The organism is Caballeronia sp. LZ008 (assembly GCF_031451435.1).
In the GTDB taxonomy this organism is placed as follows: Bacteria; Pseudomonadota; Gammaproteobacteria; order Burkholderiales; family Burkholderiaceae; genus Caballeronia; species Caballeronia zhejiangensis.
Genome location: NZ_JARUXK010000001.1, coordinates 2517039 through 2619440, shown reverse-complemented (window position 1 = coordinate 2619440; position 102402 = coordinate 2517039). Strand labels below are relative to the sequence as shown.

Annotated in this window: 110 protein-coding genes, 5 tRNA genes and 1 riboswitch; of the genes, 106 read left to right on the top strand and 9 right to left on the bottom strand. The window is 61.8% G+C overall.

Annotation, left to right across the window (positions count from 1 at the left end):
- Window positions 1–243 precede the first annotated feature (243 nt).
- From QCE49_RS12230 to dsbD, 49 genes are all read left to right on the top strand, one after another.
- Window positions 244–329 (top strand) — tRNA-Tyr (locus tag QCE49_RS12230).
- A gap of 30 nt (window positions 330–359) precedes the next feature.
- A tRNA-Gly gene (locus QCE49_RS12225) sits at window positions 360–433 on the top strand.
- Between the two features lie 16 nt (window positions 434–449).
- Window positions 450–524, top strand: a tRNA-Thr gene (locus tag QCE49_RS12220).
- 62 nt (window positions 525–586) lie between these two features.
- Window positions 587–1777 (top strand): elongation factor Tu, encoded by a 1191-nt coding sequence (gene tuf / locus QCE49_RS12215; protein ID WP_008343820.1) that lies wholly within the window; start codon window positions 587–589, stop codon window positions 1775–1777.
- 67 nt (window positions 1778–1844) lie between these two features.
- Window positions 1845–1920, top strand: a tRNA-Trp gene (locus QCE49_RS12210).
- Window positions 1921–1955: 35 nt separating this feature from the next.
- Window positions 1956–2336 carry a preprotein translocase subunit SecE gene (secE, locus tag QCE49_RS12205; protein WP_008343790.1) on the top strand — a complete coding sequence of 127 codons (381 nt, stop codon included), beginning with the start codon at window positions 1956–1958 and terminating at the stop codon, window positions 2334–2336.
- A 1-nt stretch (window position 2337) separates the two neighbouring features.
- Window positions 2338–2895, top strand: coding sequence for a transcription termination/antitermination protein NusG (nusG, locus tag QCE49_RS12200; RefSeq protein WP_008343792.1), 558 nt, complete (start codon window positions 2338–2340; stop codon window positions 2893–2895).
- 147 nt (window positions 2896–3042) lie between these two features.
- Window positions 3043–3474, top strand: a complete 432-nt coding sequence (gene rplK, locus QCE49_RS12195; protein WP_008343796.1) for a 50S ribosomal protein L11 — start codon at window positions 3043–3045, stop codon at window positions 3472–3474.
- Window positions 3475–4173 (top strand): 50S ribosomal protein L1, encoded by a 699-nt coding sequence (gene rplA, locus QCE49_RS12190; RefSeq protein ID WP_008343797.1) that lies wholly within the window; start codon window positions 3475–3477, stop codon window positions 4171–4173.
- A 303-nt stretch (window positions 4174–4476) separates the two neighbouring features.
- On the top strand, window positions 4477–4974 hold the full coding sequence (gene rplJ / locus QCE49_RS12185) for a 50S ribosomal protein L10 (RefSeq protein ID WP_250459049.1): 498 nt from the start codon (window positions 4477–4479) through the stop codon (window positions 4972–4974).
- An 83-nt stretch (window positions 4975–5057) separates the two neighbouring features.
- Window positions 5058–5435: a 50S ribosomal protein L7/L12 gene (rplL, locus tag QCE49_RS12180; protein WP_008343803.1), complete on the top strand. Its 378-nt coding sequence runs from the start codon at window positions 5058–5060 to the stop codon at window positions 5433–5435.
- Between the two features lie 368 nt (window positions 5436–5803).
- Window positions 5804–9910, top strand: coding sequence for a DNA-directed RNA polymerase subunit beta (gene rpoB / locus QCE49_RS12175; protein ID WP_008343804.1), 4107 nt, complete (start codon window positions 5804–5806; stop codon window positions 9908–9910).
- Window positions 9911–9931: 21 nt separating this feature from the next.
- A complete protein-coding gene (rpoC, locus tag QCE49_RS12170) occupies window positions 9932–14173 on the top strand; it encodes a DNA-directed RNA polymerase subunit beta' (protein WP_008343805.1) in 4242 nt (1413 codons plus the stop codon).
- Between the two features lie 166 nt (window positions 14174–14339).
- Window positions 14340–16187, top strand: a complete 1848-nt coding sequence (gene recQ / locus QCE49_RS12165; RefSeq protein WP_250459047.1) for a DNA helicase RecQ — start codon at window positions 14340–14342, stop codon at window positions 16185–16187.
- A 218-nt stretch (window positions 16188–16405) separates the two neighbouring features.
- Entirely contained in the window at window positions 16406–16786 is a 381-nt protein-coding gene (rpsL, locus tag QCE49_RS12160) for a 30S ribosomal protein S12 (RefSeq protein WP_006998493.1), read from the top strand.
- Window positions 16787–16969: 183 nt separating this feature from the next.
- The gene (gene rpsG / locus QCE49_RS12155; RefSeq protein WP_008343817.1) at window positions 16970–17440 is read left to right on the top strand and encodes a 30S ribosomal protein S7; all 471 of its coding nucleotides are present in this window, start codon (window positions 16970–16972) and stop codon (window positions 17438–17440) included.
- A 119-nt stretch (window positions 17441–17559) separates the two neighbouring features.
- Window positions 17560–19662, top strand: a complete 2103-nt coding sequence (fusA, locus tag QCE49_RS12150) for an elongation factor G (RefSeq protein ID WP_008343818.1) — start codon at window positions 17560–17562, stop codon at window positions 19660–19662.
- Between the two features lie 69 nt (window positions 19663–19731).
- Entirely contained in the window at window positions 19732–20922 is a 1191-nt protein-coding gene (gene tuf, locus QCE49_RS12145) for an elongation factor Tu (protein WP_008343820.1), read from the top strand.
- Between the two features lie 145 nt (window positions 20923–21067).
- Complete coding sequence (gene rpsJ, locus QCE49_RS12140; protein WP_006998489.1) at window positions 21068–21379, top strand: 30S ribosomal protein S10; 312 nt, start codon at window positions 21068–21070, stop codon at window positions 21377–21379.
- A 249-nt stretch (window positions 21380–21628) separates the two neighbouring features.
- The gene (gene rplC, locus QCE49_RS12135) at window positions 21629–22288 is read left to right on the top strand and encodes a 50S ribosomal protein L3 (protein WP_008343843.1); all 660 of its coding nucleotides are present in this window, start codon (window positions 21629–21631) and stop codon (window positions 22286–22288) included.
- The gene (rplD, locus tag QCE49_RS12130; RefSeq protein ID WP_008343845.1) at window positions 22288–22908 is read left to right on the top strand and encodes a 50S ribosomal protein L4; all 621 of its coding nucleotides are present in this window, start codon (window positions 22288–22290) and stop codon (window positions 22906–22908) included. Before rplC ends, rplD begins: the two co-directional genes overlap by 1 nt.
- A complete protein-coding gene (gene rplW, locus QCE49_RS12125; RefSeq protein ID WP_008343846.1) occupies window positions 22905–23219 on the top strand; it encodes a 50S ribosomal protein L23 in 315 nt (104 codons plus the stop codon). Before rplD ends, rplW begins: the two co-directional genes overlap by 4 nt.
- 2 nt (window positions 23220–23221) lie before the next feature.
- Window positions 23222–24049 (top strand): 50S ribosomal protein L2, encoded by an 828-nt coding sequence (gene rplB, locus QCE49_RS12120; RefSeq protein ID WP_008343849.1) that lies wholly within the window; start codon window positions 23222–23224, stop codon window positions 24047–24049.
- Between the two features lie 10 nt (window positions 24050–24059).
- Window positions 24060–24335 carry a 30S ribosomal protein S19 gene (rpsS, locus tag QCE49_RS12115; RefSeq protein ID WP_008343850.1) on the top strand — a complete coding sequence of 92 codons (276 nt, stop codon included), beginning with the start codon at window positions 24060–24062 and terminating at the stop codon, window positions 24333–24335.
- Window positions 24336–24347: 12 nt separating this feature from the next.
- A complete protein-coding gene (gene rplV, locus QCE49_RS12110) occupies window positions 24348–24677 on the top strand; it encodes a 50S ribosomal protein L22 (protein ID WP_007730533.1) in 330 nt (109 codons plus the stop codon).
- A 10-nt stretch (window positions 24678–24687) separates the two neighbouring features.
- Window positions 24688–25482, top strand: coding sequence for a 30S ribosomal protein S3 (rpsC, locus tag QCE49_RS12105; RefSeq protein WP_008343851.1), 795 nt, complete (start codon window positions 24688–24690; stop codon window positions 25480–25482).
- Between the two features lie 2 nt (window positions 25483–25484).
- Complete coding sequence (rplP, locus tag QCE49_RS12100; protein WP_008343852.1) at window positions 25485–25901, top strand: 50S ribosomal protein L16; 417 nt, start codon at window positions 25485–25487, stop codon at window positions 25899–25901.
- Window positions 25902–25911: 10 nt separating this feature from the next.
- Entirely contained in the window at window positions 25912–26106 is a 195-nt protein-coding gene (gene rpmC / locus QCE49_RS12095; RefSeq protein WP_008343853.1) for a 50S ribosomal protein L29, read from the top strand.
- Window positions 26103–26375, top strand: coding sequence for a 30S ribosomal protein S17 (gene rpsQ / locus QCE49_RS12090; RefSeq protein ID WP_008343854.1), 273 nt, complete (start codon window positions 26103–26105; stop codon window positions 26373–26375). The genes rpmC and rpsQ overlap by 4 nt, the downstream gene beginning before the upstream one ends.
- Before the next feature lie 302 nt (window positions 26376–26677).
- Window positions 26678–27046, top strand: a complete 369-nt coding sequence (rplN, locus tag QCE49_RS12085) for a 50S ribosomal protein L14 (RefSeq protein WP_006998478.1) — start codon at window positions 26678–26680, stop codon at window positions 27044–27046.
- 9 nt (window positions 27047–27055) lie between these two features.
- Window positions 27056–27364 carry a 50S ribosomal protein L24 gene (gene rplX, locus QCE49_RS12080; RefSeq protein ID WP_008343860.1) on the top strand — a complete coding sequence of 103 codons (309 nt, stop codon included), beginning with the start codon at window positions 27056–27058 and terminating at the stop codon, window positions 27362–27364.
- Window positions 27365–27378: 14 nt separating this feature from the next.
- Window positions 27379–27918, top strand: a complete 540-nt coding sequence (gene rplE / locus QCE49_RS12075) for a 50S ribosomal protein L5 (protein ID WP_008343862.1) — start codon at window positions 27379–27381, stop codon at window positions 27916–27918.
- 7 nt (window positions 27919–27925) lie between these two features.
- The gene (gene rpsN / locus QCE49_RS12070) at window positions 27926–28231 is read left to right on the top strand and encodes a 30S ribosomal protein S14 (protein WP_008343864.1); all 306 of its coding nucleotides are present in this window, start codon (window positions 27926–27928) and stop codon (window positions 28229–28231) included.
- A gap of 14 nt (window positions 28232–28245) precedes the next feature.
- Window positions 28246–28641, top strand: a complete 396-nt coding sequence (rpsH, locus tag QCE49_RS12065; protein ID WP_008343866.1) for a 30S ribosomal protein S8 — start codon at window positions 28246–28248, stop codon at window positions 28639–28641.
- Between the two features lie 18 nt (window positions 28642–28659).
- On the top strand, window positions 28660–29190 hold the full coding sequence (rplF, locus tag QCE49_RS12060; protein ID WP_008343868.1) for a 50S ribosomal protein L6: 531 nt from the start codon (window positions 28660–28662) through the stop codon (window positions 29188–29190).
- Between the two features lie 12 nt (window positions 29191–29202).
- Window positions 29203–29568 carry a 50S ribosomal protein L18 gene (gene rplR, locus QCE49_RS12055; RefSeq protein ID WP_062608727.1) on the top strand — a complete coding sequence of 122 codons (366 nt, stop codon included), beginning with the start codon at window positions 29203–29205 and terminating at the stop codon, window positions 29566–29568.
- 14 nt (window positions 29569–29582) lie between these two features.
- Window positions 29583–30101, top strand: a complete 519-nt coding sequence (gene rpsE / locus QCE49_RS12050; RefSeq protein ID WP_008343875.1) for a 30S ribosomal protein S5 — start codon at window positions 29583–29585, stop codon at window positions 30099–30101.
- A gap of 10 nt (window positions 30102–30111) precedes the next feature.
- Window positions 30112–30294 carry a 50S ribosomal protein L30 gene (rpmD, locus tag QCE49_RS12045; protein WP_006400644.1) on the top strand — a complete coding sequence of 61 codons (183 nt, stop codon included), beginning with the start codon at window positions 30112–30114 and terminating at the stop codon, window positions 30292–30294.
- Window positions 30295–30323: 29 nt separating this feature from the next.
- Entirely contained in the window at window positions 30324–30758 is a 435-nt protein-coding gene (gene rplO, locus QCE49_RS12040) for a 50S ribosomal protein L15 (protein WP_008343934.1), read from the top strand.
- Between the two features lie 41 nt (window positions 30759–30799).
- Window positions 30800–32146 carry a preprotein translocase subunit SecY gene (secY, locus tag QCE49_RS12035; RefSeq protein WP_008343935.1) on the top strand — a complete coding sequence of 449 codons (1347 nt, stop codon included), beginning with the start codon at window positions 30800–30802 and terminating at the stop codon, window positions 32144–32146.
- Between the two features lie 8 nt (window positions 32147–32154).
- Complete coding sequence (gene infA / locus QCE49_RS12030) at window positions 32155–32373, top strand: translation initiation factor IF-1 (protein ID WP_004521905.1); 219 nt, start codon at window positions 32155–32157, stop codon at window positions 32371–32373.
- A gap of 20 nt (window positions 32374–32393) precedes the next feature.
- Window positions 32394–32510 (top strand): 50S ribosomal protein L36, encoded by a 117-nt coding sequence (gene rpmJ, locus QCE49_RS12025; protein WP_004199844.1) that lies wholly within the window; start codon window positions 32394–32396, stop codon window positions 32508–32510.
- 41 nt (window positions 32511–32551) lie between these two features.
- A complete protein-coding gene (gene rpsM, locus QCE49_RS12020) occupies window positions 32552–32917 on the top strand; it encodes a 30S ribosomal protein S13 (RefSeq protein ID WP_008344037.1) in 366 nt (121 codons plus the stop codon).
- A 28-nt stretch (window positions 32918–32945) separates the two neighbouring features.
- The gene (rpsK, locus tag QCE49_RS12015; protein WP_006052224.1) at window positions 32946–33350 is read left to right on the top strand and encodes a 30S ribosomal protein S11; all 405 of its coding nucleotides are present in this window, start codon (window positions 32946–32948) and stop codon (window positions 33348–33350) included.
- 160 nt (window positions 33351–33510) lie between these two features.
- On the top strand, window positions 33511–34134 hold the full coding sequence (rpsD, locus tag QCE49_RS12010; RefSeq protein WP_008344042.1) for a 30S ribosomal protein S4: 624 nt from the start codon (window positions 33511–33513) through the stop codon (window positions 34132–34134).
- Window positions 34135–34268: 134 nt separating this feature from the next.
- On the top strand, window positions 34269–35246 hold the full coding sequence (locus tag QCE49_RS12005; RefSeq protein WP_008344045.1) for a DNA-directed RNA polymerase subunit alpha: 978 nt from the start codon (window positions 34269–34271) through the stop codon (window positions 35244–35246).
- A gap of 138 nt (window positions 35247–35384) precedes the next feature.
- Window positions 35385–35780: a 50S ribosomal protein L17 gene (gene rplQ, locus QCE49_RS12000; RefSeq protein WP_008344047.1), complete on the top strand. Its 396-nt coding sequence runs from the start codon at window positions 35385–35387 to the stop codon at window positions 35778–35780.
- 147 nt (window positions 35781–35927) lie between these two features.
- Window positions 35928–36260, top strand: coding sequence for a divalent-cation tolerance protein CutA (cutA, locus tag QCE49_RS11995; protein WP_250459045.1), 333 nt, complete (start codon window positions 35928–35930; stop codon window positions 36258–36260).
- Complete coding sequence (gene dsbD, locus QCE49_RS11990; protein WP_250459043.1) at window positions 36253–38073, top strand: protein-disulfide reductase DsbD; 1821 nt, start codon at window positions 36253–36255, stop codon at window positions 38071–38073. The genes cutA and dsbD overlap by 8 nt, the downstream gene beginning before the upstream one ends.
- Before the next feature lie 36 nt (window positions 38074–38109).
- On the opposite strand, the gene hemB is transcribed toward dsbD, so the two are convergent.
- Together hemB and yihA are read right to left on the bottom strand one after the other, a co-directional pair.
- Window positions 38110–39108 carry a porphobilinogen synthase gene (gene hemB / locus QCE49_RS11985; RefSeq protein WP_008344053.1) on the bottom strand — a complete coding sequence of 333 codons (999 nt, stop codon included), beginning with the start codon at window positions 39106–39108 and terminating at the stop codon, window positions 38110–38112.
- A gap of 254 nt (window positions 39109–39362) precedes the next feature.
- Entirely contained in the window at window positions 39363–40025 is a 663-nt protein-coding gene (gene yihA / locus QCE49_RS11980; protein ID WP_008344055.1) for a ribosome biogenesis GTP-binding protein YihA/YsxC, read from the bottom strand.
- A 301-nt stretch (window positions 40026–40326) separates the two neighbouring features.
- Between yihA and QCE49_RS11975 the strand changes: the two genes are divergently transcribed.
- The 5 genes from QCE49_RS11975 to msrQ all read left to right on the top strand — a co-directional run bounded on the left by QCE49_RS11975 (window position 40327) and on the right by msrQ (window position 46380).
- Window positions 40327–41001 carry a cytochrome c gene (locus QCE49_RS11975; RefSeq protein WP_239295394.1) on the top strand — a complete coding sequence of 225 codons (675 nt, stop codon included), beginning with the start codon at window positions 40327–40329 and terminating at the stop codon, window positions 40999–41001.
- Window positions 41002–41177: 176 nt separating this feature from the next.
- Window positions 41178–43409, top strand: coding sequence for a cytochrome c biogenesis protein ResB (locus tag QCE49_RS11970; protein ID WP_250435271.1), 2232 nt, complete (start codon window positions 41178–41180; stop codon window positions 43407–43409).
- Between the two features lie 4 nt (window positions 43410–43413).
- Complete coding sequence (gene ccsB / locus QCE49_RS11965) at window positions 43414–44616, top strand: c-type cytochrome biogenesis protein CcsB (RefSeq protein WP_008344060.1); 1203 nt, start codon at window positions 43414–43416, stop codon at window positions 44614–44616.
- Window positions 44617–44748: 132 nt separating this feature from the next.
- Window positions 44749–45738: a protein-methionine-sulfoxide reductase catalytic subunit MsrP gene (gene msrP / locus QCE49_RS11960; protein WP_239295396.1), complete on the top strand. Its 990-nt coding sequence runs from the start codon at window positions 44749–44751 to the stop codon at window positions 45736–45738.
- 3 nt (window positions 45739–45741) lie between these two features.
- On the top strand, window positions 45742–46380 hold the full coding sequence (msrQ, locus tag QCE49_RS11955; protein ID WP_008344065.1) for a protein-methionine-sulfoxide reductase heme-binding subunit MsrQ: 639 nt from the start codon (window positions 45742–45744) through the stop codon (window positions 46378–46380).
- A 50-nt stretch (window positions 46381–46430) separates the two neighbouring features.
- On the opposite strand, the gene lysA is transcribed toward msrQ, so the two are convergent.
- On the bottom strand, window positions 46431–47693 hold the full coding sequence (gene lysA / locus QCE49_RS11950; protein ID WP_175983046.1) for a diaminopimelate decarboxylase: 1263 nt from the start codon (window positions 47691–47693) through the stop codon (window positions 46431–46433).
- Window positions 47694–47737: 44 nt separating this feature from the next.
- Window positions 47738–48019, bottom strand: a complete 282-nt coding sequence (gene lptM / locus QCE49_RS11945) for an LPS translocon maturation chaperone LptM (RefSeq protein WP_008344068.1) — start codon at window positions 48017–48019, stop codon at window positions 47738–47740.
- A gap of 35 nt (window positions 48020–48054) precedes the next feature.
- Here lptM and cyaY point away from each other — a divergent pair, with 35 nt between their 5' ends.
- A complete protein-coding gene (gene cyaY, locus QCE49_RS11940) occupies window positions 48055–48372 on the top strand; it encodes an iron donor protein CyaY (protein WP_008344070.1) in 318 nt (105 codons plus the stop codon).
- Window positions 48373–48435: 63 nt separating this feature from the next.
- On the opposite strand, the gene QCE49_RS11935 is transcribed toward cyaY, so the two are convergent.
- Window positions 48436–50844, bottom strand: a complete 2409-nt coding sequence (locus QCE49_RS11935; RefSeq protein WP_175983048.1) for a penicillin-binding protein 1A — start codon at window positions 50842–50844, stop codon at window positions 48436–48438.
- Between the two features lie 262 nt (window positions 50845–51106).
- Here QCE49_RS11935 and pilM point away from each other — a divergent pair, with 262 nt between their 5' ends.
- The 12 genes from pilM (at window position 51107) to ugpQ (ending at window position 63139) form a co-directional block, all read left to right on the top strand.
- On the top strand, window positions 51107–52108 hold the full coding sequence (gene pilM, locus QCE49_RS11930) for a type IV pilus biogenesis protein PilM (RefSeq protein WP_175983049.1): 1002 nt from the start codon (window positions 51107–51109) through the stop codon (window positions 52106–52108).
- Window positions 52105–52785: a fimbrial assembly family protein gene (locus tag QCE49_RS11925; RefSeq protein ID WP_033536969.1), complete on the top strand. Its 681-nt coding sequence runs from the start codon at window positions 52105–52107 to the stop codon at window positions 52783–52785. The genes pilM and QCE49_RS11925 overlap by 4 nt, the downstream gene beginning before the upstream one ends.
- Window positions 52782–53651 (top strand): type 4a pilus biogenesis protein PilO, encoded by an 870-nt coding sequence (gene pilO / locus QCE49_RS11920; protein ID WP_250459032.1) that lies wholly within the window; start codon window positions 52782–52784, stop codon window positions 53649–53651. The genes QCE49_RS11925 and pilO overlap by 4 nt, the downstream gene beginning before the upstream one ends.
- 53 nt (window positions 53652–53704) lie before the next feature.
- On the top strand, window positions 53705–55159 hold the full coding sequence (locus QCE49_RS11915; RefSeq protein ID WP_241484882.1) for a type IV pilus secretin PilQ: 1455 nt from the start codon (window positions 53705–53707) through the stop codon (window positions 55157–55159).
- 93 nt (window positions 55160–55252) lie between these two features.
- Window positions 55253–55798 carry a shikimate kinase gene (locus QCE49_RS11910; RefSeq protein ID WP_008344080.1) on the top strand — a complete coding sequence of 182 codons (546 nt, stop codon included), beginning with the start codon at window positions 55253–55255 and terminating at the stop codon, window positions 55796–55798.
- 16 nt (window positions 55799–55814) lie between these two features.
- Window positions 55815–56891 (top strand): 3-dehydroquinate synthase, encoded by a 1077-nt coding sequence (aroB, locus tag QCE49_RS11905; RefSeq protein ID WP_034473117.1) that lies wholly within the window; start codon window positions 55815–55817, stop codon window positions 56889–56891.
- Window positions 56892–56935: 44 nt separating this feature from the next.
- Window positions 56936–58156 (top strand): deoxyguanosinetriphosphate triphosphohydrolase, encoded by a 1221-nt coding sequence (locus tag QCE49_RS11900; protein ID WP_034473118.1) that lies wholly within the window; start codon window positions 56936–56938, stop codon window positions 58154–58156.
- Window positions 58157–58185: 29 nt separating this feature from the next.
- Window positions 58186–59511, top strand: a complete 1326-nt coding sequence (gene ugpB / locus QCE49_RS11895; protein ID WP_034473119.1) for a sn-glycerol-3-phosphate ABC transporter substrate-binding protein UgpB — start codon at window positions 58186–58188, stop codon at window positions 59509–59511.
- Window positions 59512–59560: 49 nt separating this feature from the next.
- Window positions 59561–60445 (top strand): sn-glycerol-3-phosphate ABC transporter permease UgpA, encoded by an 885-nt coding sequence (gene ugpA, locus QCE49_RS11890; protein WP_008344088.1) that lies wholly within the window; start codon window positions 59561–59563, stop codon window positions 60443–60445.
- A complete protein-coding gene (gene ugpE / locus QCE49_RS11885; protein ID WP_008344090.1) occupies window positions 60442–61287 on the top strand; it encodes a sn-glycerol-3-phosphate ABC transporter permease UgpE in 846 nt (281 codons plus the stop codon). Before ugpA ends, ugpE begins: the two co-directional genes overlap by 4 nt.
- Before the next feature lie 3 nt (window positions 61288–61290).
- Window positions 61291–62376 carry a sn-glycerol-3-phosphate import ATP-binding protein UgpC gene (locus tag QCE49_RS11880; RefSeq protein ID WP_008344091.1) on the top strand — a complete coding sequence of 362 codons (1086 nt, stop codon included), beginning with the start codon at window positions 61291–61293 and terminating at the stop codon, window positions 62374–62376.
- 13 nt (window positions 62377–62389) lie between these two features.
- Window positions 62390–63139 carry a glycerophosphodiester phosphodiesterase gene (gene ugpQ / locus QCE49_RS11875; protein WP_250459030.1) on the top strand — a complete coding sequence of 250 codons (750 nt, stop codon included), beginning with the start codon at window positions 62390–62392 and terminating at the stop codon, window positions 63137–63139.
- A gap of 10 nt (window positions 63140–63149) precedes the next feature.
- Here ugpQ and QCE49_RS11870 read toward each other — a convergent pair whose 3' ends face one another.
- Together QCE49_RS11870 and QCE49_RS11865 are read right to left on the bottom strand one after the other, a co-directional pair.
- Window positions 63150–63527, bottom strand: a complete 378-nt coding sequence (locus tag QCE49_RS11870) for a YqjD family protein (RefSeq protein WP_033536968.1) — start codon at window positions 63525–63527, stop codon at window positions 63150–63152.
- Window positions 63528–63821: 294 nt separating this feature from the next.
- Window positions 63822–64547 (bottom strand): OmpW family protein, encoded by a 726-nt coding sequence (locus QCE49_RS11865; RefSeq protein WP_034473121.1) that lies wholly within the window; start codon window positions 64545–64547, stop codon window positions 63822–63824.
- Window positions 64548–64753: 206 nt separating this feature from the next.
- Here QCE49_RS11865 and QCE49_RS11860 point away from each other — a divergent pair, with 206 nt between their 5' ends.
- The 3 genes from QCE49_RS11860 (at window position 64754) to QCE49_RS11850 (ending at window position 72030) form a co-directional block, all read left to right on the top strand.
- Window positions 64754–65461 (top strand): transposase, encoded by a 708-nt coding sequence (locus tag QCE49_RS11860; RefSeq protein WP_008344100.1) that lies wholly within the window; start codon window positions 64754–64756, stop codon window positions 65459–65461.
- Between the two features lie 330 nt (window positions 65462–65791).
- Window positions 65792–70495, top strand: coding sequence for a glutamate synthase-related protein (locus QCE49_RS11855; RefSeq protein ID WP_250459028.1), 4704 nt, complete (start codon window positions 65792–65794; stop codon window positions 70493–70495).
- A 68-nt stretch (window positions 70496–70563) separates the two neighbouring features.
- A complete protein-coding gene (locus tag QCE49_RS11850) occupies window positions 70564–72030 on the top strand; it encodes a glutamate synthase subunit beta (protein WP_008344103.1) in 1467 nt (488 codons plus the stop codon).
- Between the two features lie 69 nt (window positions 72031–72099).
- Here QCE49_RS11850 and QCE49_RS11845 read toward each other — a convergent pair whose 3' ends face one another.
- The gene (locus QCE49_RS11845) at window positions 72100–73842 is read right to left on the bottom strand and encodes an ABC transporter ATP-binding protein/permease (protein ID WP_008344104.1); all 1743 of its coding nucleotides are present in this window, start codon (window positions 73840–73842) and stop codon (window positions 72100–72102) included.
- Window positions 73843–74073: 231 nt separating this feature from the next.
- Window positions 74074–74198: riboswitch (TPP riboswitch) on the top strand.
- Window positions 74199–74385: 187 nt separating this feature from the next.
- Here QCE49_RS11845 and QCE49_RS11840 point away from each other — a divergent pair.
- The 29 genes from QCE49_RS11840 (at window position 74386) to tatC (ending at window position 95759) form a co-directional block, all read left to right on the top strand.
- Window positions 74386–75528, top strand: coding sequence for an FAD-dependent oxidoreductase (locus tag QCE49_RS11840; protein ID WP_250459027.1), 1143 nt, complete (start codon window positions 74386–74388; stop codon window positions 75526–75528).
- 16 nt (window positions 75529–75544) lie between these two features.
- Window positions 75545–75742, top strand: a complete 198-nt coding sequence (thiS, locus tag QCE49_RS11835; RefSeq protein ID WP_175983054.1) for a sulfur carrier protein ThiS — start codon at window positions 75545–75547, stop codon at window positions 75740–75742.
- 23 nt (window positions 75743–75765) lie between these two features.
- Window positions 75766–76572: a thiazole synthase gene (locus QCE49_RS11830; protein ID WP_008344109.1), complete on the top strand. Its 807-nt coding sequence runs from the start codon at window positions 75766–75768 to the stop codon at window positions 76570–76572.
- On the top strand, window positions 76569–77642 hold the full coding sequence (gene thiE / locus QCE49_RS11825) for a thiamine phosphate synthase (RefSeq protein WP_250459024.1): 1074 nt from the start codon (window positions 76569–76571) through the stop codon (window positions 77640–77642). The genes QCE49_RS11830 and thiE overlap by 4 nt, the downstream gene beginning before the upstream one ends.
- A gap of 97 nt (window positions 77643–77739) precedes the next feature.
- Window positions 77740–78555, top strand: coding sequence for an ABC transporter ATP-binding protein (locus QCE49_RS11820; RefSeq protein ID WP_008344112.1), 816 nt, complete (start codon window positions 77740–77742; stop codon window positions 78553–78555).
- A complete protein-coding gene (gene mlaE / locus QCE49_RS11815) occupies window positions 78552–79319 on the top strand; it encodes a lipid asymmetry maintenance ABC transporter permease subunit MlaE (RefSeq protein WP_008344114.1) in 768 nt (255 codons plus the stop codon). Before QCE49_RS11820 ends, mlaE begins: the two co-directional genes overlap by 4 nt.
- 93 nt (window positions 79320–79412) lie before the next feature.
- A complete protein-coding gene (mlaD, locus tag QCE49_RS11810) occupies window positions 79413–80009 on the top strand; it encodes an outer membrane lipid asymmetry maintenance protein MlaD (RefSeq protein ID WP_008344116.1) in 597 nt (198 codons plus the stop codon).
- Between the two features lie 10 nt (window positions 80010–80019).
- A complete protein-coding gene (locus tag QCE49_RS11805; protein ID WP_008344117.1) occupies window positions 80020–80922 on the top strand; it encodes a VacJ family lipoprotein in 903 nt (300 codons plus the stop codon).
- 124 nt (window positions 80923–81046) lie between these two features.
- Entirely contained in the window at window positions 81047–81676 is a 630-nt protein-coding gene (locus QCE49_RS11800) for a phospholipid-binding protein MlaC (RefSeq protein WP_008344118.1), read from the top strand.
- Window positions 81673–81960, top strand: a complete 288-nt coding sequence (locus tag QCE49_RS11795) for a lipid asymmetry maintenance protein MlaB (RefSeq protein WP_081851876.1) — start codon at window positions 81673–81675, stop codon at window positions 81958–81960. The genes QCE49_RS11800 and QCE49_RS11795 overlap by 4 nt, the downstream gene beginning before the upstream one ends.
- 198 nt (window positions 81961–82158) lie before the next feature.
- Window positions 82159–83085 (top strand): ABC transporter ATP-binding protein, encoded by a 927-nt coding sequence (locus tag QCE49_RS11790; RefSeq protein ID WP_008344124.1) that lies wholly within the window; start codon window positions 82159–82161, stop codon window positions 83083–83085.
- Window positions 83082–83837 carry an ABC transporter permease gene (locus QCE49_RS11785; RefSeq protein WP_008344126.1) on the top strand — a complete coding sequence of 252 codons (756 nt, stop codon included), beginning with the start codon at window positions 83082–83084 and terminating at the stop codon, window positions 83835–83837. The genes QCE49_RS11790 and QCE49_RS11785 overlap by 4 nt, the downstream gene beginning before the upstream one ends.
- Before the next feature lie 20 nt (window positions 83838–83857).
- The gene (locus QCE49_RS11780) at window positions 83858–84097 is read left to right on the top strand and encodes a BolA family protein (RefSeq protein WP_008344127.1); all 240 of its coding nucleotides are present in this window, start codon (window positions 83858–83860) and stop codon (window positions 84095–84097) included.
- A 151-nt stretch (window positions 84098–84248) separates the two neighbouring features.
- On the top strand, window positions 84249–85520 hold the full coding sequence (gene murA, locus QCE49_RS11775; protein WP_008344128.1) for a UDP-N-acetylglucosamine 1-carboxyvinyltransferase: 1272 nt from the start codon (window positions 84249–84251) through the stop codon (window positions 85518–85520).
- A complete protein-coding gene (hisG, locus tag QCE49_RS11770) occupies window positions 85517–86209 on the top strand; it encodes an ATP phosphoribosyltransferase (RefSeq protein ID WP_008344130.1) in 693 nt (230 codons plus the stop codon). Before murA ends, hisG begins: the two co-directional genes overlap by 4 nt.
- Before the next feature lie 46 nt (window positions 86210–86255).
- Entirely contained in the window at window positions 86256–87578 is a 1323-nt protein-coding gene (gene hisD, locus QCE49_RS11765) for a histidinol dehydrogenase (protein WP_008344133.1), read from the top strand.
- A 75-nt stretch (window positions 87579–87653) separates the two neighbouring features.
- Window positions 87654–88730, top strand: coding sequence for a histidinol-phosphate transaminase (gene hisC / locus QCE49_RS11760; protein ID WP_250459022.1), 1077 nt, complete (start codon window positions 87654–87656; stop codon window positions 88728–88730).
- Between the two features lie 16 nt (window positions 88731–88746).
- Window positions 88747–89334, top strand: coding sequence for an imidazoleglycerol-phosphate dehydratase HisB (hisB, locus tag QCE49_RS11755; protein WP_244807661.1), 588 nt, complete (start codon window positions 88747–88749; stop codon window positions 89332–89334).
- A gap of 41 nt (window positions 89335–89375) precedes the next feature.
- Window positions 89376–89996 carry a YchE family NAAT transporter gene (locus QCE49_RS11750; RefSeq protein ID WP_008344137.1) on the top strand — a complete coding sequence of 207 codons (621 nt, stop codon included), beginning with the start codon at window positions 89376–89378 and terminating at the stop codon, window positions 89994–89996.
- The gene (hisH, locus tag QCE49_RS11745) at window positions 89993–90634 is read left to right on the top strand and encodes an imidazole glycerol phosphate synthase subunit HisH (RefSeq protein ID WP_008344139.1); all 642 of its coding nucleotides are present in this window, start codon (window positions 89993–89995) and stop codon (window positions 90632–90634) included. The genes QCE49_RS11750 and hisH overlap by 4 nt, the downstream gene beginning before the upstream one ends.
- A 152-nt stretch (window positions 90635–90786) precedes the next feature.
- Window positions 90787–91539 carry a 1-(5-phosphoribosyl)-5-[(5-phosphoribosylamino)methylideneamino]imidazole-4-carboxamide isomerase gene (gene hisA, locus QCE49_RS11740; protein ID WP_008344140.1) on the top strand — a complete coding sequence of 251 codons (753 nt, stop codon included), beginning with the start codon at window positions 90787–90789 and terminating at the stop codon, window positions 91537–91539.
- A gap of 77 nt (window positions 91540–91616) precedes the next feature.
- Entirely contained in the window at window positions 91617–92390 is a 774-nt protein-coding gene (hisF, locus tag QCE49_RS11735) for an imidazole glycerol phosphate synthase subunit HisF (RefSeq protein ID WP_008344141.1), read from the top strand.
- Window positions 92391–92406: 16 nt separating this feature from the next.
- The gene (gene hisI / locus QCE49_RS11730) at window positions 92407–92799 is read left to right on the top strand and encodes a phosphoribosyl-AMP cyclohydrolase (protein ID WP_174447750.1); all 393 of its coding nucleotides are present in this window, start codon (window positions 92407–92409) and stop codon (window positions 92797–92799) included.
- Window positions 92796–93164, top strand: a complete 369-nt coding sequence (locus QCE49_RS11725) for a phosphoribosyl-ATP diphosphatase (protein ID WP_008344143.1) — start codon at window positions 92796–92798, stop codon at window positions 93162–93164. Before hisI ends, QCE49_RS11725 begins: the two co-directional genes overlap by 4 nt.
- A gap of 32 nt (window positions 93165–93196) precedes the next feature.
- Entirely contained in the window at window positions 93197–93589 is a 393-nt protein-coding gene (locus tag QCE49_RS11720) for a membrane protein (RefSeq protein ID WP_008344144.1), read from the top strand.
- 30 nt (window positions 93590–93619) lie between these two features.
- A complete protein-coding gene (locus QCE49_RS11715) occupies window positions 93620–93982 on the top strand; it encodes a histidine triad nucleotide-binding protein (RefSeq protein ID WP_008344145.1) in 363 nt (120 codons plus the stop codon).
- A 155-nt stretch (window positions 93983–94137) separates the two neighbouring features.
- A complete protein-coding gene (gene tatA, locus QCE49_RS11710; protein WP_008344146.1) occupies window positions 94138–94374 on the top strand; it encodes a Sec-independent protein translocase subunit TatA in 237 nt (78 codons plus the stop codon).
- A 36-nt stretch (window positions 94375–94410) separates the two neighbouring features.
- Complete coding sequence (gene tatB, locus QCE49_RS11705; protein ID WP_250459020.1) at window positions 94411–94938, top strand: Sec-independent protein translocase protein TatB; 528 nt, start codon at window positions 94411–94413, stop codon at window positions 94936–94938.
- A gap of 44 nt (window positions 94939–94982) precedes the next feature.
- On the top strand, window positions 94983–95759 hold the full coding sequence (tatC, locus tag QCE49_RS11700) for a twin-arginine translocase subunit TatC (RefSeq protein ID WP_008344148.1): 777 nt from the start codon (window positions 94983–94985) through the stop codon (window positions 95757–95759).
- Between the two features lie 97 nt (window positions 95760–95856).
- On the opposite strand, the gene QCE49_RS11695 is transcribed toward tatC, so the two are convergent.
- A complete protein-coding gene (locus tag QCE49_RS11695) occupies window positions 95857–97074 on the bottom strand; it encodes a S1C family serine protease (protein WP_239295406.1) in 1218 nt (405 codons plus the stop codon).
- A 20-nt stretch (window positions 97075–97094) separates the two neighbouring features.
- Here QCE49_RS11695 and QCE49_RS11690 point away from each other — a divergent pair, with 20 nt between their 5' ends.
- From QCE49_RS11690 to QCE49_RS11660, 7 genes are all read left to right on the top strand, one after another.
- Complete coding sequence (locus QCE49_RS11690; RefSeq protein WP_008344150.1) at window positions 97095–97841, top strand: Nif3-like dinuclear metal center hexameric protein; 747 nt, start codon at window positions 97095–97097, stop codon at window positions 97839–97841.
- A gap of 218 nt (window positions 97842–98059) precedes the next feature.
- Window positions 98060–98680 carry a ubiquinol-cytochrome c reductase iron-sulfur subunit gene (gene petA / locus QCE49_RS11685; protein ID WP_008344151.1) on the top strand — a complete coding sequence of 207 codons (621 nt, stop codon included), beginning with the start codon at window positions 98060–98062 and terminating at the stop codon, window positions 98678–98680.
- On the top strand, window positions 98681–100063 hold the full coding sequence (locus QCE49_RS11680; RefSeq protein ID WP_175983058.1) for a cytochrome bc complex cytochrome b subunit: 1383 nt from the start codon (window positions 98681–98683) through the stop codon (window positions 100061–100063).
- A gap of 23 nt (window positions 100064–100086) precedes the next feature.
- Entirely contained in the window at window positions 100087–100842 is a 756-nt protein-coding gene (locus QCE49_RS11675; protein ID WP_008344153.1) for a cytochrome c1, read from the top strand.
- A gap of 94 nt (window positions 100843–100936) precedes the next feature.
- Window positions 100937–101548 (top strand): glutathione S-transferase N-terminal domain-containing protein, encoded by a 612-nt coding sequence (locus QCE49_RS11670; protein ID WP_008344155.1) that lies wholly within the window; start codon window positions 100937–100939, stop codon window positions 101546–101548.
- Window positions 101549–101611: 63 nt separating this feature from the next.
- Window positions 101612–102094: a ClpXP protease specificity-enhancing factor gene (locus QCE49_RS11665; RefSeq protein ID WP_008344157.1), complete on the top strand. Its 483-nt coding sequence runs from the start codon at window positions 101612–101614 to the stop codon at window positions 102092–102094.
- A gap of 18 nt (window positions 102095–102112) precedes the next feature.
- Window positions 102113–102188: transfer RNA gene (locus QCE49_RS11660), tRNA-Thr, on the top strand.
- Window positions 102189–102402: the final 214 nt, after the last annotated feature.

The window sequence follows — 102402 nt, the reverse complement described above, 5'->3', positions numbered from 1 at the left end:
CCACCCCTTCCCATCCCGAACAGGACCGTGAAACGACTCCACGCCGATGATAGTGCGGATACCCGTGTGAAAGTAGGTAATCGTCAGGCTCCTCATGCTGAAAGCAAGCGAAAGCCCCAACTCCAACGAGTTGGGGCTTTTTGCGTTTTTCGTCTCACCTATAAGTGAGAGCCTCGAATTTTTCGGGTCGTAAGAAACGCTTGACAACGGCGTGTTGTTACCCCATAATCGATAGTTCTCTGCGGAGGGGTGCCCGAGTGGCTAAAGGGGGCAGACTGTAAATCTGTTGGCTTACGCCTACGTTGGTTCGAATCCAACCTCCTCCACCAGAATTCAAGCGGTAAGGGAATCCAACCCTCGCGGGTGTAGCTCAATGGTAGAGCAGAAGCCTTCCAAGCTTACGACGAGGGTTCGATTCCCTTCACCCGCTCCAGTGTCGATTTTGTAGTGCCCATGTGGCTCAGTGGTAGAGCACTCCCTTGGTAAGGGAGAGGTCGGCAGTTCGATCCTGCCCATGGGCACCAGCTGTATCAGTCTAGTAAGTTGCGCGCGGCGCAAGGTGCGAAAATCCTGTTAGGAGTCGAAAATGGCCAAAGGTAAATTCGAGCGGACCAAGCCGCACGTGAACGTGGGCACGATCGGTCACGTTGACCACGGCAAGACCACGCTGACGGCAGCGATCACGACGGTTCTCACGCAGAAGTTCGGCGGCGAAGCGAAGGCGTACGACCAGATCGACGCAGCGCCGGAAGAAAAGGCGCGCGGTATTACCATCAACACCGCGCACGTCGAGTACGAAACGGCTAACCGCCACTACGCACACGTCGACTGCCCGGGCCACGCCGACTACGTGAAGAACATGATCACGGGCGCCGCGCAGATGGACGGCGCAATCCTGGTGTGTTCGGCTGCTGACGGCCCGATGCCGCAAACGCGTGAGCACATCCTGCTGGCCCGTCAGGTTGGCGTGCCGTACATCATCGTGTTCCTGAACAAGTGCGACATGGTGGACGACGCCGAGCTGCTCGAGCTCGTCGAAATGGAAGTGCGCGAACTGCTGTCGAAGTACGACTTCCCGGGCGACGACACCCCGATCATCAAGGGTTCGGCCAAGCTGGCGCTGGAAGGCGACAAGGGCGAGCTGGGCGAAGTGGCGATCATGAACCTGGCCGACGCGCTGGATTCGTACATCCCGACGCCGGAGCGTGCAGTTGACGGCGCGTTCCTGATGCCGGTGGAAGACGTGTTCTCGATCTCGGGTCGCGGCACGGTGGTGACGGGTCGCGTCGAGCGCGGCATCGTCAAGGTCGGCGAGGAAATCGAAATCGTCGGTATCAAGCCGACGGTGAAGACGACCTGCACGGGCGTGGAAATGTTCCGCAAGCTGCTCGACCAAGGTCAGGCAGGCGACAACGTCGGTATCCTGCTGCGCGGCACGAAGCGTGAAGACGTGGAGCGCGGCCAGGTTCTGGCCAAGCCGGGTTCGATCACGCCGCACACGCACTTCACGGCTGAAGTGTACGTGCTGAGCAAGGACGAAGGCGGCCGTCACACGCCGTTCTTCAACAACTACCGTCCGCAGTTCTACTTCCGTACGACGGACGTGACCGGCTCAATCGAGCTGCCGAAGGACAAGGAAATGGTGATGCCGGGCGACAACGTGTCGATCACGGTCAAGCTGATCGCTCCGATCGCCATGGAAGAAGGCCTGCGCTTCGCAATCCGCGAAGGCGGCCGTACCGTCGGCGCCGGTGTCGTGGCGAAGATTATCGAGTAAGAGCCAGAAATCTTCTCGGTAGTTAGTGGTTTCGGGGTCGGCAATGTCCGTCGACCCCAAATGGTTTAGGGGTATAGCTCAACTGGCAGAGCGTCGGTCTCCAAAACCGAAGGTTGGGGGTTCGATTCCCTCTGCCCCTGCCAAAATTCTCGCGCCAAGTGGCGCTGTTTAAGGTGTTATGGCGAATCCTTCCGTCGAAACTGTAAATACTTCCGGCGACAAGTTGATGTTGGTGGCGGGCGTATTGTTGGTCTTGGCCGGGTTCGTTGGATTCTTCTGGCTCTCGGGCCAAGAATGGTACGTCCGCGGCGCAGCGCTTGCTGTTGGTGTCATCGCGGGTGTCGCAGTCGGTCTGCTCTCTGCGCCGGGCAAGGGTTTCATCGCTTTTGCCAAAGACTCGTACAAGGAAGTCCGCAAGGTTGTCTGGCCGACTCGCAAAGAGGCCACGCAAACGACCCTGGTGGTCTTCGCGTTTGTTCTGATCATGGCCATCTTCCTTTGGCTTAGCGATAAGTCGATCGAATGGGTGATTTTCTCGGCGATTCTGGGTTGGAAATGATATGAGCGATACTCCGACATCCCCGAGTGGAAAGCGTTGGTATGTGGTGCACGCCTACTCCGGCATGGAGAAGAGCGTGCAACGTGCGCTTCAGGAGCGCATCGAGCGCGCAGGCATGCAAAATCAATTCGGTCAGATTCTTGTCCCGACCGAAGAAGTTGTTGAAGTAAAGGGCGGCCACAAATCGGTCACCGAGCGTCGTTTCTTCCCGGGTTACGTCCTGGTCGAAATGGAAATGACGGACGAAACGTGGCATCTGGTCAAGAACACGGCCAAAGTAACCGGTTTCGTTGGTGGTGCGCGCAATCGCCCGAGTCCCATCTCGCCACGTGAAGTCGAAAAGATCATGTCGCAGATGCAGGAAGGCGTCGAGAAGCCGCGGCCGAAGACGCTCTTCGAAGTCGGCGAGATGGTCCGCGTGAAGGAAGGTCCGTTCACCGACTTCAATGGCAACGTCGAAGAAGTGAATTACGAAAAGTCCCGAGTGCGTGTTTCTGTCACGATTTTCGGGCGTTCGACGCCGGTCGAACTCGAGTTCGGTCAGGTCGAGAAGCTTTAATCGAATACATCGCGCGTGGCTTTCGGGTCATCGCGCGATTCGCGCTTACGGTCCGCGTCATGGCCGTTGAGGAGCGTCAGTAGTCGGCAACGTCGAACGCGCGCTATCACTCACCGAACGCTCACGCGTTCAGCAGAGGTTTTCAACATGGCAAAGAAAATCATCGGCTTTATCAAGCTGCAGATTCCTGCAGGTAAAGCCAACCCGTCGCCGCCGGTCGGTCCGGCACTGGGCCAGCGTGGCCTGAACATCATGGAGTTCTGCAAGGCGTTCAACGCGCAGACTCAGGGTATGGAGCCGGGTCTGCCGGTGCCGGTCGTCATTACGGCATTCGCGGACAAGAGCTTCACCTTCATCATGAAGACGCCGCCGGCTACCGTTCTGATCAAGAAGGCGGCCGCAGTGCAGAAGGGTTCGAGCAAGCCGCACACCGACAAGGTCGGCAACATCACCCGCGCTCAAGCGGAAGAAATCGCGAAGACCAAGATGCCGGATCTTACGGCAGCTGATCTGGATGCAGCCGTGCGTACGATCGCCGGCAGCGCGCGTTCGATGGGCATCACTGTGGAGGGCGTGTAAATGGCTAAGCTTTCTAAGCGCCTTCAGGCATTTGCGAACAAGGTTGATCGTCAGAAGCTGTACGCGATCGACGACGCGCTGGCTCTCGTGAAGGAATGCGCGAGCGCCAAGTTCGACGAGTCGATCGACGTTGCAGTGCAGCTCGGCATCGACGCGAAGAAGTCGGATCAGGTGGTTCGCGGCTCCGTGGTTCTGCCGGCTGGTACCGGCAAGTCGGTTCGCGTCGCAGTGTTCGCGCAAGGCGACAAGGCTGAACAGGCTCGCGCAGCTGGCGCAGACGTGGTCGGCATGGAAGACCTGGCCGAGCAAGTCAAGGCCGGCAATCTGAATTTCGACGTCGTGATCGCTTCGCCGGACACGATGCGTGTCGTCGGTACGCTGGGTCAGATCCTCGGTCCGCGTGGTCTGATGCCGAACCCGAAGGTCGGTACGGTTACGCCGGACGTCGCTCAAGCGGTCAAGAACGCGAAGGCGGGTCAGGTTCAGTTCCGCGTCGACAAGGCCGGTATCATCCACGGCACGATCGGTCGCGCATCGTTCGAGCCGGCATCGCTGCGTCAGAACCTGTCGGCGCTGATCGAAGCGCTGCAAAAGGCGAAGCCGGCGACCAGCAAGGGCGTGTACCTGCGCAAGATCGCGGTGTCGAGCACGATGGGTGTCGGCGTTCGCGTGGATCAAGCCACGCTGGCGCAACAGTAAGAATTTCGAGCGCGGTCAGATGACCGCGCTTCATATGGGCTTTGGGCGGTTGCAAGATTGCAGTTTCGATTGAGCAACCGGTTGTCAAAGACCGTTGGTGGCGGTGCAGCAGGCAGGCATTGCCTTAATTCAAGCCAACGCAGATGGCGAACCCGAAACAGTTTTGCAGTGGTTGAAGTCGGTTATCGAGCGTCGTGAGACGTCTCACCAATCGATCGAAATACTCCTAACAGTCGGACGCCGTTGTTGAACGTGGTGCATGAGGGTAGTTCGCCCGAGTGCATCGAATCTGGAGGTTTAACCGTGCCACTGAACAAAGAAGATAAGCAGGCAGTCGTCGCTGAAGTCGCCGCGCAAGTCGCGAAGGCTCAGACGATGGTGCTCGCTGAGTATCGTGGGATCACGGTTGGCGATCTGACCAAGCTGCGCGCGAAAGCGCGTGAGCAACAGGTGTATCTGCGCGTGTTGAAGAACACGCTGGCGCGTCGCGCCGTCGAAGGTACGCCGTTCGCTCCGCTGGCTGAGCAGATGACCGGTCCTCTGATCTACGGCATCTCGGAAGATGCCATTGCCGCTGCGAAGGTCGTCAACGACTTCGGCAAGAGCAATGACAAGTTGATCATCAAGGCTGGTTCCTACGAAGGCAACGTGATGGACAAGGCAGGCGTGCAAGCGCTGGCCAGCATCCCGAGCCGCGAAGAACTGCTCTCCAAGTTGCTGTTCGTCATGCAGGCACCTGTTTCCGGCTTTGCGCGCGCTCTGGCCGCGCTGGCTGAAAAGAAGCAGGGCGAAGCTGTGTAACGACCGCGCTTGGGCGCTAGTCGCTTAAGTTAGGCAAAGCTAGATCGCTAGCTCGATCCGAATTCAATCTAGGAGTATTTCACATGGCAATCGCAAAAGAAGACATCCTCGAAGCCGTTGGCTCGATGTCGGTGCTGGAACTGAACGAGCTGGTCAAGGCGTTCGAAGAGAAGTTTGGCGTGTCGGCTGCTGCTGTCGCAGTTGCTGGGCCCGCAGGTGCCGGTGGCGCCGCTGCTGCTGCTGAAGAGCAGACGGAGTTCACCGTGAACCTGCTCGAAGCAGGCGCGAACAAGGTTTCCGTCATTAAGGCTGTTCGTGAACTGACGGGTCTCGGCCTGAAGGAAGCGAAGGATCTGGTTGACGGCGCACCGAAGCCCATCAAGGAAGCGGTGCCCAAGGCTGCTGCTGAAGAAGCCAAGAAGAAGCTGGAAGACGCTGGCGCGAAGGCTGAAATCAAGTAAGTTTCATTGCGCTATGCGAAGGCTGGCGGTTTTTCACCGCCGGCCTTTTTGTGCTTTGTGGGGACGCAGTTTGTATGCTGGTCAGCAAGCATAAATGTCTCCACAGAAGCCAAAGATAACGGTCGGAACGGCAGAATTTTCCGATTGTTCTCTTTGTCTTCTGAAGCGACTGCAGAAGGCAAGTTTGGTCGGGTAGCGGGAAACACAGGCATCCGCTGCCGTCAGCCAGCGGTTGGTAGCGGCCAACCACCAAGCTTCTAGATTCGCGCGTCCTCCCCGGACAGTTGCGCGGGTCTCAGTCGGTGAACACCGGGCTGTGGCATCGAGGTATCCCGCCTCGGTAACGCCCGCCGTGATTCGGAGATCGTATGCAATATTCCTTCACCGAGAAGAAGCGTATTCGCAAGAGTTTCGCGAAGCGCCCCATCGTTCACCAAGTTCCCTTTTTGCTGGCGACCCAGCTTGAATCATTCCAGACGTTTCTGCAAGCGGACACGTCTTCCTCGCAGCGCAAGTCCGAAGGCTTGCAGGCTGCGTTCAGCTCTGTTTTCCCGATCGTCTCGCACAACGGTTTCGCGCGTCTCGAGTTCGTCAGCTACATGCTGTCGCCGCCCGCGTTCAACATCAAGGAATGCCAGCAGCGCGGTCTGACGTACTGCTCGGCGCTGCGCGCGAAAGTGCGCCTGGTTCTGCTCGACAAGGAATCGCCGAGCAAGCCGGTCGTCAAGGAAGTGAAGGAGCAGGAAGTGTACATGGGCGAAATTCCGCTCATGACGCCGACGGGTTCGTTCGTCATCAACGGTACCGAGCGCGTGATCGTGTCGCAGCTCCACCGTTCGCCTGGTGTCTTCTTCGAGCACGACAAGGGCAAGACGCACAGCTCCGGCAAGCTGCTGTTCTCGGCTCGTATCATTCCCTATCGTGGCTCGTGGCTCGACTTCGAATTCGATCCGAAGGACGTGCTGTACTTCCGCGTCGACCGTCGCCGCAAGATGCCGGTCACGATCCTGCTGAAGGCTATCGGCATGTCGCCGGAGCAGATCCTCGCGAACTTCTTCGTGTTCGACAACTTCGCGCTGATGAGCGAAGGCGCGCAAATGGAATTCGTGCCTGAGCGTCTGCGCGGCGAAGTCGCGCGCTTCGACATCCAGGATCGCGATGGCAACGTCATCGTCACGAAGGACAAGCGGATCAACGCGAAGCACATTCGCGACCTCGAAAACGCCAAGACGAAGTTCATCTCGGTGCCGGAGGAATACCTGCTCGGCCGCGTGCTGGCGAAGAACGTGATCGACCCCGAAACGGGCGAAGTGATCGCGAACGCCAACGAAGAAATCACGGAAACGGTTCTCGAGAAGCTGCGCGAAGCGAAGGTCAAGGACATCCAGACGCTCTACACGAACGATCTGGATCAGGGTCCGTACATTTCGTCGACGCTGCGTATCGACGAAACTGCCGACAAGATGGCCGCGCGCATCGCGATCTACCGCATGATGCGCCCGGGCGAGCCGCCGACCGAAGAAGCGGTCGAGGCGCTGTTCAACCGTCTGTTCTACAGCGAAGACGCGTACGACCTGTCGAAGGTCGGCCGCATGAAGTTCAACCGCCGCGTCGGCCGTGACGAAATCATCGGACCGATGACGCTGCAGGACGACGACATCCTCGCGACCATCAAGATCCTCGTCGAGCTGCGTAACGGCAAGGGCGAAGTGGACGATATCGACCACCTCGGCAATCGTCGCGTGCGTTGCGTCGGCGAGCTCGCGGAGAACCAGTTCCGCGCGGGTCTCGTGCGCGTCGAACGGGCTGTGAAGGAACGCCTCGGCCAGGCCGAAAGCGAAAACCTGATGCCGCACGACCTGATCAACTCGAAGCCGATTTCGTCGGCGATTCGCGAGTTCTTCGGTTCGTCGCAGCTCTCGCAGTTCATGGACCAGACCAACCCGCTGTCGGAAATCACGCATAAGCGTCGCGTTTCCGCACTGGGCCCGGGCGGTCTGACGCGCGAGCGTGCGGGCTTCGAAGTCCGCGACGTGCATCCGACGCACTACGGCCGTGTGTGCCCGATCGAAACGCCGGAAGGTCCGAACATCGGTCTGATCAACTCGCTCGCTCTGTACGCGCACCTCAACGAGTACGGCTTCCTCGAAACGCCGTACCGCAAGGTCGTGGACAGCAAGGTGACGGATCAGATCGACTATCTGTCGGCGATCGAAGAAGGCCGCTACGTGATCGCGCAGGCGAATGCCGCCGTGAGCGAAGACGGCACGCTGACCGACGAACTCGTGTCGTCGCGTGAAGCGGGCGAAACGCTGATGGTCACGCCGGACCGCATCCAGTACATGGACGTGGCGCCGTCGCAGATCGTGTCGGTGGCTGCATCGCTGATCCCGTTCCTCGAGCACGACGACGCGAACCGCGCGTTGATGGGTTCGAACATGCAGCGTCAGGCCGTGCCTTGCCTGCGTCCGGAAAAGCCGGTCGTCGGTACGGGCATCGAGCGCACGGTCGCGGTCGACTCGGGCACGACGGTTCAGGCGCTGCGCGGTGGCGTGGTGGATTACGTCGACGCGGGCCGTATCGTGATTCGCGTGAACGACGATGAAGCCGTGGCCGGCGACGTCGGCGTGGACATCTACAACCTGATCAAGTACACGCGTTCGAACCAGAACACGAACATCAACCAGCGTCCGATCGCGAAGGTCGGCGACAAGGTTGCGCGCGGCGACGTGCTGGCTGACGGTGCATCGACGGATTTGGGCGAGCTCGCGCTCGGCCAGAACATGCTGGTCGCGTTCATGCCGTGGAACGGCTACAACTTCGAAGACTCGATTCTGATCTCGGAGAAGGTCGTTGCGGACGATCGCTATACGTCGATCCACATCGAAGAACTGAATGTCGTTGCTCGCGACACGAAGCTCGGACCGGAAGAAATCACGCGCGATATCTCGAACCTCGCGGAAGTGCAGCTTGGCCGTCTCGATGAGTCGGGCATCGTGTACATCGGCGCGGAAGTCGAGGCGGGCGACGTGCTGGTCGGCAAGGTCACGCCGAAGGGCGAAACCCAACTGACGCCGGAAGAAAAGCTGCTGCGCGCGATCTTCGGCGAGAAGGCATCGGACGTGAAGGATACGTCGCTGCGCGTGCCCTCGGGCATGAGCGGTACGGTCATCGACGTGCAAGTGTTCACGCGCGAAGGCATCACGCGTGACAAGCGCGCGCAACAGATCATCGACGACGAACTGAAGCGTTATCGCCTCGATTTGAACGACCAGCTGCGCATCGTGGAAGGCGACGCGTTCTCGCGTCTCGCCCGCATGCTGAACGGCAAGGTCGCGAATGGCGGTCCGAAGAAGCTCGCGAAGGGCACGAAGATCGACCTCGCGTACCTCGAAGATCTCGATCACTACCACTGGTTCGACATCCGCCTCGCGGACGAAGAAGCCGCGGCACAGCTGGAAGCGATCAAGGACTCGATCGAGCAGAAGCGTCACCAGTTCGATCTCGCGTTCGAAGAGAAGCGCAAGAAGCTCACGCAAGGCGACGAACTGCCGCCGGGCGTGCTGAAGATGGTCAAGGTGTATCTCGCCGTGAAGCGTCGCCTGCAGCCTGGCGACAAGATGGCGGGTCGTCACGGTAACAAGGGTGTCGTGTCGAAGATCGTGCCGATCGAAGACATGCCGTACATGGCCGATGGCCGTCCGGCCGACGTCGTGCTGAACCCGCTCGGCGTGCCGTCGCGGATGAACGTGGGTCAGATTCTCGAAGTGCACCTCGGCTGGGCCGCGAAGGGTCTCGGCTGGCGCATCGGCGAGATGATGCAGCGTCAGGCGAAGATCGAAGAAATGCGTCAGTTCCTCACGCAGATCTATAACGAGTCGGGCCGTCAGGAAGAGCTGGACAAGTTCTCCGACGACGAGATCCTCGAACTCGCGAAGAACCTGCGCGAAGGTGTGCCGTTCGCGACGCCGGTGTTCGACGGCGCGACGGAACACGAAATGACGCGTGCGCTCGATCTGGCGTTCCCGGACGACATCGCCACGAATCTCGGCATGACGCCGTCGAAGAACCAGGTCACGCTGTACGACGGCCGCACCGGCGAAGCATTCGAGCGCACGGTCACGGTCGGCTACATGCACTACCTGAAGCTGCACCACTTGGTCGACGACAAGATGCACGCACGTTCGACCGGTCCGTACTCGCTCGTCACGCAGCAGCCGCTGGGTGGTAAGGCGCAGTTCGGTGGTCAGCGCTTCGGTGAGATGGAAGTGTGGGCACTCGAGGCGTATGGCGCGTCGTATGTGCTGCAAGAAATGCTGACGGTCAAGTCGGACGACGTGACGGGCCGGACGAAGGTTTATGAGAACCTCGTCAAGGGCGATCACGTCATCGACGCGGGCATGCCGGAATCCTTCAACGTGTTGGTGAAGGAAATCCGCTCGCTCGGTATTGATATCGATCTGGACCGCAACTAATCGGACTACGGAGAGAAAGCAATGAAAGCTCTGCTCGATCTATTCAAGCAAGTCCAACAAGAAGAAGTTTTTGATGCGATCAAGATCGGCCTCGCGTCGCCCGACAAGATTCGTTCTTGGTCGTTCGGCGAAGTGAAGAAGCCGGAGACCATCAATTACCGCACGTTCAAGCCGGAGCGGGATGGTCTGTTCTGCGCGAAGATTTTTGGTCCGATCAAGGACTACGAATGCCTGTGCGGCAAGTACAAGCGCCTGAAGCATCGCGGCGTGATCTGCGAGAAGTGCGGCGTCGAAGTGACGCTGGCCAAGGTGCGCCGCGAACGGATGGGCCACATCGAACTGGCCTCGCCGGTCGCGCACATCTGGTTCCTGAAGTCGCTGCCGTCGCGTCTGGGCATGGTGCTCGACATGACGCTGCGCGACATCGAGCGCGTGCTGTACTTCGAAGCATATGTGGTGATCGATCCGGGCATGACGCCGCTGAAAGCGCGGCAGATCATGACCGAAGAGGATTACTACAACAAGGTCGAAGAGTACGGTGACGAGTTCCGTGCCGAAATGGGCGCGGAAGGCGTGCGCGAACTGCTGCGCGCGATCAACATCGACGAACAGGTCGAGACGCTGCGCACGGAACTGAAGAACACCGGTTCCGAAGCGAAGATCAAGAAGTACGCGAAGCGCCTGAAAGTGCTCGAGGCTTTCCAGCGTTCGGGCATCAAGCCTGACTGGATGGTGCTCGACGTGCTGCCGGTGCTGCCGCCGGAACTGCGTCCGCTCGTGCCGCTGGACGGCGGCCGTTTCGCGACGTCGGACCTGAACGACCTGTATCGCCGCGTCATCAACCGTAACAACCGGTTGAAGCGTCTGCTCGAACTGAAGGCGCCTGAAATCATCGTCCGCAACGAAAAGCGGATGCTGCAGGAAGCCGTCGATTCGCTGCTCGACAACGGCCGTCGCGGCAAGGCGATGACCGGCGCGAACAAGCGTCCGCTGAAGTCGCTCGCTGACATGATCAAGGGTAAGGGCGGTCGTTTCCGTCAGAACCTGCTCGGTAAGCGTGTGGACTATTCGGGCCGTTCGGTGATCGTGGTCGGCCCGACGCTCAAGCTGCATCAGTGCGGTCTGCCGAAGCTGATGGCGCTCGAACTGTTCAAGCCGTTCATCTTCAACAAGCTGGAAGTGATGGGCGTCGCGACGACCATCAAGGCCGCGAAGAAGGAAGTCGAGAACCAGACGCCGGTCGTGTGGGACATTCTCGAAGAAGTCATTCGCGAGCATCCGGTGATGCTGAACCGCGCGCCTACTCTTCACCGTCTCGGCATTCAGGCTTTCGAGCCGGTGCTGATCGAAGGGAAGGCGATCCAGCTGCATCCGCTCGTTTGCGCGGCGTTCAACGCCGACTTCGACGGCGACCAGATGGCCGTGCACGTTCCGCTGTCGCTCGAAGCGCAGATGGAAGCGCGCACGCTGATGCTGGCGTCGAACAACGTCCTGTTCCCGGCCAACGGCGATCCGTCGATCGTGCCGTCGCAGGATATCGTGCTGGGCCTGTACTACGCGTCGCGCGAAGCGATCAACGGCAAGGGCGAAGGCATGACGTTCACGGGCGTGTCGGAAGTGATCCGCGCGTACGAGAACAAGGAAGTCGAATTGGCATCGCGCGTCAACGTGCGTATCACCGAAATGGTGGCGAACGAAGACCAGAGTGAAGGTGCGCCGAAGTTCGTGCCGAAGATCTCGCTGTACGCGACGACCGTCGGCCGTTCGATCCTGTCGGAGATTCTGCCGCCGGGCCTGCCGTTCACGGTGCTGAACAAGCCGCTGAAGAAGAAGCAGATTTCGCAGCTGATCAACACGGCGTTCCGCAAGTGCGGTCTGCGCGAAACGGTGATCTTCGCCGACCAGCTGATGCAAATGGGCTTCCGTCTCGCAACGCGCGCCGGTATCTCGATTTGCGTCGACGACATGCTCGTGCCGCCGCAGAAGGAAACCATCGTCGGCGACGCCGCGAAGAAGGTGAAGGAATACGACCGTCAGTACATGTCGGGTCTCGTCACCGCGCAGGAGCGCTACAACAACGTGGTCGACATCTGGTCGGCAACGTCGGAAGCGGTCGGCAAGGCGATGATGGAGCAGCTCGCAACGGAGCCGGTGGTCGATCGCGACGGCAACGAAACGAAGCAGGAGTCGTTCAACTCCATCTACATGATGGCCGACTCGGGCGCGCGTGGTTCCGCGGTGCAGATTCGTCAGCTCGCCGGTATGCGCGGCCTGATGGCGAAGCCGGACGGCTCGATCATCGAGACGCCGATTACCGCGAACTTCCGCGAAGGCCTGAACGTGTTGCAGTACTTCATCTCGACGCACGGCGCTCGTAAGGGTCTGGCGGACACGGCGTTGAAGACCGCGAACTCGGGTTACCTGACGCGTCGTCTCGTCGACGTGACGCAGGATCTGGTCGTCGTCGAAGACGATTGCGGCACGTCGAACGGCGTGGCGATGAAGGCGTTGGTCGAAGGCGGTGAAGTCGTCGAAGCGCTGCGTGACCGTATTCTCGGTCGCGTCGCGGTGGCGGACGTCGTCAATCCGGAAACGCAGGAAACGATCTACGCTTCGGGCGATCTGCTCGACGAAGATGCGGTGGAGGAAATCGAGCGCCTCGGCATCGACGAAGTGCGCGTGCGCACGCCGCTCACCTGCGAGACGCGTTATGGCCTGTGCGCCGCGTGCTACGGCCGCGACCTGGGCCGCGGTTCGCGCGTGAACGTCGGTGAGGCAGTCGGTGTGATCGCTGCTCAGTCGATCGGCGAGCCGGGCACGCAGCTGACGATGCGTACGTTCCACATCGGTGGTGCGGCATCGCGTGCGGCGGTGGCTTCGACGGTGGAAGCGAAGAGCAACGGTACGCTGCGCTTCACGGCCACGATGCGTTACGTCACCAACGCGAAGGGCGAGCAGGTCGTCATTTCGCGTTCCGGCGAGGCGATCATCGCGGACGACTTCGGTCGCGAGCGTGAGCGTCACAAGATTCCGTACGGCGCAACGCTGCTGCAACTCGACGGCGCTGCGATCAAGGCCGGTACGCAACTGGCTCAATGGGATCCGCTGACGCGTCCGATCATCACCGAGTGGGGCGGTACGGTGAAGTTCGAGAACGTCGAGGAAGGCGTGACGGTCGCGAAGCAGATCGACGACGTGACCGGTCTTTCGACCCTGGTCGTGATCGACGCGAAGCGCCGTGGCTCGCAGGCTGGCAAGAGCGTGCGTCCGCAGGTGAAGCTGCTCGACGCGAACGGCGAGGAAGTGAAGATCCCGAACACCGAGCATTCGGTGCAGATCGGCTTCCAGGTCGGCGCACTGATCACCGTGAAGGATGGTCAGCAGGTGCAGGTCGGTGAAGTGCTGGCGCGTATCCCGGTTGAAGCGCAGAAGACGCGTGACATTACCGGTGGTCTGCCGCGCGTGGCCGAACTGTTCGAAGCGCGCTCGCCGAAGGACGCCGGCATTCTGGCGGAAGTCACGGGCACGACGTCGTTCGGCAAGGACACGAAGGGCAAGCAACGTCTCGTCATCACGGACCTCGAGGGCAATCAGCACGAGTTCCTGATCGCGAAGGAAAAGCAGGTGCTGGTGCACGACGGTCAGGTCGTCAACAAGGGCGAAATGATCGTCGACGGTCCTGCCGATCCGCACGACATCCTGCGTCTGCAGGGTATCGAGGCGTTGTCGCGCTACATCGTGGACGAAGTGCAGGACGTGTACCGTCTGCAGGGCGTGAAGATCAACGACAAGCACATCGAAGTGATCGTGCGTCAGATGCTGCGCCGCGTGCAGATCGTCGACAACGGCGATACGCGTTTCATTCCTGGCGAACAAGTCGAGCGTTCGGACATGCTCGACGAGAACGACAAGATGATCGCGGAAGACAAGCGTCCGGCGACGTACGACAACGTGCTGCTCGGTATCACGAAGGCATCGCTGTCGACCGATTCGTTCATCTCGGCGGCGTCGTTCCAGGAAACGACCCGCGTGCTGACCGAAGCGGCGATCATGGGCAAGCGCGACGATCTGCGTGGCCTGAAGGAAAACGTGATCGTCGGCCGTCTGATTCCGGCCGGTACGGGTCTCGCGTTCCACAAGGCGCGCAAGGCGAAGGAATCGTCGGATCGCGAGCGTTTCGACCAAATCGCGGCCGAAGAGGCTTTCGACTTCGGTACGCCGGAAACGCCGGCGGCGGAGCAGCAGCCGCACACCAACGAGTAAGCGTTTCTCGCTAGTAGCATCGATGAACCGCTCAGCTTCGGCTGGGCGGTTTTTTTTCGTCTGCACGTTTCGCTGCCGGCATCGTCCGAATGGCTAACGCCGGTTTCACGCGCTAATGCGTTGGTAGAATTCGTTATCTCCCACGTCGCAGTGCGCGCTTTTCCACATGTCCCGGTCGCTCGAAATACTCAACGAAATCTTCGGCTATCCCGCATTTCGCGGACAACAGGCGGAGATCGTCGAGCATGTCGCGAACGGCGGCGATTCCCTCGTGCTGATGCCCACCGGCGGCGGCAAGTCGCTGTGCTATCAGATACCGTCGCTGGTACGGCGCGAGGCGGGTTTCGGGGCGGGCATCGTCGTGTCGCCTCTCATCGCGTTGATGCAGGATCAGGTCGCCGCGCTGACCGAGGTGGGCGTGCGCGCCGCGTATCTCAATTCCACGTTGTCCGGCGCCGAAGCAGCCGCGACCGAGCGCGCCCTGCGCAACGGCGAGATCGACTTGCTGTATGTCGCGCCTGAACGCCTGATGACACCGCGTTTTCTCGATCTCCTCGACAGCGCGCCGGTCGGTCTTTTCGCGATCGACGAGGCACATTGCGTTTCGCAATGGGGGCACGATTTCCGCCCTGAATACATTCAGCTTTCCGTGCTGCACGAGCGGTTTCCCGATGTGCCGCGCATCGCGCTCACCGCGACCGCCGATGCGATCACGCGCGACGAAATCGTGCATCGCCTCGCGCTCGACGACGCGCGCATCTTCGTTTCGAGCTTCGATCGGCCGAACATTCGTTATCGGATCGTCGAGAAGGACAATGCGCGCTCGCAGCTGCTCGATTTCATCCGCGCGGAGCATACGAACAAGGACGGCACCACCGATGCGGGCGTCGTCTATTGCCTGTCGCGCCGCAAAGTCGAGGAAACCGCGGACTGGCTGAAGGGCCAGGGCATCCGCGCGTTGCCGTATCACGCGGGCATGGAGTTCGAGACGCGCCAGAAGCATCAGGAGATGTTCCAGCGCGAGGAAGGCATCGTCATGTGCGCGACCATCGCGTTCGGCATGGGCATCGACAAGCCGGACGTGCGCTTCGTCGCGCATCTGGACTTGCCGAAGAGCGTCGAGGGCTACTACCAGGAAACCGGACGCGCGGGCCGCGACGGCTTGCCGGCGAACGCGTGGATGGCTTACGGATTGGGCGACGTCGTGCAGCAGCGGAAGATGATCGACGAATCCGACGCCGACGACGCCCACAAGCGGGTGCAGACCGGCAAGCTCGATGCACTGCTTGGACTTTGCGAGGCGGCCACGTGCCGCCGCGTGCGTTTGCTCGCGTACTTCGGCGAGACGAGCACGCCGTGCGGCAATTGCGATACGTGCATCGAGCCGCCCGCGTCCTTCGATGCCACTCGCGAGGCGCAGATGGCGCTGTCGTGCGTGTATCGCGCACAGCGGGCGAGCGGATTCCATTTCGGTGCCGGGCACCTGATCGACATTCTGCGCGGCACGCGCAGCGAAAAGGTCCTGCAACGCGGCCACGAGAAAATTTCGACGTTTGGCGTCGGCGCGGCGCTGTCCGAGCCCGAGTGGCGCGCAGTGTTCCGGCAATTGGTGGCGTTCGGCTATCTCGCAGTCGATCACGACGGCTTCGGCGCGCTCGTTCTGACGGATGCCAGCAAGCCAGTACTCAAGGGCGAAGAGCGCGTCACGCTGCGCAAATACGTGAAGCCGACGCGCGCGCGGCAGTCGTCGAGCCGCACGGGCGAACGCGCGGATCCGACCGCTGGCATGTCACCGCGCGAGAAGTCGCGCTGGGAGCGCTTGCGGACCTGGCGCGCGGAAACCGCAAAGAGCGACGGCGTGCCCGCCTACGTCATCTTCCACGACGCGACGCTCGCCGAAATCGCGCGCAGCGACCCCGATACGATCGACGACTTGCGCCATATTCCCGGCATCGGCGTGCGCAAACTGGAGCGTTTCGGCGACGAACTGCTCGTCGTCGTCGGTTCGGATTGAGATTCGTCGCTCGAAAATCCATCGAAATCGTCGCAACGTATTGACCCGATTGCGATTTTCAGAATATCATGCTTGGTTCTCGTCATTGGTCCGTCTTCGGATCTGGCCTAGTGCCGGATGCGAAGCGCGGGAATCGTCGGCGAGATCGCTAAACACGCAATTCTTTTCGCTTTGCCCGATCGAATTGCGTGGATTTTGTTCATTTTTAGGATTAGACAATGCCAACCATCAATCAACTGGTTCGCAAAGGCCGCGCGTCGGAAACGACGAAGAGCAAGTCGCCGGCCCTGCAGGACTGCCCGCAGCGTCGCGGCGTGTGCACCCGCGTGTACACGACGACGCCGAAGAAGCCGAACTCGGCACTCCGTAAGGTCGCCAAGGTTCGCCTGACCAACGGCTTCGAAGTCATTTCGTACATCGGCGGTGAAGGCCACAACCTGCAAGAGCACTCGGTCGTGCTGATCCGCGGCGGCCGTGTGAAGGACTTGCCGGGTGTGCGTTACCACATGGTTCGCGGCTCGCTGGATACCCAGGGCGTCAAGGACCGTAAGCAAGCTCGCTCGAAGTACGGTGCGAAGCGCGCTAAGGCTGGCAAGTAAGTCGCCGGTCGGAAGTAACGAATCAAGGTCGCCGCAAGGCGGTAAAGGCGGTGGTGCCGGAAGTGCCGGTGCTATCGAGTAAGTGGTCACCCGGCCAAGCTGGTTTAGTCGAATAGATGGATCGGGTTAGTTGGTGGCCGCGGAGCGGGGAATCGCTCCAACTGAAAAAGTAAAGGAAGAATCATGCCGCGTCGTCGCGAAGTCCCCAAGCGGGAAGTGTTGCCGGATCCGAAGTTCGGCAACGTAGATGTAGCCAAGTTCATGAACGTGCTGATGCTCTCCGGCAAGAAGTCGGTTGCCGAGCGTATCGTGTACGGCGCTTTTGAACAGATCCAGACCAAGGGTGGCAAGGACCCGCTGGAAGTGTTCACGGTTGCGCTCAACAACGTGAAGCCGGTGGTCGAAGTGAAGAGCCGTCGCGTTGGTGGTGCGAACTATCAGGTTCCGGTCGAAGTGCGTCCCTCGCGTCGTATGGCATTGGCGATGCGTTGGTTGCGTGAAGCCGCGAAGAAGCGCAGCGAAAAGTCGATGGCCCTGCGTCTCGCAGGTGAACTGCAGGAAGCGGCTGAAGGCCGTGGTGGCGCAATGAAGAAGCGCGACGAAGTTCACCGCATGGCAGAAGCCAACAAGGCATTCTCGCACTTCCGTTTCTAAGCTCCCGCTCACCGGGCAAACGGAAAATCAGGGCGGGTGCGCTAGTTTTGGCGCCTCGCCCGTTTGTGTTAGGACGCGGCCGGTATTTCGCCGGCGCGTCGACCGAAAAAGGATCCAAAGTGGCTCGCAAGACACCTATCGAGCGCTACCGCAATATCGGTATTAGCGCTCACATCGACGCCGGCAAGACGACGACGACCGAGCGCATCCTGTTCTACACGGGCGTGAACCACAAGATCGGTGAAGTTCACGACGGCGCAGCAACGATGGACTGGATGGAGCAGGAGCAGGAGCGCGGCATCACCATCACGTCGGCTGCTACCACGGCCTTCTGGAAGGGCATGGGCGGCAACTACCCCGAGCACCGCATCAACATCATCGACACGCCGGGACACGTCGACTTCACGATCGAAGTGGAACGCTCGATGCGCGTTCTCGACGGCGCGTGCATGGTCTACTGCGCAGTGGGCGGCGTGCAGCCGCAGTCGGAAACCGTGTGGCGCCAGGCGAACAAGTACAAGGTTCCCCGTCTCGCGTTCGTCAACAAGATGGACCGTACCGGCGCGAACTTCTTCAAGGTCTATGACCAACTGAAGAACCGCCTGAAGGCGAACCCGGTTCCCGTCGTCGTGCCGATCGGCGCTGAAGAAAACTTCAAGGGCGTCGTCGACCTCCTGAAGATGAAAGCGATCATTTGGGACGAAGCATCGCAAGGCACGAAGTTCGACTACGTCGACATCCCGGCCGAACTCGTTGACACGTGCAACGAGTGGCGCGAGAAGATGATCGAGTCGGCTGCGGAAGCCAGCGAAGAGCTGATGGAAAAGTACCTCGGCGGCGAAGAGCTGAGCGAAGCGGAGATCGTCAAGGCGATCCGCGACCGGACCATCGCGTGCGAAATCCAGCCGATGCTGTGCGGCACCGCGTTCAAGAACAAGGGCGTGCAGCGCATGCTCGACGCCGTGATCGACTTCCTGCCGTCGCCGGTCGACATTCCCCCGGTTACGGGCGAACTCGAAAGCGGTGAAAAGGCCGAGCGTCGCGCAGCCGACGACGAGAAGTTCTCGTCGCTGGCGTTCAAGATCATGACGGACCCGTTCGTCGGTCAGCTGATCTTCTTCCGCGTGTACTCGGGCGTCGTGAATTCGGGTGACACCGTGCTGAACGCGACCAAGGACAAGAAGGAACGTCTGGGCCGTATTCTGCAGATGCACGCGAACCAGCGCGAAGAAATCAAGGAAGTTCGCGCGGGCGACATCGCCGCGGCCGTCGGCCTGAAGGAAGCGACCACGGGCGACACGCTGTGCGATCCGCAGCACCCGATCGTTCTGGAACGCATGATTTTCCCGGAACCGGTGATTTCGCAGGCAGTCGAGCCGAAGACGAAGGCTGACCAGGAAAAGATGGGCCTGGCGCTGAACCGTCTCGCGCAGGAAGACCCGTCGTTCCGCGTCCAGACGGACGAAGAATCGGGCCAGACCATCATTTCGGGCATGGGCGAGCTCCACCTCGAAATTCTGGTCGACCGCATGAAGCGCGAATTCAACGTGGAAGCGACCGTCGGCAAGCCGCAGGTTGCATACCGCGAAACGATCCGCACGACGGCGGCAGACGTCGACGGCAAGTTCGTCAAGCAGTCGGGTGGTCGCGGCCAGTACGGTCACGCGGTCATCACGCTCGAGCCGAACGAGCAGGGCAAGGGCTACGAGTTCCTGGACGAGATCAAGGGCGGTGTGATTCCGCGCGAATACATCCCGGCAGTGGACAAGGGCATCCAGGAAACGCTGAAGTCGGGCGTGCTGGCTGGCTTCCCGGTTGTGGACGTGAAGGTTCACCTGACGTTCGGTTCGTACCACGACGTCGACTCGAACGAAAACGCGTTCCGCATGGCCGGTTCGATGGCCTTCAAGGAAGCAATGCGCAAGGCAAGCCCGGTCATCCTCGAACCGATGATGGCTGTGGAAGTCGAAACGCCTGAAGACTACATGGGCAACGTGATGGGCGATTTGTCGGGCCGTCGCGGTATCGTCCAGGGCATGGAAGACATGGTTGGCGGCGGCAAGATCGTCCGCGCCGAAGTGCCGCTGTCGGAAATGTTCGGCTACTCGACCTCGCTGCGTTCGCTGACGCAAGGCCGTGCAACGTACACGATGGAATTCAAGCACTATGCTGAAGCTCCGCGTAACGTCGCCGACGCGATCATCAACGCCAAGGGTAAGTAATTCCCGCAAGTAATTCGGCGCAAGCCACAAGCTTTAAACCGATAACCAAACTTTTGAACGAAGGTAATCATGGCAAAAGGTAAATTCGAGCGGACCAAGCCGCACGTGAACGTGGGCACGATCGGTCACGTTGACCACGGCAAGACCACGCTGACGGCAGCGATCACGACGGTTCTCACGCAGAAGTTCGGCGGCGAAGCGAAGGCGTACGACCAGATCGACGCAGCGCCGGAAGAAAAGGCGCGCGGTATTACCATCAACACCGCGCACGTCGAGTACGAAACGGCTAACCGCCACTACGCACACGTCGACTGCCCGGGCCACGCCGACTACGTGAAGAACATGATCACGGGCGCCGCGCAGATGGACGGCGCAATCCTGGTGTGTTCGGCTGCTGACGGCCCGATGCCGCAAACGCGTGAGCACATCCTGCTGGCCCGTCAGGTTGGCGTGCCGTACATCATCGTGTTCCTGAACAAGTGCGACATGGTGGACGACGCCGAGCTGCTCGAGCTCGTCGAAATGGAAGTGCGCGAACTGCTGTCGAAGTACGACTTCCCGGGCGACGACACCCCGATCATCAAGGGTTCGGCCAAGCTGGCGCTGGAAGGCGACAAGGGCGAGCTGGGCGAAGTGGCGATCATGAACCTGGCCGACGCGCTGGATTCGTACATCCCGACGCCGGAGCGTGCAGTTGACGGCGCGTTCCTGATGCCGGTGGAAGACGTGTTCTCGATCTCGGGTCGCGGCACGGTGGTGACGGGTCGCGTCGAGCGCGGCATCGTCAAGGTCGGCGAGGAAATCGAAATCGTCGGTATCAAGCCGACGGTGAAGACGACCTGCACGGGCGTGGAAATGTTCCGCAAGCTGCTCGACCAAGGTCAGGCAGGCGACAACGTCGGTATCCTGCTGCGCGGCACGAAGCGTGAAGACGTGGAGCGCGGCCAGGTTCTGGCCAAGCCGGGTTCGATCACGCCGCACACGCACTTCACGGCTGAAGTGTACGTGCTGAGCAAGGACGAAGGCGGCCGTCACACGCCGTTCTTCAACAACTACCGTCCGCAGTTCTACTTCCGTACGACGGACGTGACCGGCTCAATCGAGCTGCCGAAGGACAAGGAAATGGTGATGCCGGGCGACAACGTGTCGATCACGGTCAAGCTGATCGCTCCGATCGCCATGGAAGAAGGCCTGCGCTTCGCAATCCGCGAAGGCGGCCGTACCGTCGGCGCCGGTGTCGTGGCGAAGATTATCGAGTAAGATATCGGGCTTGCTCGATTGAACTCGAAGTAAAGCAGTAGCAGTATCGACCGGGACCGGGCGTTCGCTCTCCGCGAGCGCTCGGTCCCACGCTCTTTTGCCAATGTGCGGTGCAATACCGCCTCGCTCTTTTCAAGGAATCGTCATGCAGAACCAGAAAATCCGCATTCGTCTGAAGGCTTTCGACTATCGCCTGATCGATCAATCGGCAGCCGAGATCGTCGACACGGCGAAGCGGACCGGCGCGATCGTTCGTGGCCCGGTGCCGCTGCCGACGCGTATTCAGCGTTTTGACATCCTGCGTTCGCCGCACGTCAACAAGACGTCGCGCGACCAGCTCGAAATCCGTACCCACCAGCGCCTGATGGACATCGTCGATCCGACGGACAAGACCGTCGACGCGCTGATGAAGCTCGACCTGCCGGCAGGCGTCGACGTCGAAATCAAGCTGCAGTAAGTCCAAAAGCTCCGCTGGCGTGCCAGACGGAGCTAAGTCTTTGATTGCTTGCAGGATTCGAAAAGCCTTGTTATACTCCAAGGCTTTTCGCGCCTATGCGCATGCAAAGGCGCAAGAAAGTGGTGCAAGAAAGTGGTGCAAGAAAGTGGTGCAAGAAAGTGGTGCAAGAATAGCCGACCCAGTTTCTCGTAACGAAGCCGGCATTTGTAAATCAGCCCCGACCAATCGCAGTTGGGAATGGAGAAAACGATGAGCCTTGGACTCGTAGGTCGCAAGGTTGGCATGACCCGTATCTTCACGCCTGAGGGGGATTCGATCCCCGTCACCGTGCTGGACGTGTCGGACAACCGCGTGACGCAGATCAAGACCGTTGAAACGGATGGTTATACCGCCGTTCAGGTTGCATTCGGTACTCGCCGCGCATCGCGCGTGACGAAGCCGTTGGCGGGCCACCTCGCCAAAGCCGGCGTTCAAGCCGGTGAAATCCTCAAGGAATTCCATATCGATGCGGCCAAGGCAGGTGAACTGTCGAATGGTGCCGTCGTCGGTACGGATATTTTCGAAGTCGGCCAGAAAGTTGACGTGCAAGGTACGTCGATCGGTAAGGGCTACGCCGGTACGATCAAGCGCTACAACTTCGCTTCGGGCCGCGCATCGCACGGTAACTCGCGTTCGCACAACGTTCCGGGTTCGATCGGTATGGCGCAGGATCCGGGCCGCGTGTTCCCGGGCAAGCGCATGACCGGTCACCTCGGTGACGAGACCGTCACGGTCCAGAATCTCGAAATCGCCCGCATCGACGCTGAGCGCAATCTGCTGCTCGTCCGCGGTGCTGTTCCGGGTGCGAAGGGCGGCAAGGTCTTCGTGACCCCGGCCGTCAAGACGCGTGCTGTGAAAGGAGCGAAATAATGGAACTTAAGCTCCTGAATGCCAATGGTCAGGAAGGCGCTGGCGTGAACGCATCGGACGTCGTGTTCGGTCGCGATTACAACGAAGCCCTGATTCACCAGGTCGTCGTCGCTTATCAGGCGAACGCACGTAGCGGCAACCGCGCGCAGAAGGACCGCGAGCAGGTCAAGCACACCACCAAGAAGCCGTGGCGTCAGAAAGGTACGGGCCGCGCTCGTGCCGGTATGTCGTCGAGCCCGTTGTGGCGCGGCGGTGGTCGTATCTTCCCGAATTCGCCGGAAGAAAACTTCTCGCACAAGGTCAACAAGAAGATGCATCGCGCGGGTCTCCGCTCGATTTTCTCGCAGTTGGCTCGCGAAGGCCGTATCGCCGTGGTCGAAGACTTCGTGCTCGAAGCCCCGAAGACCAAGCTGCTGGCCGAAAAATTCAAGGCAATGGGTCTCGACTCCGTGTTGGTTATCACCGATACGGTCGACGAAAACCTGTACCTCGCGTCGCGCAACCTGGCCCACGTGGCGGTTGTCGAGCCGCGTTACGCCGACCCGCTCTCGCTGATCTACTTCAAGAAGGTTCTGATCACGAAGGCTGCGGTCGCTCAGATCGAGGAGTTGCTGTCATGAGCGAGATTCGCAAAAACGATCATCGTTTGATGCAAGTTCTGCTCGCGCCGGTGATCTCCGAAAAGGCGACGCTGGTTGCCGACAAGAACGAACAAGTCGTGTTCGAAGTCGCGCCGGACGCCACGAAGCAGGAAGTCAAGGCTGCTGTCGAGCTGCTGTTCAAGGTCGAAGTCAATTCCGTCAACGTGCTCGTCACGAAGGGCAAGGCAAAGCGCTTTGGCCGCTTCAACGGCAAGCGCAAGGACGTGAAGAAGGCGTACGTCTGCCTGAAGCCCGGCCAGGAAATCAACTTTGAAGCGGAGGCCAAGTAATCATGGCAATCGTGAAAGTTAAGCCGACCTCGCCGGGTCGCCGCGCGATGGTCAAGATCGTCAACAAGGATCTGCACAAGGGCAAGCCGCACGCAGCGCTGCTCGACACGCAATCCAAGTCGGCGGGCCGTAACAACAACGGCCGTATCACCACGCGTCACCAAGGTGGTGGTCACAAGCAGCACTACCGTATCGTCGATTTCCGTCGCAACAAGGACGGCATTCCGGCGAAGGTCGAACGTCTCGAGTACGACCCGAACCGTAGCGCGAACATCGCGCTGGTTCTGTACGCAGACGGCGAGCGTCGCTACATCATCGCGCCGAAGGGCGTGGCGGTCGGCGCGCAACTGATGTCCGGTTCGGAAGCGCCGATCCGCGCAGGCAACGCTCTGCCGATCCGCAATATCCCGGTCGGTACCACGATCCACTGCATCGAAATGCTGCCGGGCAAGGGCGCGCAAATCGCGCGTTCGGCTGGTACGTCGGCAATGCTGCTGGCGCGCGAAGGCGTCTACGCTCAAGTGCGTCTGCGTTCGGGCGAAATCCGCCGCGTGCACGTCGAGTGCCGCGCAACGATCGGTGAAGTCGGCAACGAAGAGCACAGCCTCCGTCAAATCGGTAAGGCCGGTGCGAACCGCTGGCGCGGTATCCGTCCGACGGTGCGTGGTGTTGCAATGAACCCGGTCGATCACCCGCACGGCGGTGGTGAAGGTAAGACGGCTGCAGGTCGCGATCCGGTGAGCCCGTGGGGCACGCCGACGAAGGGTTATCGCACCCGCAGCAACAAGCGCACGACGACGATGATCGTCCAGCGCCGTCACAAGCGTTAAGGAGTAGGCAATGACACGTTCTGCTAAAAAAGGTCCGTTCTGCGACGCTCATTTGCTGAAGAAGGTTGAGGCGGCTGCATCGACGCGTGACAAGAAGCCGATCAAGACCTGGTCGCGTCGTTCGACGATTCTGCCGGACTTCATCGGTCTGACGATCGCTGTTCACAACGGTCGCCAACACGTTCCGGTGTACGTCACGGAAAACATGGTCGGCCACAAGCTTGGCGAGTTCGCACTGACCCGTACGTTCAAGGGTCACGCGGCCGACAAGAAGGCCAAGAAATAAGGGGCAATCAAGATGGAAGTGAAAGCAATTCATCGCGGTGCCCGCATCTCGGCGCAGAAAACGCGCCTTGTGGCTGACCAGATTCGTGGTTTGCCGGTCGACAAGGCGCTGAACGTCCTGACGTTCTCGCCGAAGAAGGCGGCGGGTATCGTCAAGAAGGTCGTGCTGTCTGCGATCGCGAATGCGGAACACAACGAAGGCGCCGACATCGACGAGCTCAAGATCACGAGCATCTACGTCGACAAGGCTGCTTCGCTGAAGCGTTTCACCGCACGCGCAAAGGGTCGTGGTAACCGCATCGAGAAGCAATCCTGTCACATCACTGTGACGGTCGGGAATTAAGGAGCCAACGATGGGACAGAAAATTCATCCGACTGGCTTCCGTTTGGCCGTCAGCCGCAATTGGGCTTCGCGCTGGTATGCGAACAACAACAATTTCGCGGCGATGTTGCAGGAAGACATCGGTGTTCGTGAATACCTGAAGAAGAAGCTGAAGAACGCTTCGGTTGGTCGCGTCGTCATCGAGCGTCCGGCGAAGAACGCGCGCATCACGATTTACAGCTCGCGTCCGGGCGTTGTCATCGGCAAGAAGGGCGAGGACATCGAATCGCTGAAGGCTGAACTGCAGAAGCGCATGGGCGTTCCGGTTCACGTCAACATCGAAGAGATTCGCAAGCCGGAAACGGACGCGCAACTGATCGCCGATTCCATCACGCAGCAGCTCGAGCGCCGGATCATGTTCCGCCGTGCGATGAAGCGCGCGATGCAAAACGCGATGCGTCTTGGTGCACAAGGCATCAAGATCATGAGCGCGGGTCGTCTGAACGGTATCGAAATCGCTCGTACCGAGTGGTATCGCGAAGGTCGCGTGCCCCTCCATACGCTGCGTGCGGATATCGACTACGCGACGTCCGAAGCGAAGACCACGTACGGCATCATCGGCGTGAAGGTGTGGGTCTACAAGGGCGATACCCTGGGCCGCAACGAAGCGCCGGTCGTGGAAGAAGTGGCGGAAGAAAAGCGTCCGCGCCGCAACGCACGTCCGGGTGGCGATCGCCGTCCGCGCCGTGACGGTGAAGGCGCTCCGGGCGGCGCGCGTCGTGGCGCACCCCGTCGCGCTGGCGGTGACGCGAAGACTGGAGAATAACGATGCTGCAACCGAAACGCAGAAAGTATCGCAAAGAGCAGAAAGGTCGTAACACCGGTAAGGCGACGCGCGGCAACGCGGTGTCGTTCGGTGAATACGGTCTGAAGGCTATCGGTCGCGGCCGTTTGACCGCGCGTCAAATCGAAGCGGCGCGTCGTGCAATGACGCGTCACATCAAGCGTGGCGGCCGGATCTGGATCCGTATCTTCCCGGACAAGCCGATTTCGCAAAAGCCGGCCGAAGTGCGTATGGGTAACGGTAAGGGTAACCCTGAGTACTACGTCGCTGAAATTCAACCGGGCAAGATGCTGTACGAAATGGACGGTGTCTCCGAAGAACTGGCGCGCGAAGCGTTCCGTCTGGCGGCAGCCAAGCTGCCGCTCAAGACGAACTTCGTGGTCCGTCAGCTCGGCGCCTAAGGAGTAAATGATGAAGGCAACTGAACTTCGCCAAAAAGACCAGGCCGCGCTCAACAAGGAGCTGTCGGATCTGCTCAAGGCGCAATTTGGCTTGCGTATGCAGCTCGCGACCCAGCAGCTCACGAACACGAGCCAGCTGAAGAAGGTCCGTCGCGACATCGCACGCGTGCGTACCGTCATGACCGAGAAGGCGAACCAGAAATGAACGATAGCGTAAAAACCTCGCTCAAGCGGACGCTGGTCGGCAAGGTCGTCAGCAACAAGATGGACAAGACGGTCACCGTGCTGGTCGAGCACCGCGTGAAGCATCCGATCTACGGCAAGTACGTCGTGCGTTCGAAGAAGTACCACGCGCATGACGACGCGAACACGTACAACGAAGGCGATCTCGTCGAAATCCAGGAAACTCGTCCGATTTCGAAGACGAAGGCCTGGGTTGTGTCGAAGCTGGTTGAAGCGGCTCGCGTGATCTAAAGCTGAAGTTGTAGTGCCGCGATGCTGTAAGTAGTTGTATCGCAGTAAGTTTCGCTTGCAAGACCGGGATTATTTGTTATAATCTCGGTCTTCCCTCTTTGTGGGAGCCCCGTCGCGGGCGAAATTGGTGGGGGAAGCCGGTTCGGGCGCTAGCCTGAGTCGACAGATTCACCGGATTGCGATGGCGGGTTTCGTCTGCCGTTGCTGCCTGTTCTAACCCAAGCAGCCATTTGGCTGACGGGACCAAGACTGACCGGCTGTGCCATGGTGGTGCAATCGGATTAAGTTGGGAAAGATAAACCATGATCCAGACCGAAACTCGGCTTGAAGTGGCCGACAACACGGGTGCGCGTGAAGTCATGTGCATCAAGGTGCTCGGCGGCTCGAAGCGTCGTTACGCAAGCATTGGCGACATCATCAAGGTGACCGTCAAGGAAGCGACGCCGCGCGGACGCGTGAAAAAGGGCGAAATCTACAACGCCGTGGTCGTTCGTACGGCCAAGGGCGTGCGTCGCCAGGATGGCTCGCTCATCAAGTTTGACGGCAATGCCGCCGTTCTGCTGAACACGAAGCTCGAGCCGATCGGCACGCGTATTTTCGGGCCGGTTACGCGTGAACTGCGTAGCGAACGATTCATGAAGATCGTTTCGCTCGCTCCGGAAGTGCTGTAAGGAGTCGCGATGAACAAGATTCGCAAGGGTGACGAAGTCATCGTCACCACCGGCAAGGACAAGGGCAAGCGCGGCACCGTGCTGGCCGTTGCGGACGACCGTGTCACCGTCGAGGGCATCAACCTCGTCAAGAAGCACGTGAAGCCGAACCCGATGAAGGGTACGACGGGCGGTGTGGAAGCCAAAACGATGCCGCTGCATATTTCGAACGTCGCATTGGTCGACGCGAATGGCAAGGCATCGCGTGTGGGCATCAAGGTCGAAGACGGCAAGAAGGTTCGCTTCTTGAAGTCGACCGGCGCCACGCTTAACGCCTGACGCGGAGTTAAAAAATGGCTCGTCTGCAAGAGATTTACAAAGAAAAGGTTGTGCCGGAACTGGTTGAAAAGTTCGGCTACAAGTCGATTATGGAAGTGCCGCGCCTCACCAAGATCACCCTGAATATGGGGCTTGGCGAAGCCGTCGCTGACAAGAAGGTGCTTGAGCACGCCGTTGGTGACCTCACGAAGATCGCGGGCCAAAAGCCCGTCATCACCAAGTCGCGCAAGGCAATCGCTGGTTTCAAGATCCGCGAAGGCTACCCGATTGGCACGATGGTTACCCTGCGTGGCAATGCCATGTACGAATTCCTGGACCGTTTCGTGACGGTTGCGCTGCCTCGCGTGCGCGACTTCCGCGGTGTGTCGGGCAAGGCGTTCGACGGCCGTGGTAACTACAACATCGGTGTGAAAGAGCAAATCATTTTCCCCGAAATCGACTACGACAAGATCGACGCGCTGCGTGGGCTGAACATCAGCATCACGACCACCGCGAAGACCGACGAAGAAGCAAAGGCATTGCTCGCCGGCTTCAAGTTCCCGTTCAGAAACTGAGGTTACCGTGGCTAAACTGGCACTGATCGAACGTGAAAAGAAGCGCGCGCGCCTGGCAGCCAAGTACGCTCCGAAGCGTGCTGAGCTGAAGGCTGTGATCGACGACGCAAGCAAGTCGGACGAAGAGCGTTACCTCGCGCGTCTGGCACTGCAACAACTGCCGCGTAACTCGAACCCCACTCGCAAGCGTAACCGCTGCGCGATCACGGGTCGTCCGCGTGGCACGTTCCGCAAGTTCGGACTCGCACGCGGCAAGATTCGTGAAATCGCTTTCCGCGGCGAAATCCCTGGCCTGACCAAGGCGAGCTGGTAATAGGAGAAACATAAATGAGCATGAGTGATCCTATCGCCGATATGCTGACTCGCATCCGCAATGCGCAGATGGTCGAGAAGGTTTCGGTGACTATGCCCTCGTCGAAAGTCAAGGTTGCGATTGCGCAGGTTTTGAAGGACGAAGGTTATATCGACGACTTCGCAGTCAAGTCGGAAGGTGCGAAGACGGAATTGAACATCGCGTTGAAGTACTACGCTGGCCGTCCGGTTATCGAGCGCCTCGAGCGCGTATCGAAGCCCGGTCTGCGCGTGTACCGCGGTCGCAATGACATCCCGACCGTGATGAACGGCCTGGGCGTTGCAATCGTGTCGACGCCGAAGGGTGTGATGACCGACCGCAAGGCGCGCCAGAACGGCGTCGGTGGCGAAGTCATCTGCTACGTCGCTTAACGCCTAAGGAGAAGAAACATGTCTCGAGTAGGTAAAAGCCCGATCGCGCTGCAAGGCGCGGAAGTGGCCATCAAGAGCGACGTCATCACCGTGAAGGGTCCGCTCGGCACGATCTCGCAACCGGTCAACAAGCTGGTTGCCGTGACGAACGAAGACGGCACGTTGAAGCTGGCTCCGACGGATGAAAGCCGCGAAGCGAACGCGATGTCCGGCACGATGCGCGCCCTCCTGGCGAACATGGTGCAAGGCGTCACCAAGGGTTTCGAGCGCAAGCTGACGCTGGTTGGCGTCGGTTATCGTGCGCAAGCGCAAGGCGACAAGCTGAACCTGTCGCTGGGTTTCTCGCACCCCGTGGTGCACCAGATGCCGGAAGGCGTCAAGGCTGAAACCCCGTCGCAGACCGAAATCGTGATCAAGGGGATCGACAAGCAGAAAGTCGGACAGACCGCAGCAGAAGTGCGCGGCTATCGTCCGCCCGAGCCGTACAAGGGCAAGGGCGTGCGCTATTCCGACGAGGTCGTGATCCTCAAAGAAACGAAGAAGAAGTAAGGGTGCGCAATCATGGATAAGACTCAATCTCGCCTGCGCCGCGCTCGTCAGACGCGTATCAAGATCGCTGAGCTGCAGGTTCCGCGTCTGGCCGTGCATCGCACGAATACGCATATCTACGCGCAAGTGTTCTCGGCATGCGGCACGAAGGTCGTGGCAAGCGCCTCGACGCTGGAAGCTGAAGTGCGCGCTCAACTGGCCGACAAGTCGGGCAAGGGCGGCAACGTCAACGCCGCGACCTTGATCGGCAAGCGTATCGCCGAAAAGGCCAAGGCTGCCGGCATCGAATCCGTCGCCTTTGACCGCTCGGGTTTCCGCTACCACGGCCGCGTGAAGGCGCTGGCTGATGCGGCGCGTGAAGCCGGGCTCAAGTTCTAAGGGAAGAATTCGTCATGGCAAAGATGCAAGCGAAAGTTCAGGCTGACGAACGCGACGACGGCCTGCGCGAAAAGATGATTTCGGTCAACCGCGTGACCAAGGTCGTGAAGGGTGGCCGTATTCTCGGCTTCGCCGCACTGACCGTGGTTGGCGACGGTGACGGCCGGATCGGCATGGGCAAGGGCAAGGCCAAGGAAGTTCCGGTTGCCGTTCAAAAGGCAATGGAGCAGGCCCGCCGCAACATGTTCAAGGTGCCCCTGAAGAACGGCACGCTGCAACACGAAGTGCACGGCAAGCACGGCGCATCGGCGGTTCTCCTCGCTCCGGCGAAGGACGGTACCGGCGTGATCGCTGGCGGCCCGATGCGCGCAGTGTTCGACGTGATGGGCGTTCAAAACGTTGTGGCCAAGAGCCACGGTTCGACGAACCCGTACAACCTCGTTCGTGCGACGCTGGACGGCCTGCGCAAGCAGTCGACCCCGGCAGACATCGCTGCGAAGCGTGGTAAGTCCGTCGAAGACATTCTGGGCTAAGGTGGTCACCATGTCTGAAAAAACTGTCAAGGTTCAGCTCGTCAAGAGCCTGATCGGGACCCGCGAATCGCACCGCGCAACGGTGCGTGGCCTCGGCCTGCGTCGCCTGAACTCGGTTTCCGAGCTGCAGGACACGCCGGCAGTGCGCGGGATGATCAACAAGGTCTCGTACCTCGTTAAGGTCATCGCCTAAGCGCGACCTACGGATCCAAGGAGTTGAACATGGAATTGAATAACCTGAAGCCGGCGGAAGGCGCGAAGCACGCTAAGCGTCGCGTCGGTCGCGGTATCGGTTCGGGCCTCGGCAAGACCGCTGGCCGCGGCCACAAGGGTCAGAAATCGCGTTCGGGCGGCTTTCACAAAGTCGGCTTCGAAGGCGGTCAGATGCCTCTGCAGCGTCGTCTGCCGAAGCGCGGCTTCACCTCGCTGACGAAGGAATTCGTCGGTGAAGTGCGCCTGGCTGATCTCGAGAAGCTGCCGGTCGACGAAATCGATCTGTTGGCGTTGAAGCAAGCGGGTCTGGTCGGCGAGCTCATCAAGAGCGCGAAGATCATCAAGACCGGCGAGATCACGCGCAAGGTCACGGTGAAGGGCCTGACGGCAACGAAGGGCGCCCGTGAGGCAATCGAAGCCGCTGGCGGCTCTTTCGCCGAGTAACGCGCTTTCGCCGTTACTAGCACTAGCATCGGAGAAGGTACTTGGCTAACAGCCCGAGTCTCGCAAAAACCGGTCGAAGCGCGGCGAAATTCGGCGATCTGCGCCGGCGTGCAGTGTTCCTGCTGCTTGCGCTGATCGTCTACCGCATTGGGGCGCATATTCCGGTGCCCGGCATCGATCCGGATCAACTGGCGAAGCTGTTCCAGAGCCAGTCGGGCGGCATCCTTGGCATGTTCAACATGTTCTCGGGTGGCGCACTGTCGCGGTTCACGATCTTTGCGCTGGGCATCATGCCCTACATTTCGGCGTCGATCATCATGCAGTTGCTGTCGATCGTGTCGCCGCAGATGGAGGCGCTGAAGAAGGAAGGGCAGGCGGGACAACGTAAGATCACGCAGTACACGCGTATTTTCACGGTGGTTCTGGCGACCTTCCAGGCGTTCGGTATCGCGGTCGCGCTGGAAAACCAGCCGGCTCTGGTGCTGGACCCCGGCATGGTGTTCCGGCTGACGACGGTCGTCACGCTCGTGACGGGCACGATGTTCCTGATGTGGCTCGGTGAGCAGATCACGGAGCGCGGTCTCGGCAACGGCATCTCGATCATCATCTTCGGTGGTATCGCAGCGGGTTTCCCGAACGCGATCGGTGGTCTGTTCGAGCTGGTTCGCACCGGTTCGATGAGCATCATCTCGGCGATCATCATCGTGGTCTTGATCGCGGCGGTCACGTATCTGGTCGTGTTCATCGAACGCGGTCAGCGCAAGATCCTCGTGAACTATGCGAAGCGCCAGGTCGGTAACAAGATTTACGGCGGACAGTCGTCTCATCTGCCGCTGAAGTTGAACATGTCGGGTGTGATTCCGCCGATCTTCGCGTCGTCGATCATCCTCTTCCCGGCAACCATCCTGAACTGGTTCAGTTCGGGTACGCGCACCAACTGGTTCGCGAACACGCTGCACAACGTGGCCGAGGCGCTGAAGCCCGGTCAACCCGTGTACGTGCTGCTGTATGCGTTGGCGATCGTCTTCTTCTGCTTCTTCTACACCGCATTGGTGTTCAACAGCCGGGAGACCGCCGACAACTTGAAGAAGAGCGGTGCTTTCGTTCCGGGTATCCGTCCGGGCGATCAGACTGCACGATATATCGACCGCATCCTCACGCGTCTTACGCTGGCTGGTGCGATCTACATCGTATTCGTGTGCCTGCTGCCTGAGTTTCTGGTGTTGCGCTGGAACGTGCCGTTTTATTTTGGTGGAACGTCGCTGCTGATCATTGTCGTCGTCACGATGGACTTCATGGCTCAGGTGCAGTCGTACGTTATGTCGCAACAATATGAATCGCTGCTCAAGAAGGCAAACTTCAAGGGTGGCAACGTCCCGATGCGTTAATAAGGACTATGGCCAAAGACGATGTTATCCAGATGCAGGGTGAGGTCATCGAAAACCTTCCCAACGCTACTTTCCGGGTGAAATTGGAAAATGGCCATGTCGTCCTGGGACATATTTCCGGAAAGATGCGGATGCACTACATCCGCATCCTGCCGGGCGACAAGGTTACGGTTGAATTGACGCCTTACGATCTGTCTCGTGCACGGATCGTGTTCCGGGCGAAGTGATTTGAAAAAAGGGTAATATCATGAAAGTGATGGCATCGGTTAAGCGCATTTGCCGCAATTGCAAGATCATCAAGCGCAAGGGCGTTGTGCGCGTGATTTGCAGCTCTGATCCGCGCCACAAACAGCGTCAAGGCTGAACGCCGCGCTTTTGCTTGCGCTTTTTGTTTGAGGAAAAACAATGGCTCGTATCGCAGGGGTTAACATCCCGAATCACCAGCATACCGAGATCGGCCTGACGGCAATCTTCGGCATCGGCCGCACGCGTTCGCGTGGCATCTGCACCGCTGCTGGCGTGGAATTTTCGAAGAAGGTCAAAGACCTTACCGACGCAGACCTCGAAAAGCTGCGTGACGAAGTGGGCAAGTTCATCGTCGAAGGCGACCTGCGCCGTGAAGTGACGATGAACATCAAGCGCCTGATGGACTTGGGTTGCTACCGCGGCATGCGCCATCGCAAGGGCCTGCCCCTGCGTGGCCAGCGTACGCGCACGAATGCCCGTACGCGCAAGGGTCCGCGTCGTGCAGCGCAATCGCTGAAGAAGTAAGCGGAACTGACAGTTACAGGAAAACGTAATGGCTAAGGCTTCGAACAACTCCGCGGCGCAACGCGTTCGCAAGAAGGTCAAGAAGAACGTCGCCGAGGGCGTGGTTCACGTTCACGCGTCGTTCAACAACACCATTATCACGATCACCGACCGTCAAGGTAACGCGCTGGCATGGGCGACCTCGGGTGGTCAGGGCTTCAAGGGCTCGCGTAAGTCGACGCCCTTCGCAGCTCAGGTCGCAGCCGAATCGGCTGGTCGCGTGGCAATGGAATACGGCGTGAAGAACCTCGAAGTGCGGATCAAGGGCCCCGGTCCTGGCCGCGAATCGGCGGTGCGCGCGTTGCATGGTCTTGGCATCAAGATCACCGCGATCTCCGACGTGACGCCGGTCCCGCACAACGGCTGCCGTCCGCCGAAGCGCCGTCGTATCTAATACGTCGACGCAACCGCATGTTGCCTGTCGATGCGCGAGTATCGGCGGGTTTCGTGCGTTAGTAAGTTTTGACTAAGCCCACCGTTCGGCCCAAAGGGTTCGGACTAGCGCAGACTGAAGTTCAACGGAAGTTTGCGTGATCAATATTTAAGGATGCAACGTGGCACGCTATACCGGTCCCAAAGCAAAGCTGTCCCGCCGTGAAGGCACTGATCTGTTCCTGAAGAGCGCACGCCGCTCCCTCGCCGACAAGTGCAAGCTCGACAGCAAGCCCGGCCAGCACGGCCGCACCTCGGGCGCGCGTACGTCCGACTACGGTACCCAGTTGCGCGAAAAGCAGAAAGTGAAGCGTATCTACGGTGTGCTGGAGCGTCAGTTCCGCCGCTACTTCGCTGAAGCCGACCGCCGCAAGGGCCCGACGGGCGAAAACCTGCTGCAATTGCTCGAGTCGCGTCTCGACAACGTCGTGTATCGCATGGGCTTCGGCTCGACGCGCGCTGAAGCACGTCAGCTCGTGAGCCACAAGGCGATCATGGTGAACGGCCAAGTCGCGAACATCCCGTCGCTGCAAGTGAAGTCGGGCGACGTCGTGTCCGTGCGCGAGCAGTCGCGCAAGCAGGCTCGTATCGTCGAAGCTCTCTCGCTGGCGCAGCAAGGCGGCATGCCGAGCTGGGTGTCGGTCGACGAGAAGAAGTTCGAAGGCACGTTCAAGTCGATGCCCGAGCGTAGCGACATCGCCGGCGACATCAACGAAAGCCTGATCGTCGAATTGTATTCGCGTTAATCGCGGCGGTAATGGATGGACAGCCGGGGAGCCTGATTGCTCGTGGCAAGAGGTGGCCTCGGCTGTTTATTTTCAGGTTGTCACCGGTCAGCCTTATCGGTGTAACGAGCCGAGGGTATTGAAAAGGAAAACCTATGCAAACCAGTTTGTTGAAGCCCAAGATCATTGCAGTTGAATCGCTTGGTGAGAACCATGCGAAAGTGGTTATGGAGCCGTTCGAACGCGGCTATGGCCACACCTTGGGTAACGCGCTTCGGCGCGTGCTGCTGTCGTCGATGATCGGCTACGCGCCGACAGAAGTGACGATCGCAGGCGTCGTGCACGAATACTCGACGCTCGATGGTGTGCAAGAGGATGTGGTCAACCTGCTGTTGAACCTGAAGGGTGTCGTCTTCAAGCTGCACAACCGCGACGAAGTCACGGTGACGCTGCGCAAGGAAGGCGAAGGCGTTGTCACGGCCGGCGATATCGAACTCGCGCACGACTGCGAGGTCATCAATCCGGAACACGTGATCGCTCACCTGTCGAAGGGCGGCAAGCTCGACGTTCAGATCAAGATCGAAAAGGGCCGCGGCTACGTGCCGGGCAACGTGCGTCGGTATGGCGAAGAGTCGGCCAAGATCATCGGCCGCATCGTGCTGGACGCGTCGTTCTCGCCGGTTCGCCGCGTGAGCTACGCCGTCGAAAGCGCACGTGTCGAACAGCGCACCGACCTCGACAAGCTCGTGATGAACATCGAGACCAACGGCGTGATTTCGCCGGAAGAAGCGATCCGCCAGTCGGCTCGCATTCTGGTCGATCAGCTGTCGGTGTTCGCCGCACTGGAAGGCACGGAAGCGGCAGCAGAAGCACCGTCGCGCGCACCGCAGATCGACCCGATCTTGCTGCGTCCGGTGGACGATCTCGAACTCACGGTTCGCTCGGCGAACTGCCTGAAGGCCGAGAACATCTACTACATCGGCGACCTGATCCAGCGCACGGAAAACGAGCTGCTGAAGACGCCGAACCTCGGCCGCAAGTCGCTGAACGAAATCAAGGAAGTGCTGGCTTCGCGCGGTCTGACGCTCGGTATGAAGCTCGAAAACTGGCCGCCGGCCGGGTTGGACAAGTAATACCAAACGCAGTCGCGTAACTTGGCAAAGACGCGGATTTTGCTTTAAAATCCGCGTCTTGCTTTTACCTGACCGGCCCGTGCACCCAAATTAGGGTGCAATAGAAGAGCTGGATCAAAACTCGTTAAAGGAACTGAAATGCGTCATAAGCATGGTCTGCGGAAACTGAACCGCACGAGCAGCCATCGTCTGGCAATGCTCCGCAATATGTCGAACTCGCTGATCGAGCACGAAGTCATCAAGACGACGCTGCCGAAGGCCAAGGAACTGCGCAAGGTCGTCGAGCCCCTCATCACGCTGGGCAAGAAGCCGTCGCTCGCGAACCGTCGTCTGGCGTTCAACCGCCTGCGCGATCGTGATTCCGTCGCGAAGCTGTTCGACGTCCTCGGCCCGCGCTACGCGAACCGCCCGGGCGGCTACCTGAGCATCCTGAAGTTCGGTTTCCGCGTCGGCGATAACGCCCCGATGGCGCTGGTCCAACTGATGGATCGCCCGGAAGTCGAAGAGACGGAAGAAGTGCAAGAAGCGGAATAAATCCCGTTTTCGGTTGTTACCAGAAAGGCCAGGCTTAGAGCTTGGCCTTTTTGCTTTCTGGCTGCGACATTTCAGCGCGCCGAGGCGTAAAAGTGAGTGTCAGCCGCCGATGCTACGATACGCAATTAACCTCTCGGAGCACGCCGAGTGAACGTCCCCGTCGTTTTGATGCTGTCCACGCTGCCCGACGCCGCCGCAGCCGATGCGCTCGCGCATGCGGCGCTGGACGCGCGGCTCGCGGCGTGCGTGACGAATCTCGGCGCCGTGTCGTCGCAATATCACTGGAAGGGCGTGCTGGAGTCGTCGCAGGAAGTGCAGTTGTTGTTCAAGACGAGCGTCGCGCGCAGCGCAGAATTGCAGCGCTTCGTCGAGGCTCGACATCCGTATGAAACGCCCGAAATCCTCGTCTGGCAGGTCGATGCATCGCCGGGATACGGCCAGTGGGTCAACGCAGAAACGCAGCGTCCTCTTCATGTTTGAGTTTTCTCGCCTTGTCACGCGGCGACTTTTCGGCGCGTTTCTCTTCCTGGCGGCGTTCGCGCTGCTGTCGGGCGCCGCGCGCGCAGCCGACGATTTCCTCGATCCCGACGTCGCGTTCAAATTCAGCGCATCCGAAAAGCCGGGCGAAGTGGACGTGCGCTACAAGATCGCCGACGGCTACTACATGTACCGTGAGCGTTTCGCGTTCGCGGTGAAGAGCGGCGACGCGACCATCGGCGCGGCGCAACTTCCGGCGGGCAAAGTTCATTTCGATCAGACGTTCAACAAGGACGTCGAGACGTATCGCGGCGAACTGATCATCCGTATTCCGGTGACGAAAGCGAACGGGCCGTTCGAGCTCGCGGTGACGTCGCAGGGTTGCGCGGATGGCGGCATCTGCTATCCGCCGATGGAGAAGGCCTACCGTGTGCGCGGCGACGCGCTCCAGCCCGCGGGCGCGGCGCCGACTGCGACGACGAGCGCAAACACCGGCGACACCTGGTTCGAGCGCGCGACCAGCGCCGACTACGCGCAATCGATGCTCGAGGGCGGCGGATTCTTCACAGTCGTCGGACTCTATTTCCTTGCCGGCATGGTGCTGAGCCTCCTGCCATGCTCGTATCCGATGATCCCGATTCTGTCCGCGATCATCGTCGGCGAAGGCGCGCGTGTGACGCGTTCGCGCGGATTCGCATTGTCGGTTTCGTACGTGATCGGCATGGCGCTCGTCTATACTGCGCTCGGCGTCGCTGCCGCGTTGATCGGACAAAGCCTCGGCGCGTGGCTGCAGAACCCGTGGGTGCTCGGCGCGTTCGGCCTGCTGCTCGCGGCGTTCGCCATCGCGTTGATCTCGGGCGTCGATATCGCGCTGCCCGCGCGCTGGCAAGCGGGCGTCAACGAAGCATCGCAGAAGCGCAGCGGCGGCAAGTTCGCGGCAGTCGCGGCGATGGGCGCGCTGTCCGCGCTCGTGGTCGGCGCGTGCATGACTGCGCCACTTTTCGCGGTGCTCGCGTTCATCGCGCACACCGGCAACGCTGCGCTCGGCGGCGCCGCGCTCTTCGCAATGGGCATCGGACTGGGCGTGCCGCTGCTCGTCATCGGGCTCGGCGCGGGTTCGGTTCTGCCGCGCGCCGGTGCGTGGATGGACGGCGTGAAGGTCTTCTTCGGCGTCGTGCTGCTCGCGGCCGCGCTGTGGATCGTCTGGCCGGTCATCGGCGGCGTTGCGCAGATGCTGCTCGCGGCGCTATGGCTGCTGATCGCGGCGGCATCGCTCGGATTGTTCTCGTCGGGCGCGGCGGCGCCTGTCGGTGTGTGGAAGCGGCTCGGGCGCGGGCTCGGAGCGGCATTCGCGATCTGGGCGGCGACGCTGCTCGTCGGATTGGCGGCGGGTTCGACAGATCCGCTGCGCCCGCTCGCCGTGCTGGCTTCCCGCAGCGAGACGTCGGCGAATGCGCAATCGCAGGGCCTGATCTTCGCGCCGGTGCGTTCATCGGCGGAACTGGACTCGGCGGTGAAAGCGGCGGCGCGTCCCGCGATGCTCGATTTCTACGCGGACTGGTGCGTGTCGTGCAAGGAAATGGAGAAGCTGACTTTCTCCGACGCCCGTGTGCAAGCGCGCCTCGCGCAACTGAATCTTCTGCGCGCGGACGTGACCGCCAACAACACGAACGATCAAATTCTCCTCAAGCGCTTCAAGCTTTTCGGGCCGCCGGGAATTATCTTCTTCGATGCGCAGGGCAACGAAGTCGCGCGCGTGGTCGGGTATGAATCGGCGGATACGTTCCTGAAGAGTCTCGATAAACTGAACGGATAAAAAAAGGGCGATGCACTCGCATCGCCCTTTTGGCGCTTACACGGAAGCGCGAATGATCCGCGCCGCATCCAGCGCGAAGTACGTTAGCACGCCGTCCGCGCCCGCGCGCTTGAACGCGAGCAGCGCTTCCATCATGACCTTGTCGTGATCGATCCAGCCGTTCTGCGCGGCCGCCTTGATCATCGCGTACTCGCCGCTCACCTGATACGCGTACGTCGGGAAGCGGAACTCGTCCTTCACGCGCCGCACGATGTCGAGGTACGGCATGCCCGGCTTGACCATCACCATGTCCGCGCCTTCCTCGATGTCCATGCGCACTTCGCGCATCGCTTCGTCCGAGTTGGCCGGGTCCATCTGATACGTCATCTTGTTGCTCTTGCCGAGATTCGCTGCGGAACCGACGGCGTCACGGAACGGGCCGTAGAACGCCGACGCGTACTTCGCCGCATACGCCATGATGCGCGTGTGGATGTGGCTTTCGCTTTCGAGCATCTCGCGGATCGCGCCGATGCGCCCGTCCATCATGTCCGACGGCGCGACGATATCCACGCCCGCTTCAGCTTGGGTGCGCGCCTGCTCGACGAGAATTTCGCTCGTTTCGTCGTTCTTCACGTAGCCTTCTTCGTCGAGCACGCCGTCCTGGCCGTGGCTCGTGTACGGATCGAGCGCGACGTCGGTCAGCACGCCGAGCATCGGGAAGTTCTTCTTCAGCTCGCGCACGGCGCGCGGAATGAGACCGTCCGGATTCGTGGCTTCGCGGCCATCGGGCGTCTTGATCGACGGTTCGATCGCCGGGAACAGCGACAGCACCGGCACGCCAAGTTCGACGCATTGCTCGGCGACTTTCATCAGCAAATCGACGGACGTGCGCTCGACGCCGGGCATCGACGGCACGGCCTGCCGCACATTCGTACCTTCGACGATGAACACGGGATAGATGAGGTCGTTCGTCGTGAGGATGTTTTCGCGCATCAGACGGCGCGAGAAGTCATCGCGGCGCATCCGGCGCGGGCGATGGTGAGGATAGAAGCTCATATTTCGACTCGAATTTGGGTGGTCTTCAGGGGAGGTCGAAAACGTGTTCCGAGACGCCTAAACCCTTGCCGAACAAGCACTTGGCTGCGTCTGAAACCGCTTTGAGACAATGGTATATCATACCGATCGAGCGAGGCGCTTGCCGCCGGACTCCCCGCTTCTCCTCCCTGAGCGGGTGCCTGTCGTTATTCGATTAGGCTATTAACCCGCCGTTATGCGGCGGGTTTTTTTATGCCGGCGCGCACGCGCCGCGCTCACTCGGCTGCGTCTTCTGACGCGTTTTCGCCGGCTTCTTCCGGTATCAGCCAGCTTTCGATCTGTTCGTGCGCCTCGTCGATGCCCGTCCGTTTGAGCGCGGAAAAGAGCTGCGCCGTGAGTTCGCCGCGATAGCCCGCGTCTTTATATTCGGCGAAGGATTTCTTGGTCGCACGCAGAGCGTTCGTCATCTCCTGTCGCGTCAATTTGTCGCATTTGGTGAGCAGCGCGTGAATCGGTTTTCCGGTCGGCGCGAACCAGTCGATCATGATGCGATCGAGGTCGGTGAGCGGCCGGCGCGAATCCATCATCAGGATCATGCCGCACAGTTGCGCGCGGCTTTGCAGGTACGTCGAAAGCAGCCGCTGCCAATGTTCCTTCGCGGCGCCCGGCACTTCGGCGTAACCGTATCCGGGAAGGTCGACGAGATAGCCGACCGGCGCGGCTTCCGGACCGACGGAGAAGTAATTGATGTGCTGCGTGCGCCCCGGCGTTTTACTCGCGAAAGCAAGCCGCTTCTGATTGCAGAGGATGTTGATCGCCGTCGATTTACCGGCGTTCGAGCGCCCCGCAAAAGCGATTTCGGGTTGCGGCGTCGGCGGCAGATCGCGCAGATGGTTGACGGTCGTGAAGAAGCGGGATTGATGAAGCAGGAATGACATGGGCGGGTCCAATCGAAAGCGCTGCGAAAACCGAAGCCTTGAGAACCCGGCAAATACTGGGCATGCCCCGACTGGCGTCTTTGCGTATAGCGGGTTATTGTACAATACGACGGATTTTTAAAGATCAGCGGGCACGCAAGACCCAAGCCGCAGGCGGCACCCACAAGGAGCGAGACAGTTTTCAGAGGCGTACTTTTGGGCCTCTTCGTTCAGCGAGTTCGGGTATCTTGCGGCGATGATCGGTCGCCGTCGTTTTTTGCAGAACCTCACATTCTCACAAGACGAAAAACAGGGTACGCGAATGAACCGACTGTACAGGTCTCTGGTGGTGATTCGGGCAGCGGCGGCTTTCGGTGCAGGTTTGAGCGGTCTGGCGGTATCGATGTCAGTGAGTGCGGCGGAGCCCGCGCAAGCGGCCAAGCCGGATGTGACGCGAGGCCAGGCTATCGCGACTCAGGTGTGCGCGGCGTGTCACGCGGCAGACGGCAACAGCGCCGGCGCGGCATTTCCGCGGCTCGCGGGGCAGCACGCCGAGTACATCGTCAAGCAGTTGAAGGATTACAAGACGCAGCCGGGTGCAAAGGCACCGGCGCGCAACAATCCGATCATGGCGGGCATCGCGGGCGCGCTATCGGATCAGGACATGGTGAACGTCGCGGCGTACTTCGCGTCGCAGAAGGCAAAGCCCAATTACGCGCGCGACAAGAACGACGTCGCGTTGGGCCAGAAGATCTACCGCGGCGGCATCGCGGACAAGGGCGTGCCGGCGTGTGCGGCGTGCCACGGCGCGACGGGCATGGGCATTCCGGTGCAGTATCCGCGGCTGTCGTGGCAGTGGGGCGATTACACAGTGGCGCAGTTGAACGCCTTCGCATCGGGACAACGCAACAACAGCGAGCCGATGCACCAGATTTCCTCGCGCCTGAACGAAGCGGAGATGAAGGCGGTCGCCGACTACATCGCCGGTTTGCATTGAACGCATAGCAGTCAGCGTCCAGCGGTTCTCCATGCAGAGACGGAGAATCGCCCATACTACGAAGCCGGTCCCGGACTATCCGAGAAGACCGGCGCGAAAACAAGAAAAGGGTGGGACGTCGGTCGACAAAGACCGCCAGCGTCTCCACCCTTTTTTGCTGTCCAGCCGGAGTTTGAATGAGCGTCACCACATCGGGTTTGCAGTCGAAGTCGAGCCGTCGGGCCATCAGGCATTTCGTCGAACTCGTCAGTTCGATGCGCTTCGCCATCGCATTGCTGGTCATTCTGGCGATCGCGAGCATCATCGGCACGGTGCTTACGCAGGACGATCCGTATCCCAACTACGTCAATCAGTTCGGCCCGTTCTGGGCGGACATCTTCCGTGGCTTGAGCATCTACACCGTGTACAGCGCATGGTGGTTCATGCTGATCCTGATTTTCCTCGTGATCTCGGTGTCGCTGTGCGTGATCCGAAACAGCCCGAAGATGATCGCGGACATCAAGAGCTGGAAGGATCGCGTGCACGAAGGCGGGCTGCGCGCGTTCCATCACAAGGGCGAGTTCACGGTCACGGCCGATCGCGCGCAGACCGCCGCGACGCTCGAACGCCTGTCCGCGAAGATGGGCTACCGCTTCAAGACGCGCGAGACCGACAACGGCGCGACGCTCATCACCGCCAAGCGCGGCGCGATGACCAAGATCGGCTATATCTCGGCGCATCTGGCGATCGTCGTGATCTGTATCGGCGGTCTGCTGGACAGCAATCTGCCCATCAAGCTGCAGATGTGGATGTTCAACAAGACGCCGATCAACAGCAACGCCGTCATCAACGACATTCCGCGCGAGCATCGTCTTTCAACGTCGAATCCGACTTTCCGCGGCTACGCATGGGTGCCCGAAGGGCAGTTCGTCGGCACGGCGATACTGAATCAGCAAGACGGCTCGATCATTCAGGACCTGCCGTTCTCGATTCAGCTCAATAAGTTCATCGTCGATTACTACTCGACCGGCATGCCGAAGCTCTTCGCGAGCGATATCGTCGTGATCGATCACAAGACAGGCAAGCGCATTCCGGCGCGCATCGAAGTGAACAAGCCGTTCACCTACGACGGCATTTCGATCTATCAATCGAGCTTTCAGGACGGCGGCTCGAAACTCGAAATGACCGCCTGGCCGATGACCGGCGGCAGCGCGAAGACCGCGCCGTTCAGCGGGACGATCGGCGGCACGGCGCCCATCGGCGCGCAGTTCGCGGGCGCGCAGGGCGAGACGGTCGAGTTCACGGATTTCCGCGCGATCAACGTCGAGAACATGACCGACGGCAGCGGCGCGCCCGACGCGCGCGGCGTCGGCAAGAAGGAAACGCTGCGCGATGCATTCGACGAGCGCCTCGGCTCAGGCGCCAAAACGTCGAGACCGACGGATCTGCGCAATATCGGCCCGTCGGTGCAATACAAGGTGCGCGGCACGGACGGCCAGGCGCGCGAATACAGCAACTACATGGTGCCCGTGGACGTGAGCGGCCAGCGTATGTTCCTCGCGGGCATGCGCCTGAGCCCGAACGATCCGTTCCGCTATCTGCGCATTCCCGCCGACGATCAGGGCACCGTCAAACAGTGGATGGACCTGCGCGCCGCGCTCGCGACGCCGGCGACGCGCGCCGAAGCCGCGCATCGTTTCGCGTTGCGTTCGGTGCCGCAGGAAAACGGTGAACTGCAGAAACATCTGGAGGAAAGCGCCGTCCGCGTGCTGAATCTTTTCGCAGGCGCCGATGAAACCGGCAAGGCGACGACGAATCCGCAGATGATTGGCGGTTTCCAGAGCATCGCGATGTTTATCGACAAATCGGTGCCGAAGGGCGAGCAGGAGAAAGCCGCCGGCCTGCTGATGAGGATGCTCGAAGGCGCGATGTGGGACGTATGGCAGATTTCCCGAGAGCAAAACGGCCAGCCCGCGGCTAAAGTGGACGATAAGAACGCCGCGTTCGTGCAATCGTCCATCAACGCGCTTTCCGACAGCTTTCTGTACGGTTCGCCGGTCTTTCTGCAACTGGACAACTTCAGGCAGGTGCAAGCTTCGGTATTCCAGTTGACGCGCGCGCCGGGTAAAAATCTGGTGTATCTTGGCAGCCTTCTGCTGGTCGTCGGCATTTTCGCGATGTTTTACGTGCGCGAACGCCGGCTCTGGTTCTGGCTCAAAGATACGGGCCAGGGCGGCGCGAGCGTGCTGATGGCGATGTCCACCGCCCGCCGCACGTTCGATTTCGAGAAAGAGTTCGTGCGTACGCGCGCGCAGATCGCAGCGGCGCTCGGCGTGAAGCCGGAAGTACCGGCCGATCCGTCCCCGGCGCAAAACGCGCACCGGCATTCGCAAACCGAGACCCCGAGCTCGGAAGTTTCAACACGGTAAGATCATGGACCTCACACAGACTTCCTCCCACGCCTCCGCCAAGACGGAACGTCCGGCATCGGGGCTTCCCGATGTCGCCGAGTTCGACGATCGTCCGTTCCTGCGCAGGCTCACGCTGATCGACTGGCTCTTCGCCCTCGCGATGGTCGCGGGCGCGGGTTTCGCGCTGAACCGCTATCACGCGTACATGGACGTGTACGACACGGCCGTGCTGGTCGGCGCCGTGCCGACGTTCGTCGTGCTCGGTTGGCGCTGGAAACCGGTACGCCTGCTGATCGCGTTGATCGCGGTGTTGTCGCTTTTCTCGATCCAGCTCTATCAGCACGACCTCGCTCGCGCCGACACGAACTTCTTCCTCAAGTACTTCCTGTCGAGCCAGTCCGCGATCTTGTGGATGAGCGCGCTCTTCATCCTCGCGACGCTCTTCTACTGGATCGGCCTTGCGACGCGCTCGCAGACGGGCGGCGCGATCGGCTCGCGCATGACGTGGGTCGCGGTGCTGATGGGCTTCACCGGACTGATGGTGCGCTGGTACGAGTCCTACATGATCGGCTCGGACGTCGGCCATATTCCGATTTCGAATCTGTACGAAGTCTTCGTGTTGTTCTGCCTCATCACGTCGCTGTTTTATCTCTACTACGAGCAGCATTACTCGACGCGCGCGATGGGCGCGTTCGTGCTGCTCGTGATCAGCGCGGCGGTCGGTTTCCTGATGTGGTATTCGATCGCGCGCGATGCACAGCAGATTCAGCCGCTCGTCCCCGCGCTGCAAAGCTGGTGGATGAAGATCCACGTTCCGGCGAACTTCATCGGCTATGGCAGCTTCGCGCTCTCGGCGATGGTCTCCGTCGCGTATCTCGCGAAGCAGCGCGGTTTCATGGCGGACCGCCTGCCGTCGCTCGAAGTGCTCGACGACGTGATGTACAAGTCGATCGCCGTCGGCTTCGCGTTCTTCACCATCGCGACGATCCTCGGCGCGCTGTGGGCGGCGGAAGCGTGGGGCGGCTACTGGAGCTGGGATCCGAAGGAAACCTGGGCGCTGATCGTCTGGCTGAACTACGCCGCGTGGCTGCACATGCGCCTGATGAAAGGCCTGCGCGGCGCCGCCGCCGCATGGTGGGCGCTGACGGGCCTGATCGTCACGACCTTCGCGTTCCTCGGCGTCAACATGTTCCTTTCGGGCTTGCATAGTTACGGCAAGCTCTGATCGGCAGCGTCGAATCGAAAAAGACCGCCATGCGTGACGAGCGCTGGCGGTTTTTTTTCGTTTTGCGGTGGAATACTGGCATCCAATCTGCTGTTTTCTCCGTACAAGAATGAACGGAAGGAGTCACGCTTCATGTGGATCAAACAAGGCCGTAATCTGTACGGCGATGACATTGCGAGTCACGAAATCACGCCGCGCGACGTGTTCGAGAATCGCCGGCGCACGCTTCGTTCGCTCGGCGCGCTCGCCGCGACAGGACTCGCCGGCGCGAGCGGCCTCGCCCACGCGACGCTGACATCGCCCGACGCCAAAGGCCAGAAGCTGGCCGCGACGACCAACCCGAAGTTCGTCGCGCTCGACAAGCCGACGCCGTTCAAGGACATCACGAGCTACAACAACTTCTACGAGTTCGGCACCGACAAGGACGATCCCGCCGCCCACGCCGGCACGCTGCGTCCGCGGCCGTGGAAAGTGTCCGTCGAGGGCGCGATCAAGAATCCGAAGGTCTACGACATCGACGACATTCTCAAGCTCGCGCCGCTCGAGGAACGCGTGTACCGGCTGCGCTGCGTCGAAGGCTGGTCGATGGTGATTCCGTGGATCGGCGTGTCGTTGTCGGAGCTCATCAAGCGCGCCGAGCCGACGGGCAACGCGAAGTACGTGCAGTTCATCACGCTGGCCGATCCGTCGCAGATGCCGGGACTTTCGACGCCGATCCTCGAATGGCCGTATTCCGAAGGTCTGCGCATGGACGAGGCGATGAATCCGCTCACGCTGCTGACCCTCGGCTTGTACGGAGAAGTGCTGCCGAATCAGAACGGCGCGCCGGTGCGTGTCGTCGTGCCGTGGAAGTACGGTTTCAAGAGCGCGAAATCGCTGGTGAAAATCCGCTTTGTCGAGAAACAGCCGCCAACGAGCTGGAATCTCTACGCGCCGAGCGAATACGGCTTCTTTTCGAACGTGAATCCGAATGTCGATCATCCGCGCTGGAGTCAGGCGACCGAGCGGCGCATCGGCGAGGACGGTTTCTTTCAGCCGAAACGCAAGACGCTCATGTTCAACGGCTACGGCGATCAGGTCGCGTCGATGTATGCCGGCATGGATCTGAAGAAGAACTTCTGAACGATGTCGTCCGCTTCCCAGATCAAAAGCGCGCGCGTCGCGACGGGACCGCGATGGATCGTTCCGGTCAAGATCGTCGTGTTCGTCGCGATGCTGTTTCCGCTCGCACGTCTCGTGCTGCTCGGCGCGACGGGCGGCCTGGGCGCGAATCCGATCGAATTCATCACGCGCTCGACCGGCCTCTGGACGCTCGTGTATCTGTGCATCACGCTCGCGATCACGCCCGTGCGCCGCCTGACGGGCGTGACGGCGCTCGCGCGCTTTCGCCGGATGATCGGTCTCTTCGCGTTCTTCTTCGCCGTACTGCACTTCACGACGTACATCTGGTTCGACAAATGGTTCGATGTCGCCGCGATGCTGAAGGACATCGGCAAGCGGCCGTTCATCACGGTCGGTTTCGCGGCGTTCGTGCTGCTGATTCCGCTCGCGGTCACATCGCCGAAAGCGATGGTGCGCAAGCTCGGCCGTCGCTGGCAGACCTTGCATCGCGCGATCTATCTGATCGCCGCGCTCGCGATCCTGCATTTCTGGTGGATGAAGGCGGGCAAACACGATCTCGAACTGCCGAAGATCTACGGCTCGATCGTGATCGTGCTGCTCGGCTGGCGCGTGATCGCCTGGCTCAAAGCGCGACGCGCATAAAAAAAGCGATGCTTGTCAGGGCATCGCTTTTTCGTTCGAAGCGCGGCGCTTCAGTCCGGCAGAATCGATTCGCCGGCGAACAGCTGCTTCACTTCCTCACGCTCGCGCACGAGCCGCGCGCGTTCCCCATCGACCATGATTTCGGCGGCGCGCGGACGCGTGTTGTAGTTCGAGCTCATCACGAAGCCGTACGCGCCCGCCGAGCAGATCGCGAGCAGATCGCCGGGCGCGATGGACAGCTCGCGATCGCGTCCGAGCCAGTCGCCGCTTTCGCATACCGGACCGACGACATCGTATGTATGCGCTTTCTCGTCGCGCTTCACGACCGGCACGATGCGATGAAACGCCTCGTACATCGCGGGACGCGCGAGGTCGTTCATCGCGGCATCGACGATGGCGAAGTTCTTTTCCTCGCCCGGCTTCAGGAACTCGACGCGCGTCAGCAGCACGCCCGCGTTGCCGACGAGCGAGCGCCCCGGCTCGAAATACACTTCGCGCTGACCGTGGCCGCGCTTCTCGATGTGATCGAGCAGCGTCTTCACGAACACGCCGATATCGGGCGGCGTTTCGTCGTCGTAGGTGATGCCGAGACCGCCGCCGACATCGACGTGACGAATGCTCATGCCGTCCGCTTCGATCTGCTCGACGAGTTCGAGCAGCTTGTCGAGCGCGTCGAGATACGGGCTGATTTCGGTGATCTGCGAGCCGATATGGCAATCGATGCCGACGACATCGAGATTCGGCATGGCATGCGCTTGCGCGTACGTCGCGCGCGCATCGCTGAACGCGACGCCGAACTTGTTCGACTTGAGGCCGGTGGAGATGTACGGATGCGTTTTTGCATCGACGTCGGGATTCACGCGCAGCGAAACCGGCGCTTTCTTGCCGAGCGACTTCGCGACTTCGTTGAGCGCGTGCAACTCGGGAATCGACTCGACGTTGAAGCACTTGACGCCCGCTTCGAGCGCCTCGCGCATTTCGGCCGCCGTCTTGCCGACGCCCGAAAACACCGTGTTCTCCGCCTTGCCGCCGGCCGCGAGCACGCGCGCGAGCTCGCCCGACGACACGATGTCGAAGCCCGCGCCCATGCGCGCGAACACGTTGAGCACCGCGAGATTGCTGTTCGCCTTCACCGCGACGTGCACCGTTGCCTTGCGGCCGGCGCAGGCATCGGCGTAAGCGTGATAGGCGCGCGTGAGGGCATCGCGCGAATAGACGTAGAGCGGCGTGCCGAACTGGTCCGCGAGCGACGCGGCTGAGACGCCTTCGACGTGCAACACGCCGTCGACGTAGTGGAATGCGGAATCACTCATGCGTGGAATCGAAAGTGCGCCACGAAGGCGTTAAGGCTCGAGGATCAGTAAGCGGACGACGCGGCTTTCGGCGCCGATGCACCATTGGGACTGGTTTTGAGATCGGTCTCGGGCGAAAGCGAGAGCGGCTGTCTCGATGCCGTTTCGCTGTCCGGAGCGACGTTCGAAGGCGGCGTATTCTGGAGGTCGTTGGGACGTTGCGGCAGCGGCGGCACTCTTGGCAGATACAGCGGACCGCGTTGCCCACAACCGCCGAGCGAGAGCGTTGCCGCGGCGCCGATGCTCAAAGCCGCTACAATCGCGCTCATCTTGAAAACGACTCGCATGACCGTCCCTATACGTTTAATCGATGGAGTTTAGCATGACAGACCAGGAATACCTGACGCTGGCGGAGGCCGCGCTGACGGCCATCGAGCGCTCGGTGGACAACGCCGAAGCGGACATCGAATTCGAGCGCAGCGGCAATGTGCTCACGCTGGAATTCGAGAATCGCACGAAGGTGATCGTCAACTTGCAGCCGCCGAAGCACGAAATCTGGCTCGCGGCGAAGGCGGGCGGATTCCACTACAAATACGTCGACGGCGCCTGGCGCGACACGCGCGACAACAGCGAATTCTTCGCGACGCTGAGCAAATATTCGAGCGAGCAGGCCGGCGAGCCGATCCGCTTCAAGGCATAAATCGAGGCGTAAAAAAAAACGAGCGGCCTTTCGGTCCGCTCGCTTTGCTTTGCAGGGGCCGGGTTACTGCCCCTTGAACAGATTCATGATGTCCTGTTTTTCCTGCTCGCCAACCTCGGGCGCGGGCGCAGTCACGCCTGACACGCCTTCCTGCGGCGGCGCCTGGCTCACACCGATCGTTGCGACGAAGCCGCGGCCCGGCGTCATGTCGTCGTAGTACAGCTCGTTGCCGAGCGACGTGATATCGGGCGGCATCATCGGCTTGTACTCGGGCACGCCCTTCAGCGCGCGGCCCATGTAATCCATCCACACCGGCAGCGCGAGACCGCCGCCCGTTTCCTTGTCGCCGAGGCTGCGCGGATTGTCATAGCCGATCCACGCGATCGCCACGAGCGTGCGCTGATAACCGGCGAACCACGCATCGCGCGAATCGTTCGTCGTGCCCGTCTTGCCGGCCAGATCGCCGCGCTTCAGTTGATTCGTCTTCGCGCCCGTGCCGTGCTGCGCGACGCTCTGCAACAGGCTGTTCATCACGAAAGCGTTGCGCGGCGTGATCGCGAGCGGCGCGCTTTGCTGCGCGACGAGCGGCTGCGGATGCGACACGACGCGCCCGTACGGATCGGTGATATCGGCGATCAGATACGGATTCACACGATATCCACCGTTCGCGAACACCGCGTAACCGGCTGCCATTTGCAGCGGTGTGACGAGGCCGGCGCCGAGCGCCATCGGCAGATAAGCGGGATGACGGTCCGCATCGAAGCCGAAGCGCGTGATGTACTGCTGCGCGTACTTCGTGCCGATATGACTCAGGATGCGGATCGACACCATGTTCTTCGAGCGCTGCAACGCGGAGCGCATGGTCATCGGGCCGTCGAAGCCGCCGCCGTAGTTCTTCGGCTCCCACGCCTGGCCGCCCGTCTCGGCGGCGCTGAAGAAAAGCGGTCCGTCGTTGATGATCGTCGCGGGCGAGAGACCCTTTTCGAGCGATGCCGAATAGATGAACGGCTTGAAGCTCGATCCCGGCTGGCGCCATGCCTGCGTGACGTGATTGAACTTGTTCTTGTTGAAGTCGAAGCCGCCGACGAGCGCACGGATCGCGCCGTCCTGCGGCACCATCGACACGAGCGCGCCTTCGACTTGCGGCAATTGCGTGATGATCCAGTCGCCGTCGTCGTCCTTCATGAGACGCACGATCGCGCCCGGACGAATGCGCGAGTTCGGCTGCGCGCGCGACGAGAGCGCGAACTGCACGAAACGCAGATCGTTGCCGCTGATGGTTGCCGTGTTGCCGTCGATGAAGCTCGCCTTCACTTCCTTCGGACTCGCCGACGTCACGACCGCCGCGACGATCTCGCCGTTGTCGGGATGCTCGGCGAGCGCATCGTCGATGGCCTGCTCGCGGTCATCCGCGTTCGCCGGCAGATCGATGTAACCTTCCGGCCCGCGATAGCCGTGCCGGTGCTCGTAATCCATCAGGCCCTTGCGCACCGCGCGATACGCGGCGTCCTGGTCGGCGGAATCGATCGTCGTCACGACATTCAGGCCGCGCGTGTACGCTTCTTCGCGGTATTGCGCGTACAGCATCTGACGCACCATTTCCGCGACGTACTCGGCGTGCACGCTGAATTCGCGGCCCTGTCCCTTCACGACGAGCGGCTGCTGCACGGCCTGCTCGTACTCAGCCTGCGTGATGAAGTTCAGCTCGCGCATGCGTTGCAGGATGTACTCTTGCCGCACCTTCGCGCGCTTCGGATTGACGACCGGGTTGTACGCCGAGGGCGCTTTCGGCAGACCCGCGAGCATCGCCGCCTCGGCGAGCGAGACGTCCTTCAGATCCTTGCCGAAATAGACCCGCGCCGCGCTCGCGAAACCATACGCGCGCTGCCCGAGATAGATCTGATTCATATAGACCTCCAGAATCTGATCCTTCGTCAACGCGCGCTCGATCTTGTACGCGAGCAGCATTTCATAAATCTTGCGCGTGTAGGTCTTCTCGCTCGACAGGAAGAAATTGCGCGCGACCTGCATCGTGATCGTGCTCGCGCCTTGCGACGCGTGGCCGTTGGTCAGGGCGACCGAGCCCGCGCGCAGAATGCCGGTGAGATCGACGCCGCCGTGATCGTAAAAGCGCGCGTCTTCGATGGCGAGCACGGCTTTTTTCAGATGATCGGGCACGTCCTGAATGCGCACGACACTGCGGCGCTCTTCGCCGAATTCGCCGATCAGAACGTGATCGGCCGTGTAGATGCGCAGCGGCACCTTCGGCTTGTAATCGGTGAGCGCTTCGAGCGACGGCAGGTTCGGCATCGCAACGACAAGCGCGTAGCCGAGCACCAGACCCGCGCAGACGACGAGCGCGAAAACGCTGACGAAAAATCCGAGCATGAGCCTCGCCCACCATGGGCGTTTGGCTTTTTTCGGCTTCTCGGGCGGCGTGGACGGCGGGTTGGACGGGGAAGAGGATTGCATAGCACCACCAAAAACAGTCACGCGATTATAGCTGCCCGGGTTTCGGACTTTTCTTGACGCACACGGCGCACGCTGCCGCCGTGTGCGCCTGCACACGCGTCTGCCGTTGTCTTCAAGATACGCGCGATCCTGCGCGGAAGCATCCCTCCGACGCGAGCGTTGGCCATTCGGCCGAGTGTTCGCCGCGATCGGCGCTCGCGACAATTCTTCCGACATCAAGCGCCCGAACGGTTCGGTGCGCGATCGAATGGAAGGAGCGGTCATGAGCAAGGAAAACATGCTGCGCGGCACGATGCTGACGGTCACGCGGCGCTACGCGGCGGGCATCGACGTGAGCGAGGACGCGGTGCGCCTCGCCATCGTGAGCAGGCGGTTGAGGGCGAATGCGGCGGTGTGCGTCGAGCATCTGGAGTCGGTGGCGCTGCCGTCAGGTGCGGTGGTCGGCGGCGATTTCGTCGATCGCGCGCCTATCGTCGCGGCGTTGCGCGAGGCGTTCGGGCGGCTGCCGGAAAGCGGGGCTTGGCGTGCGCTGCGTTGCGCGATGGGCTTGCCGTCGTCGGCGACGCTTACGACGCAAGTTCCGCTCGCCCGACTCATCGACACCCACGAGCAGCTCGCAGCCCCGATCGGCGGCGATCCGCGCGGCTTGCTCGAGCCGGCCGTACTCGCCGAAGCCGAGCGCGCGGCGGGCATCGAACGCGGCGCGCTGGCGGTCGACTGGTCCGTGCAGACGCGGGAAGACGGCGACGCGCTGGTCGCGATAGCGGCGACGGCGCGGCGACACGTCGAGGCGCGAGTCGAGACCGCGGCGGAGGCGGGCATCGCGCTATCGGCCATCGACAGCGAGCCGGCCGCCGCATTGCGCGCGATGCGCCATGCAGGTTCCGTCGAACTGGACGCCGACGCGCGCTATCTCGTCTGCTGGCTGGAAAGCAGCGGCTTGCACGGCTGGCTCGTCGGCTCGCGCGGCGTCGAAAACGAAGTCCGGTATCCCGCGCCCGAGCATCGGAGCATTTCGGACGCGTTGCACGAACTCGCTGGCGAACACGCGCCGCTCGATTGCATCTACGTCGGCGGGCAGATCGAGTTGATGGCGCACGCGGGCCTTCCGCTTCCCGTGCTCGGCAAGACTTTCGGCTGCGCGGCATTGCCGTTCGAAGCCGCGCCGTATTGCAACGGGGTGGCCGAGATTCAGACGGTGCACAAGCATTCGCCGCGTTTCGCGGTTGCGGTAGGCCTGGCGTTGCGCGAGGTGATGCAATGAACGCTGCCATGCTCGACGGATTCAATCTGTTGCCTTATCGCGCGCGAAAGCGACGCGAGCTACGGCGGCAGCGGCTCGCGCTGATCGGCGCGGTGACGCTCGCGGGCTGCGCGGCCGTTGGCGCCGTCGCTGGCCGCGACTTGTTCGAGCGCGCGCGACTGGATGAACGGCGTGTCGCGCTGGAGACGTCGCTGCGTGCTTCGAGCGCGCAGATCGACGAACACGCACGGCTCGTGCGCGCAGAAAGCGAACGGCGGCGCGCGCGTGAGGCCGCGCAGCCGTTGGCGTTGCCGCGCGAGCGTTTCCTCGCGCTGCTCGAAGCGCTCGCCGACTCGCCTCTTCAACGCGGCGTCGCGCTTCAACGCGTGTCGCAGCGAACGAATGAGGTCGAGCTGGCGGCGCTCGCACCCGATTCGCAGGCAGCGTCGCAATGGCTCAAGCGGCTGGAGCGCCTGCGCGGCGTGCAGGCGGTGGAAGTGATCGAAATGAAACGGCGCGCGAACGGAATTCCGTCGACGCAGCCTGCCAGGCGCGCTGCATCGACTGCCTCCGACGAGCACGCCGCGCGATTCGAGTTCGTCGCGCTGGTGCGCTATGCGCCGGATCATTCGCGCGATGAAACGGCGTCGCGTCAGGCACGTCCGGTTTTGGCGGCAACGCAGGGGGAACGCCCATGAGCACGATTCCGATGAACATCGCCATGAAGACGCGCTCGCGCGGCGCGCTCTCCATCCTGCAACCGCTCGACGAATGGTCGTGGCGACGGACCGCGTGTGTCGCGCTCGCGTTGAGTGTCGTCGTGTTTGCGTTCGGCCTGCGCGCGTGGCGCATGTCGGACGCGAGCCGGCTCGATGAAAGCCGCGTCGCGTTGGCCGCGGCACAAGCGAAGGCGCAGGACGCGGCGCGCATTGCCGACGAACTGTCCGGCTTGCGAGCGCGCGCGTCGTCGGGGCGCCTCGATCCGGAGCACTGGAGCGCCGCCGACGCGTTGCGCGCGGTCGCGGATCTCGCCGCCCAGAGCGGCGTGCGCGTCGCGGACATCGAGCCTGTCGCCGTCAAGGGCGGGGAGCCAAAGCAGCGCGAGCCGTTTCCTGAGCGCGCGCTCAAGCTGCGCGCGGACGGCAGCTTCGCGGAGCTACGGCGCTTTCTCGATGCGCTCGCCGGCCTGCCGCGACTCGTCGTTCCCGAGAACGTGCAGATCAAGCGGCAGGCGAACGCGCTCGCCATCGAAGCGACATTGCGCATCTTCGAAACGTTGCCGGCGGTCGCGCCCGCCGCAGTGTCGCGCGCCAACGCGTTCGTCATCGATCCGTTCGGCAGCGCGGACGCCGCCGCGCAGGGAAGCGACATGCTGCTGGTGGGCACGTTCGTCGCACGGCGTCGCGCGATGGCGCTTTTGCAAAGCGGCCGCGACGTCGACAGCTTCGCGCCGGGGCAGAAAATCGGCGACGAACGGCTCGGGCGCGTCGTGCCGCGCGCAATCGAACTCGCCCGAGAAGACGGCATGTCGCGCAAGCTGACTTTCGCGGAGGATCGCACGTGAGCCGGTTCGCGAAGCTTTCAGGCAGATTCATCGGAATGGCGGCTGCGCTGTCGATGTCTGCGCACACGGCGTTTGCCGCCGATAGCGCCGATGCGATCGTCCCGCCGCTTCCGCCGCTGCCCGCATCGTTCGACGCGCAGGCTGTCGACCCGCCTATCGTCGCGACGTCCGACGCGCAGCCCGCGAAGCCCGCGGCGGAGCAGGCGGAAACGGAGAAGACAGAAACGGCAGAGGCGCTGGAAGGCCCGCCCGTGCCTTTGCCGAAACTCGAGCGTCTGAGCGACGCATCGCAGAGCGACGACGACGGCAAGCCGATCACGCTCGATCTGAAAAACGCCGACTTGAGCGCCGCGCTGCACGCATTCGCGCGCTTCACCGGCCTGAACATCGTCGCGAGCGAAAAGGTGCGTGGACAAGTGTCGATGAATCTCGTCGCCGTGCCGTGGCGGCGCGCGTTCGACACGTTCCTCGAAGTCCACGGACTCGCGATGGAGCGGCACGGCAATGTCATTTGGGTCGCGCCGCTCGCGGAACTGGCGGCGCGCGAGAAGCTGCGCTTCGAGGCCCACGCGCGCGCCGCGGACCTCGAGCCGCTCGCGAGCCGTACGTTCGTGCTGCGTTATTCGCGCGCGGAAGAGCTGCGCAAGATGCTGTCCGGCTCGGGCAGCCAGCGCGTGCTGTCGAAGCGCGGTTCCGCCATCTCCGATGCGCGCACGAATCTGCTCTTCATCACCGATCTCGACGCTCGCGTGCGGCAGATCGCCGAACTCGTCGCGCTGATCGACAAGCCGACGCCGCAGGTGATGATCGAGGCGAAGATCGTCGAGGGCGAGGCGGGACTGTCGCGCAATCTCGGCGTCAAGCTGGGCATCGCGGCGCAGAACGATCCGGCGACCGGGTTCGCGGGCGGCGCGGACGGTGTGGTATACGATTTGTCGGCGGGGCCGATCAACGGTTTCGACGCGGCGACGGCCGGGCTCACGTTGTTCGTCGCGCAGGCCACCCGGCTGCTCAACGTGCAACTGAGCGCGCTGGAGGCGCAAGGGCGCGGACAAATCGTTTCGCGGCCGCGCGTCGTGACGGCGGACCGCGTGAAGTCGATCGTCGAGCAGGGCATGGAAGTGCCGTATCAGGCGAAGGTCGGCAATGGCATGTCGGGCGTGCAGTTTCGGCGCGCAACGCTCAAACTGGAGGTTGAGCCGCAGATCACGCCGCATGGCCACGTCATTCTCGATCTCGACATCACGAAAGACAGTGTCGGCGAGCAGACGGCGAACGGGCCGGCAATCCATACCAAGCATATCCAGACGCGCGTGGAAGTGGAAAACGGCGGCACCGTGGCGATCGGCGGCATTTATTCCGATGACGAACACGAAGACACGACCGGCGTGCCGGGACTGTCGAAATTGCCGCTGATCGGCTGGCTGTTTCGCAACGACGCGCGGCGCAGCTCGAAGAGCGAGCTCGTCATTTTGATTACGCCGCATGTGATCGCGTCGAGCGGCTAGGCCCGTCACGAGGGCCGCGAAACTCGACAAAGCGGGCGGTTTGCCCTTAAGCTGCCGCACGAACAAATTGCATCGAACTGGAAGGAAACCGAGTTGCAGGAAGGGCACGCGAACGCGAACATTTTTTTCGTCGGACTCATGGGGGCGGGTAAAACCACCGTGGGACGTGCGGTTGCGCGCCGTCTGCAGCGCTCCTTCATCGATTCGGATCATGAGATCGAGGCGCGCACGGGCGCCCGCATCCCGGTGATCTGGGAGCTCGAGGGCGAAGCGGGTTTCCGCCAGCGCGAGGCGAACGTCATCGACGAGCTGTCGCAGCGCGATGGCATCGTGCTCGCGACGGGCGGCGGCGCGGTGCTGCGCCCCGACAATCGCGAACATCTGAAGAATCGCGGCATCGTCATCTATCTGCGCGCCAATCCGCACGATCTCTGGCAGCGTACACGGCGCGACAAGAATCGCCCGCTGCTGCAGACCGAAGATCCGCGCGGCAAGCTCGAAGCGCTCTTTCAGGCGCGCGATCCGCTGTACCACGAATGCGCGCATTTCGTCGTGGAAACCGGACGGCCGACCGTGAACGCGCTCGTCAATATGGTCCTGATGCAACTGGAGGTCGCCGGCGTCGTCAAACCGGCCTGAAGATCACATGTCCGCCATGATTACCGTCAACGTCGAACTGGGCGAGCGCGCCTATCCCATTCATATCGGTGCAGGGCTGATCGGCCGCACCGAGCTCTTTGCTCCGCACATCAAGGGCGCGTCCGTGGCGATCGTCACGAACTCGACCGTCGATCCGCTCTACGGCGAGCAGTTGCGCGCGGCTCTCGCGCCGCTCGGCAAGAAAGTCACGACCGTCGTGCTTCCGGACGGCGAAGCGCACAAGAACTGGGAAACGCTCAACACGATCTTCGACGCGCTCTTGACCGAGCGCGCCGACCGCAAGACGACGCTGATCGCGCTAGGCGGCGGCGTCGTCGGCGACATGACGGGCTTCGCGGCCGCATCGTACATGCGCGGCGTGCCGTTCATCCAGGTGCCGACCACGCTGCTCTCGCAAGTGGATTCGTCGGTGGGCGGCAAGACGGGCATCAATCATCCGCTCGGCAAGAACATGATCGGCGCGTTCTATCAGCCGCAAGCGGTAATCGCGGACATCGGCGCGCTGCACACCTTGCCGGAGCGCGAGCTGGCGGCGGGCATCGCGGAAGTCATCAAGACGGCCGCCATCGCGGACGCCGAATTCTTCGACTGGATCGAAAGCAATATCGACGCGCTGAATCGCCGCGACGACGACGCCCTCGCGCACGCGGTGAAGCGTTCGTGCGAGATCAAGGCGTCGGTGGTGGCATCCGACGAGCGCGAAGGCGGGCAGCGCGCGATTCTCAATTTCGGCCATACGTTCGGTCATGCGATCGAAGCCGGTCTCGGTTACGGCGAATGGCTGCACGGCGAGGCGGTCGGTTGCGGCATGGTGATGGCGGCGGATTTGTCCGTGCGCCTCGGCAGGCTCGACGAAGCCGCGCGCCAGCGTCTCGTGCGCGTGATCGAAGCGGCGAAGCTGCCGGTCACGGCGCCGAAGCTCGGCGACGACCGCTACGTCGATCTGATGAAAGTCGACAAAAAGGCCGAAGCCGGTGAAATCAAATTCATTTTGCTGACCCGCTTCGGCGCGACCGAGATCACGAGCGCGCCAGATCAGGCCGTGCGCGCGACGCTCGCAGCCAGCGTCTGATCCGCGCGAGCGGCGGCCAGAACCATGACGATGCGGAGCAGCCGGTGAGCGAAGAAGAGCATCAAGTTTTGCCGGGCGCGCCGTCGACGCTCGCGCTCGAAGCGCATCTCGCGGCGTACGCCGCGCACGCGTCGCAATCGCGCGGACGGCGTTTCGCCGAAGCGCCCCCGGCGGCGCGCACCGAGTTCCAGCGAGATCGCGACCGCATCGTGCATTCGACCGCGTTTCGGCGGCTCGAATACAAGACCCAGGTCTTCGTCAATCACGAAGGCGACCTGTTTCGCACGCGCCTCACGCACAGCCTCGAAGTCGCGCAGATCGCGCGTTCCGTCGCGCGCAATCTGCGGCTGAACGAGGATCTCGTCGAAGCCATTTCGCTCGCGCACGATCTCGGCCACACGCCGTTCGGTCACGCCGGACAGGACGCGCTGCACGACTGCATGCGCGATCACGGCGGCTTCGAGCACAACCTGCAAAGCCTCGCGGTGGTCGATCAGCTCGAAGAGCACTACGGCGCGTTCAACGGCCTGAACCTGTGCTTCGAGACGCGCGAAGGCATTCTCAAGCATTGCTCGCGCGAGAACGCGCGCAAGCTCGGCGATCTCGGCGAGCGCTTTCTCACGGGCAAGCAGCCTTCCCTCGAAGCGCAGATCGCCAATGTCGCCGATGAAATCGCGTACAACAATCACGATGTCGACGACGGCCTGCGCTCCGGCCTCATCACGCTCGAGCAGCTTTCCGAAGTGAGCCTCTGGCACACGCATTTCGACGCGGCGCGCGCGGAGTATCCGGACATCGAAGGGCGCAGGCTCATTCACGAAACCATCCGCCGCATCATCAATACGCTGATCGTCGATCTGATCGAGGCGACGAGCCGCAATCTCCAACGCGTCGCGCCGCAATCGCTCGACGACGTGCGCAACGCGCCCACGCTCGTCGCGCACAGCGATGAAGTCGCGGCACAGGCGGCGCAACTCAAGCGTTTCCTGTTCAAGAACCTGTACCGGCACTATCGCGTGATGCGTATGGCCAACAAGGCGAAGCGCGTCGTGACGGGCCTTTTCGAAGCCTTCTCCGACGATCCGCGTCTCTTGCCGCCCGCGTATCAGGCGCGCGGACCGGTGACGGAGGAATCGGCGAACGACGCGGCTTCGTCGAGCCACGACAGTTCGCAGGCGCGGCTCATCGCGCATTACATCGCCGGAATGACGGACCGTTACGCATTGAAGGAATATCAACGACTGTTTGTCATCGATAACAATTAACTTATAACGTTTCATACGGAGACTCATCGATGGTCCGCAAGCCCCTGTTTCGCCTGGTCACGACCGCTGCCGCCTTGACGTTCGGCGTCAGCACCGCCGCGCACGCCGCGACGGAAATCCAGTTCTGGCACGCGATGGAAGCCGCGCTCGGCGAGCGCGTGAACGACATCGCCAACGATTTCAACAAGTCTCAGAGCGATTACAAGATCGTCCCGGTGTTCAAGGGCACGTATGACCAGGCGCTCGCAGCGGGCATCGCGGCGTATCGCAGCGGCAATGCGCCCGCGATCCTGCAAGTCTACGAAGTCGGCACCGCGACGATGATGCAGGCGAAAAAGGCCGTCATCCCGGTCTCCGACGTGTTCAAGCAGGCCGGCGTGCCGCTCGACGAAAAGGCGTTCGTGCCGACCATCGCCGGTTACTACAGCGACGCGAAGACCGGCCATCTCATCTCGATGCCGTTCAACAGCTCGACGCCCGTTCTCTACTACAACAAGGACGCGTTCAAGAAGGCCGGCCTCGATCCGAACCAGCCGCCGAAAACCTGGGCCGATGTCGAAGCCGACGCGAAGAAGCTGAAGGCCGCGGGTTATTCGTGCGGATATTCGTCGGGCTGGCAGAGCTGGATTCAGCTCGAGAACTACAGCGCGTGGCACGCCGCGCCGTTCGCGACGAAGAACAACGGCTTCGACGGCCTCGATGCGAAGCTCGAATTCAACAAGCCGCTGCAGGTCGCGCACATCCAGTTCCTGCAAAACATGGCGAAGGAAGGCACGTTCACGTATGTCGGCCGCAAGGACGAGCCGGTGTCGAAGTTCTATAGCGGCGATTGCGGGATCATCACGAATTCGTCGGGTTCGCGCGCGACCATCGCGAAATTCGCGAAGTTCGATTACGGCGTCGGCATGATGCCGTACGACGCGAATGTGAAGGGCGCGCCGCAGAACGCGATCATCGGCGGCGCGAGTCTGTGGGTTCTGGCGGGCAAGGATCCGGCCGTCTATAAGGGCGTCGCCAAGTTCCTCGCGTATCTCGCGACGCCGGAAGTGGCGGCGAAGTGGCATCAGGACACGGGCTATCTGCCGGTCACGCAGGCCGCGTACGAGCTCACGCAAAAGCAGGGCTTCTACGACAAGAATCCCGGCGCGGACATCGCGATCAAGCAGATGCTGAACAAGCCGCCGCTCGCGTACACGAAGGGCCTGCGCCTCGGCAACATGCCTCAGATCCGCACGATCGTCGACGAAGAGCTCGAGCAAGTTTGGGCCGAGAAGAAGACGCCGCAACAGGCGCTGGACGCGTCGGTGCAACGCGGCGACGAACTGCTGCGCCGCTTCGAGAAGGCGGGCAATTAAGGTCACGCGCCCGCGTGTAGAAGCGCGGGCGCTTCCGGGAAATCAAAGCATGGAAAAGCGCTCTCGTTTCGATACGAGCGTCTTGCCGTATCTGCTCGTCGCGCCACAACTCGCGATCACCGCGCTGTTCTTTCTCTGGCCCGCGGGCGAAGCCCTCTGGCAGGCCACGCAAAGCCAGGATGCGTTCGGCACGTCGAGCGAGTTCGTCGGCCTGCAGAACTTCAAACAACTGTTCGCCGATCCGCTCTACCTGTCGTCGTTCAACACGACGATGATCTTCTGCGCGCTCGTCACCGTGTCGGGCCTCGTGATCTCGCTTCTGCTCGCCGCGTGCGCCGATCGCGTGACGCGCGGCGCGAAGGCGTATCAGACGCTGCTCATCTGGCCGTATGCGGTCGCGCCCGCGATCGCCGCCGTGCTGTGGTCGTTCCTGTTCAATCCGAGCATCGGGCTCGTGACGTATGCGCTGGCGAAGCAGGGCGTCATCTGGAATCACGCGTTGAACGGCACGCAGGCCATGTTCCTCGTCGTGCTCGCGTCGGTGTGGAAGCAGGTCAGCTACAACTTCCTGTTCTTCTATGCGGGTCTTCAGGCGATCCCGAAATCGCTGATCGAAGCCGCCGCCATCGACGGGGCCGGTCCCGTGCGCCGCTTCTTCGGCATCGCGCTGCCGCTCCTGTCGCCGACGTCGTTCTTTCTGCTCGTCGTGAATCTCGTCTACGCGTTCTTCGATACGTTCCCCGTCATCGACGCCGCGACCGGCGGCGGTCCCGCGCAATCGACCAAGACGCTCATCTACAAGATCTTCGCGGAAGGCTTCCAGGGACTCGACATCGGCAGTTCGGGCGCGCAGTCGGTCGTGCTGATGGTGATCGTCGTCGTGCTCACCGTGGTCCAGTTCCGCTTCGTCGAACGCAGGGTGCAATACTCATGATCGAAAACCGTCGCGGCTTCGATATCTTCTGTCACGCGGTGCTGTTGCTCGGCGTCGCGCTGATCGTGTTTCCTGTGTACGTCGCGTTCTGCGCGGCCACGATGAATTCGAAGGAAGTGTTCAGCGTGCCGCTCTCGCTCGTGCCGAGCACGCATCTGTTCGAGAACATCGCGTATATCTGGGCGCACGGCAGCGGCAACGCGGCCGCTCCCTTCGGACGCATGCTGGCGAACAGTCTCGTGATGGCGCTGGTCATCTCCATCGGCAAGATCGCGGTGTCGATCGTGTCCGCCTATGCAATCGTCTTCTTCCGCTTTCCGCTGAAGAACCTCGCGTTCTGGCTCATCTTCATCACGCTGATGCTTCCCGTCGAAGTGCGTATCTTCCCGACGGTGCAAGTCGTTTCGTCGATGCATCTGTCGAACACGTATGCGGGATTGACGCTGCCGCTGATCGCCTCCGCAACGGCTACGTTCCTCTTCCGGCAGTTCTTCATGACGCTGCCCGACGAACTAATGGAAGCGGCGCGCATCGACGGCGCGGGGCCGCTGCGTTTCTTCTGGGACGTTGTGCTGCCGCTTTCGAAGACCAACATCGCGGCGCTTTTCGTCATCACGTTCATCTACGGCTGGAATCAATATCTCTGGCCGATTCTCATCACCAACGAAGTGTCGCTGCAGACGGCGGTGGTCGGCATCAAGAGCATGATCGCGTCCGGCGACACAGCGACCGAATGGCACTACGTGATGACCGCGACGCTGCTCGCGATGCTGCCGCCGCTCGCGGTCGTCCTGACGATGCAGCGCTGGTTCGTGCGCGGACTCGTCGATTCCGAGAAATAAAACATGGCTGCATTGAATCTAAAAAGCGTCAAGAAAACATACGACGGCTCGAACTACGTACTGCACGGCATCGACGCCGCGATCGAGGACGGCGAATTCGTCGTGATGGTGGGGCCGTCGGGCTGCGGAAAGTCGACTTTGCTTCGCATGGTCGCGGGGCTCGAAAGCGTGTCCGAAGGCGCGATCGAAATCGGCGGCAAGGTCGTGAACAAGCTGGAGCCGAAGGATCGCGACATCGCGATGGTTTTTCAGAACTACGCACTTTATCCGCACATGAGCGTCGCGCAGAATATGGCGTACGCGCTGAAGATCGGCGGCGCGGACAAGAAGACCATCGAGTCGCGCGTCGCGAATGCCGCGCGTATCCTCGAACTCGAACATCTGCTCGAACGCAAGCCGCGCGAATTGTCGGGTGGTCAGCGGCAGCGCGTTGCAATGGGCCGCGCGATTGTCCGCGAGCCGGCGGTGTTCTTGTTCGACGAACCGTTGTCGAATCTCGACGCCAAACTGCGCGTGCAGATGCGCCTCGAAATTCAGCGGCTGCACGCGCGTCTCGCGACCACGAGCCTTTACGTTACGCACGATCAGATCGAAGCCATGACGCTCGCGCAGCGCGTCATCGTGATGAACAAGGGTCACGCGGAGCAGATCGGCGCGCCGACCGAAGTGTACGAACGCCCGGCAACCGTATTCGTGGCGAGCTTCATCGGATCGCCGGCGATGAATCTGCTCGAAGGACGTCTGTCCGAAGACGGATCGACTTTCGAGATCGCGGGCGGCGGTCCGAAGCTGCCGGTCGCGGGCGCGAATGGCGTGACGAGCGCGATGCACGGGCGCGAGTGGATCGTGGGCATTCGTCCCGAGCACATGACGCCCGGAAACGAGAACGCGCCAAGCGCCACGCTCGATGTGGATTCGGCTGAACTGCTTGGCGCGGACAATCTCGCGCACGGCAAGTGGGGCAAGCACGACGTCGCAGCGCGCTTGCCGCATGAGCATCGCCCGCAGCGTGGCGAGCGGTTGAGCGTATCGTTGCCCGCGCGGCATCTGCATTTTTTCGATCCGGCAACGCGACTGCGCGCGAACTAAAGGAGGCGATGCGATGAGAACCTGGCCTTATCCCGCGATCGTCGCGCATCGCGGCGGCGGCAAACTCGCGCCGGAGAACACGCTCGAAGCAATCGACGTGGGCGCGCGCTTCGGCCACAAGATGATCGAGTTCGACGCGAAGCTTTCTGCTGACGACATCGTCTTCCTGCTGCACGACGACGCGGTCGATCGAACGTCGAACGGACGCGGCGCGGCAAAAGCGATGACCTACGCGCAGTTGCGCGCGCTCGATGCAGGCACCTGGTTCGGCGCCGAATTCGCAAACGCGCGTATGCCGACGCTCGCCCAAGTGCACGAGCGATGCGTGAAGCATGGGCTTGCGGTGAACATCGAGATCAAGCCGAGTCAGGGGCGCGACGTGGAAACAGGCGTGCTCGTCGCGCGTGAGGCGGCGCACTTGTGGGCAGACGCTGAAGTTGCGCCGCTGATGTCGTCGTTCTCATATGCGGCGCTGGAAGCCGCACGCGACGTCGCGCCGAATCTTCCGCGAGGGATGCTTTACGAGCGCCTTCCCGTGAACTGGCGCGCGCAAACTTCAGCGTTATCGTGTGTGTCGCTGCACGCGAACCATCGCACGCTCGATGAAGCGCTCGTCGCGCAGATCAAGGATGCCGGCTTGCGCATTCTCGCCTACACGGTGAACGATCCGGCGCGCGCGCGGTTGCTCGCGCAATGGGGCGTCGATGCGATCTGCACGGATCGCATCGACATTATTGGCGCGGATTTTCTGGAGGCGTCGTAGGGTTGAAATGTCAGCGAACGCGAGCGAGCAGCACGCCCGCAACCAGCGCCAGCCCGCCAACCAATGCAATGGTTTGCCAGGGCTTTTCGTGAAGGAAGGCGTCGGCGTCTTCGAACGCTGCGCCCGCGCGCTCGCGAAGCGCCGCGTGCGTGTCGTTCAGACGTGCGCGCGCGCTGACGAGCCGGTCGCTGATCTGCGCGCGTAGCGCAGCCGCATCGGCCGACGTGCCTTCGGCCAGGGTGTTTTCGAGTTCGCTGAGAAGGGTGCGCAGTTCGGAGCCGATATCCTCGGCTGCTTCGCGGCCATGCCGTGCCATGCGTCGTGCGCGGCGGCTCGTCGTGGTCCAGGAATCTCCGATGGCGTCTCGCGTATTAGGCAGTGCGTTCATAGATCGCTCCGTCGATGGATGAGTCGTGGATAGCCCGCGCGAGGTGGCGGGGAAACTTATCATGCAGCAAATTCGATGCCGATGCTTCGACGTTGCGCAAAGCTTCGGTAAGCGCGACCGCGAAACACATTCCGCGCGCAATCGCGCGTAAGAACTGCAAGCAAACCGTTTTTACGAAGGTCACATTTACAAGGGCGATGCAAAAAGTAACGCCGGCATATGTGAATCATGCCGGCGTTATCTCTCTTTTTATGGCGCTTATATCGTCGTTACATGCTCGTGAGCAGTCTCACTTCAGAATCGATAGCCCACTCGCAAATATGTGACGATCGGGTTCAGCGTGATTTTCGCCTGCGATTGAACGTTGAGCGTGCCGACAGGCGTTTGAGCCTGCGTGTTCAACTTCGCGGTGGCCTTCAACGGAATGAACGACACGGAAAATCCGGCGAACCAGTGCTCCGTGAAATTGTAGGTTGCGCCGACATTAAACACGGGCGCCCACGAACTATCCGTGTCGACGGTGGTCGGACCATGCAGGACCGAGCCTTCGAATTGCTGATTCGTGATCTGCGCGTCGGTGAACCAGGTGCGCGTCACGCCAAGACCCACGAACGGACGGAACTTCGCCGTGGGAGCATTGAAGAAGTATTTGAATAGCAGCGTCGGGCTCCACTGCTTCGCGCTGCCGAGCTTTCCGTACTGGGACAAGGTGCCCTTGCCTTCGAGATCGAACGTGGGCGGCACGCCCATTTCGAGTTCGGCGGCAATGTGGTCGGTCGCGAAGTAGCCCAACGTGAAGCCGGCGGTGTCGGCGCTCGAAATGCCTGCGCCTGTGCCGGGAACGTCGATATTGACCGGAGATCCGCCTACACTTGTTTCTTTGAGCGGACCACTACTGTCTTGCGGGGCGAAGTGAAACCAGCCTGCTGTTGCATAGAAGGATCCAGCAGATTGCGCATGTGCCGCGGTGGACACACACGCTAATGCCGCGATCCCCGTGATGACTTGTTTTATTTTCAATTTGTGCTCCTCCGAAAAAGCACGCTCATTATGAACACAAGATTTCACATTAACCATAGCGGTGCCGTAGAGCATTCTCCCTAGGGCAAAGAGCGGCTTTGGGGTCTGGTTGCACGGCAATTGCATGTGTTTTGTCCACGCTGCCGCAACGGCTCCAAAAGGTCCCCGAACGGGGTAACACAAACGCGACCAACGGAAAATCCAGAATGGCACGGCTTGCACGACTCTACGTTCCCGAACAGCCGCAGCATGTCATCCTGCGTGGTCTCGACCAGCAACCCGCCTTCGTCGACGACCAGGACTACGAGCTCTTCATCGACTGCTTGAGGACTGCTTCACGTGATCATCACCTCTCTATCCACGCCTATGCGCTGATGCCGCAGGCGGTACATCTGCTCGTCACGCCGCGCGACGAATCCAGTCTGCCCAAAGCGATGCAAGCGGTGGGACGTCGTTACGTGGCGCACTTCAATCGCCGATACATGCGACGCGGCACGCTCTGGGAAGGCCGCTATCGCGCGACGGTCATCGAGGGCGAACGATACTTTCTGCTCGCCACGCGCGTCGTAGAAATGGCGCCCGTGCGCGCGCAACTGGTCGCGGCGCCGCAGGACTACAAATGGTCCAGCTTCCGTCATCACATCGGGCTCACGCTCGATAGCCTCATCACCGACCATCCGCTGTTCTGGTCACTCGGCAATACGCCGTTCGAACGCCAGCACGCCTACAAGGAACTGTGCGAGCAACCGCCCGATGAGCGCGAGGCCAACCGTCTCCTGCAAGCGACACTTAAAGGCTGGGTGCTCGGCAGCGATGCCTATCGGGAATGGGCGTCGCATGCTGCCAACCGCCGGGTGTCGCCGCTGCCGCGCGGACGTCCGCGCAAGATTCGCGAAACTCCACAGACTCAATAACGGCCTTCACGGGCGTTCCTGAAGCAAAAAACGAAACGGCGTCTCGAATTTTCCGAGTCTCGCCGTTTCTTTTTGACTGTCAGTGATGCGGCCCCAATATGTTGGGGCACATTTGCACCATATCGATAATCGGTGTCAGATCATCAAGTTTTATTTGCCATCGCTTTGATTCGTCGCGTATATTTCGATTTCCGGCAATTGCCGCGGTGCAGCGTGCCGCGCACGACCGTGCTTCGTGACACATCAAGTTGAAAGAAACCGTCGCAAGCGACAAGAAAATGGTTCAACGGCCGAGTCGATTCGGCCCCTCACAGTAGAGACGGTGTCCCCATGAACGATCATCAGCAGCCGGCAGCCGGTTCGCTTCCCGCCGCGCAGGGCATGTACGACCCTGCGAACGAACACGACGCGTGCGGCGTCGGTTTCGTCGCCCATATCAAGGGAAAAAAGAGCCACGAGATCATTCAGCAGGGTCTCAAGATTCTTGAGAATCTCGATCACCGCGGCGCGGTCGGCGCCGATCCGCTTATGGGCGACGGCGCCGGCATCCTCATTCAGGTGCCGGACGGCTTCTATCGCGAAGAAATGGCCAAGCAAGGCGTGACCTTGCCGCCTGCTGGCGAATACGGCGTCGGCATGATCTTCCTGCCGAAGGAGCATGCATCGCGTCTGGCATGCGAGCAGGAACTGGAGCGCACGGTCAAGGCCGAGGGCCAAGTCGTGCTCGGCTGGCGCGACGTGCCGGTCGATTCGACCATGCCGATTTCGCCGACCGTGAAGGCGAGCGAGCCGCTGATCCGCCAGATTTTCATCGGGCGCGGCAAGGACATCGTCGTGACGGACGCGCTCGAGCGCAAGCTGTACATCATCCGCAAGACGGCGAGCCATCGCATCCAGGCGTTGAAGCTCAAGCACGGCAAGGAATACTTCGTGCCGTCGATGTCGTCGCGCACGGTCGTCTACAAGGGTCTGCTGCTGGCCGGCCAGGTCGGCGTGTATTACCGCGATCTGCAGGACGAGCGCGTCGTGTCGGCGCTCGCGCTCGTGCACCAGCGCTTCTCGACGAACACGTTCCCCGCGTGGGAACTCGCGCACCCGTATCGCATGATCGCGCACAACGGTGAAATCAACACCGTGAAGGGCAACGTCAACTGGCTGAACGCGCGCACCGGCGCGATCGCGTCGTACGTGCTCGGCGACGATCTGCCGAAGCTCTGGCCGCTGATCTATCCGGGCCAGTCCGACACGGCTTCGTTCGACAACTGTCTCGAACTGCTCGTGATGGCCGGCTACCCGCTCGTCCACGCAATGATGATGATGATCCCGGAAGCGTGGGAACAGCACACGCTGATGGACGACAACCGCCGCGCGTTCTACGAATACCACGCCGCGATGATGGAACCGTGGGACGGCCCCGCCGCCATCGCGTTCACGGACGGCCGCCAGATCGGCGCGACGTTGGACCGTAACGGCCTGCGTCCGGCGCGCTATCTCGTCACCGACGACGATCTCGTGATCCTCGCGTCGGAATCCGGCGTGCTGCCTATTCCCGAGTCGAAGATCGTCAAGAAGTGGCGTCTGCAGCCGGGCAAGATGTTCCTGATCGACATGGAGCAGGGCCGCATCATCGAGGACAAGGAGCTGAAGGACAACCTGTCCAACGCGAAGCCGTACAAGAGCTGGATCGACGCGGTTCGCATCAAGCTCGACGAGATCGAGCCGAAGGCGGAAGACGTCGAAACGCAGCGCCGCGAAGCCGCCGCACTGCTGGACCGTCAGCAGGCGTTCGGCTACACGCAGGAAGACCTCAAGTTCCTGATGGCGCCGATGGCGCAATCGGGCGAAGAGGCCGTCGGCTCGATGGGCAACGACTCGCCGCTCGCGGTCATGTCCAACAAGAACAAGACGCTCTACAACTACTTCAAGCAGCTGTTCGCGCAGGTGACGAACCCGCCGATCGACCCGATCCGCGAAAACCTCGTCATGTCGCTCAACTCGTTCATCGGCCCGAAACCGAACCTGCTCGACACGACGAACATCAACCCGACGATGCGCCTCGAAGTGTCGCAGCCCGTGCTCGACTTCAAGGACATCGCGAAGATCCGCGCGATCGACAAGTACACCGGCGGCAAATTCAGCTCGTATGAGCTGAACATCTGCTATCCGGTGGCGTGGGGCAAGGAAGGCATCGAGGCGCGTATCGCGTCGCTGTGCGCGGAAGCCGTGGATGCCGTGCGCTCCGGCTACAACATCCTGATCGTGTCCGACCGCAAGATGGACCGCGACAACGTCGCGATCCCGGCGCTGCTCGCCACCTCCGCGATTCACTCGCATCTCGTCGCGCACGGTCTGCGCACGAGCACGGGTCTCGTCGTGGAAACGGGCTCGGCGCGCGAAACGCATCACTTCGCGCTGCTCGCGGGCTACGGCGCGGAAGCCGTTCACCCGTACCTCGCGCTGGAAACGCTCGCCAACATGGCCGAAGGCCTGAAGGGCGATCTGTCGGCGGACAAGGTCATCTACAACTTCACGAAGGCGGTCGGCAAGGGCCTGTTGAAGGTCATGTCGAAGATGGGCATTTCGACGTACATGTCCTACACCGGCGCGCAGATTTTCGAAGGCGTCGGCCTGTCGTCGGAACTCGTCGAGAAGTATTTCAAGGGCACGGCGACGAAGGTCGGCGGCATCGGCATCTTCGAAGTGGCGGAAGAAGCGATTCATCTGCATCGCGAAGCGTTCGGCGACAACCCGGTCCTCGCGAACATGCTCGACGCGGGCGGCGAATATGCGTATCGCGTGCGCGGCGAAGAGCACATGTGGACGCCGGATGCGATCGCCAAGCTGCAGCACTCGGCGCGCAGCAACTCGTATCAGACGTACAAGGAATACGCCCACATCATCAACGACCAGACGAAGCGTCACATGACGTTCCGCGGTCTGTTCGAGTTCAAGGTGTCGCCGTCGAAGGCGATTCCGCTCGATGAAGTCGAATCGGCGAAGGAAATCGTCAAGCGCTTTGCGACGGGCGCGATGTCGCTCGGCTCGATCAGCACGGAAGCGCACGCCACGCTCGCCGTCGCGATGAACCGCATCGGCGGCAAGTCGAACACGGGCGAAGGCGGCGAGGACGAAACGCGTTATCGCAACGAACTGCGCGGCATTCCGATCAAGAACGGCGACACGCTGCAATCGATCATCGGCAAGGAAGTCGTCACCGACATCCCGCTGAAGGAAGGCGATTCGCTGCGCTCGAAGATCAAGCAGGTCGCGTCGGGACGTTTCGGCGTGACGGCGGAGTATCTGTCGTCGGCGGACCAGATCCAGATCAAGATGGCGCAGGGCGCGAAGCCGGGCGAAGGCGGTCAGCTGCCGGGCCACAAGGTGTCCGAATACATCGGCAAGCTGCGTTATTCGGTGCCGGGCGTCGGCCTCATTTCGCCGCCGCCCCACCACGACATCTATTCGATCGAAGACCTCGCGCAACTCATTCACGATCTGAAGAACGTGAATTCGTCGTCGAGCATTTCGGTGAAGCTGGTGTCGGAGGTCGGTGTCGGCACGGTGGCCGCGGGCGTTGCGAAGGCGAAGGCGGATCACGTCGTGATCGCGGGACATGACGGTGGCACGGGCGCATCGCCGCTGTCGTCGCTCAAGCACGCGGGCACGCCGTGGGAACTCGGCCTCGCCGAAACGCAGCAGACGCTGGTGCTGAACCGTCTGCGCGGGCGCATTCGCGTGCAGGCCGACGGTCAGATGAAAACCGGCCGCGACGTCGTGATCGGCGCGCTGCTCGGCGCGGACGAATTCGGCTTCGCGACGGCGCCGCTCGTCGTCGAAGGCTGCATCATGATGCGCAAGTGCCATCTGAACACGTGCCCGGTCGGCGTCGCGACGCAGGACCCGGTGCTGCGCGCGAAGTTCTCGGGCCAGCCGGAACACGTCGTCAACTTCTTCTTCTTCGTTGCGGAAGAAGTGCGCGAAATCATGGCGCAGTTCGGTATCCGCAAGTTCGACGACCTGATCGGCCGCGTCGATCTGCTCGACATGAAGAAGGGCATCGAGCACTGGAAGGCTAAGGGCCTCGACTTCTCGCGCATCTTCTATCAGGTGCCGGTGGGCGAAGACGTCGCGCGCAAGCACGTCGACGTGCAGGATCACGGTCTCGACAAGGCGCTCGATCACGTGCTGATCGAGAAGTCGAAGGCGGCGATCGAGAAGGGCGAGCATGTGTCGTTCATCCAGCCGGTGCGCAACGTGAATCGCACGGTCGGCGCGATGCTGTCCGGCCTCATCGCGAAGACGCACGGTCACGACGGCCTGCCCGACGACTCGATTCACATCCAGTTGAAGGGCACGGCGGGCCAGAGCTTTGGCGCGTTTCTCGCGAAGGGCGTGACGCTGGATCTCGTCGGCGACGGCAACGACTACGTCGGCAAGGGCCTGTCGGGCGGGCGCATCATCATTCGCCCGACCAACGACTTCCGCGGCAAGTCCGAGGAAAACATCATCTGCGGCAACACGGTGATGTACGGCGCGATCGAAGGCGAATCGTATTTCCGCGGCGTCGCGGGCGAGCGCTTCTGCGTGCGCAACTCGGGTGCGACGGCGGTCGTCGAAGGCACGGGCGATCACGGCTGCGAATACATGACGGGCGGCACGGTGGTCGTGCTCGGCGAGACGGGCCGCAACTTCGCGGCGGGCATGTCGGGCGGCATCGCGTTCGTGTACGACCCGGAAGGCGCGTTCGCTGGCAAGTGCAACAAGTCGATGGTCGCGCTCGATCCGGTGCTGCAGCAGGCCGAACAGGAGCGCACGGTGGATCGCACGCTGTGGCACGCCGGCAAGACCGACGAAGCGCTGGTCAAGGGGCTGATCGAGCGTCACTTCCAGTTCACCGGCTCGCCGCGCGCGAAGTCGCTGCTGGAAAACTGGGATTCGGCTCGCCGTCAGTTCGTCAAGGTGTTCCCGACCGAGTACCGTCGCGCGCTCACCGAAATGGGCGCGAAGAAGGGCAAGGAAGCGGTCGCGGCTTAAGCCTCGTTCAATCAGACAGACGCGCGCTCCGGGAGCGCGCGCGATCCTCACCAAATACAGAGAAAGAAATGGGCAAGGCAACCGGTTTTCTCGAGTTCGAACGCCGCCACGAGGCGTACGAAGCTCCGCTTACCCGCGTCAAGCATTACAAGGAATTCGTCGCCGCGCTGACCGATGAAGACGCGAAGGTTCAAGGCGCGCGCTGCATGGACTGCGGCATTCCGTTCTGCAACAACGGCTGCCCGGTCAACAACATCATTCCGGACTTCAACGATCTCGTGTTCCAGCAGGACTGGAAGAGCGCGATCAACGTGCTGCATTCGACCAACAACTTCCCGGAATTCACGGGCCGCATCTGCCCGGCGCCGTGCGAAGCGGCGTGCACATTGGGCATCAACGACGATCCGGTCGGCATCAAGTCGATCGAGCACGCGATCATCGACAAGGCTTTCGCCGAAGGCTGGGTCGTGCCGCAACCGCCGAAGCACAAGACGGGCAAGAAGGTCGCCGTCGTCGGTTCGGGGCCCGCGGGTCTCGCGGCCGCGCAGCAACTCGGACGCGCGGGCCATGAAGTCGTCGTGTTCGAGAAGAACGATCGCATCGGCGGTCTGCTGCGTTACGGCATCCCCGATTTCAAGCTGGAGAAGTGGCTGATCGATCGCCGCATGCGTCAGATGGAGGCGGAAGGCGTGTCGTTCCGCACGAACGTGTTCATCGGCAAGGATGCGCTGCCGGAATACATCGCGAATACGGCGAAGGAAACCATCACGCCCGACGAGCTGAAGGAACAGTTCGACGCGGTCGTGATCGCGGGCGGCTCGGAAACGCCGCGCGATCTGCCGGTGCCGGGGCGCGAGCTCGAAGGTATCTACTACGCGATGGAATTCCTGCCGCAGCAGAACAAGGTCAACGCGGGCGACAAGCTGCCGGATCAACTGCTCGCGAAGGGCAAGCATGTCGTCGTGATCGGCGGCGGCGATACGGGTTCGGATTGTGTGGGCACGTCGAATCGTCATGGCGCGAAGAGCGTGACGCAGTTCGAACTGCTCGCGCAGCCGCCCGAGGAAGAGAACAAGCCGCTCGTGTGGCCGTACTGGCCGATCAAGCTGCGTACGTCGTCGTCGCATGAAGAAGGTTGCGAGCGCGACTGGTCGGTTGCGACGAAGCGCTTCGAAGGCAAGAACGGCAAGGTCGAGAAGCTGATCGCCGTGCGCGTCGAGTGGAAGGGCGGCAAGATGCAGGAAGTGCCGGGTTCCGAGTTCGAGATGAAGGCCGATCTCGTGCTGCTCGCGATGGGCTTCACGCAGCCGGTGTCGCCGGTGCTGGATGCGTTCGGCGTCGAGAAGGATGCGCGCGGCAACGTGCGCGCCGCGACCGAAGGCGACAAGGCGTATTACACGTCGGTCGATAAAGTCTTCACCGCCGGCGATATGCGTCGCGGGCAGTCGCTGGTCGTCTGGGCGATTCGCGAAGGACGTCAGTGCGCACGATCGGTGGATGCGTATCTGATGGGATCGAGCGAGTTGCCGCGGTAAGCGTCGCTCGACGCTTCATGCAAAAAGGCCACGCGATTGCGTGGCCTTTTGCTTTTGAGCGCGGACGGGTCAAACCTCCGCCATCGCCCTCTCGATCTCGATCTTGTAATCATGGAACATCGCGACCGACTCGCGATGCGCCACGCTCACAATCGCCGCCTTCGGCAGCCGCTCGACCAGCATGTTGTAGATATGCAGCTCGTTCTCGGCGTCGAGCGCGCTCGTGGCTTCGTCGAGGAACACGAAGTCCGGCTTGTGCAACAGCACGCGCGCGGCAGCAAGCCGTTGCTGCTCGCCCGGCGACAGACTCCGCGCCCAATGCGCGCTTTCCTCCAGCCGATCCGCATACGCCTCGAGATTGCACAGACGCAGCGCGTCGCGCGACTCTTCATCACTGAACGTTCCGCCCGCCGACGGATACGAAAGCGCCGCGCGCAACGTGCCGATCGGCAGATAACTCATCTGCGGGACGAACATCATCTTCGCGTCGACGGGCGCGTCGATCGTGCCGTCGCCGAACGGCCAAAGACCCGCGAGCGCGCGCATCAACGTGCTCTTGCCCGAGCCCGATGGACCGACGACCAGCCAGCGCGAACCCGGCTCGATCGACACGTTCGCCACGCGCGAAAGCGGCGTGCCGTTGGGCAGCGCGAGCATGAGCCCGTTCGTCGTGAGCGACGGCGTGCTCGTGTAGTGCAGGTTGATGCCGCCGCGCTCCGTCGCCGGCGACGTTTCTTCGCGGATATGCGTCGAGCGCATCACGCGCTTGAATTCGCGCAGACGATTCACGGTCGCGCGCCATTCGACCAACGTCGAATAACTGTTGATGAACCACGAAAACGAATCGCTGACCGTGCCGAACGCCGATGAAATCTGCATCAGCACGCCGAACGAAAACGCGCCCGCGAAGTAGCGCGGCGCGGCGACCATGATCGGGAAAATGATCGCGATCTGCCCGTAGAACGACAGCACGAAGGTCATGCGCTTCGTGTACTTCATGATCATCCACCAGTTGTCGCGAATGCGCTGGAAGATGGTCTTTGCGTTCGCCGTTTCGGTCGCGATGCCGTCATAAAACGCAATCTGTTCGGCGTTCTCGCGCACGCGGATCAGGCCGAAACGGAAATCGGCCTCGACCTTCTGCTGCTGATAGTTGATCGACACGAGCGGATGCCCGACCTTCTGGATGATCAGCGAGCCGAGAATCGCGTAGAGCGCGGCGGCCCAGACCATATAGCCCGGAATCGTGATCGGCGTGCCGCCGAGCGAGAAGGTCAGCGCGCCCGCGATGGTCCAGAGAATCGTGATGAAAGTGACGAGCGTGACGAGCGTCGAAAGCAGATCGAGCGAGAGCGAAAGCGTGGTGGTGGCGAAGGATTGCAGGTCGTCGGAAATACGCTGGTCGGGGTTGTCGGCGAGGCGGTCGCGCTCGATGCGGTAGAACGCCTTGTCACCGAGCCATTGTTCCAGAAAGCGGTTGGTGAGCCATTGACGCCAGCGAAACGCGAGCATCTGCCGCAGATATCGACCGTACACCGCGAGCAGGATGTACGCGAACGCGAGGCCCGTGAAGATCAGCAGCAGATGCGGAAAGTCCTTGACGTTCTTGTTCTGCAGCGCGTTGTAGAAGTCGGCGTTCCAGCTGTTGAGCCGGACGTTGATCCACACAACGGTCATGTTGATCGCGATGATCGCGACGAGAAGGCCCCACGCGAAGCCGCGCTCCTCCGACACCCAGTAGGGCTTGATGAGGCTCCACGCCGAGACTTCGTCGGCCTTCTGCTGCGTGCTTTCGGTATGGGTGTTGGTCATGAGCTTCCTGCTGATGCGCCTCGTGGCGCCCGATTGTTACGTCCGCGGCCGGGCCGCGCGCGGCGTTTTCCGGCTCCGCAGATTGTTCCGGGGTTCGCTTAACGCTCACTTAATTTCGGGCGATCGTCCTGCGAACCATGTTCGCGGCATTGTGCCAGAGTGCCGCCGCGCACGATAAAAGGCGGGGAATCCCGGTTTGCAGCGCCTTTGCCTTTCATGTTTTAATGACCCTCGACGAAACAGGGGTGCTTCGCGTGCATCGGCGGCCGGAACGGTCGGCAGCGCGGCGAGGCTGAGAGAGACCCTTTGCACCCGATCCGGGTAATACCGGCGAGGGAAGTTTCCGGAGACCGCGCGAGCCTCGCGCCATTCCTCCAGTCTCTTCCAGTCCTTTCTTCGCGCCCGGCGCGCTTCATGCGCTGCCGAGCCGGTCTCTCCCGCTGATTTCGTCCTCGTGATGTGGCGCCGCGCCAGCACGATCGGGATCGCGTCTTTCGTCTCCATCGTGCAGCGCAGCGTTACGCGTATGGAGACATCGAATTGATGAACAGAATCGATCAGGGCGCCGCGCGCCGGCCGGATTTCGCCGTCGTCGGCGGCGGGCTCGTCGGACGGCTCGTCGCCTGGCAACTCGCGGGCGCGGGCCACGACGTCGCGCTTTACGAACGCGGCGACGCCGCCGGCACGCAGTCGGCCGCGTGGGTCGCCGCCGCCATGCTCGCGCCGCTCGCGGAAGCGGCGAGCGCGGAGCCGCTCGTCGTCGGGCTGGGGGCGGCATCGCTCGAACGCTGGCCTGAACTCATCGCGCAATTGCCCGAGCCGGTTTTCTTTCAGCGCAACGGCACGCTCGTCGTCTGGCACGGCGCGGATCGCGCCGAAGCGCCGCTCTTCGAACGCCGTCTCAAGGCCAATTCGCCCGCCGATCTGCTCGACGGCGGCTTCGTCAAGCTCGCGGGCGCGCAAGTCGCGCAAGCCGAACCGGCGCTCGGAACGCGCTTCGCGCAGGGCTGGCTGCTGCCGAACGAAGGCCAACTCGACAACCGTCAGGCGCTTGGCGCGCTCGCCGCCGGACTTGCCGCGCGCGGCGTGCGTACGCACTGGAACACCGCCGTCGATGCGATGCCCGACGCGCGCTGGATCATCGATTGCCGCGGCCTCGGCGGCAAGCCCGCGTGGCCCGCGCTGCGCGGCATTCGCGGCGAAGTCGCGCGCGTGCACGCGCCGGGCATCGGGCTGACGCGGCCGGTGCGGCTCTTGCATCCGCGCTATCCGCTCTACATCGCGCCGAAGGAGAACGATCTCTACGTGATCGGCGCGACGGAAGTCGAGGGCGAGGACATGTCGCCCGTGAGCGTACGTTCGGCGCTCGAGCTGCTGAGCGCCGCGTTCGCGGTGCATCCGGGTTTCGGCGAGGCGCGCATCCTCGAACTGAACTCGCATTGCCGGCCGACCTTGCCGGATCACCGGCCGGCGATCGTCTGGGACGGGGCGCGGACCTTGCGCGTGAACGGCTTGTACCGGCACGGCTTCATGATCGCGCCCGAAGTCGCGGATGCCGCGTGCCGTCTCGCCGACGCGCTCGCTTCCGGCGATATCGCCGATGCCGAGGCCTTCTCCGATTTCCGCAGCGCCGCGCGCTGGCCCGAACTGCTGCACGGCGAGTTCGCGGTTGCGCCAGCGCTCTAGTCATCAGGAAACAACCATGAACATCCACATCAATCAGCGCGTCTTCGATTTGCCCGACGCCACCACCGTCACCGACGCGCTCGCCGCGTTCGGCGCGAAACCGCCGTTCGCGGTCGCGCTGAACGGCCAGTTCGTCGCGCGCGGCGAACACGCCACGAAAACGCTCGTCGCCGGCGACAAGCTCGACGTCGTGTCGCCCGTCGCGGGCGGCTGAACTCCGAACCGAAGGATCGAACCATGACCATTTCCACCGCCGACGTCCTCACGCTCTACGGCGAGACGTTTCCGAGCCGCGTGCTGCTCGGCACGTCGCGTTATCCGTCGCTGCAATCGCTTTCCGACTCCATCGACGCCGCTCGGCCGGGCATGGTCACGGTCGCGCTGCGCCGTCAGTCGGAGACCGGGGAAGCCGGCTTCTTCGATGTGCTCAAGCGCCACGGCGTCGCGCTTTTGCCGAACACGGCGGGCTGCCAGAGCGTCGACGAGGTGCTCACGACCGCGCACATGGCGCGCGAGGTGTTCGAGACGCCGTGGATCAAACTGGAATTGATCGGCGACGACTACACGCTGCAGCCCGATCCGATCGGCCTCGTCGAAGCGGCGGCCAAGCTGATCCGCGATGGCTTCAAGGTGCTGCCTTACTGCACGGAAGATCTCGTCATCGGCCGGCGTCTGCTCGATGCCGGCTGCGAAGCGCTGATGCCGTGGGGCGCGCCCATCGGCACGGGCAAGGGCGTGACGAATCCATACGGGCTGCGCACCTTGCGCGAGCGTCTGCCGGATGTGCCGCTGATCGTCGATGCCGGTCTCGGCGTGCCGTCGCATGCGTGTCAGGTGATGGAATGGGGCTTCGATGGCGTGCTGCTCAACACGGCCGTCTCGCAGGCAACCTTCCCGCCGCAGATGGCGCGCGCGTTCGCGCTCGGCGTCGAAGCGGGGCGCACCGCGTTCCTCGCGGGCCCCATGGCCGAGCGCGACAGCGCGCAGGCGAGCACGCCGGTCGTCGGCATGCCGTTCTGGCATCAGGACGGAGGCGCGGCATGAGCTTGTTGAATCGTGAAGTGTTCTGGCCGCCGGCGGACGAGCTGACTGAAGTCGCCGAGCGGATTCGCGCGCGTCTCGGCGAATGGCCGACGGCGGAAACGCGCTGGCGCATCTGCCTGACCGCGCCGGAATCGCCGCAGGCGAGCGACATCATCGTGTTCAACGAGCCGCACGATGTGGCCGCGAACGGCGCCGCGGCAATCCTCGAAGCGCATGGCGATCGCGTCACGCTGCGTCGTGGCGACGAGCGTTTCGCGCTCGAAGGCGAATGGTCGGATGATTGGCTGTCCGCGCTCGCCGCTTTCCTCGACTGCAATTTCGAGCCGCACGACGCGCTGACGCTCGCGCTCGCCTGGCGCGCGGGCGATGAGAACAAGGACGACGCGTGGCCCGTCGAATTCGCGACGTTTCCGCGTGTCGCCGATCTGCCCGCCGCGCCCGAAGGCGGATTCCCGGCGTGCCCCGATCGGCTCGGCCTGTATCCGGTGCTGCCGAGCGCCGACTGGGTCGAGCGCGTGCTCGATCTCGGCGTCCGCACGACGCAACTGCGCCGCAAAACCGCCGACGCCGCCGACTTGCAGCGCGAAATCTCGCGCTCGGTCGAGGCGGGACGTCGGCATGACGCACAGGTTTTCATCAACGATCATTGGCGCGAGGCGATTGCGGCGGGCGCGTACGGCGTGCACCTCGGACAGGAAGACGTGCAGACGGCCGACCTGAACACGATTGCAAGAGCCGGCGTGCGGCTCGGTCTGTCGACGCACGGCTATTACGAGATGTTGCGCGCGCTGCACTTCAAGCCGAGCTACCTTGCGCTCGGCGCCGTCTTCCCGACCACGACGAAAGTCATGCCGACCAAGCCGCAAGGGTTGGCGCGCCTGTCGCGCTACGTGCAACTGCTGTCGGGCCGGGTGCCGCTTGTCGCCATTGGTGGAATCGACGCCAAGGCGATGCCGGGCGTGCTGGAAACCGGCGTGCGCAGCGCGGCGGTCGTGCGCGCGGTCACCGAGGCACCGGACACAGCCGCGGCGGTTTTGTCACTGCAAAAAATGTTCGCAGGTCAACGGTGAAAAGTCCCAAAAGCAAGGGGATACACGCCTAGGCAAAGCACCGATTGCGCGCAGGCCCTATAATTCGGCCTCTTGCGCCAACGGAATCTCTTACCCAGTGCCTGCTTTCTCCGAGACTCTGCTAGAGCTACGCGACGTCGACTTCGGCTACGGCGACCGGCTCGTCCTGTCGAACCTGAACATGCGATTCACGCGTGGGCAGGTGGTCGCGGTCATGGGCGGCTCAGGCTGCGGCAAAACCACGACCTTGCGTCTGGTCGGCGGTCTCGTGAAGGCGAGTCGCGGCAAAGTCATGTTCGACGGACAGGACGTCGGCGCCCAGACGCGCGACGGTCTGTACGCGCTGCGCCGGAAGATGGGCATGCTGTTCCAGTTCGGCGCGTTGTTCACCGACCAGACGGTGTTCGAGAACGTCGCGTTCCCGCTGCGCGAACACACGGACCTTCCGGAAGCGCTGATCCGCGATCTCGTGCTGATGAAGCTGAACGCGGTCGGCCTGCGCGGCGCGCGCGATCTCGCGCCGTCGGAGATTTCGGGCGGCATGGCGCGCCGCGTGGCGCTCGCCCGCGCAATCGCGCTCGATCCCCAGTTGATGATGTACGACGAGCCGTTCGCCGGCCTCGATCCCATTTCGCTCGGCATCACGGCGCAACTCATCCGCACGATCAACGACGCGCTCGGCGCAACGTCCATTCTCGTTACGCACGACGTACCGGAATCCTTCGCGATCGCGGACTACGTGTATTTCATCGCGAACGGCGGCATTCACGCCGAAGGCACGCCGGCGCAACTGCGCGCATCGCAGGATCCGACCGTGCGCCAGTTCATCGACGGCACGCCCGACGGCCCATTCAAGTTCCACTATGCGAGCACGCCGCTCGCCGCAGATTTCGGCATCGGAGGGCAGGCATGATCAGCGCGCTCGGACGCTGGGTGCTCGACGGTTTCGGCACCGCAGGCTACGCAACGCGCATGTTCCTGCGCCTCGTGGTCGAATTTTTTCCGCTGTTGCGCCGCCCGCGCCTCGTCACGAAACAGATCCACTTCGTCGGCAATTATTCGCTCGTCATCATCGCGGTGTCGGGTTTGTTCGTCGGCTTCGTGCTCGGCTTGCAGGGCTATTACACGCTGAGCCGCTACGGTTCGGAACAGGCGCTCGGGCTTCTGGTGGCGCTCTCGCTCGTGCGCGAGCTCGGGCCGGTCGTCACGGCGCTACTGTTCGCGGGGCGCGCGGGCACGTCGCTGACCGCCGAAATCGGCTTGATGAAAGCCGGCGAGCAACTCACCGCAATGGAAATGATGGCGGTCGATCCGCTCAAGGTGGTCGTCGCGCCGCGCATGTGGGCGGGCATCGTCGCCATGCCGGTGCTGGCGGCCATTTTCAGCGCGGTCGGCATCATCGGCGGCTATGTCGTCGGCGTGATGCTGATCGGCGTCGATCCGGGCGCGTTCTGGTCGCAGATGCAAGGCGGCGTGGACGTGTGGCGCGATGTCGGGAACGGCGTCATCAAGAGCATCGTGTTCGGCTTCGCGGTGACGTTCATCGCGTTGTTCCAGGGCTACGAAGCACGGCCAACGCCCGAAGGCGTGTCGCGCGCGACGACGAAAACGGTCGTATATGCGTCGCTCGCCGTGCTCGGGCTCGATTTCCTGCTCACCGCACTGATGTTCAGCTAATGAACCAAGCGCAGGCGCCGCACGAGGCGCAGGCGTTGTGAAGGGCACAGACCGTCACGCGCCATCTGCGAAAAGATTCTCTTTGGGAAGACGATGAAAAAGACTGCTCTCGACTTTTGGGTCGGCCTCTTCGTGGTGCTCGGTTTCGTGGCGCTGCTCTTTCTCGCGCTGAAGGCGGGCAACATGAGCTCCCTGTCGTTCCAGCAAACCTACGCGGTGAAACTGAAGTTCGACAACATCGGCGGACTGAAGGCGCGCGCGCCCGTGAAGAGCGCGGGCGTGACGGTCGGGCGCGTCGGCAGCATCGGCTTCGATGCGAACACGTATCAGGCCGTGGTCACGATCGATATCGACAAGCAGTATCAGTTTCCGAAGGATTCGTCCGCGAAGATCCTGACTTCCGGCTTGCTCGGCGAGCAATACATCGGCCTCGAGCCGGGCGGCGACGATCAGATGCTCAAGAACGGCGACACCATCACGATGACGCAATCGGCCGTGGTGCTCGAAAACCTGATCGGCCAGTTCCTCTACAACAAGGCGGCGGATTCGGGCGCCTCGAAATCGTCGGGGGCGCCGGCTGTGCCCGAGCCCGCACCCGCGCCGGCTTTCCCGGGCGCGGCGAGCGCGATGGGCGCATCGGGTGCGGCGGGCGCGGCAGGTGCGAGCGCCGCATCGGGCGCCGCTCAATAAGGAGAAGAACATGCAGGCGATTGGGATGCGGCGCGCAATCATGGTGGCGGGCGTCGTTGCGCTCACCGGTTGCGCGACGGTGACGACGCCGACCAAAGGGGACCCATTCGAGAGCTATAACCGGACGATGTTCACGATCAACGACACTGTTGATCAGTACGCGGTGAAGCCGGTGGCGAAGGGTTACGTGTGGCTCGTACCGGAGCCGGTGCGCAACAGCGTGACCAACTTCTTCTCGAATATCGGCGACGTGTACATCGCCGCGAACAATCTGGCGCAACTGAAAATTGCGGACGGCGTGTCGGACATCATGCGCGTCGCGATCAACACGCTGTTCGGCGTCGGCGGCCTGTTCGACGTCGCGACCATCGCGCGGCTGCCGAAGCATTCCGGCGATTTCGGGCTGACGCTCGGCCACTATGGCGTGCCGTCCGGTCCGTACGTGGTGCTGCCGCTGCTCGGGCCGAGCACGGTGCGAGATTCCGCCGGACTCGTGGTCGACTATTTCGGCAATCCGCTCACCTACGTGAGCCCGGATTCGGTGAGCTGGGCGCTCTATGGCGTGAACCTCGTCAACGTGCGCGCGAATCTTCTGGGGGCGACCGACGTGCTCGCCGATGCCGCGCTCGACAAGTATTCGTTCGTCCGAAACGCATACTTGCAGCGTCGTCAGTATCTGATTTCGGGCGGCGACGGCAGCATGCCGGACTACGGCGAAGCGCCGCTGCCGAATTACGGCGATGAAGGCACGGAAGGCGCATCGGCGACGGCGGCGCCTGCCGCGGCCGCATCGGCGGCTTCGGGTACGGCGGCGGCACCCGCACCGGCGAGCGGTAGCGCCAACACCGTGCCGGGCAACCAGTATGTTCCGCCGCGCGCGCCGCCGGGTTTCCCTTCATTCCGCTTGCGTTGAGCGGCCTGTCGCTAACGCGCGGTAACATATCTAACGATATTTCTTACGCTTTGGATGCCGCGTCGCCTGAACTCGAATCGGGCGGCGCGCTCAAACCGGAGCATCTACTTTTGCAGGGTCCGTGATGAAAAAATTCTTGCTTCTCCCCATCTTCGCGATGTTCGTCGCGTTTTGTGGCACAGCGTCGGCGCAAAGCGTCGATACGAGCTCGCCCGACACGATGATCAAGACGGTCACGCAACAAGTCCTCGACGAAATCAAGTCGGACTCGAAGATCCGCTCGGGCGACATCAACAAGATCACCGAGCTCGTCAATCAGAAGATCCTGCCGTACACGGATTTCACGCGCACGACGCGTCTCGTGATGGGCCGCAACTGGAATTCGGCGACGCCCGAACAGCAGAAGCAGATCGTCGAGCAGTTCAAGATGCTCCTGATCCGCACGTATTCCGGCGCGCTCGCGCAAGTGCGCGACCAGACGGTTCAATACAAGCCGTTCCGCGCCAATCCGGACGACACCGACGTCGTTGTCCGCTCGGTCGTGATGAACAACGGCTCGCCGGTCGAGCTCGACTATCGCCTGTACAAGACGGCGCAAGGCTGGCGCGTGTACGACATCAACGTGCTCGGCGCGTGGCTGATCCAGGCGTATCAGCAGCAATTCAACGAGCAGATTTCGCGCAATGGCGTGAGCGGCTTGCTGCAGTTCCTGACGCAGCGTAACGAGCAACTCGCGAGCGGCAAGGCATCGTGAGCACGCCAGCCACAGGCGGCCGTTTTCAGACGGCCGCGACGCTGACCCACGAGAGCGCGAAGGCCGCGCTCGAAGCGGGTCTGTCGCGCATCGCTGCGGGCGCGACCGAAGTCGATTGCGCGCCGCTCACGCAGTTCGATTCTTCCGCGCTCGCCGTGCTGCTCGCATGGCAGCGCGCAGCCACCGCGCGCGGCGCCGCGCTCGGCGTCGTCAATCTTCCTTCCGGGCTCGTCAGTCTTGCGCGAGCCTATGGCGTCGATACGCTCCTCTCGTTCCGACATTGATCCTGTTCTGACTCCGCGCAGAAGCGGCGGCCCTGCGTCGCCGCAATCAAGATCGCTCCGAAGTCGGCTCCAACGGCTTTGCCCTATAATCAAACGTTTTTTTCGCAGCCGCTCCCGGCCCTTTTTGTCTGAGGAAGGGAACGTCAGGCGAAAGTCCGCACAATCGAGGCGCGGCCGCGCGAGGCGCGCGCACTGTCCATGTCAGCCATAGAAATCCGAAACGTCAGGAAGCGCTACAAGGATCTCCAGGCGCTCAAAGGCGTGAGCCTCACGGTGGAAGAGGGCGAGTTCTTCGGCTTGCTCGGCCCCAACGGTGCGGGCAAAACCACGTTGATCAGCATTCTGGCCGGTCTGGCGCGCGCCGATAGCGGCACGATCTCCGTGCGTGGCCACGATGTCGTCAGCGACTTCCGGGCCGCGCGCCGTGCGCTCGGCGTCGTGCCGCAGGAACTGGTGTTCGATCCGTTCTTCACCGTGCGCGAGTCGTTGCGCATCCAGTCGGGCTATTTCGGCTTGCGCAACAACGACGACTGGATCGACGAGGTCATGGCCAATCTCGATCTCACCGAGAAAGCCGACGTCAACACGCGCGCCCTCTCCGGCGGGATGAAGCGCCGCGTGCTCGTGGCGCAGGCGCTCGTGCATCGGCCGCCGGTGATCGTGCTCGACGAGCCCACCGCCGGCGTCGATGTCGAACTGCGTCAGACACTCTGGAAATTCATCTCGCGCCTGAATCGCGAGGGCCACACGATCGTCCTGACGACGCACTATCTCGAAGAAGCCGAGTCGCTGTGTCATCGGCTCGCGATGCTTCGTCGCGGCGAAGTCGTCGCCCTCGAACGCACGAGCACGCTGCTGCAGCGCTTTTCGGGCATGCAACTGTATCTGCGTCTGTCGAACGGCGCGTTGCCGGCGGACTTGCGCGCGCTCGAAGTCGATCCGCACGCGGTGATGGGCGCGCAACATCTGCTGCGTCTCGCGAGCTATGACGACGTCGAGCCGATTCTCGCGAAATGCCGCGCGGCCGGCTGCACGTTCGATGAAATCGAAGTGCGCAAGGCGGATCTGGAAGACGTGTTCGTGCAGGTGATGAACGAGCCGGAAGTGGTCGAGGGACTTTCATGAGCGGCTTCCAGACGTTGTTCTACAAGGAGCTGCTGCGCTTCTGGAAGGTTTCGTTTCAGACGGTCCTCGCGCCGATCGTGACGGCGCTTCTGTACCTGACGATCTTCGGTCATGCGCTTTCCGGCCGCGTCGAGGTGTATCCCGGCGTCGGTTATACGAGTTTTCTCGTGCCCGGCCTCGTGATGATGAGCGTGCTGCAGAACGCGTTCGCGAACAGTTCGTCGTCGCTGATCCAGTCGAAGATCACCGGCAATCTGGTGTTCGTGCTGCTGCCGCCGATCGCGCATTGGGAGATGTTCTTTGCGTATGTGCTGGCGTCGGTCGTGCGCGGCCTGTGCGTCGGCTTCGGCGTGTTCGTCGTGACGATATGGTTCATCCCGATGTCGTTTTCCGCGCCGCTCTACATCATTGCGTTCGCGATCCTCGGTTCGGGCATTCTCGGCACGCTGGGTCTGATCGCGGGCATCTGGGCCGACAAGTTCGACCAGCTGGCCGCTTTCCAGAACTTCCTCATCATGCCGCTCACGTTTCTTTCAGGCGTGTTCTACTCGACACATACGCTGCCGCCCGTGTGGCGCGCGGTGTCGCATCTGAACCCGTTCTTCTACATGATCGACGGCTTTCGCTATGGCTTCTTCGGCCTGTCCGACGTGAATCCGTTGATGAGCCTCGGCATCGTCGGCGGATTTTTGGCCGTGCTGGCGTTGATCGCCGTGCGACTGCTCGCGAGCGGCTACAAGCTGCGTCACTAATTCTCAAGGAGACTTCCACCATGTTGCCGACTCCGGAGCAGGTGAAGGATTACATCGCCAAAGGCCTCGCTTGCCAGCATTTGGAAGTGGAGGGCGACGGCCAGCATTTTTTCGCGACCATCGTGAGCGACGCGTTCGTCGGCAAGCGGCTGATCGCGCGTCATCAACTGGTTTATGCGGCGCTCGGCGAGCGCATGAAACAGGAGATTCATGCACTCAGCATGAAGACCCTGACCCCCGACGAGTGGAAATCGGCCTGAGTCCACCCGGCGAAGCCAAATCAGGTCATACGACTCAACACACGTAACACCGGCATCACCGGAAAGACAAAGGCAGTAAAGAGTGCGATTCATTCAAGACAACGGCGGCGCTGAAAAGGGCACCGCAGGCAGCTCGGTCGAAGGACAAGCCATGGATAAACTGGTCATCACGGGAGGCGCGAAGCTCTCCGGCGAAATCACCGTTTCGGGTGCGAAGAACGCGGCGCTGCCGATTCTTTGCGCAAGCCTTCTCACCGCCGACGACGTCCATCTGTCGAACGTGCCGAATCTTCAGGACGTTCGCACGATGGTCAAGCTGTTGCGCCAGATGGGCGTGCAGTCCGAAGTGTCCGGCGACGGGCGCGTGAACCTCAACGCGTCGAAGGTCGACAAGCTCGTCGCGCCGTACGAAATGGTCAAGACGATGCGCGCGTCGATTCTCGTGCTCGGTCCGCTCGTCGCGCGCTTCGGCGAAGCGAAGGTGTCGCTGCCCGGCGGCTGCGCGATCGGCGCGCGTCCGGTCGATCAGCACATCAAGGGCCTGCAGGCGATGGGCGCCGAGATCAACATCGAGCACGGCTTCATCGAAGCGCGCGCGAAGCGTCTGAAGGGCGCGCGCATCATCACCGACATGATCACCGTCACCGGCACCGAGAACCTGCTGATGGCGGCGGTGCTGGCCGACGGCGAGACGGTCATCGAGAACGCCGCGCGCGAACCCGAAGTGAGCGACCTCGCGCATCTGCTCGTGAAGATGGGCGCGAAGATCGACGGCATCGGCACCGACCGTCTCGTGATTCAGGGCGTCGACAAGCTGCACGGCGCGAAGCACGACGTCGTGCCGGACCGCATCGAAGCGGGCACGTTCCTGTGCGCGGTCGCGGCCGCGGGCGGCGACGTCACGCTGCGTCGCGTGAGCTCGCATCTGCTCGACGCCGTGACGGCGAAGCTGCGCGAAGCCGGCGTGACGATCGAGGAAGGCGACGACTGGATGCGCGTGCGTATGGGCAAGCGCGCCGAAGCGGTGAATATCCGCACGTCCGAATACCCGGCGTTCCCGACCGACATGCAGGCGCAGTTCATGGCGCTCAACACGATCGCGAAGGGCACGTCGCAAGTCGTCGAGACGATCTTCGAGAACCGCTTCATGCACGTTCAGGAGCTGAATCGTCTGGGCGCGAGCATCACCATCGACGGCAACACGGCGCTCATCGCCGGCGTCGAGAAGCTGTCCGGCGCGAAGGTCATGGCGACCGATCTGCGCGCGTCGGCGAGTCTCGTGATCGCGGCGATGTGCGCGGACGGCGAAACGCTGATCGACCGCATCTACCATCTGGATCGCGGCTACGACCGCATGGAATCGAAGCTGACGGCGGTCGGCGCGAACGTGCGCCGCATCAAGGGCAGCGGGAGCGAGCAATGAGTTCGCTGCCGCAGACGTCGTCGTCGGTGCAGCCGAGCGCGCCCCTCACGCTCGCGTTGTCGAAAGGGCGTATCTTCGAGGAGACGCTGCCGCTGCTCGCCGCCGCGGGCGTGCAGGTGGCCGAAGATCCGGAAAGCTCGCGCAAACTGATCCTTCCGACGACGAATCCGAATCTGCGCGTGATCATCGTGCGCGCGACCGATGTGCCGACTTACGTCGAGTACGGCGCGGCCGATTTCGGCGTCGCGGGTAAGGACGTGCTGATCGAGCACGGCGGCAGCGGCCTGTATCAGCCGGTCGATCTCGATATCGCGCGCTGCCGTATGTCGGTGGCCGTGAAGAACGGTTTCGACTATGCGAGCGCGGTGCGCCAGGGCGCGCGTCTGAAGGTCGCGACGAAGTACACGGAAACCGCGCGTCAGCATTTCGCGGCGAAGGGCGTGCACGTCGATCTGATCAAGCTGTACGGATCGATGGAACTCGCGCCGCTCGTCGGCCTGGCCGATGCGATCGTCGATCTGGTCAGCTCGGGCGGCACGCTGCGGGCGAACAATCTCGTCGAAGTCGAAGAGATCATGCAGATTTCCTCGCGCCTCGTCGTGAATCAGGCGGCGCTGAAGCTGAAGCGCGCGGCGCTCAAGCCGTTCCTCGACGCGTTCGAGCGCGCGACGGTCAGCAAGGGAAATTAGGCGGGCCGCACGACGCGGCGCGCCAACAGCAAAACGGAAAACCAGCATGTCTATCAAGATTCGCAAACTCGATTCCAGCGCCGACGGTTTCCAGAAGGCGCTGCGTGCGGTCCTCGCGTTCGAAGCGAGCGAGGATGAGGCGATCGAGCGCTCGGTCGCGCAGATTCTCGCGGACGTGAAGGCGCGCGGCGACGAAGCCGTGCTCGAATACACCAACAAGTTCGATCGTCTGAAGGCGGACAGCGTCGCGGCGCTCGAACTGCCGCTCTCGGAGATGGAAGCCGCGCTCGAAGGGCTCGAACCGAAGCGCCGCGCGGCGCTCGAAGCGGCGGCGGCGCGCGTGCGCGGCTATCACGAGAAGCAGCGCATCGAATGCGGCAGCCATAGCTGGCACTACACCGAAGCCGACGGCACCGTGCTCGGCCAGAAGGTCACGCCGCTCGATCGCGCGGGCATCTATGTGCCGGGCGGCAAGGCGGCGTATCCGTCGTCCGTGCTGATGAACGCGATTCCGGCGCGCGTGGCGGGCGTGAAGGAAATCGTGATGGTCGTGCCGACGCCCGATGGCGTGAAGAATCCGCTGGTGCTCGCGGCGGCGCTGCTCGGCGGCGTGGATCGCGTGTTCACGATCGGCGGCGCGCAAGCGGTGGCCGCGCTCGCGTACGGCACGCAAAGCGTGCCTGCCGTCGACAAGATTTGCGGTCCGGGTAACGCGTATGTCGCGTCGGCGAAGCGGCGCGTGTTCGGCACGGTCGGCATCGACATGATCGCGGGGCCGTCCGAAATTCTCGTGATCTGCGACGCCACCACCGATCCGCGCTGGGTCGCGATGGACCTCTTCTCGCAGGCCGAGCACGACGAGCTCGCGCAATCCATTCTGCTGTGCCCGGACGACGACTTCATCCAGCGCGTGGAAGACGCGATCGTCGAGCTGCTGCCGGCGATGCCGCGTCGCGACGTCATCCAGCGCTCGCTCGAAGATCGCGGCGCGCTCATCAAGGTGAAGGACATGGCCGAGGCGTGCGCGATCGCCAACGATATCGCGCCGGAGCATCTTGAGATTTCCGCGCTCGATCCGCATCAGTGGGCCGCGCAAATTCACAACGCAGGCGCGATGTTCCTCGGCCGCTACACGAGCGAAAGCCTCGGCGATTACTGCGCGGGCCCGAACCACGTATTGCCGACGTCGCGCACCGCGCGCTTCTCGTCGCCGCTCGGCGTCTACGACTTCATGAAGCGTTCGAGCGTGATCGAAGTGAGCGCGGACGGCGCGCAGACGCTCGGCGAAATCGCGGCGGAACTGGCGTACGGCGAAGGCCTGCAGGCGCACGCGAAGAGCGCCGAATACCGGATGAAAAAAGTCGGCTGAAGCGAAAACCGGCCCGAATGAACGAGGCGGCCTGAGAGCCGCCACCCGAACCGGCGAGAGAGACGCCGGGAAAACATGACGACATCACAAGACATCATCCGACCCGACGTCCTCGCGATGACGAGCTATCCCGTGCCCGATGCCACGGGCCTCATCAAGCTCGACGCGATGGAAAATCCCTACACGCTGCCCGCCGACCTCGCCAAAGCATTGGGCGAGCATCTCGCGGGCGTCGCGCTGAACCGTTATCCCGCGCCGCGTCCGGCGGAATTGCTCGCCAACATCAAGCGCACCATGAACGTGCCCGACGCCTGCGACGTGCTGCTCGGCAACGGTTCGGACGAGCTCATCAGCATGATGTCGGTCGCGTGCTCGAAGCCGGGCGCGAAGGTCGTCGCGCCGGTGCCGGGCTTCGTGATGTACGAAATGTCGGCGAAATTCGCGCATCTCGAGTTCATCGGTGTGCCGCTGAAGGCCGACTTCACGCTCGACGCCGACGCGCTCGTCGCCGCCATCGATGAGCACGCGCCGGCGCTCGTCTATCTGGCGTATCCGAACAACCCGACCGGCACGCTCTACGACGACGCCGACATCGAACGCGTGATCGCCGCGTCGAAGAAGAGTCTCGTCGTGATCGACGAGGCGTATCAGCCGTTCGCCGAAAAAAGCTGGATGCCGCGCGCGGCGGAGTTCGACAACGTCGTCGTGATGCGGACTGTCTCGAAGCTCGGGCTCGCGGGCATCCGTCTCGGCTACATGGCGGGCCGACCCTCGTGGATCACGCAGTTCGACAAAGTGCGCCCGCCGTACAACATCAACGTGCTGACGCAGGCCACGGCCGATTTCCTGCTCGATCACCTCGACGTGCTCGACGCTCAAGCGGCCGAACTGCGCGCGCAACGCACGAAACTCGCACGCGAAGTGGCGGCGCTGCCCGGCATGACGGTATTCCCGAGCGCGGGCAATTTCCTGCTCGTGCGCGTTCCGGACGCCGCCGTTGCTTTCGAAACCCTTCTGACTTCGCGGGTTTTGGTAAAAAACGTGGGTAAAATGCACCCATTGCTGGCTAACTGCGTGCGTTTGACGGTCGGCTCTGCCGAAGAAAACGCGCAAATGGTCGCCGCGCTCAAGAAGCTCCCCACTCTCGATTAAGTCTCAAGGAATCACCATGCGTATTGCGGAAGTCGTTCGCAACACCAGCGAAACGCAGATCCGTGTGAAGCTCGATCTGGACGGCACCGGCAAGCAGAAGCTCGCCACCGGCGTCCCGTTCCTCGATCACATGCTCGACCAGATTGCCCGTCACGGGCTCATCGATCTCGACATCGAAGCGCATGGCGACCTCCATATCGACGATCACCATACGGTAGAAGACACCGGCATCACGCTCGGAATGGCCATCGCGAAGGCCATCGGCGACCGCAAGGGCATTCGCCGTTACGGGCATTCGTACGTACCGCTCGACGAAGCGCTGTCGCGCGTCGTCGTCGATTTTTCGGGGCGTCCGGGGCTCGAGTTCCATGTGCCGTTCACGCGCGCGCGCATCGGCACGTTCGACGTCGATCTGACCATCGAATTCTTCCGCGGATTCGTGAATCACGCCGGCGTGACGCTGCATATCGACAACCTGCGCGGCATCAACGCGCATCATCAGGTCGAAACCGTGTTCAAGGCGTTCGGCCGCGCGCTGCGCATGGCGTGCGAAGTCGACGAGCGCGCGGCGGGGCAGATTCCGTCCACCAAAGGCAGTCTCTAAGCCGACTGACCGGTTCGGCGCGTTGCTGCGCCGGAAAAAAGATGGATTTGTTCAAGTCGTTTATCTCATTGCTCGCGCTGATCAACCCGATCGGCGCGATACCGTTTTTTCTCAGCCTGACCTCGCAGCAATCCGATCTCGAAAGACGCAACACGATTCGCGTCGCTTCGATTTCAGTGTTCTGCGTGATCGCGGTGACGGCGCTACTCGGGCAGCAGATCATCGCGTTCTTCGGGATTTCGGTCGGGTCGTTCGAAGTGGGCGGCGGCATCATCATGCTGCTCATGGCGATCAGCATGTTGAACGCGCAGGTCGGCAATGCGCGTTCGACGCCGGAAGAACGCATGGAAGCCGAGGAGCGCAATAGCATCGCGGTCGTGCCGCTCGCGATTCCGCTGCTCACCGGTCCCGGCTCGATCAGCACGGTGATCGTCTATGCTGCGAATGCGCAACACTGGTACGACCGCTTCGGGCTCGTCGTGCTGGGCGCGATCATCGCGGGGCTGTGCTTCGGCGCGCTGAATCTCGCCGAGCCGATCGCGCGCGTCGTCGGGCGCACGGGAATCAACATCGGCACGCGTCTCATGGGTTTGATGTTGTCCGCATTGGCGGTGGAGTTCATCGTCGACGGGTTGAAGGCCTTGATGCCATCTTTGAAATGAATACTTCGATTGCGATTGTTGATTACGGAATGGGCAACCTGCGCTCGGTCTACCAGGCGCTGAAGAAGGCTGCACCCGAAGCGAACGTGGCGATCGTCGATCAGCCGCAAGGCATTCACGCGGCGGATCGCGTCGTGCTGCCGGGCCAGGGCGCGATGCGCGACTGCATGGGGCATCTCGCCGAATCCGGTTTGCAGGAAGCGGTGATGCAGGCGGCGCGCGAAAAGCCGATGCTCGGCGTGTGCGTCGGCGAGCAGATGCTCTTCGACTGGAGCGAGGAAGGCGACACGAAGGGCCTCGGTCTTCTGCCCGGCAAGGTCGTGCGCTTCCAGCTCGACGGTCTGCTGCAGGACGACGGCTCGCGCTTCAAGGTGCCGCAAATGGGCTGGAATCGCGTGCGTCAGACACAGGCGCATCCGGTCTGGGACGGCGTCGCGGACGGCGCGTTCTTCTACTTCGTCCACAGCTACTACGTGGTGCCGGACAATCCGGCTCACACATCCGGCGAAACCGTGTACGGCAGCGCGTTCACGTCGGCGGTGGCGCGCGACAATATCTTCGCCACCCAATTCCACCCCGAAAAGAGCGCGGACGCAGGATTGCGTCTCTATCGCAATTTCGTGCACTGGAACCCGTGAAATACCGTGCCCGCTAGCGTTTTCGCCTATTACTACGGGCGCATGACCGTTGCAAGACTTGTACTACACTAGCGAGACGGCCCGCGGCACAGGCACGAAAGACCGCACGCGCGCCGTTTTGATCAACTTCACCCAGAAAATACGCGATACCTATGCTGCTCATTCCGGCCATCGATCTTAAGGACGGTCAGTGCGTGCGCCTCAAGCAGGGCGATATGGACCAGGCGACCATTTTTTCAGAGGATCCGGCGGCCATGGCCCGACATTGGGTCGATCGCGGCGCACGGCGATTGCATCTGGTCGATCTGAACGGCGCGTTCGCCGGCAAGCCCAGAAACGGCGACGCGATCCGCGCGATCCTCGATGAAGTCGGCAGCGAGATTCCCGTGCAGTTGGGCGGCGGCATCCGCGATCTGGAAACCATCGAGCGCTATCTGGACGACGGCCTGTCGTACATCATCATCGGCACGGCGGCGGTGAAGAATCCGGGCTTCCTGCAGGACGCGTGCAGCGCGTTCGGGGGACACATCATCGTCGGACTGGACGCGAAGGACGGCAAGGTCGCGACGGACGGCTGGAGCAAGCTCACCGGTCACGAGGTCGTCGATCTCGGCCGCAAGTTCGAAGACTACGGCTGCGAATCGATCATCTACACGGACATCGGCCGTGACGGCATGCTTCAGGGCCTCAACCTCGAAGCAACCGTGCGTCTCGCGCGGGCGGTGAAGATTCCAGTGATCGCGAGCGGCGGGCTGTCGAGCATCGCGGACATCGAATCGCTCTGCGAAGTCGAGGACGAAGGCATCGAAGGCGTGATCTGCGGCCGCGCGATCTACTCCGGCGATCTCGATTTCAAGGCCGCCCAGACCCGCGCTGACGCGCTGCGCGAGGCCGACGGCGCCTGATACGCCCGAGCGCGAGCACATCTGAGCAGCACTCCGGGCGGCCGCGGCGCCGCCCTTACTCCGTAAGTGGCAAGAACATGGCTCTCGCAAAACGCATCATTCCCTGTCTCGACGTAACCGCCGGCCGCGTCGTGAAGGGCGTCAATTTCGTCGAACTGCGCGACGCGGGCGATCCCGTCGAAATCGCGCGGCGTTACGACGATCAGGGCGCCGACGAACTCACGTTCCTCGATATCACCGCGACTTCCGATCAACGCGATCTCATTCTGCCGATCATCGAATCGGTGGCGTCGCAGGTGTTCATTCCGCTGACGGTCGGCGGCGGCGTGCGCGCGGTCGAAGACGTGCGGCGTCTGCTCAACGCGGGCGCGGACAAGATCAGCATGAATTCGTCGGCGGTCGCGAATCCGCAACTCGTGCGCGACGCGTCGGACAAGCACGGCTCGCAGTGCATCGTCGTCGCGATCGATGCGAAACGCGTGTCGGCCGAAGGCGAAACGCCGCGCTGGGAAGTCTTCACGCACGGCGGCCGCAAGGCGACGGGCATCGACGCGATCGAATGGGCGCGCAAGATGGCCGAATTCGGCGCGGGCGAAATCCTGCTCACCAGCATGGATCGTGACGGCACCAAAGCCGGCTTCGATCTCGCGTTGACGCGCGCCGTGTCGGACGCGGTGCCGGTGCCGGTGATCGCGTCGGGCGGCGTCGGATCGTTGCAGCATCTGGCGGATGGCATCGTCGAAGGTCACGCGGACGCGGTGCTTGCCGCGAGCATCTTCCACTACGGCGAGCACACCGTCGGCGAAGCGAAGCGCTTCATGGCCGATCACGGCATTTCGGTGAGGACTTGAAACCGTGAGCGATCAGATGATCTGGCTCGACAAAGTCAAGTGGGACGCGAACGGCCTCGTGCCGGTGATCGCGCAGGAAGCATCGACCAACGACGTGCTCATGTTCGCGTGGATGAATCGCGAGGCGCTCGCAAAGACCATCGAACTGAAGCGCGCGGTGTATTTCTCGCGCTCGCGGCAGCGCCTGTGGTTCAAGGGAGAAGAGTCGGGCCACGTTCAGCACGTTCACGACGTGCGCCTCGATTGCGACGAAGACGTCGTGCTGCTCAAGGTCGAGCAGGTTTCGGGCATCGCGTGCCACACCGGCCGCCATTCCTGTTTTTTCCAGAAATTCGAAGGCACGGCGGAGAACGGCGAGTGGGTCGCCGTCGAGCCGGTCCTGAAAGACCCAGAAAGCATCTACAAATGACGCAAGCCAATACGCTGGACACGCTGCTGCGCCTCGCCTCGGTCATCGACAGTCGCAAGGGCGGCGATCCGGAACAATCCTACGTTTCCCGACTCTTTCACAAGGGCGACGATGCGGTCCTGAAGAAGATCGGCGAGGAAGCGACGGAAGTCGTGCTTGCCGCGAAGGACGCCCGTCATGGCGGCGCGCCGAAGGCGCTCGTCGGCGAAGTCGCCGATCTGTGGTTTCATTGTCTCGTCATGCTGTCCCATTTCGATCTGAGCCCCGCCGACGTGGTCGCGGAACTGGAACGTCGCGAAGGTCTGTCGGGAATCGAGGAAAAGGCGCTGCGCAAGTCGCGCGAGCGTGAGCAGAACGGCGGCTGACGAGCGTCTGGCATCAGCGAAGGAGGGCACGAATGAACCGGCAATATGAACCCTATCCGCCGCCCGTCGTTCAGAACGCGAACGATCCCGAACGCCTGCGCAACATGCGCACGTTCACGCATGTTCTGTACGGCTTGTACGCCGTCTATTGGCTGACCGGCGGTCTCACGGGACTGGTCGCGATCATCCTCAACTACATCAAGCGCGGCGATGCGGCGGGCACGCCGTACGAAGATCACTTCACCTGGCAGATCCGCACCTTCTGGTGGGCGGTGCTGGGCCACGTGATCGGTTTCGCGACGATCTGGATCGGCATCGGCTTTCTGATTCTCGGTGCGGTCAGCATCTGGACGCTTTATCGCATCATCAAAGGCTGGCTGTTTCTCTACGAGAACAAGCCGATCGAACCGCGCGCGTGGTTTTGATCACATCCGTCAACGAAATCCGGCAACTCAATGAGTCAAGACAACTGCATTTTCTGCAAGATCGCTTCCGGGCAACTGCCGAGCACGAAGGTCTATGAGGACGATGAGTTCGTCGCCTTCAACGACATCAATCCTGCCGCGCCGGTGCACGTGCTGGTCATTCCGCGCAAACATATTGAAACACTTTCCCACTGCACAGAAAGTGACAGTCCGCTACTTGGTAGAATGGTGAGTCTCGTCGGACGGTTGGCGAAAGATCTGGGTGTCTCCTACACGGGAGGCGACACCGGCTTTCGAACGGTAATCAATACCGGTCCGGGCGGCGGGCAAGAGGTGTATCACATCCACGCGCATTTGTTGGCCGGCGAGCGCCCGTGGCGCCGAATGGGGTAATGCTGCAATCTTTGTTTGCATTCTCCTTTCCAATGAAATATTGGGCGAGCAAAATCGATAGTTGAGCCGAGGCGACGTGCCTCGGCCGGGGCCGCCAGGCCGATCTTCCGTCATCGGTACCCAAATCGGGGCGGAATCACGGAGAGTTTTCATTCATGGGTTCGTTAAGCATTTGGCATTGGTTGATCGTTCTGCTGATCGTGGCGCTCGTGTTCGGCACGAAGAAGCTGCGCAATATCGGCGGCGATCTGGGCGGTGCGGTGAAGGGCTTCAAGGAAGGCATGCGCGAGGGCGACACGCCGGCGAATTCGGCCGATCAACGCGAACTGCCGCGTAACGGCGCCGTGGACGTCGAGGCGAAAGACAAGTCGCGCTCGGGCGACTATCGCTGATCCGTCTGCCGACGGTAACTCTCCACTTTTCGTTCAATGCTCGATCTCGGTCTGACCAAAATGGCGGTCATCGGCGTCGTGGCGCTGGTGGTCCTCGGGCCGGAGCGCCTGCCCGGCGTCGCACGTACGGCGGGGGCGCTCTTCGGGCGCGCGCAGCGCTATATCAACGACGTCAAATCGGAAGTCGCGCGCGAGATGGAACTCGATGAGCTGAAGAAAATGCGGACCGAGTTCGAAAACGCGGCGTCGAATGTCGAATCGACGATTCACGACACGCTGAAGCGCCACGAATCCGAGCTGAACGATGCCTGGAAAGACGGCACGTCGGTCGCGCCGAGCATCGCTGGCGGCGCTGATTCAGCGGACAGCGCCGCGTCGGACAAGCCCTGGGCCGCTGCGTCTTCATCGACGTCGACCCGGCGCAAGAACTGGCGCGTGAAGCAGGCGGCGATTCCCAACTGGTACAAGCGCACGACCTCGCGTCGCACGCGGGTTCAATCGGGCGCGGCGCGCGTCGCTCGCCACACGCCCGCCACCCTGCGCCGGCAGACGAAGTTCTTCTGAGCGTGCCGCGATTCCTTCATCGATGATTTCTACCGAGGGCCGGCGTGAGCGACCCGCAACACACTAAAGAAGAGCCCGTCGAAGAGACGTTCATTTCGCATCTGGTCGAATTGCGCGACCGCATCATCCGCGCGGGCGCATCGGTCATCGTCGTGTTCATCGCGCTTGTGTATTGGGCGCCGGACATCTTCAAGCTGCTGGCGCGTCCGCTGATGCAGAACCTGCCCGCGGACGGCAAGATGATCGTCACGGACGTCACCGGCTCGTTCTTCGTGCCGATGAAAGTCACGATGCTCGTCGCCTTCGTGATCGCGCTGCCCTTCGTGCTGTATCAGGTCTGGGCGTTCGTCGCGCCGGGTTTGTATCAGCATGAAAAGAAGCTCGTCGGGCCGCTCGTTTTCAGCAGCTATACGCTTTTTCTGTGCGGCATGGCGTTCGCGTACTTCGTCGTGTTCCCGACCATCTTCCGCGTGATGGCGCACTACAACGCGCCGCTCGGCGCGGAGATGACCACGGATATCGACAATTACCTGAGCTTCGTGCTGACGATGTTCATCGCGTTCGGCGTGACGTTCGAGGTGCCGATCGTCGTCGTGCTGCTTGCGCGCATGGGCGTCGTGTCGATTCAGAAGCTCAAGCAAATTCGTCCTTACGTGATCGTCGGCGCGTTCATCATTTCCGCGGTCGTCACGCCGCCCGACGTTTTCTCGCAACTCATTCTCGCGATTCCGCTCGTCATTCTTTATGAAGCGGGGATCATCGCGGCGCGGCTCGTCGTCGGCAAGGAACAGGTCAAGAACGAGGAGCCGGCGGCGGAGTAAAGTGCGGCGTATTGTCGCGCCAGAGCGAGTGTTCGAGATAAGAAAAAGGCAGCTTCGAGCCATCGAAGCTGCCTTTTCGTTTTACGGACGTCGCGTTTTACTCGTCGCCCTGATCGCCTTGATCTTCATCCGGCATTTGCGGTGCGCGCGGCGGCGCGGGGCGCTTGCCGATCATCACGTTGAGATCCAGTTCCTTGTTCTTGCGCATCAGATGGACCTTCACCGACGTGCCCGGCTTGATCTGCGCGACGACGTTGAGCAGGCGCGTCGTGTCGGTGATCGTGTCGTCGTTGATCGACACGAGGATATCGCCCGGCTTGATGCCCGCCTTGTCCGCCGGGCCGCCCTGCAGCACGCCCGCGACAATCGCGCCGGACTTCTGATCCAGCCCGAACGATTCGGCGATCTCCGGCGTCACGTCCTGCGGTTCGACGCCGATCCAGCCGCGCGTCACGCTGCCCGTCGTGATGATGCTTTCCAGCACGCTGCGCGCGGTCGACACGGGAATCGCGAAGCCGATGCCGAGCGAGCCGCCGCTGCGCGAATAGATCGCCGTGTTGATGCCCAGCAGGTTGCCGTTCACGTCGACCAGCGCACCGCCCGAATTGCCGGGGTTGATGGCGGCGTCGGTCTGGATGAAGTTCTCGAACGTGTTGATGCCGAGGTGATTACGCCCGAGCGCGCTGACGATGCCCATCGTGACCGTCTGGCCGACGCCGAACGGATTGCCGATCGCGAGCACGACATCGCCGACGCGCGTCTGATCCATTCGCCCGAGCGTGATGGTCGGCAGGTTGGTCATGTTGATCTTCAGCACGGCGAGGTCGGTTTCCGGATCGACGCCGATCACTTTCGCGCTGGACGTGCGACCATCGGCGAGCGCGACTTCGATTTGATCCGCCCCGTCGACGACATGCTGGTTCGTTAGAATGTAACCTTCCGAGCTGACGATGACACCGGAGCCGAGATTCGACGCGGGCGGCTCGTCGCTCTTGCGCTTGTTCTTGTCGCCGAAGAAGTAGCGGAACAGCGGGTCTTTCGCGCGCGGGTCGGGCGGCAGATTGCCGTCCTTGCTGGAGAACACGTTCACGACGGCCGGCATCGCCTTTTGCGCGCCTTCCGAAAAGGACGACTGAACGGGGCGCGAGCCGATGCTCGGCGCCACTTCCTGCAACGCGACGATCGGCTCGGCAAGCTGCTTGCCGAATTGACCCTGACGTTGAAGCCACTGCGGCTTCAAGGTCGCGATGATGAACATCAGGGCCAAAAGCACGGTGACCGCTTGGGCAAAAAATAGCCAGAAGCGTCTAAGCATTTGAAGGGATAGAGGAATTCATGGATCGGATCGAACTCGAATTGTATCTGAACAATCTGCTGGAAATCGGCCGCTTCAAGGACTATTGCCCGAACGGTCTGCAGGTTGAAGGCGCGCGCCGCGTGCAGAAGATCGCAACCGGCGTGACCGCCTCGCAAGCCTTTCTCGAAGCCGCGCTGGAGTGGGGCGCGGACACGGTGCTCGTGCATCACGGCTACTTCTGGCGCAATGAGGCGCCGCAGATCACCGGGCGCAAGCATCGAAGATTGCGCACGCTGATTGCCAACGACATCAATCTCTTCGCCTACCATCTTCCGCTCGACTCGCATCCGGAACTCGGCAACAACGCGCAGATCGGCGCACGCCTCGGACTGATCGCGGACGCGCGCTTCGCGAATCAGGATCTCGGCTGGATCGCGACGCTCGGCATGCCGCTCCCGCTCGAGCACTTCAGCGCGATGGTCGAGAACGCGCTCGGCAGGAAGCCGCTCGTGTTCGGCGACACAGACAAGGAATTGCGCCGCGTGGCGTGGTGCACGGGCGGCGCACAAGGTTACTTCGAAGAGGCCATCGCGGCGGGCGCGGACGTGTATCTGAGCGGCGAAGTCTCGGAGCAAACCATGCATATCGCGGCGGAATCGGGCGTGGCGTACATCGCGGCCGGGCATCACGCGACGGAGCGCTACGGCGTGCAGGCCGTGGGCGCGCATCTGTCCGAGCAATTCGATATCGAGCATCTTTTTATCGATATCGATAATCCGGTTTAATGACCGAATAAGCTGTGGGCGCGATTATCTGCGCTTGCGGTTGCCTTAAATGAACGCTTCACGATGTTGCGCGAAAAACGTGGGGAAAACCCTGAAGCATCAATCACTTCGAGTGATTTTTGCTAGTCAGCCCTTGTAAATGCCAACTCCATTCGCGCACACTAACGGCGGAACAACTGATGTGACGGTATAAATCCAACTCAGAAGTGGGGCGTGTGATGCGAGACAAGGATGAAAAACGCGTCGACGGCGGCCGCCGTACCTGGCTGATTGCGACGACCGCAGCAGGTGGTTTCGGAGCAGTGGCAACCGTAGTTCCCTTTGTAGGTTCGTTTGCTCCATCGGAGAAGGCCAAGGCGGCGGGCGCGCCTGTCGAGGTCGATATCAGCGGACTGAAGCCGGGCGACATGATGACCGTCGCCTGGCGCGGCAAGCCGGTGTGGATCGTGAATCGCACCGACGAAATGCTGGCCGACGTCAAGAAGGCCGACAACGAAGTAGCCGACCCGAAGTCGAAGATGGAATTCTCGATGCCGTTGCCGGAGTACTGCAACAACGAGTATCGTTCGCGCGCGGATCACAAGAACATTTTCGTGGCGGTTGCCGTGTGCACGCATCTGGGCTGCACGCCGACGCCGCGTTTCACCGAGGGTCCCCAACCCAATCTCCCCGATAACTGGCCGGGCGGCTTCCTTTGCCCGTGCCACGGCTCGACCTATGACATGGCCGGCCGCGTCTTCAAGAACAAGCCCGCGCCGCAGAATCTGGACATTCCACCGTTCATGTTCACTTCCGCGACGCAACTCGTGATCGGCAAGGACGAAAAGGGAGAGGCGTAAATGGCGACCGCAGACAAGGAAGTAGAGACAACGGGCCTGACCGGTTGGATCGATCGCCGGTTTCCGCTGACCTCGACCTGGAAGAAACACGTATCCGAGTATTACGCGCCGAAGAACTTCAACTTCTGGTACTTCTTCGGCTCGCTGGCGTTGCTGGTGCTGGTGAATCAGATCGTCACCGGTATTTTCCTCACGATGAACTACAAGCCCGATGCGACGCTCGCGTTCGCCTCGGTCGAGTACATCATGCGCGAGGTGCCGTGGGGCTGGCTCATTCGCTACATGCATTCGACGGGCGCGTCGATGTTCTTCGTCGTCGTGTATCTGCACATGTTCCGCGGGCTGATGTACGGGTCGTATCGCAAGCCGCGCGAACTCGTGTGGATCTTCGGTTGCGCGATCTTCCTGTGCCTCATGGCCGAAGCGTTCTTCGGCTATCTGCTGCCGTGGGGGCAGATGTCGTTCTGGGGCGCGCAGGTGATCGTCAACCTGTTCTCGGCGATTCCGTTCATCGGTCCGGATCTGTCGCTGTGGATTCGCGGCGATTACGTCGTCTCCGATGTCACGCTGAACCGCTTCTTCGCGTTCCATGTCATCGCGATTCCGCTCGTGCTGATCGGACTCGTGGTCGCGCACCTCGTCGCGCTGCACGAAGTCGGCTCGAACAATCCGGACGGCGTCGAGATCAAGGCGAAGAAGGACGCGAACGGCATTCCGCTCGACGGCATTCCGTTTCATCCGTACTACTCGGTGCACGACTTCATGGGCGTGTGCGTGTTCCTGCTGATCTTCGCGGCGATCATCTTTTTCGCGCCGGAAATGGGCGGCTATTTCCTCGAAGCCAACAACTTCGTGCCGGCCAATCCGTTGCAGACGCCGCCGGAAATCGCGCCGGTGTGGTACTTCACCGCGTTCTACGCGATGCTTCGCGCGACGACCGATCCGTTCAAGATCGTGCTGATGATCGTGATCGCGCTGCTCGGCGTGCTCGCGCTCGTCAAGGCGCGCGGGAAATGGAAGCTCGGCCTGCCGGTGCTCGCTGTGCTCGTGCTGATTTTCATGGCGCTGACGGAGTCGAAGTTCTGGGGCGTCGTCGTGATGGGCACGGCGGTCGTGTCGCTGTTCTTCCTGCCCTGGCTGGACCGCAGTCCGGTGAAGTCGATTCGCTATCGGCCGCTCTTTCACAAGGTCTTCTACGCGATATTCGTGTTCGCGTTCCTGATGCTCGGCTTCCTGGGCACGCGACCGCCATCGCCGGCCGCGACGCTGATCGCGCAGATCTGCGCGCTGATCTACTTCGCGTTCTTCCTCGGCATGCCTTTCTGGACGCCGCGCGGCAAATTCAAGACGCCGCCTGAGCGAGTGCACTACAAACCTCACTGAGCGCACGTCCGGAGACGAATACGATGAAAAAATGGCTCTCTACAATAGCGATGATCGGTGCGGCGATGCTCTCGTTCTGCGCACCGCCGGCGTTCGCGCAGGAAGAAGCGGTGCTCGATCGGGCGCCCGACAGTTCCGACAATCTCGCGTCCTTGCAGCACGGCGCACAAGTTTTTGTAAACTACTGCCTGAATTGCCACAGCGCGACGTTGATGCGGTACAACCGGCTGACCGATATCGGCATCAGTGAGAAGCAGATTCGAGAGAATCTGCTCTTTACTACGGACAAGGTCGGCAACACGATGTCGATCGCGATGCGCCCGGAAGATGCGAAAGCGTGGTTCGGTGCGTCGCCGCCGGATCTGTCCGTCGAAGCGCGGGCGCGCGGCAGGGACTGGCTCTACACGTACCTGCGGAGTTTCTATCACGATCCGACGCGGCCGACCGGCTGGAATAATCGCGTCTACGAAAACGTCGGCATGCCGCACGTGCTTTGGACGCTCCAAGGCGTCCGGGACGCGAAATTCGAGACCGATACGGACGAAAAGACGGGCGAAAAGGTACGAAGATTCGTCGGTTACACTCAGGTTACACCTGGTGCCATGTCGTCCGTGGATTATGATTCAACTGTGGCCGATCTCGTTTCGTACATGTCGTGGATGGCGGAACCCGCGCAGCAGACGCGCAAGCGGCTCGGCGTCTGGGTTTTGCTGTTCCTGGCGTTCTTGAGCTTCCTCGCGTGGCGCCTGAACGCGGCATACTGGAAAGATATCAAATAGCGCGCCTTCGAAGGCGTGGGTCGGCGCGACGGCGTTTTTCCGCGAGGAAACGCCGCGGCCGGCCCTTCGAGTTTACTGAAGGAACTTTAAAAACATGATGGTTCTGTATTCCGGCACTACTTGCCCCTTCTCCCAGCGCTGCCGGCTGGTGTTGTTCGAAAAGGGCATGGATTTCGAGATTCGCGACGTTGACCTGTTCAACAAGCCGGAAGACATCGCGGTGATGAACCCTTACGGACAGGTCCCGATCCTCGTCGAGCGCGACCTGATCCTGTACGAGTCGAATATCATTAACGAATATATCGACGAGCGTTTTCCGCATCCGCAACTCATGCCGGCCGATCCGGTGCAGCGCGCCCGCGCACGCCTGTTCCTGCTGAACTTCGAAAAGGAACTGTTCGTTCACGTCGGCACGCTGGAAAACGAAAAGGGCAAGGCCGCCGAGAAGAATCACGAGAAGGCGCGCAGCGCGATCCGCGATCGCCTCACGCAGCTCGCCCCGATCTTCCTGAAGAACAAGTACATGCTGGGCGAGGAGTTCTCGATGCTCGACGTCGCGATTGCGCCGCTGCTGTGGCGTCTGGATCACTACGGCATCGAACTGTCGAAGAACGCAGCACCGTTGATGAAGTACGCCGAGCGGATTTTCAGCCGTCCGGCCTATATTGAAGCGCTGACGCCTTCCGAAAAGGTGATGCGTCGATAGTTTGAGTGCGTTGGGACGCGGCGGCGCGCGTTTGCGCGGCCGCATTCCGACAGAGGAAAGTTGATGCAAGAAATTTCCACCAAGCCGTATTTGTTGCGCGCACTGTACGAATGGTGCACGGACAATGGTTTTACGCCTCACATCGCCGTTCGGGTCGATGCGGCTACGCGCGTGCCGCGCCAGTTCGTCCGCAACGACGAGATCGTGTTGAACATCAGTTTCGAGGCGACGAGCCAGTTGCAGATGGGCAACGAGTGGATCGAGTTCAGCGCGCGTTTCTCCGGCAAGTCACACAAGATCGAAGTGCAGGTCGCGAACGTGCTCGCTATCTACGCACGCGAGAACGGACAGGGGATGGCGTTCCCGGTCGAGCAGTCGCATTCCGGCTCGGATTTGACGAGCGCTCCCGTCGGCGCGCGATCGGCCGAGCGCGATACGCGGCAGATCGAGGAACCCGCAGACACCGCGCCGAAAGAGGATGCGCAAACTGCAGCGGATGACGATTCGAAATCGCCTGCGAGGTCTCACCTCAAAGTCGTTAAATGAAGTAGAATTCCGTGCTTCGCCGGCTTAGCTCATCTGGTAGAGCAGTTGATTTGTAATCATCAGGTGGCGGGTTCGAGTCCTGCAGCCGGCACCAAGACTTATGTCGACGGGTCGTGCGATGTCCGCACGACCCGTTTGCTTTGAGTCGGTAAGACGAGTAGGTCGAATCGATAAGAAACGTTTCAAAAACTTGTTGACACGAACCGAAACGTTCTTCATAATCTCGTTTCTCTGCTGCTGATGCAGCGACGCAAGACGGAAGTTGAAGTAAGGCTTGTCTTGCGATGTGCTCTTTAAAAACTAACAGC

What these genes read in the sequence shown, in the direction of transcription:
- thiE (WP_250459024.1), top strand. Translation starts at nt 76,569, where the DNA reads ATGAGCTTGTTGAATCGTGAAGTGTTCTGGCCGCCGGCGGACGAGCTG.
- QCE49_RS11690 (WP_008344150.1), top strand. Translation starts at nt 97,095, where the DNA reads ATGGATCGGATCGAACTCGAATTGTATCTGAACAATCTGCTGGAAATC.
- rplA (WP_008343797.1), top strand. Translation starts at nt 3,475, where the DNA reads ATGGCTAAGCTTTCTAAGCGCCTTCAGGCATTTGCGAACAAGGTTGAT.
- QCE49_RS11665 (WP_008344157.1), top strand. Translation starts at nt 101,612, where the DNA reads ATGCAAGAAATTTCCACCAAGCCGTATTTGTTGCGCGCACTGTACGAA.
- QCE49_RS11935 (WP_175983048.1), bottom strand. Translation starts at nt 50,844, where the DNA reads ATGCAATCCTCTTCCCCGTCCAACCCGCCGTCCACGCCGCCCGAGAAG.
- QCE49_RS11970 (WP_250435271.1), top strand. Translation starts at nt 41,178, where the DNA reads ATGAGCGTCACCACATCGGGTTTGCAGTCGAAGTCGAGCCGTCGGGCC.
- dsbD (WP_250459043.1), top strand. Translation starts at nt 36,253, where the DNA reads ATGTTTGAGTTTTCTCGCCTTGTCACGCGGCGACTTTTCGGCGCGTTT.
- rpsC (WP_008343851.1), top strand. Translation starts at nt 24,688, where the DNA reads ATGGGACAGAAAATTCATCCGACTGGCTTCCGTTTGGCCGTCAGCCGC.
- rpoC (WP_008343805.1), top strand. Translation starts at nt 9,932, where the DNA reads ATGAAAGCTCTGCTCGATCTATTCAAGCAAGTCCAACAAGAAGAAGTT.
- mlaD (WP_008344116.1), top strand. Translation starts at nt 79,413, where the DNA reads ATGAAAAAGACTGCTCTCGACTTTTGGGTCGGCCTCTTCGTGGTGCTC.
- cyaY (WP_008344070.1), top strand. Translation starts at nt 48,055, where the DNA reads ATGACAGACCAGGAATACCTGACGCTGGCGGAGGCCGCGCTGACGGCC.
- hisD (WP_008344133.1), top strand. Translation starts at nt 86,256, where the DNA reads ATGTCTATCAAGATTCGCAAACTCGATTCCAGCGCCGACGGTTTCCAG.
- hisG (WP_008344130.1), top strand. Translation starts at nt 85,517, where the DNA reads ATGAGTTCGCTGCCGCAGACGTCGTCGTCGGTGCAGCCGAGCGCGCCC.
- ugpB (WP_034473119.1), top strand. Translation starts at nt 58,186, where the DNA reads ATGGTCCGCAAGCCCCTGTTTCGCCTGGTCACGACCGCTGCCGCCTTG.
- rplW (WP_008343846.1), top strand. Translation starts at nt 22,905, where the DNA reads ATGAGCGAGATTCGCAAAAACGATCATCGTTTGATGCAAGTTCTGCTC.
- nusG (WP_008343792.1), top strand. Translation starts at nt 2,338, where the DNA reads ATGAGCGATACTCCGACATCCCCGAGTGGAAAGCGTTGGTATGTGGTG.
- QCE49_RS11850 (WP_008344103.1), top strand. Translation starts at nt 70,564, where the DNA reads ATGGGCAAGGCAACCGGTTTTCTCGAGTTCGAACGCCGCCACGAGGCG.
- recQ (WP_250459047.1), top strand. Translation starts at nt 14,340, where the DNA reads ATGTCCCGGTCGCTCGAAATACTCAACGAAATCTTCGGCTATCCCGCA.
- QCE49_RS11715 (WP_008344145.1), top strand. Translation starts at nt 93,620, where the DNA reads ATGAGTCAAGACAACTGCATTTTCTGCAAGATCGCTTCCGGGCAACTG.
- rpmD (WP_006400644.1), top strand. Translation starts at nt 30,112, where the DNA reads ATGTCTGAAAAAACTGTCAAGGTTCAGCTCGTCAAGAGCCTGATCGGG.
- rplQ (WP_008344047.1), top strand. Translation starts at nt 35,385, where the DNA reads ATGCGTCATAAGCATGGTCTGCGGAAACTGAACCGCACGAGCAGCCAT.
- QCE49_RS11680 (WP_175983058.1), top strand. Translation starts at nt 98,681, where the DNA reads ATGGCGACCGCAGACAAGGAAGTAGAGACAACGGGCCTGACCGGTTGG.
- tatA (WP_008344146.1), top strand. Translation starts at nt 94,138, where the DNA reads ATGGGTTCGTTAAGCATTTGGCATTGGTTGATCGTTCTGCTGATCGTG.
- lptM (WP_008344068.1), bottom strand. Translation starts at nt 48,019, where the DNA reads ATGCGAGTCGTTTTCAAGATGAGCGCGATTGTAGCGGCTTTGAGCATC.
- pilM (WP_175983049.1), top strand. Translation starts at nt 51,107, where the DNA reads ATGAGCAAGGAAAACATGCTGCGCGGCACGATGCTGACGGTCACGCGG.
- QCE49_RS11750 (WP_008344137.1), top strand. Translation starts at nt 89,376, where the DNA reads ATGGATTTGTTCAAGTCGTTTATCTCATTGCTCGCGCTGATCAACCCG.
- lysA (WP_175983046.1), bottom strand. Translation starts at nt 47,693, where the DNA reads ATGAGTGATTCCGCATTCCACTACGTCGACGGCGTGTTGCACGTCGAA.
- aroB (WP_034473117.1), top strand. Translation starts at nt 55,815, where the DNA reads ATGATTACCGTCAACGTCGAACTGGGCGAGCGCGCCTATCCCATTCAT.
- QCE49_RS11785 (WP_008344126.1), top strand. Translation starts at nt 83,082, where the DNA reads ATGAGCGGCTTCCAGACGTTGTTCTACAAGGAGCTGCTGCGCTTCTGG.
- thiS (WP_175983054.1), top strand. Translation starts at nt 75,545, where the DNA reads ATGAACATCCACATCAATCAGCGCGTCTTCGATTTGCCCGACGCCACC.
- QCE49_RS11780 (WP_008344127.1), top strand. Translation starts at nt 83,858, where the DNA reads ATGTTGCCGACTCCGGAGCAGGTGAAGGATTACATCGCCAAAGGCCTC.
- rplP (WP_008343852.1), top strand. Translation starts at nt 25,485, where the DNA reads ATGCTGCAACCGAAACGCAGAAAGTATCGCAAAGAGCAGAAAGGTCGT.
- QCE49_RS11975 (WP_239295394.1), top strand. Translation starts at nt 40,327, where the DNA reads ATGAACCGACTGTACAGGTCTCTGGTGGTGATTCGGGCAGCGGCGGCT.
- QCE49_RS11915 (WP_241484882.1), top strand. Translation starts at nt 53,705, where the DNA reads ATGTCTGCGCACACGGCGTTTGCCGCCGATAGCGCCGATGCGATCGTC.
- rpsG (WP_008343817.1), top strand. Translation starts at nt 16,970, where the DNA reads ATGCCGCGTCGTCGCGAAGTCCCCAAGCGGGAAGTGTTGCCGGATCCG.
- rplD (WP_008343845.1), top strand. Translation starts at nt 22,288, where the DNA reads ATGGAACTTAAGCTCCTGAATGCCAATGGTCAGGAAGGCGCTGGCGTG.
- petA (WP_008344151.1), top strand. Translation starts at nt 98,060, where the DNA reads ATGCGAGACAAGGATGAAAAACGCGTCGACGGCGGCCGCCGTACCTGG.
- rplC (WP_008343843.1), top strand. Translation starts at nt 21,629, where the DNA reads ATGAGCCTTGGACTCGTAGGTCGCAAGGTTGGCATGACCCGTATCTTC.
- infA (WP_004521905.1), top strand. Translation starts at nt 32,155, where the DNA reads ATGGCCAAAGACGATGTTATCCAGATGCAGGGTGAGGTCATCGAAAAC.
- QCE49_RS11925 (WP_033536969.1), top strand. Translation starts at nt 52,105, where the DNA reads ATGAACGCTGCCATGCTCGACGGATTCAATCTGTTGCCTTATCGCGCG.
- mlaE (WP_008344114.1), top strand. Translation starts at nt 78,552, where the DNA reads ATGATCAGCGCGCTCGGACGCTGGGTGCTCGACGGTTTCGGCACCGCA.
- rplB (WP_008343849.1), top strand. Translation starts at nt 23,222, where the DNA reads ATGGCAATCGTGAAAGTTAAGCCGACCTCGCCGGGTCGCCGCGCGATG.
- QCE49_RS11800 (WP_008344118.1), top strand. Translation starts at nt 81,047, where the DNA reads ATGAAAAAATTCTTGCTTCTCCCCATCTTCGCGATGTTCGTCGCGTTT.
- hisB (WP_244807661.1), top strand. Translation starts at nt 88,747, where the DNA reads ATGCGTATTGCGGAAGTCGTTCGCAACACCAGCGAAACGCAGATCCGT.
- rpsE (WP_008343875.1), top strand. Translation starts at nt 29,583, where the DNA reads ATGGCAAAGATGCAAGCGAAAGTTCAGGCTGACGAACGCGACGACGGC.
- tuf (WP_008343820.1), top strand. Translation starts at nt 587, where the DNA reads ATGGCCAAAGGTAAATTCGAGCGGACCAAGCCGCACGTGAACGTGGGC.
- rplE (WP_008343862.1), top strand. Translation starts at nt 27,379, where the DNA reads ATGGCTCGTCTGCAAGAGATTTACAAAGAAAAGGTTGTGCCGGAACTG.
- hisI (WP_174447750.1), top strand. Translation starts at nt 92,407, where the DNA reads ATGATCTGGCTCGACAAAGTCAAGTGGGACGCGAACGGCCTCGTGCCG.
- rplK (WP_008343796.1), top strand. Translation starts at nt 3,043, where the DNA reads ATGGCAAAGAAAATCATCGGCTTTATCAAGCTGCAGATTCCTGCAGGT.
- hisF (WP_008344141.1), top strand. Translation starts at nt 91,617, where the DNA reads ATGGCTCTCGCAAAACGCATCATTCCCTGTCTCGACGTAACCGCCGGC.
- rplR (WP_062608727.1), top strand. Translation starts at nt 29,203, where the DNA reads ATGGATAAGACTCAATCTCGCCTGCGCCGCGCTCGTCAGACGCGTATC.
- pilO (WP_250459032.1), top strand. Translation starts at nt 52,782, where the DNA reads ATGAGCACGATTCCGATGAACATCGCCATGAAGACGCGCTCGCGCGGC.
- rpsQ (WP_008343854.1), top strand. Translation starts at nt 26,103, where the DNA reads ATGAACGATAGCGTAAAAACCTCGCTCAAGCGGACGCTGGTCGGCAAG.
- QCE49_RS11855 (WP_250459028.1), top strand. Translation starts at nt 65,792, where the DNA reads ATGAACGATCATCAGCAGCCGGCAGCCGGTTCGCTTCCCGCCGCGCAG.
- ugpE (WP_008344090.1), top strand. Translation starts at nt 60,442, where the DNA reads ATGATCGAAAACCGTCGCGGCTTCGATATCTTCTGTCACGCGGTGCTG.
- QCE49_RS11725 (WP_008344143.1), top strand. Translation starts at nt 92,796, where the DNA reads ATGACGCAAGCCAATACGCTGGACACGCTGCTGCGCCTCGCCTCGGTC.
- rpsH (WP_008343866.1), top strand. Translation starts at nt 28,246, where the DNA reads ATGAGCATGAGTGATCCTATCGCCGATATGCTGACTCGCATCCGCAAT.
- yihA (WP_008344055.1), bottom strand. Translation starts at nt 40,025, where the DNA reads ATGTCATTCCTGCTTCATCAATCCCGCTTCTTCACGACCGTCAACCAT.
- QCE49_RS11830 (WP_008344109.1), top strand. Translation starts at nt 75,766, where the DNA reads ATGACCATTTCCACCGCCGACGTCCTCACGCTCTACGGCGAGACGTTT.
- tatB (WP_250459020.1), top strand. Translation starts at nt 94,411, where the DNA reads ATGCTCGATCTCGGTCTGACCAAAATGGCGGTCATCGGCGTCGTGGCG.
- rplL (WP_008343803.1), top strand. Translation starts at nt 5,058, where the DNA reads ATGGCAATCGCAAAAGAAGACATCCTCGAAGCCGTTGGCTCGATGTCG.
- QCE49_RS11720 (WP_008344144.1), top strand. Translation starts at nt 93,197, where the DNA reads ATGAACCGGCAATATGAACCCTATCCGCCGCCCGTCGTTCAGAACGCG.
- hisH (WP_008344139.1), top strand. Translation starts at nt 89,993, where the DNA reads ATGAATACTTCGATTGCGATTGTTGATTACGGAATGGGCAACCTGCGC.
- secE (WP_008343790.1), top strand. Translation starts at nt 1,956, where the DNA reads ATGGCGAATCCTTCCGTCGAAACTGTAAATACTTCCGGCGACAAGTTG.
- msrP (WP_239295396.1), top strand. Translation starts at nt 44,749, where the DNA reads ATGTGGATCAAACAAGGCCGTAATCTGTACGGCGATGACATTGCGAGT.
- rplV (WP_007730533.1), top strand. Translation starts at nt 24,348, where the DNA reads ATGGAAGTGAAAGCAATTCATCGCGGTGCCCGCATCTCGGCGCAGAAA.
- rpmC (WP_008343853.1), top strand. Translation starts at nt 25,912, where the DNA reads ATGAAGGCAACTGAACTTCGCCAAAAAGACCAGGCCGCGCTCAACAAG.
- rpoB (WP_008343804.1), top strand. Translation starts at nt 5,804, where the DNA reads ATGCAATATTCCTTCACCGAGAAGAAGCGTATTCGCAAGAGTTTCGCG.
- rpsM (WP_008344037.1), top strand. Translation starts at nt 32,552, where the DNA reads ATGGCTCGTATCGCAGGGGTTAACATCCCGAATCACCAGCATACCGAG.
- QCE49_RS11845 (WP_008344104.1), bottom strand. Translation starts at nt 73,842, where the DNA reads ATGACCAACACCCATACCGAAAGCACGCAGCAGAAGGCCGACGAAGTC.
- ugpA (WP_008344088.1), top strand. Translation starts at nt 59,561, where the DNA reads ATGGAAAAGCGCTCTCGTTTCGATACGAGCGTCTTGCCGTATCTGCTC.
- QCE49_RS11805 (WP_008344117.1), top strand. Translation starts at nt 80,020, where the DNA reads ATGCAGGCGATTGGGATGCGGCGCGCAATCATGGTGGCGGGCGTCGTT.
- ccsB (WP_008344060.1), top strand. Translation starts at nt 43,414, where the DNA reads ATGGACCTCACACAGACTTCCTCCCACGCCTCCGCCAAGACGGAACGT.
- rplO (WP_008343934.1), top strand. Translation starts at nt 30,324, where the DNA reads ATGGAATTGAATAACCTGAAGCCGGCGGAAGGCGCGAAGCACGCTAAG.
- rpmJ (WP_004199844.1), top strand. Translation starts at nt 32,394, where the DNA reads ATGAAAGTGATGGCATCGGTTAAGCGCATTTGCCGCAATTGCAAGATC.
- QCE49_RS11790 (WP_008344124.1), top strand. Translation starts at nt 82,159, where the DNA reads ATGTCAGCCATAGAAATCCGAAACGTCAGGAAGCGCTACAAGGATCTC.
- QCE49_RS12005 (WP_008344045.1), top strand. Translation starts at nt 34,269, where the DNA reads ATGCAAACCAGTTTGTTGAAGCCCAAGATCATTGCAGTTGAATCGCTT.
- rpsK (WP_006052224.1), top strand. Translation starts at nt 32,946, where the DNA reads ATGGCTAAGGCTTCGAACAACTCCGCGGCGCAACGCGTTCGCAAGAAG.
- ugpQ (WP_250459030.1), top strand. Translation starts at nt 62,390, where the DNA reads ATGAGAACCTGGCCTTATCCCGCGATCGTCGCGCATCGCGGCGGCGGC.
- QCE49_RS11870 (WP_033536968.1), bottom strand. Translation starts at nt 63,527, where the DNA reads ATGAACGCACTGCCTAATACGCGAGACGCCATCGGAGATTCCTGGACC.
- QCE49_RS11675 (WP_008344153.1), top strand. Translation starts at nt 100,087, where the DNA reads ATGAAAAAATGGCTCTCTACAATAGCGATGATCGGTGCGGCGATGCTC.
- hemB (WP_008344053.1), bottom strand. Translation starts at nt 39,108, where the DNA reads ATGAGCTTCTATCCTCACCATCGCCCGCGCCGGATGCGCCGCGATGAC.
- QCE49_RS11670 (WP_008344155.1), top strand. Translation starts at nt 100,937, where the DNA reads ATGATGGTTCTGTATTCCGGCACTACTTGCCCCTTCTCCCAGCGCTGC.
- msrQ (WP_008344065.1), top strand. Translation starts at nt 45,742, where the DNA reads ATGTCGTCCGCTTCCCAGATCAAAAGCGCGCGCGTCGCGACGGGACCG.
- hisA (WP_008344140.1), top strand. Translation starts at nt 90,787, where the DNA reads ATGCTGCTCATTCCGGCCATCGATCTTAAGGACGGTCAGTGCGTGCGC.
- rplF (WP_008343868.1), top strand. Translation starts at nt 28,660, where the DNA reads ATGTCTCGAGTAGGTAAAAGCCCGATCGCGCTGCAAGGCGCGGAAGTG.
- rpsS (WP_008343850.1), top strand. Translation starts at nt 24,060, where the DNA reads ATGACACGTTCTGCTAAAAAAGGTCCGTTCTGCGACGCTCATTTGCTG.
- rplN (WP_006998478.1), top strand. Translation starts at nt 26,678, where the DNA reads ATGATCCAGACCGAAACTCGGCTTGAAGTGGCCGACAACACGGGTGCG.
- tuf (WP_008343820.1), top strand. Translation starts at nt 19,732, where the DNA reads ATGGCAAAAGGTAAATTCGAGCGGACCAAGCCGCACGTGAACGTGGGC.
- QCE49_RS11695 (WP_239295406.1), bottom strand. Translation starts at nt 97,074, where the DNA reads ATGCTTAGACGCTTCTGGCTATTTTTTGCCCAAGCGGTCACCGTGCTT.
- QCE49_RS11880 (WP_008344091.1), top strand. Translation starts at nt 61,291, where the DNA reads ATGGCTGCATTGAATCTAAAAAGCGTCAAGAAAACATACGACGGCTCG.
- QCE49_RS11860 (WP_008344100.1), top strand. Translation starts at nt 64,754, where the DNA reads ATGGCACGGCTTGCACGACTCTACGTTCCCGAACAGCCGCAGCATGTC.
- rpsJ (WP_006998489.1), top strand. Translation starts at nt 21,068, where the DNA reads ATGCAGAACCAGAAAATCCGCATTCGTCTGAAGGCTTTCGACTATCGC.
- rpsL (WP_006998493.1), top strand. Translation starts at nt 16,406, where the DNA reads ATGCCAACCATCAATCAACTGGTTCGCAAAGGCCGCGCGTCGGAAACG.
- rplX (WP_008343860.1), top strand. Translation starts at nt 27,056, where the DNA reads ATGAACAAGATTCGCAAGGGTGACGAAGTCATCGTCACCACCGGCAAG.
- QCE49_RS11840 (WP_250459027.1), top strand. Translation starts at nt 74,386, where the DNA reads ATGAACAGAATCGATCAGGGCGCCGCGCGCCGGCCGGATTTCGCCGTC.
- hisC (WP_250459022.1), top strand. Translation starts at nt 87,654, where the DNA reads ATGACGACATCACAAGACATCATCCGACCCGACGTCCTCGCGATGACG.
- murA (WP_008344128.1), top strand. Translation starts at nt 84,249, where the DNA reads ATGGATAAACTGGTCATCACGGGAGGCGCGAAGCTCTCCGGCGAAATC.